General features: G+C 69.9%; 86 protein-coding genes, 3 tRNA genes and 1 pseudogene (1 of these 90 only partly in view). 54 read left to right on the top strand and 36 right to left on the bottom strand.

Annotated elements, in window-relative coordinates:
- A protein-coding gene (locus tag ACWGPE_RS02625; RefSeq protein WP_452048069.1) for an acyl-CoA dehydrogenase family protein crosses the window boundary here: on the top strand, window positions 1–969 show its 3' portion. 765 nt of this gene lie to the left of the window's left edge; the window shows 969 of its 1,734 coding nt (coding positions 766–1,734); its start codon lies off the left edge, out of view; the stop codon is at window positions 967–969.
- A gap of 85 nt (window positions 970–1,054) precedes the next feature.
- Here ACWGPE_RS02625 and ACWGPE_RS02630 read toward each other — a convergent pair whose 3' ends face one another.
- Window positions 1,055–1,633: a dihydrofolate reductase family protein gene (locus ACWGPE_RS02630; protein WP_452048070.1), complete on the bottom strand. Its 579-nt coding sequence runs from the start codon at window positions 1,631–1,633 to the stop codon at window positions 1,055–1,057.
- A gap of 172 nt (window positions 1,634–1,805) precedes the next feature.
- Between ACWGPE_RS02630 and ACWGPE_RS02635 the strand changes: the two genes are divergently transcribed.
- Window positions 1,806–2,378, top strand: a complete 573-nt coding sequence (locus ACWGPE_RS02635) for a hypothetical protein (RefSeq protein WP_452048071.1) — start codon at window positions 1,806–1,808, stop codon at window positions 2,376–2,378.
- 14 nt (window positions 2,379–2,392) lie between these two features.
- Complete coding sequence (locus tag ACWGPE_RS02640) at window positions 2,393–3,265, top strand: hypothetical protein (RefSeq protein ID WP_452048072.1); 873 nt, start codon at window positions 2,393–2,395, stop codon at window positions 3,263–3,265.
- A gap of 318 nt (window positions 3,266–3,583) precedes the next feature.
- Here ACWGPE_RS02640 and ACWGPE_RS02645 read toward each other — a convergent pair whose 3' ends face one another.
- Window positions 3,584–4,585, bottom strand: a complete 1,002-nt coding sequence (locus ACWGPE_RS02645; RefSeq protein ID WP_452048129.1) for an N-acetylglucosamine kinase — start codon at window positions 4,583–4,585, stop codon at window positions 3,584–3,586.
- 184 nt (window positions 4,586–4,769) lie between these two features.
- Between ACWGPE_RS02645 and ACWGPE_RS02650 the strand changes: the two genes are divergently transcribed.
- From ACWGPE_RS02650 to ACWGPE_RS02680, 7 genes are all read left to right on the top strand, one after another.
- A complete protein-coding gene (locus tag ACWGPE_RS02650; protein ID WP_231429934.1) occupies window positions 4,770–6,068 on the top strand; it encodes a sugar ABC transporter substrate-binding protein in 1,299 nt (432 codons plus the stop codon).
- A gap of 5 nt (window positions 6,069–6,073) precedes the next feature.
- The gene (locus ACWGPE_RS02655) at window positions 6,074–7,042 is read left to right on the top strand and encodes a carbohydrate ABC transporter permease (protein WP_231429935.1); all 969 of its coding nucleotides are present in this window, start codon (window positions 6,074–6,076) and stop codon (window positions 7,040–7,042) included.
- A 128-nt stretch (window positions 7,043–7,170) separates the two neighbouring features.
- Window positions 7,171–7,962 (top strand): carbohydrate ABC transporter permease, encoded by a 792-nt coding sequence (locus tag ACWGPE_RS02660; RefSeq protein ID WP_275505580.1) that lies wholly within the window; start codon window positions 7,171–7,173, stop codon window positions 7,960–7,962.
- Between the two features lie 41 nt (window positions 7,963–8,003).
- Window positions 8,004–9,485 (top strand): glycoside hydrolase family 3 protein, encoded by a 1,482-nt coding sequence (locus ACWGPE_RS02665; RefSeq protein WP_452048073.1) that lies wholly within the window; start codon window positions 8,004–8,006, stop codon window positions 9,483–9,485.
- Window positions 9,482–10,861: an anhydro-N-acetylmuramic acid kinase gene (locus ACWGPE_RS02670; RefSeq protein WP_452048074.1), complete on the top strand. Its 1,380-nt coding sequence runs from the start codon at window positions 9,482–9,484 to the stop codon at window positions 10,859–10,861. Before ACWGPE_RS02665 ends, ACWGPE_RS02670 begins: the two co-directional genes overlap by 4 nt.
- Window positions 10,858–11,814 (top strand): N-acetylmuramic acid 6-phosphate etherase, encoded by a 957-nt coding sequence (gene murQ / locus ACWGPE_RS02675; protein WP_231429938.1) that lies wholly within the window; start codon window positions 10,858–10,860, stop codon window positions 11,812–11,814. The genes ACWGPE_RS02670 and murQ overlap by 4 nt, the downstream gene beginning before the upstream one ends.
- Before the next feature lie 76 nt (window positions 11,815–11,890).
- The gene (locus ACWGPE_RS02680; protein ID WP_231429939.1) at window positions 11,891–12,775 is read left to right on the top strand and encodes a MurR/RpiR family transcriptional regulator; all 885 of its coding nucleotides are present in this window, start codon (window positions 11,891–11,893) and stop codon (window positions 12,773–12,775) included.
- Between the two features lie 138 nt (window positions 12,776–12,913).
- Here the strand turns inward: ACWGPE_RS02680 and ACWGPE_RS02685 are convergent, their stop codons facing one another.
- The 3 genes from ACWGPE_RS02685 to ACWGPE_RS02695 all read right to left on the bottom strand — a co-directional run bounded on the left by ACWGPE_RS02685 (window position 12,914) and on the right by ACWGPE_RS02695 (window position 15,324).
- Window positions 12,914–14,032, bottom strand: a complete 1,119-nt coding sequence (locus ACWGPE_RS02685; protein WP_231429940.1) for a carboxylate-amine ligase — start codon at window positions 14,030–14,032, stop codon at window positions 12,914–12,916.
- 75 nt (window positions 14,033–14,107) lie between these two features.
- A complete protein-coding gene (locus ACWGPE_RS02690; RefSeq protein ID WP_452048075.1) occupies window positions 14,108–14,644 on the bottom strand; it encodes a DUF2510 domain-containing protein in 537 nt (178 codons plus the stop codon).
- A gap of 107 nt (window positions 14,645–14,751) precedes the next feature.
- Window positions 14,752–15,324 (bottom strand): VanZ family protein, encoded by a 573-nt coding sequence (locus ACWGPE_RS02695; protein WP_231429942.1) that lies wholly within the window; start codon window positions 15,322–15,324, stop codon window positions 14,752–14,754.
- A gap of 373 nt (window positions 15,325–15,697) precedes the next feature.
- Between ACWGPE_RS02695 and ACWGPE_RS02700 the strand changes: the two genes are divergently transcribed.
- The 4 genes from ACWGPE_RS02700 to ACWGPE_RS02715 all read left to right on the top strand — a co-directional run bounded on the left by ACWGPE_RS02700 (window position 15,698) and on the right by ACWGPE_RS02715 (window position 18,040).
- On the top strand, window positions 15,698–15,901 hold the full coding sequence (locus ACWGPE_RS02700; protein WP_231429943.1) for a cold-shock protein: 204 nt from the start codon (window positions 15,698–15,700) through the stop codon (window positions 15,899–15,901).
- Between the two features lie 212 nt (window positions 15,902–16,113).
- Entirely contained in the window at window positions 16,114–17,208 is a 1,095-nt protein-coding gene (locus ACWGPE_RS02705) for a fatty acid desaturase family protein (RefSeq protein ID WP_374201160.1), read from the top strand.
- A 107-nt stretch (window positions 17,209–17,315) separates the two neighbouring features.
- The gene (locus ACWGPE_RS02710; RefSeq protein ID WP_159602901.1) at window positions 17,316–17,522 is read left to right on the top strand and encodes a cold-shock protein; all 207 of its coding nucleotides are present in this window, start codon (window positions 17,316–17,318) and stop codon (window positions 17,520–17,522) included.
- Window positions 17,523–17,731: 209 nt separating this feature from the next.
- Window positions 17,732–18,040 carry a TFIIB-type zinc ribbon-containing protein gene (locus ACWGPE_RS02715; protein WP_452048076.1) on the top strand — a complete coding sequence of 103 codons (309 nt, stop codon included), beginning with the start codon at window positions 17,732–17,734 and terminating at the stop codon, window positions 18,038–18,040.
- A gap of 75 nt (window positions 18,041–18,115) precedes the next feature.
- Here the strand turns inward: ACWGPE_RS02715 and ACWGPE_RS02720 are convergent, their stop codons facing one another.
- Complete coding sequence (locus tag ACWGPE_RS02720; RefSeq protein WP_452048077.1) at window positions 18,116–18,949, bottom strand: aldo/keto reductase; 834 nt, start codon at window positions 18,947–18,949, stop codon at window positions 18,116–18,118.
- Window positions 18,950–18,984: 35 nt separating this feature from the next.
- The gene (locus tag ACWGPE_RS02725) at window positions 18,985–20,220 is read right to left on the bottom strand and encodes an MFS transporter (RefSeq protein WP_452048078.1); all 1,236 of its coding nucleotides are present in this window, start codon (window positions 20,218–20,220) and stop codon (window positions 18,985–18,987) included.
- A gap of 120 nt (window positions 20,221–20,340) precedes the next feature.
- Between ACWGPE_RS02725 and ACWGPE_RS02730 the strand changes: the two genes are divergently transcribed.
- Window positions 20,341–20,793 (top strand): MarR family winged helix-turn-helix transcriptional regulator, encoded by a 453-nt coding sequence (locus tag ACWGPE_RS02730; protein WP_275505365.1) that lies wholly within the window; start codon window positions 20,341–20,343, stop codon window positions 20,791–20,793.
- A gap of 85 nt (window positions 20,794–20,878) precedes the next feature.
- On the opposite strand, the gene ACWGPE_RS02735 is transcribed toward ACWGPE_RS02730, so the two are convergent.
- Window positions 20,879–21,304 carry a VOC family protein gene (locus tag ACWGPE_RS02735; RefSeq protein ID WP_275505366.1) on the bottom strand — a complete coding sequence of 142 codons (426 nt, stop codon included), beginning with the start codon at window positions 21,302–21,304 and terminating at the stop codon, window positions 20,879–20,881.
- A gap of 213 nt (window positions 21,305–21,517) precedes the next feature.
- Between ACWGPE_RS02735 and ACWGPE_RS02740 the strand changes: the two genes are divergently transcribed.
- Genes ACWGPE_RS02740 through ACWGPE_RS02750 form a run of 3 tightly spaced genes read left to right on the top strand, consistent with a single transcriptional unit; the run spans window position 21,518 to window position 22,897 of the window.
- Entirely contained in the window at window positions 21,518–21,946 is a 429-nt protein-coding gene (locus tag ACWGPE_RS02740) for an ArsR/SmtB family transcription factor (RefSeq protein ID WP_231429949.1), read from the top strand.
- Window positions 21,943–22,413, top strand: coding sequence for an SRPBCC family protein (locus ACWGPE_RS02745; RefSeq protein WP_231429950.1), 471 nt, complete (start codon window positions 21,943–21,945; stop codon window positions 22,411–22,413). The genes ACWGPE_RS02740 and ACWGPE_RS02745 overlap by 4 nt, the downstream gene beginning before the upstream one ends.
- 43 nt (window positions 22,414–22,456) lie before the next feature.
- Window positions 22,457–22,897: a VOC family protein gene (locus tag ACWGPE_RS02750; protein ID WP_275505367.1), complete on the top strand. Its 441-nt coding sequence runs from the start codon at window positions 22,457–22,459 to the stop codon at window positions 22,895–22,897.
- Window positions 22,898–23,019: 122 nt separating this feature from the next.
- On the opposite strand, the gene ACWGPE_RS02755 is transcribed toward ACWGPE_RS02750, so the two are convergent.
- From ACWGPE_RS02755 to ACWGPE_RS02765, 3 genes are all read right to left on the bottom strand, one after another.
- Entirely contained in the window at window positions 23,020–23,637 is a 618-nt protein-coding gene (locus ACWGPE_RS02755) for a GyrI-like domain-containing protein (protein ID WP_452048079.1), read from the bottom strand.
- A gap of 98 nt (window positions 23,638–23,735) precedes the next feature.
- Window positions 23,736–24,995 (bottom strand): MFS transporter, encoded by a 1,260-nt coding sequence (locus ACWGPE_RS02760; RefSeq protein ID WP_452048080.1) that lies wholly within the window; start codon window positions 24,993–24,995, stop codon window positions 23,736–23,738.
- A 68-nt stretch (window positions 24,996–25,063) separates the two neighbouring features.
- Window positions 25,064–27,472 carry a phosphoketolase family protein gene (locus tag ACWGPE_RS02765; protein WP_452048081.1) on the bottom strand — a complete coding sequence of 803 codons (2,409 nt, stop codon included), beginning with the start codon at window positions 27,470–27,472 and terminating at the stop codon, window positions 25,064–25,066.
- Between the two features lie 141 nt (window positions 27,473–27,613).
- Here ACWGPE_RS02765 and ACWGPE_RS02770 point away from each other — a divergent pair, with 141 nt between their 5' ends.
- Together ACWGPE_RS02770 and ACWGPE_RS02775 are read left to right on the top strand one after the other, a co-directional pair.
- The gene (locus tag ACWGPE_RS02770) at window positions 27,614–28,540 is read left to right on the top strand and encodes an AEC family transporter (RefSeq protein ID WP_231429955.1); all 927 of its coding nucleotides are present in this window, start codon (window positions 27,614–27,616) and stop codon (window positions 28,538–28,540) included.
- Window positions 28,541–28,583: 43 nt separating this feature from the next.
- Window positions 28,584–29,318 carry a DUF1353 domain-containing protein gene (locus ACWGPE_RS02775; RefSeq protein ID WP_231429956.1) on the top strand — a complete coding sequence of 245 codons (735 nt, stop codon included), beginning with the start codon at window positions 28,584–28,586 and terminating at the stop codon, window positions 29,316–29,318.
- A gap of 1 nt (window position 29,319) precedes the next feature.
- Here ACWGPE_RS02775 and ACWGPE_RS02780 read toward each other — a convergent pair whose 3' ends face one another.
- Window positions 29,320–29,625 (bottom strand): hypothetical protein, encoded by a 306-nt coding sequence (locus ACWGPE_RS02780; RefSeq protein ID WP_231429957.1) that lies wholly within the window; start codon window positions 29,623–29,625, stop codon window positions 29,320–29,322.
- A gap of 96 nt (window positions 29,626–29,721) precedes the next feature.
- Between ACWGPE_RS02780 and ACWGPE_RS02785 the strand changes: the two genes are divergently transcribed.
- Complete coding sequence (locus ACWGPE_RS02785) at window positions 29,722–30,330, top strand: TetR/AcrR family transcriptional regulator (protein WP_452048082.1); 609 nt, start codon at window positions 29,722–29,724, stop codon at window positions 30,328–30,330.
- Window positions 30,331–30,526: 196 nt separating this feature from the next.
- Here ACWGPE_RS02785 and ACWGPE_RS02790 read toward each other — a convergent pair whose 3' ends face one another.
- The gene (locus ACWGPE_RS02790; RefSeq protein WP_452048083.1) at window positions 30,527–34,045 is read right to left on the bottom strand and encodes an OmpL47-type beta-barrel domain-containing protein; all 3,519 of its coding nucleotides are present in this window, start codon (window positions 34,043–34,045) and stop codon (window positions 30,527–30,529) included.
- Between the two features lie 195 nt (window positions 34,046–34,240).
- Between ACWGPE_RS02790 and ACWGPE_RS02795 the strand changes: the two genes are divergently transcribed.
- Window positions 34,241–36,859, top strand: a complete 2,619-nt coding sequence (locus ACWGPE_RS02795) for a DEAD/DEAH box helicase (RefSeq protein ID WP_452048084.1) — start codon at window positions 34,241–34,243, stop codon at window positions 36,857–36,859.
- Window positions 36,860–37,006: 147 nt separating this feature from the next.
- Here the strand turns inward: ACWGPE_RS02795 and ACWGPE_RS02800 are convergent, their stop codons facing one another.
- Window positions 37,007–37,900 carry an EamA family transporter gene (locus tag ACWGPE_RS02800; RefSeq protein ID WP_452048085.1) on the bottom strand — a complete coding sequence of 298 codons (894 nt, stop codon included), beginning with the start codon at window positions 37,898–37,900 and terminating at the stop codon, window positions 37,007–37,009.
- A gap of 234 nt (window positions 37,901–38,134) precedes the next feature.
- Here ACWGPE_RS02800 and ACWGPE_RS02805 point away from each other — a divergent pair, with 234 nt between their 5' ends.
- A complete protein-coding gene (locus ACWGPE_RS02805) occupies window positions 38,135–42,439 on the top strand; it encodes an ExeM/NucH family extracellular endonuclease (protein ID WP_452048086.1) in 4,305 nt (1,434 codons plus the stop codon).
- 167 nt (window positions 42,440–42,606) lie between these two features.
- Window positions 42,607–44,682 (top strand): DNA helicase RecQ, encoded by a 2,076-nt coding sequence (recQ, locus tag ACWGPE_RS02810; RefSeq protein WP_275505378.1) that lies wholly within the window; start codon window positions 42,607–42,609, stop codon window positions 44,680–44,682.
- Window positions 44,683–44,740: 58 nt separating this feature from the next.
- Here the strand turns inward: recQ and ACWGPE_RS02815 are convergent, their stop codons facing one another.
- The gene (locus tag ACWGPE_RS02815; protein ID WP_452048087.1) at window positions 44,741–46,231 is read right to left on the bottom strand and encodes a TetR/AcrR family transcriptional regulator; all 1,491 of its coding nucleotides are present in this window, start codon (window positions 46,229–46,231) and stop codon (window positions 44,741–44,743) included.
- A gap of 121 nt (window positions 46,232–46,352) precedes the next feature.
- On the opposite strand from ACWGPE_RS02815, the gene ACWGPE_RS02820 reads away from it, so the two are divergent.
- The 6 genes from ACWGPE_RS02820 (at window position 46,353) to ACWGPE_RS02845 (ending at window position 53,902) form a co-directional block, all read left to right on the top strand.
- Window positions 46,353–47,201, top strand: a complete 849-nt coding sequence (locus ACWGPE_RS02820) for a histidine phosphatase family protein (RefSeq protein WP_452048088.1) — start codon at window positions 46,353–46,355, stop codon at window positions 47,199–47,201.
- 135 nt (window positions 47,202–47,336) lie between these two features.
- Window positions 47,337–49,220, top strand: a complete 1,884-nt coding sequence (locus ACWGPE_RS02825; protein WP_452048089.1) for a glycoside hydrolase family 3 N-terminal domain-containing protein — start codon at window positions 47,337–47,339, stop codon at window positions 49,218–49,220.
- A gap of 180 nt (window positions 49,221–49,400) precedes the next feature.
- A complete protein-coding gene (locus tag ACWGPE_RS02830) occupies window positions 49,401–49,799 on the top strand; it encodes a DUF7144 family membrane protein (protein WP_231429966.1) in 399 nt (132 codons plus the stop codon).
- Window positions 49,800–50,061: 262 nt separating this feature from the next.
- On the top strand, window positions 50,062–52,170 hold the full coding sequence (locus ACWGPE_RS02835) for an acyl-CoA dehydrogenase family protein (protein WP_452048090.1): 2,109 nt from the start codon (window positions 50,062–50,064) through the stop codon (window positions 52,168–52,170).
- A gap of 97 nt (window positions 52,171–52,267) precedes the next feature.
- Window positions 52,268–53,059, top strand: coding sequence for an alpha/beta hydrolase (locus ACWGPE_RS02840; RefSeq protein WP_452048091.1), 792 nt, complete (start codon window positions 52,268–52,270; stop codon window positions 53,057–53,059).
- Between the two features lie 78 nt (window positions 53,060–53,137).
- Window positions 53,138–53,902 carry a TetR/AcrR family transcriptional regulator gene (locus tag ACWGPE_RS02845; RefSeq protein ID WP_231429969.1) on the top strand — a complete coding sequence of 255 codons (765 nt, stop codon included), beginning with the start codon at window positions 53,138–53,140 and terminating at the stop codon, window positions 53,900–53,902.
- Window positions 53,903–53,948: 46 nt separating this feature from the next.
- Here ACWGPE_RS02845 and ACWGPE_RS02850 read toward each other — a convergent pair whose 3' ends face one another.
- The 3 genes from ACWGPE_RS02850 to ACWGPE_RS02860 form a co-directional block, all read right to left on the bottom strand.
- A complete protein-coding gene (locus ACWGPE_RS02850; protein ID WP_452048092.1) occupies window positions 53,949–54,131 on the bottom strand; it encodes an HPP family protein in 183 nt (60 codons plus the stop codon).
- Window positions 54,132–54,218: 87 nt separating this feature from the next.
- The gene (locus ACWGPE_RS02855; RefSeq protein ID WP_452048093.1) at window positions 54,219–54,557 is read right to left on the bottom strand and encodes an SHOCT domain-containing protein; all 339 of its coding nucleotides are present in this window, start codon (window positions 54,555–54,557) and stop codon (window positions 54,219–54,221) included.
- A gap of 73 nt (window positions 54,558–54,630) precedes the next feature.
- Entirely contained in the window at window positions 54,631–55,641 is a 1,011-nt protein-coding gene (locus tag ACWGPE_RS02860) for a malate dehydrogenase (RefSeq protein WP_231429972.1), read from the bottom strand.
- Between the two features lie 116 nt (window positions 55,642–55,757).
- Here ACWGPE_RS02860 and pip point away from each other — a divergent pair, with 116 nt between their 5' ends.
- The 3 genes from pip (at window position 55,758) to ACWGPE_RS02875 (ending at window position 57,994) form a co-directional block, all read left to right on the top strand.
- Window positions 55,758–56,780 carry a prolyl aminopeptidase gene (gene pip, locus ACWGPE_RS02865; RefSeq protein ID WP_275505387.1) on the top strand — a complete coding sequence of 341 codons (1,023 nt, stop codon included), beginning with the start codon at window positions 55,758–55,760 and terminating at the stop codon, window positions 56,778–56,780.
- A gap of 9 nt (window positions 56,781–56,789) precedes the next feature.
- Window positions 56,790–57,677, top strand: coding sequence for a KPN_02809 family neutral zinc metallopeptidase (gene ypfJ / locus ACWGPE_RS02870; RefSeq protein WP_452048094.1), 888 nt, complete (start codon window positions 56,790–56,792; stop codon window positions 57,675–57,677).
- Between the two features lie 92 nt (window positions 57,678–57,769).
- Window positions 57,770–57,994 carry a hypothetical protein gene (locus ACWGPE_RS02875; protein WP_231429975.1) on the top strand — a complete coding sequence of 75 codons (225 nt, stop codon included), beginning with the start codon at window positions 57,770–57,772 and terminating at the stop codon, window positions 57,992–57,994.
- A gap of 189 nt (window positions 57,995–58,183) precedes the next feature.
- Here ACWGPE_RS02875 and ACWGPE_RS02880 read toward each other — a convergent pair whose 3' ends face one another.
- Window positions 58,184–59,176: an EamA family transporter gene (locus ACWGPE_RS02880; RefSeq protein ID WP_452048095.1), complete on the bottom strand. Its 993-nt coding sequence runs from the start codon at window positions 59,174–59,176 to the stop codon at window positions 58,184–58,186.
- A 169-nt stretch (window positions 59,177–59,345) separates the two neighbouring features.
- On the opposite strand from ACWGPE_RS02880, the gene ACWGPE_RS02885 reads away from it, so the two are divergent.
- The 3 genes from ACWGPE_RS02885 to ACWGPE_RS02895 all read left to right on the top strand — a co-directional run bounded on the left by ACWGPE_RS02885 (window position 59,346) and on the right by ACWGPE_RS02895 (window position 61,441).
- Window positions 59,346–60,389 carry a zinc-dependent alcohol dehydrogenase family protein gene (locus ACWGPE_RS02885; RefSeq protein WP_231429977.1) on the top strand — a complete coding sequence of 348 codons (1,044 nt, stop codon included), beginning with the start codon at window positions 59,346–59,348 and terminating at the stop codon, window positions 60,387–60,389.
- A 54-nt stretch (window positions 60,390–60,443) separates the two neighbouring features.
- The gene (locus tag ACWGPE_RS02890) at window positions 60,444–61,148 is read left to right on the top strand and encodes a DUF2510 domain-containing protein (protein WP_452048096.1); all 705 of its coding nucleotides are present in this window, start codon (window positions 60,444–60,446) and stop codon (window positions 61,146–61,148) included.
- A 77-nt stretch (window positions 61,149–61,225) separates the two neighbouring features.
- Complete coding sequence (locus tag ACWGPE_RS02895) at window positions 61,226–61,441, top strand: hypothetical protein (RefSeq protein ID WP_452048097.1); 216 nt, start codon at window positions 61,226–61,228, stop codon at window positions 61,439–61,441.
- 53 nt (window positions 61,442–61,494) lie between these two features.
- Here the strand turns inward: ACWGPE_RS02895 and ACWGPE_RS02900 are convergent, their stop codons facing one another.
- Window positions 61,495–62,940 (bottom strand): MFS transporter, encoded by a 1,446-nt coding sequence (locus ACWGPE_RS02900; protein WP_452048098.1) that lies wholly within the window; start codon window positions 62,938–62,940, stop codon window positions 61,495–61,497.
- A gap of 113 nt (window positions 62,941–63,053) precedes the next feature.
- Here ACWGPE_RS02900 and ACWGPE_RS02905 point away from each other — a divergent pair, with 113 nt between their 5' ends.
- The 5 genes from ACWGPE_RS02905 to cls all read left to right on the top strand — a co-directional run bounded on the left by ACWGPE_RS02905 (window position 63,054) and on the right by cls (window position 68,113).
- On the top strand, window positions 63,054–64,070 hold the full coding sequence (locus ACWGPE_RS02905) for a PHP domain-containing protein (RefSeq protein ID WP_452048099.1): 1,017 nt from the start codon (window positions 63,054–63,056) through the stop codon (window positions 64,068–64,070).
- Window positions 64,070–64,876 carry a hypothetical protein gene (locus tag ACWGPE_RS02910; RefSeq protein ID WP_376930491.1) on the top strand — a complete coding sequence of 269 codons (807 nt, stop codon included), beginning with the start codon at window positions 64,070–64,072 and terminating at the stop codon, window positions 64,874–64,876. Before ACWGPE_RS02905 ends, ACWGPE_RS02910 begins: the two co-directional genes overlap by 1 nt.
- Window positions 64,876–65,754 carry a hypothetical protein gene (locus ACWGPE_RS02915; protein ID WP_452048100.1) on the top strand — a complete coding sequence of 293 codons (879 nt, stop codon included), beginning with the start codon at window positions 64,876–64,878 and terminating at the stop codon, window positions 65,752–65,754. Before ACWGPE_RS02910 ends, ACWGPE_RS02915 begins: the two co-directional genes overlap by 1 nt.
- A gap of 20 nt (window positions 65,755–65,774) precedes the next feature.
- On the top strand, window positions 65,775–66,536 hold the full coding sequence (locus ACWGPE_RS02920) for a phosphotransferase (RefSeq protein WP_452048101.1): 762 nt from the start codon (window positions 65,775–65,777) through the stop codon (window positions 66,534–66,536).
- Window positions 66,537–66,640: 104 nt separating this feature from the next.
- Window positions 66,641–68,113 (top strand): cardiolipin synthase, encoded by a 1,473-nt coding sequence (gene cls / locus ACWGPE_RS02925; RefSeq protein ID WP_452048102.1) that lies wholly within the window; start codon window positions 66,641–66,643, stop codon window positions 68,111–68,113.
- Window positions 68,114–68,155: 42 nt separating this feature from the next.
- Here the strand turns inward: cls and ACWGPE_RS02930 are convergent, their stop codons facing one another.
- On the bottom strand, window positions 68,156–68,401 hold the full coding sequence (locus tag ACWGPE_RS02930) for a hypothetical protein (RefSeq protein WP_231429985.1): 246 nt from the start codon (window positions 68,399–68,401) through the stop codon (window positions 68,156–68,158).
- A gap of 76 nt (window positions 68,402–68,477) precedes the next feature.
- Here ACWGPE_RS02930 and ACWGPE_RS02935 point away from each other — a divergent pair, with 76 nt between their 5' ends.
- A complete protein-coding gene (locus ACWGPE_RS02935) occupies window positions 68,478–68,852 on the top strand; it encodes a nuclear transport factor 2 family protein (RefSeq protein ID WP_452048103.1) in 375 nt (124 codons plus the stop codon).
- 85 nt (window positions 68,853–68,937) lie between these two features.
- On the opposite strand, the gene ACWGPE_RS02940 is transcribed toward ACWGPE_RS02935, so the two are convergent.
- Window positions 68,938–69,372 carry a DUF4279 domain-containing protein gene (locus tag ACWGPE_RS02940; RefSeq protein ID WP_452048104.1) on the bottom strand — a complete coding sequence of 145 codons (435 nt, stop codon included), beginning with the start codon at window positions 69,370–69,372 and terminating at the stop codon, window positions 68,938–68,940.
- 535 nt (window positions 69,373–69,907) lie between these two features.
- Complete coding sequence (locus ACWGPE_RS02945; RefSeq protein ID WP_452048105.1) at window positions 69,908–70,213, bottom strand: hypothetical protein; 306 nt, start codon at window positions 70,211–70,213, stop codon at window positions 69,908–69,910.
- 45 nt (window positions 70,214–70,258) lie between these two features.
- Here ACWGPE_RS02945 and ACWGPE_RS02950 point away from each other — a divergent pair, with 45 nt between their 5' ends.
- The 4 genes from ACWGPE_RS02950 to ACWGPE_RS02965 all read left to right on the top strand — a co-directional run bounded on the left by ACWGPE_RS02950 (window position 70,259) and on the right by ACWGPE_RS02965 (window position 71,675).
- Window positions 70,259–70,429 carry a hypothetical protein gene (locus ACWGPE_RS02950; RefSeq protein WP_452048106.1) on the top strand — a complete coding sequence of 57 codons (171 nt, stop codon included), beginning with the start codon at window positions 70,259–70,261 and terminating at the stop codon, window positions 70,427–70,429.
- Complete coding sequence (locus ACWGPE_RS02955; RefSeq protein ID WP_452048107.1) at window positions 70,426–71,112, top strand: hypothetical protein; 687 nt, start codon at window positions 70,426–70,428, stop codon at window positions 71,110–71,112. The genes ACWGPE_RS02950 and ACWGPE_RS02955 overlap by 4 nt, the downstream gene beginning before the upstream one ends.
- A gap of 90 nt (window positions 71,113–71,202) precedes the next feature.
- Window positions 71,203–71,340 (top strand): hypothetical protein, encoded by a 138-nt coding sequence (locus tag ACWGPE_RS02960; protein ID WP_452048108.1) that lies wholly within the window; start codon window positions 71,203–71,205, stop codon window positions 71,338–71,340.
- Between the two features lie 17 nt (window positions 71,341–71,357).
- Window positions 71,358–71,675 (top strand): hypothetical protein, encoded by a 318-nt coding sequence (locus ACWGPE_RS02965; protein WP_452048109.1) that lies wholly within the window; start codon window positions 71,358–71,360, stop codon window positions 71,673–71,675.
- Window positions 71,676–71,740: 65 nt separating this feature from the next.
- Here ACWGPE_RS02965 and ACWGPE_RS02970 read toward each other — a convergent pair whose 3' ends face one another.
- Window positions 71,741–72,409: a hypothetical protein gene (locus ACWGPE_RS02970; RefSeq protein WP_452048110.1), complete on the bottom strand. Its 669-nt coding sequence runs from the start codon at window positions 72,407–72,409 to the stop codon at window positions 71,741–71,743.
- A 363-nt stretch (window positions 72,410–72,772) separates the two neighbouring features.
- Here ACWGPE_RS02970 and ACWGPE_RS02975 point away from each other — a divergent pair, with 363 nt between their 5' ends.
- The 3 genes from ACWGPE_RS02975 (at window position 72,773) to ACWGPE_RS02985 (ending at window position 76,310) form a co-directional block, all read left to right on the top strand.
- Entirely contained in the window at window positions 72,773–73,567 is a 795-nt protein-coding gene (locus ACWGPE_RS02975) for a hypothetical protein (protein WP_452048111.1), read from the top strand.
- Between the two features lie 43 nt (window positions 73,568–73,610).
- Window positions 73,611–74,789: an AAA family ATPase gene (locus ACWGPE_RS02980; protein ID WP_452048112.1), complete on the top strand. Its 1,179-nt coding sequence runs from the start codon at window positions 73,611–73,613 to the stop codon at window positions 74,787–74,789.
- 474 nt (window positions 74,790–75,263) lie between these two features.
- Complete coding sequence (locus ACWGPE_RS02985) at window positions 75,264–76,310, top strand: hypothetical protein (protein WP_452048113.1); 1,047 nt, start codon at window positions 75,264–75,266, stop codon at window positions 76,308–76,310.
- A gap of 209 nt (window positions 76,311–76,519) precedes the next feature.
- On the opposite strand, the gene ACWGPE_RS02990 is transcribed toward ACWGPE_RS02985, so the two are convergent.
- On the bottom strand, window positions 76,520–79,210 hold the full coding sequence (locus tag ACWGPE_RS02990) for a phage tail tape measure protein (protein ID WP_452048114.1): 2,691 nt from the start codon (window positions 79,208–79,210) through the stop codon (window positions 76,520–76,522).
- A gap of 881 nt (window positions 79,211–80,091) precedes the next feature.
- Between ACWGPE_RS02990 and ACWGPE_RS02995 the strand changes: the two genes are divergently transcribed.
- The gene (locus tag ACWGPE_RS02995; protein ID WP_452048115.1) at window positions 80,092–80,478 is read left to right on the top strand and encodes a hypothetical protein; all 387 of its coding nucleotides are present in this window, start codon (window positions 80,092–80,094) and stop codon (window positions 80,476–80,478) included.
- A gap of 65 nt (window positions 80,479–80,543) precedes the next feature.
- Here the strand turns inward: ACWGPE_RS02995 and ACWGPE_RS03000 are convergent, their stop codons facing one another.
- From ACWGPE_RS03000 to ACWGPE_RS03030, 7 genes are all read right to left on the bottom strand, one after another.
- The gene (locus ACWGPE_RS03000) at window positions 80,544–81,158 is read right to left on the bottom strand and encodes a hypothetical protein (RefSeq protein ID WP_452048116.1); all 615 of its coding nucleotides are present in this window, start codon (window positions 81,156–81,158) and stop codon (window positions 80,544–80,546) included.
- Window positions 81,155–81,457: a hypothetical protein gene (locus ACWGPE_RS03005; protein WP_452048117.1), complete on the bottom strand. Its 303-nt coding sequence runs from the start codon at window positions 81,455–81,457 to the stop codon at window positions 81,155–81,157. Before ACWGPE_RS03005 ends, ACWGPE_RS03000 begins: the two co-directional genes overlap by 4 nt.
- A gap of 22 nt (window positions 81,458–81,479) precedes the next feature.
- Window positions 81,480–81,632, bottom strand: coding sequence for a hypothetical protein (locus ACWGPE_RS03010; protein WP_452048118.1), 153 nt, complete (start codon window positions 81,630–81,632; stop codon window positions 81,480–81,482).
- 217 nt (window positions 81,633–81,849) lie between these two features.
- Window positions 81,850–82,872 carry an AAA family ATPase gene (locus tag ACWGPE_RS03015; RefSeq protein ID WP_452048119.1) on the bottom strand — a complete coding sequence of 341 codons (1,023 nt, stop codon included), beginning with the start codon at window positions 82,870–82,872 and terminating at the stop codon, window positions 81,850–81,852.
- The gene (locus ACWGPE_RS03020) at window positions 82,869–83,195 is read right to left on the bottom strand and encodes a hypothetical protein (protein ID WP_452048120.1); all 327 of its coding nucleotides are present in this window, start codon (window positions 83,193–83,195) and stop codon (window positions 82,869–82,871) included. The genes ACWGPE_RS03015 and ACWGPE_RS03020 overlap by 4 nt, the downstream gene beginning before the upstream one ends.
- A 251-nt stretch (window positions 83,196–83,446) precedes the next feature.
- Window positions 83,447–83,884, bottom strand: a complete 438-nt coding sequence (locus ACWGPE_RS03025) for a hypothetical protein (protein WP_452048121.1) — start codon at window positions 83,882–83,884, stop codon at window positions 83,447–83,449.
- Between the two features lie 73 nt (window positions 83,885–83,957).
- On the bottom strand, window positions 83,958–84,155 hold the full coding sequence (locus tag ACWGPE_RS03030; RefSeq protein ID WP_452048122.1) for a helix-turn-helix domain-containing protein: 198 nt from the start codon (window positions 84,153–84,155) through the stop codon (window positions 83,958–83,960).
- 277 nt (window positions 84,156–84,432) lie between these two features.
- On the opposite strand from ACWGPE_RS03030, the gene ACWGPE_RS03035 reads away from it, so the two are divergent.
- Window positions 84,433–85,011, top strand: coding sequence for a helix-turn-helix transcriptional regulator (locus ACWGPE_RS03035; RefSeq protein WP_452048123.1), 579 nt, complete (start codon window positions 84,433–84,435; stop codon window positions 85,009–85,011).
- Window positions 85,011–86,102, top strand: a complete 1,092-nt coding sequence (locus ACWGPE_RS03040) for a site-specific integrase (RefSeq protein ID WP_452048124.1) — start codon at window positions 85,011–85,013, stop codon at window positions 86,100–86,102. The genes ACWGPE_RS03035 and ACWGPE_RS03040 overlap by 1 nt, the downstream gene beginning before the upstream one ends.
- Window positions 86,103–86,177: 75 nt before the next feature.
- Here the strand turns inward: ACWGPE_RS03040 and ACWGPE_RS03045 are convergent.
- The 3 genes from ACWGPE_RS03045 to ACWGPE_RS03055 all read right to left on the bottom strand — a co-directional run bounded on the left by ACWGPE_RS03045 (window position 86,178) and on the right by ACWGPE_RS03055 (window position 86,519).
- Window positions 86,178–86,250: transfer RNA gene (locus ACWGPE_RS03045), tRNA-Phe, on the bottom strand.
- Window positions 86,251–86,320: 70 nt separating this feature from the next.
- Window positions 86,321–86,394: transfer RNA gene (locus ACWGPE_RS03050), tRNA-Asp, on the bottom strand.
- A gap of 52 nt (window positions 86,395–86,446) precedes the next feature.
- Window positions 86,447–86,519, bottom strand: a tRNA-Glu gene (locus ACWGPE_RS03055).
- Window positions 86,520–86,818: 299 nt separating this feature from the next.
- Here ACWGPE_RS03055 and ACWGPE_RS03060 point away from each other — a divergent pair.
- Window positions 86,819–88,066 carry a M23 family metallopeptidase gene (locus ACWGPE_RS03060; RefSeq protein WP_231429996.1) on the top strand — a complete coding sequence of 416 codons (1,248 nt, stop codon included), beginning with the start codon at window positions 86,819–86,821 and terminating at the stop codon, window positions 88,064–88,066.
- Complete coding sequence (locus ACWGPE_RS03065) at window positions 88,059–89,384, top strand: NlpC/P60 family protein (RefSeq protein WP_452048125.1); 1,326 nt, start codon at window positions 88,059–88,061, stop codon at window positions 89,382–89,384. The genes ACWGPE_RS03060 and ACWGPE_RS03065 overlap by 8 nt, the downstream gene beginning before the upstream one ends.
- A gap of 57 nt (window positions 89,385–89,441) precedes the next feature.
- Here the strand turns inward: ACWGPE_RS03065 and ACWGPE_RS03070 are convergent.
- Window positions 89,442–89,542: pseudogene (locus tag ACWGPE_RS03070) on the bottom strand (ComEC/Rec2 family competence protein); the annotation flags it as partial.

An 89,542-nucleotide genomic window follows, 5' to 3' on the forward strand; every position in this document is an offset into this window, starting at 1 on the left:
TTCTTCGTGCCGCGCGTGCTGCCCGACGGATCGCGCAACGTGTTCCGCATCCAGCGGCTGAAGGACAAGCTCGGCAACCGCTCGAACGCGTCGAGCGAGATCGAGCTCGACGGCACGACCGCGTGGCTCGTCGGCGACGAGGGTCGCGGCGTCGCGACGATCGTGCAGATGGTGACGCGCACGCGGCTCGACTGCGTCATCGGCACGGCGGCGGGCATGCGGCAGGCGGTCGTCGAGGCGGCGTGGCACGTGAGGCACCGCGCGGCGTTCGGGGCGCGGCTCGTCGACCAGCCGGCGATGACGGCGGTGATCGCCGACCTCGCCCTCGAGTCGGAGGCGGCGACGTGGACGGCGATGCGGTTGGCACGCGCCTACGACGACAGCGAGCCGACGGCGCCCACCGGGGCGAGCGGCTCGGAGCCGGCGTTCCGGCGCCTGGCGACGGCCGTGGCGAAGTACTGGGTGTGCAAGCGCGGGGCCGGCCACTCGGCAGAGGCCCTCGAGTGCCTCGGCGGCAACGGGTACACCGAGGCGTTCCCCCTCGCGCGTCGCTATCGCGAGCAGCCGCTGCTCGCGATCTGGGAGGGGTCGGGCAACGTCATCGCGCTCGACGTGCTGCGCGTGCTCGCGCGCGAGCCCGAGGCGTTCGAGGCGTTCTTCGCCGAGGTCGGGCTGGCGGCCGGCTCGTCGGGGACGTTCGACGTCGCGCTCGCCGAGGCGCAGGCGCTCGTGCACTCGCTCGGCGCGGCGCTCGCGAGCGATGCCGCCGGTGCGGGCTCGGCGGCGCTGCGCGCCCGGGAGCTGACCGAGCGGCTCGCGCTCGTGCTGCAGGCCTCGCTGCTCGTGCGCTTCGCGCCCGAGCCAGTCGCCGACGCGTTCGTGCGCACGCGGCTCGGCGGCGAGGGCGGGTGGCAGTACGGCGTGCTGCCCGCCGGTGTCGACCTCGCGGCGCTCGTCGCCCGCGCGTGATCCCTTCGGTCGAGTGGCGCCGGCGCGGAGCGACGACGCGCGCCGAAACCTTGCCGCGACCGCCTCGAAACCCGAGGCATCCCCCTCACACCGGGCGGTAGTACGCGACGATGACCCCCTTCGGCGTGGTGACGCTCCGGGTGAGCTCGAGTCGTTGGTGCGTGTCGCCGAACATGCGCTCGCCGGTGCCGAGCACGAGCGGATGGATGATCAGCACGTACTCGTCGATGAGCCCCGCCGCTGCGAGCGAGCGCACCAGTTCACCGCTGCCGAGGATGCCGAGGTCGTCGCCGTCGGTCTGCTTGAGTTCGGCGACGGTGTCGGCGGCGTTGCCGACGAGCAGCCGGGAGTTCTGCCACGAGAGCCGCGTGTGCGGGTCGCGCGAGACGACGTACTTGTCGGCGGCGTTGAGGAACGTCGTGAACGGGTTGCCGTCGGTCTGGTACGGCCAGAACGCGGCCATGTTGTCGTACGTGCGGTGGCCGAAGAGCATCGCGCCGCCTTCGCCCATCCCGGCCGACATCTCGGAGGCGAGCATGTCGTCGCTGTCGGGCACGGCCCATCCGCCGTAGGGGAAGTGACCGCGCCGGTCTTCGTCGGGGCTCGCCGGTGCCTGCATCACGCCGTCGAGTGAGACGTGGTTCGTGACGGTGATCCTGCGCATGCGCTCATCTTGCGCCCGCCGGAAGGCGGCCGCCACCGGTTGATTCGCGCTCATCGGTCGAGTAGCGGCGGAAGCCGGTGGGTCGAGGAGCGCCGAAAGTCGGTCGGTCGAGCACCGTGCCGCCTGTGGATAACCGGCTCACCTCCGAAGCTCCTCGCCTATGGTGGTCGCCATGTCGATCTCACGCCCGATTGCCACCGCGCTCGCCGCGGCCGGGCTTGCGGGCGTGCTGGTCTTCGGGCTGAGCGCGTGCTCGCCCGGGCCCGGTCCGAAGCCGTCGCCCACGCCGAGCGCGAGCGCCGAGCCGATCTTCGAGTCGGACGAGGAGGCGCTCGCCGCCGCGGTGAAGGCGTATGAGGCGTTTCTCGAGGTGTCTGCCCATGCGACGAGCGAGAGTGGGGCGAACGACGAAGAGCTTGCAGCTGTCGCGAGCGGTCAAGCTTTGGACGCGCAACTCGAAACCGTCAATGACTTTGCAGCAAAAGGGCTGCACTCAACTGGCACTCGCATGTTTAGTGTGCACGAGCTTCAGAAGCACGACGAAGGTCACGACGGCGCAAGCGTGACGGTGTACATCTGCGACGATCTACGTCCTTTCGACATTCTCGACTCGTCCGGAAAGTCTGCCGTCGCGCCCGATCGAGTGAACGACGTTCCGTACTTGGTGGTTTTCGAGGGCTCCTCGTCAGACCACCTGCTGGTGACAGAGCGAACGCTCTGGGACGGCAGCAACTTTTGTCTCTGAATCGAACTGTCAGCGTGATCGTGATCGTGATCGTGTTCGCGATCGCTACGGCGCCCCTTTCGGCGCCAAGTATTGCGTTTGCCGATGGCCCTGGTACCTGTTCTGAGACCGAGATCGGACTTGGTCTGTGCGAACCGTTGGTGACGACACCCGAATCCGGTCGTGTCGATCTCGGCGTTGGAATCAGTTCGGGTACTCCAGGTGATGGACTCAACGGAGCGGGAGATCGAAATGGCAGCGATGCGGGTGGTTATGCCGAAGACGACCCAGGCCCGCGCGGCTCGATCGACGTGTGGTCGGGCGACAACTGGCAACAGCTGTGCGGAGCGAACTTCGAAGGCGACTGCTCGCGCCTGAACGAGCCCGCACCGCCGCCGACTCCGCCAAGGCCCGGCGGCCCGGTGGTGGTGACGCTGCGAGACATCGCGTCGTTCCGTCCGACTCCGCCGGTGAGCGTGATGGAGCCGAACGGCTGGGCGGTCGTCGGCGTCCCGGCGAACTTCGTCGCTGAGGCCTCGTCCGAGGTCGTCTCGGGCATCCTGCTCGGGCGCACGGCCGAGGTGCGTTTCACGCCGGTCGGATACCGCTGGTCGCACCGCGACGGTGCCGTGGTCGAGAGCGCCTCTCCCGGAGCGAGCTGGACCGACCTCGGCGTCGCCGAGTTCACCCCGACCGGCACGAGCCACGTCTACGCCGAGCGCGGCGAGTACACCGTGACGCTCGAAGTGGTGCTGTCGGCCGAGTACCGGTTCGGCGGGTCGGGTTGGCAGTCGATCGCGGGAGTGCTCGCGGTCGCCGGAGATCCCGTACCGGTGCTCGTCGGCGAGGTCGACACGGTGCTCACCAACGGGGACTGCCGGGCCAACCCGTCGGGCCCCGGCTGCTGACCCCATAACCGCGCGTCGCGGTCACCGCGGTCACCGCGGGCCCGCCGCCCGGAGGGAGGGGCACCGCTCGGCAGGAACCTTCGACAGCGAAGGCCGTATCCGCGGGAGAACGTCCGATTCTCCTGTGCTCCGGGCGCATCCTGTGGTTCGTATGGTCGGCTCGGCCCCACGAACTGGCCGGGAGAGACCGACGTACAGGATGAGCCGGCCGGCAGGGTCGCATGCGCGACTGCTCGCCGAATAGTCCTGCAACATGCAGGGAACTCGGTATCACCATGGTCGCACCCGGCGCCTCGGGGCCACCCCTGCCGGGCGCCGTCACCGCCAGAGGAACGGCGGATGCCCCTCGCGCACCCCGCCGATCGCCACGAGCCGCGCGAGCCGCACGGATCCGTCGAGCGGCGCCCCAGCCGGGGTGACGAGCGACGCGTCGGGAGCGAGCCGCGCGAACGCCGCGCGGAACGCCTCGGTGAACGCCTTGCCCGACGCGAAGACCCCGCCGACCCCGGCGGCTCGGCGCGGCAGCGCCGGGTCGAGCGCCGCGACGAGGGTTTCGGCCACGAGGGTTCCGGCCGTCGACATGATGCGAACGGATACCGCGTCGCCGAGTTCGGCGAGCCCCGAGACGTCCGCCGCGAAGCCCGCGAGCACCGCACCGCGATCGTCGCGCGTGTAGAGCTGACCCGGCCAGGTCGGGGCGGGGCCGAAACGGGACTCCGCGGCCGACAGCAGCGCGGAGGCACCCCGGTCGAGACCGTCGTGCGCCATGATCGCCGCCTTGAGGCCCTCGATGCCGATCCAGGCGGCCGAGCCGCGGTCGTCGTAGAGGTGCCCCCATCCGCCGACGCGTCGCCAGATCTCGCGCAGGTCGGTGCCGAGCGCGATCGCGCCCGTGCCGACGGCGACGACCGCGCCCGGGGCGCCGCCGAGGGCGCCGAGGTGGGCGGTGAGCGCGTCGATCGCGAGCGCGACCGGCGCGCCGCCGGCGGCATCCGACAGCGCCGCGATCGAGGTCACCGGGTTCGCGACGAGCGAGGCGAGCCCGGTCGCGCCGATCGCGACGGCCGCGATCCGTGGTGCGGTCGCGCCCGGCGCGTCGCCCGCGCCCGCACCCGCAGCCGAACCCGCACCCGCAGCATGACCCGCCGCCGCCCCCCGCGCCCGCTCGATGAGTTCACGCGCGACCGAGAGCGCCGAACTCCCGTCGCCCGACACCGAGACGGGCGGCCCGTCGATCAGCACGCGGCCCTCGCCGAAGGCGCCGTCGAGCGGCTCGACCGCGGCCCGACTGCCCGTGCCGCCGATGTCGATACCCAGCACGACTTCCAAGCGTTCGGAAGTTTCTTGCAAAACTGGCGCCATTCCCGAATACTACTTCCAGAGTCATCGACTGTTGCGGATGCCGGATCACCCTACGTCCACAGCATCACATCCGGGCCCTCGGGCCCACCACCAGCAGGGCATCACGCGTGCCCACGACCAGTTTCAACGAGGAGACCAACCGATGAACAAGCGCTTCCTCCCGATCGCCGCGCTCGGCCTCGCCGCCGCGCTCGGCCTGACCGCGTGTTCCAGCGGCTCGGGCGACGGCTCCGGCGACGGTGCCACGAATGCCGAGGGCCAGACCCTCACCGTCTGGATCATGGAGGGCACCAACCCCGACTCGGAGGCCTACTTCGACGAGGTCGGCGACGCCTTCACCGAGAAGACCGGGGCGAAGCTCGACGTCGAGTTCGTGCAGTGGGCCGACGCCCACGACCGCTTCGTCACGTCGATCGCCGGTGGCACGACGCCCGACGTCGCCGAGACCGGCACGACCTGGACGGCCGAGTTCGCCGACGCCGGCGCCCTCGCCCCGATCGGCGACTACGTCGACGAGGCGGGCCTCGGCGACGACCTCGTCGAGGGTCTCGTCACGGCGGGCACCTACGACGACGAGCTCTACGGCATGCCCTGGTACGCGGGCGTCCGCTCGCTCGTCTACCGTGCCGACATCTTCGAGGAGCTCGGCATCGAGGCGCCGACCACGTGGGACGAGATCGTCGCCGCCGGTGACAAGATCAAGGCCGCGCACCCCGACATGATGCCCTTCGCCGTTCCCGGCGACGCCGAGTTCGGCGTCTACCCCTGGGTCTGGGGCGCGGGCGGCGAGGTCTCGACGCTCGAGGGCGACGAGTGGGTCTCCGGCATGGCCAGCCCCGAGTCGCAGGAGGGCATCGGCTTCTACACGGGCCTCGCGACCGAGCACGGCTTCTCGTCGGCCGGTGCGACCACGTGGAAGGAGACCGACGTGCTCGACAACTTCGCGCAGGGCAACATCGCCATGGCCCTCATGGGCTCGTGGACGCCCGCCGCGATCGTCGAGAAGAACGCCGAGATGGAGGGCAAGTTCGCCGCCACCCCGATCCCCGGCAAGGACGGCGGCATCGCCCCGTCGGTGCTCGGCGGCTCGCACCTCTCGATGTTCGAGACGGCCGAGAACAAGGACCTCGCGTGGGCCTTCATCGAGCTCATGACCACGGGTGAGTTCGCCGAGAAGTGGGGCGAGCAGTCGGGCTACTTCCCCGGCCAGACCTCGCTCCTCGACGACGCGATCGCCTCCGACGACCCGCTCGTGCAGCCGTTCGCGCAGCAGATGGTCGAGGGCGGCGGCACGGTTCCCGTGACCCCGACCTTCGGCGCCGTCCAGGCGAAGAAGACCACCAACACCGCCATGCAGGCGATCCTCTCCGGGCAGAAGACGGTCGAGCAGGCGCTCACCGACGCCGCCGCGGAGATGGACGAGATCATGAACGGCAACTGACGCACGTGTCGAACACCCTCCAGGTCCCGTCGGCCGTGCAGGGAGCCCCGGCTCCCCGCGCGGCCGGCGGGCCCGCCCGCAAGAGCCTCCTGACCCGGAGCCGCCCCTGGCTGCTGCTCGCGCCCGCCCTCGCGGTGCTCGCCGTGCTCATGCTGTGGCCGCTCGTGCGGGTGTTCCTCTTCTCGCTGCAGGACTACGGCCTGCGCGAGATCGTCTCCGGCGAGCCGAACTGGATCGGCATCGCCAACTACGGCGAGATCTTCACGAGCCCCGAGCTCTACACCGTCGTGCTGCCGAACACGGTCGGCTTCGCGGTGCTCGCCGTCGCCGGCACGGTCGCCCTCGGCACCGCGGTCGCCGTGCTCATGGCGAGCCTCGGCCTCTTCTGGCGCACCGTCGTCGGCAGCGCCATCATGATCGCCTGGGCGATGCCCGCGGTCACCGGCACCTACGTCTGGATCTGGATCTTCGACGCCGACCGGGGCATCTTCAACGAGACGCTCGAGGCGCTCGGCCTGATCGACGAGCCGGTCAACTGGTTCACGAACCGCTACACGTTCTACGCCATCGTGCTGCTGAACGTCATCCACCACGGCTTCCCGTTCGTGGCGATCACGATCCTCGCGGGCCTCCTCGGCGTGCCGAAGGAGATGCTCGAGGCCGCCGAGATGGACGGCGCGGGCGCCTGGCGCCGCTTCTGGCGCATCATCGTGCCGAACCTCAAGCAGGTGTTCGCGGTCGTCATCATCCTGTCGACGATCTGGGACTTCAAGGTCTTCGCGCAGGTCTACCTCATGCCAGGCGGTTCGGGCTCGAACCGCGAGGCGCTCAACCTCGGCGTCTGGTCGTACGTCGAGTCGTTCGGCCAGAACCGCTACGGCTTCGGCTCGGCGATCGCCGTGCTGCTCACCCTCGTACTGCTCGCGATCACGGTCGTGTACGTGCGCACCATGCTCAAGGAGGAGGAGCTGTGAGCACCGACACGACGAACCGGGTGGATGCCTCGAGCCGGCGCAGCACCGAGGCATCCGGGCCGACCGTGGCGGGTCTGCGGCGCAGCCGCCGAACCGCCCGCAAGACGCGCGTCGCCGCCGGCAAGGCCGTGCTCGTCGTCGTGCTGCTCGCCTTCACTCTCTTCCCCGCGTTCTGGATGCTCTCGAGCGCCTTCGACGCGAAGGCCGGCGCCGGCGGGCAGCAGCTGCTGCCGCGCGAGTGGTCGCTGTCGAACTTCGAATACGTGCTCACCGAGGGCGGGTTCGACGTGTTCCTGCGCAACTCGGCGATCGTCGCGCTCGTCACCGTGCTCGCGAGCGCGCTGCTGGCGCTGCTCGCCTCGGTCGCGGTGGCCCGGTTCCGGTTCACGTTCCGCACGACGATGCTGCTCATGATCCTCGTCGTGCAGATGGTGCCGCTCGAGGCGCTCGTGATCCCGCTCTTCGTGCAGGTGCGCGACCTGCAGCTGCTCAACACGTTGCTCGGCCTCATGGTCGTGTACGTCGCGCTCTCGCTGCCGTTCGGCATCTGGATGCTCCGCGGCTTCGTCGCGGCCGTGCCCGTCGAGCTCGAGGAGGCCGCGTACATCGACGGCGCGAGCTGGGGCCGCATGTTCCGCTCGGTGCTGCTGCCGCTCGTCATGCCCGGCCTCGTCGCGACGAGCGTGTTCTCGTTCATCACGGCGTGGAACGAGTTCATCTTCGCCATGACCCTGCTCGGAGGGGCGACCGAGAACTACACGGTCGCGATCGGGCTCAAGCAGTTCTTCGGAGAGCACTCGAACGAGTGGGGCTACATCATGGCCGCCTCCACGATCATCACGATCCCGGTGATGGTCTTCTTCGTCATCGTCCAGCGTCGCTTGTCGAGCGGCCTCGTGGCCGGCGCGGTGAAGGGGTGACCGCCGCGGACGATCCCACCATCAGGGCTACGGTGGGCGGAGTGCTCTGGCCCGGCTTCCTCGGCCGGAGCACTCCGGATTGGCTTCGCCGCGAACTCGACGCGGGCCTCGCCGGCGTCGTGCTGTTCGCGCAGAACCTCGCTCCCGCGGGTGGGCGAGCAGCGAGTGCCGGCGAGCGCATCGACACCTCCGCCGACGATCTCGATGTGCTGCGCCGCTCGACCACCGATGCGGGGGCCCGCCCCCTCCTCATCGGCATCGATGAGGAGGGCGGCAACGTCACGCGGGCGGAGGCGCACACCGGGTCGAACCTGCCGGGTGCCGCGCAGCTCGGCTTCGTCGACGACCTCGACGCGACCGAGGCGGTCGGCCGCGAGCTCGCCCGTCGGTCGCTCGCGGTCGGTGCGAACGTCGTGCTCGGCCCCGTCGCCGACGTCAACACCGACCCGCGCAACCCGGTGATCGGGGTGCGCTCCTTCGGCGCCGACCCCGAGCGCGTCTCGCGTCACGTGGTGGCGTCGCTCCGGGGCATCCGCTCGGCCGGAGCCGCCGCTTGCGTGAAGCACTTCCCCGGGCACGGCGACACCCACCTCGACTCGCACCACGCGATGCCCGAGCTCACGATCGGACTCGATGAGCTCGAGCGCAGGCATCTGCCGCCGTTCCGTGCGGCGATCGGCGCGGGCGTCGAGGCCGTCATGACGGCGCACATCGTCGTGCCCGAGTGGGGCGACCGGCCGTCGACGCTCAACCCCGTCGCGCTCGGCCGCCTGCGCGAGCTCGGCTTCGACGGCGTCATCGTCACCGACGCGCTCGACATGGCCGCGGTGCGCGAGTCGGTCGGTGCCGGCCCTGGCGCCGTGCACGCACTGCTCGCGGGGGCCGACCTGCTGTGCATCTCGAACCCCGCGAACCTCGGCACGGCCGCCGCGCCCGACCAGGACGAACGCGACTTCCGCGAGGTGCAGCACGCGATCTTCGCCGCGATCGACGACGGCACCCTGCCGTTCGCGACGGTCGAGCGTGCGGCCCGGCGGGTGGGCCGGCTCGCCGATGCGGTCGCCGAGCGCGCGGCGGTCGCCGCCGCCTCGGTCGCCGCCGACGACGGGTGGATGCCTCGGGGCGCGCGCCGCGTCGCGCGGGAGGCGATCACGATCGACGGTGCCGTGCCGGCGCTGCCCGGTGCCCGCACCGTGCTCGACCTGCGCGGGCGATCGACCCTCGCCGTCGCGAGCGACCGCGACTACGTCGAGCGCACGCTCGCCGCGGGCGGCGAGGTGCTTCGCGCCGACGCGCCGGTGCCCGAGCGGGGGGCGCTCGTGGTGCTCGTCGACCGGATCGGCGCCGACGGGGCGCAGCGCGACCGGGTGTCGGCCGTCGCCGCCGTGCGTCCCGATGCGGTCGTGGTCGACGTCGGCCTGCCCGGCGGGCCGTTGCCGCTGCCGACCCTGCACACGCGGGCCGCCAGCCTGCTCGCGGCGGAGGTCGCGAGCGAGCTGCTCGAGTCGGGGGTCCGCGCGTGATCGTGCTCTCGCTGCAGTCGGGCACCTCGGCCGACGGCATCGACGTGGCCGTCGTCGACATCGCGGTTGCCGGTGGGTCGAGCGACGAAGGAGCTTCTCGAGACCACGGTTCCGACGTGCTCGGGCCCGAACGGGCCGCTGCGTTCCCTCCTCGACCGCCCGGCCTCGCGATGACCCCGCTCCACGCCGAGACCGTCGCGTGGGAGCCGGCGCTCCGCACCGAGATCCTCGCCGTCACCGCCGGCGCAGCGCGGGATGCGGGCGCCTGGACCCGGCTCACGAACGACCTCGGCCGGGCCTTCGCGGCGGCGGCGGCCCGAGGCATCCGCGAGTCGGGCGCGACGCCCGACCTCATCGTCTCGCACGGCCAGACCGTGCATCACCAGGTCGAGCACGGGCACGCCCGTGGCACCCTGCAGCTCGGCGAACCCTCGTGGATCGCCGAGCTCACGGGCGTGCCCGTGCTCTCCGACGTGCGCATGGCCGACATCGCGGCGGGCGGCGAGGGGGCGCCGCTCATGGCGTTCTTCGACCGGCTGTGGCTCGGCGCCGAGGCGCGCACCACAGGCCGGACGATCGCGACGGTCAACCTGGGCGGCATCGCGAACGTGCAGCTCGTCGGCGCCGACGGCCGCGTTATCGCGTTCGACAGCGGACCGGGCAACGGCCTCATCGACGCCGTCGTCGACCGCGAGACCGGCGGTGCCGAGGGTTACGACGTCGACGGAGCTCGCGCGGCCGTGGGTCGCGTGCACGAGCCGCTGCTCGCCGAACTGCTGCGGCACCCGTACTTCGCGGCGCCCGCGCCCAAGTCCACCGGGCGCGAGACCTTCGACCTCGCCGTGGTCGACGCTGCGGTCGAGGCCGTCGGCGGCGCCGGCGACCCCGCCGTCGACGACCTCGTCGCCACGCTCACCGAGCTCACCGCTCGCACCGTCGTCGACGCGATCGCGCCCGACGGTGCGCCGGACCCGCCGGCGACGCTCATCTGCTCGGGCGGCGGCGCACTCAACCCCGTGCTGCTCGCGCGCATCGCCGCGCTCGCGAACGAACGCGGCATCGCCGTCGAGTCGAGCGCTGCGCGCGGCGTCGATCCCGCGTTCAAGGAGTCGCTCATGTTCGCGCTCCTCGGCTTCTGCAGCCTGCACGGGGTGCCGATCGAGCTGTCGACCGGCCCCGAGCGAGCCCGCGTGCTCGGCCGCCTCTCGCCCGGCCGCGCGGCATTCGCCCTGCCCGAGCGGCTCGCCGCCGCGGCATCCGTGACCGTCGAATCGCCGGCCGTCGGAACCCGGGCGACCGGGCCCCGTATCACCGAACACCGCACCACCGAACACCGAACCACCGAACACCGCATCACCGGGGGAGTCACGCAATGAGCGGTCAGGCACCGCAGTCGGCCGAGCATCGCGCGTTGCGCGAGCTGCTCGGCGAACTCTCGACCGAGCAGGTGAACGAGGCCCACGCCGGGTTCGACCTGCTCTCGACCGAGTCGCAGCTCGCGGCCATGCACGACGAGAGCGCCCAGGCCGTCGCCGCCGTGGCCGAGGCGACCCCGCAGATCGCGGCGGCGATCGACGCGATCGTGGCGCGCCTCCGCGGCGGCGGCCGGCTCGTCTACGCGGGCGCCGGCACGGCCGGGCGCATGGGCGTGCTCGACGCGAGCGAGATCCCGCCGACGTTCGGCACCGATCCGGCTCTCGTCGTCGGCCTCATCGCGGGCGGCGACGTGGCGCTGCGGTCGGCGGTCGAGGACGCGGAGGACGAGGCCGCCCGCGGCGCCGCCGACCTCGAGGCGATCGGCCTCGGGCCCGACGACGCGCTCGTCGGCATCTCGGCCTCGGGCCGCACGCCGTACGTGGTCGGCGGCATCGAGTACGCGAAGCGCGTCGGCGCCCTCACGGTCGGCTTCGCGTGCAACCGCGGGTCGGTGATCGGTGCGGCCGCCGACCTCGCGATCGAGACGGTCGTCGGGCCCGAGATCGTCGCCGGATCGACCCGGCTCAAGGGCGGCACCGCGCAGAAGCTCGTGCTCAACGCGATCTCGACGATCGCGATGGTGCGGCTCGGCAAGGTGCACGGCAACCTCATGGTCGACGTGCAGGCGACGAACGCGAAGCTCCGCGCCCGCGCGGAGCGCATCGTGATGCAGGCGACGGGCGTCGACGCCGCCCGCGCGGCCGCGGCGCTCGCCTCCGTCGACGGCCACGTCAAGGCGGCGATCCTCGTCACCATGACTGGGGCCGCCCCGGAGGTCGCGCTCGCGCGGCTCGCCGCCGAAGATGGAGTGCTGCGCGATGCGCTGTCGAGCGTGCGCGCGTCGCCGGAGTGAAGCGCGCGGCAGCAGGGCAGAGTGGTCACGACGGTGCGCAGCGGTGCACCGCAGAACGTAAGGAACCGGAACGGCGATGTCGGCGAACGTGCTCTCCTCCGTACGCGAGGCGCTGCCGCGCCTGAGCTCCTCCGAGGCGCGCGTCGCCGAGGCGATCATCGCCGACCCGACCCTCGTCGTCGACCTCACGATCACCGAGCTCGCGGGGGTATGCGGCACGTCGCTGTCGACCGTCGCGAGGTTCTGCCAGACGCTCGGATACTCGGGGTACCGCGAGTTCCGCATGGAGGTCGCGAGCGCGGTCAGCCGCGAGGCGGCCGAGCGCGACCGCTTCGGCCTCGCGAACGTCGACATCGACCCCGATGACTCGGCCGCCGACGTCGTCGCGAAGATCGCATTCCACGAGGTGCTCGCGATCGAGCAGACCGTCGAGGGGCTCGACACGACCGTGCTCGACGCGGTCGTCGACGCGATCGTCGCAGGCGCGCACGTCGACCTCTACGGCTTCGGCTCGAGCGGCCTCACCGCGCAGGACCTGCAGCAGAAGCTCGCCCGCATCGGCATGTCGGCGTTCTGCTCGGTCGACGTGCACCTCGCACTCGTCTCGGCGGCGCTGCGCCGCCCCGGTGACGTCGCGATCGGCATCTCGCACTCGGGCCTCACGGCCGAGACGAACCACGCGCTCGAGGTCGCCCGCGAGGCCGGCGCCACGACGGTCGCCATCACGAACTCGCCCGAGTCGCCCGTCGCCGAGGCGGCCGACTTCGTGCTCACGACGCACGCGCGCGAGTCGAGCTACCGCATGGGCGCGATGTCGAGCCGCATCGCGCAGCTCGCGGTCGTCGACTTCCTGTTCGTGCGGGTCGCCCAGCGTCGGGGCGACGCGGTCGCCGAGCCCCTCCAGCGCACCTTCGAGGTCACCGCCCGGCACCGGGTGCCGCCGCGGCGTCGGCCGGCCTGACCGGCGGCTGCGGCCGGTTCGCGATCGCCGGCCCTTGCGCACCCTCCGACAGGACGAGCGGGCAGACAGGCCCGCACGCCACCGTCGGTCGGCCGGCCCTGTCGAACCCGCGGATGCCTCGTGCCGGAGCGCGGCCCGTCAGCCCTCTGCGGTGAACGTCGCCTGGTAGAGCTCGCGCAGTCCGGCCATCCCCGACGCGGCGAACGCAGCCCGCTGCCGGGCGGCCCCCGTCCCGTGGTCGAGCAGCCGACCGAGCCCGAGTCGGACGAACTCCGCGTCGCCGCTCCGCTCGAGCGCGGGCGCCAGCAGTTCGAGCGCGTGCCCGACGACCTCGGTGGCCGGCCGCAGCTCGGCGAGCACGGGGTCGAACACGGTGCTCGACAGGCCGCGGTGCGCCGCGTGCAGGAGCGCCGCGCTCAGGAGCTCGGGCCCGGCCGCTGCGGACTCATCGGGCAGCACGGCGCTCGCCGCGCCGGGCCCGCCGACCGGGTCGGTGATACTCTCGACGAGGGCGCGGCAGAGCGCGGCGACGAGCACCGACTCGCCGACCTCGAGCTGGGCGTCGGCGACCCGCACCTCGACGGTCGGCACGTGCGACGACAGCCGGGCGGTCCACATGACGACCGCGCGGTCCTCGGTGCCGCCGACGCCGATCAGCCGCTCGAGCCGGCGGTCGTAGTCGACCGCGTCGATGAACTCGGGCGGGGTGCCCGTCGTCGTCCAACGCCGGATCCCGACGTTGCGCCAGCTCTCGTACCCGGTGTCGTGGCCGCGCCAGATCGGCGAGTTCCCGGTGAGCGAAGCGAGGAGTGGCAGCCAGTGACGCGTCGCGTTGAGCGCGCGCACCGCGAGGTCGCGGTCGGTGACGCCGACGTGCACGTGCAGGCCCTGGATCTGGTGGTCGGCGATGACGCCCTGCATGTCGTCGACGATCCGCCGGTACCGCGGGGTGTCGGTGATCGTCGGGAACGGCAGCGCGTCGGGCGGGGTGCCGACGCTCGCGACGACGACCCCGAACCGCCGGGCCTCCGCCTCGAGCTCGCGCCGGAACCCCATGAGTGCGGCGGTCGCCTGCCCGGTCGTGTCGAACACCGCCGAGGCGTGCTCCACCTGCGCGGCGAGGAACTCGCGCTTCGCGACGGCGCGCCATGCCGGCTCGGCGGCGAGGTGCGCGAAGGCCTCGTCGGCAACGTCGACCGGACGGAGCGTGCGCGGGTCGAGGAAGACGAACTCCTCCTCGATGCCGAAGGTGGCCATCGACCCTCCTCTTCGATGCTCGAACTCTCGCGAGCGCGTGCCCCGTTGTCAAGGGGTCGACGCGCGCCGCGGCGGTCAGCCGAGCAGCATCATCGCGATCGCCGAGGCGATCGCGATGGTGAGGGTTCCCGCGGCGAGGGAGGCGAGCACGAGCAGGGCCACCTGGCCGACCGAGAGATCGTCGCGCGGGTGCGCCGGCGCGAGCCCGTAGACCGACACGGATGCCGCGGGCCGATCGGTCGGCGTCGGCACGGTCGTGTGCTCGGGGACGAACCGGATCGTGCGCGTGACGTGGGCGTCGTCGTCCTCCGAGGCGGCGACGAGCGCGGCGAGCACGGGGTCTGCGCCTCCGGCGCCGTGCTCGTGCTCCGGGGCGGTGGCCGCGCCCGGTGCGCCGGCCGTATCCGGTGCGATGGCCGCGGGCGGCGGGGGCGGCGCGGGCGGCGCGGCGGGCTCCTCGACTGGCGCCGACTCGACTGGCGCCGACTCGACTGGCGCCGACTCGATCGGCTTCGGCACGGTGTGCGGAGTCCAGCCCCGCCCGTCCCAGTAGCGCAGCGCCGAGGCATCCGCCTCGTCGTCGTACCAGCCCGGCGCGCGCCGCTCAGCCATGCGCGACCGCCCGCACGCGATGCGCCCGCACGGTGCGCAGCGAGCGCCGGATCGCGACGATCGCGGGTACGGCGGAGGAAGTCACCAGCCGAGTGTACGTGGGCGCGCTAGGCCGCGCGATCGGCAGAACTCCCCATGGCGGCGAGTGCCGGTTCGTGGTTCGCCCGGGCCGGATCGGGGGCGGTCGCCGACGGGTACGCGAACGCCGGCAGGTCGGCGGTCGCGGCGTCGATCGCCTCGACGGGGGAGCGCACCTCGGTCGCCGCGACGGCACCCGCGCGACGCACCATGCGGGCCGTCTGCACGAGCACGACGCCCACGACGGTGCCGGCGGTGTTCATCACGAGGTCGCGCGGATCGGAGATGCGGTCGGGCTCGGGCAGCTGGATGAGCTCGATGACCGTGGCGAAGCCGAGCCCCGCGAGCATCGCGAGCGGCCAGAGCCGTCGCGCGATGAGCAGCGCGGCGAGGGCGCCGACGGGGATGAACAGGGCGACGTTGAAGGCGATCTCGGCGAGATAGCCGGTCGTCCACGTGACGGAGGCCGTCCACGCGTCGGGGTTCAGGATGCCGCCGTCGACCTGGTGGCTCGCGGTGCGCCACGGCGCCGGACCGATCGTCACCCACAGCACCACGGCCGCGTACGCGGCGGCGACGAGACCGAGGGGGCGGCGATCCATTCCTCGATTCTGCCCCGGATCGCCTGCGAGCGGGCTGGAATCCGCACAGAGTGTCCTGAGAACGCGAATCGGCCGGCGATGCGCGACATCACGCCGAATGTCACGATCCGGTCGCGACCGGGTGTGCGGGCGCGCGCGAGCATATAGGGTGGCGATCACTGATTCCTCCATCATGCGGGCACACGCCCGCGCCTCCATCTGATTGCCCGGAGGCGGATCGATCCGCGTGGCATGACCCGATACGAGCCGGCGGATGCCCGAGTGCAACCCCGCCACTCGCCCCTCGCCCGGGCGGCACCCGTCGCCCGAGCAGCGATCGAGAGTCGATCGCATCGGGTCGCAGGTGCGGCCCGCACGACAGAAGGACAGCAGTATGGCAACCGGAACCGTCAAGTGGTTCAACGCCGAAAAGGGCTTCGGCTTCATCGCCCCCGACGACGGCTCGGCCGACGTCTTCGCGCACTTCAGCGCGATCACGGGCTCGGGCTACCGCTCGCTCGAAGACGGCCAGCGGGTCGAGTTCGAGGTCGCACAGGGCCCCAAGGGCCTGCAGGCGGAGAACATCCGCGCCGTCTAGGCGCCGGCTCCAGAACGCCGTCGCAGCCTCGGGCTGCGGCGGCGTTCGCTGTCTCCGCCGCAGGACCCGACTCACCGGCCGGGTGCAGTCCCGGCCCGCACCGCGGAAATCTCCCAGCACGTTCCCATGCGTTTCCCGTAGAGTCGAAGCATCTGCAGCGAGTAGTCACTCGCGAACCCCGGCTGGGAAGTCGACGAAAAGCTGGGAACACCATCTCTCACACCGAATCCCTCGGTGCGATCCGGGCGACGAAGCCCCGCACCGGTACTGCCGACATCACACGCAGTTACACCGCCCTCTCCCGGGTCGTTCGCGAGTCCGGCCTCCTGAACCGCACGCGGTGGTTCTACCTCGCTCTCGTCATCACCCTGACCCTCGCCCTCGGCGGGGCGATCACCGGTTTCATCCTGCTCGGCGACTCCTGGTTCCAGCTGCTCATGGCCGGCGCGCTCGGCCTGATCTTCACGCAGTTCGCCTTCCTCGCGCACGAGGCGTCGCACCGTCAGGTGCTCGAGTCCGGCCCGGCCAACGACCGCGTCGGCCGCATCCTCGCGGCCGGGGTCGTCGGCATCAGCTACACGTGGTGGATGACGAAGCACACCCGTCACCACGCGAACCCGAACAAGCTCGGCAAGGACCCCGACATCGACTTCGACACGATCTCGTTCGTCGAAGCCGATGCCGAGAAGCAGCGCGGGCTCATGGCGCTCATCACGCGCAAGCAGGGCTACCTGTTCTTCCCGCTGCTCACCCTCGAGGGGCTCAACCTCCACTTCCGCTCGATCCGCACGCTCTTCGACCGCGGCCCCGTCAAGGGCCGCTGGATCGAGCTCAGCCTCATCGCGGCGCGCTTCGCCGTGTACCTCGGTGCGATCTTCTGGGTGCTGCCGCTCGGCATGGCGTTCGCCTTCATCGGCGTGCAGCTCGCCGTGTTCGGCGTCTACATGGGCGCCTCGTTCGCGCCGAACCACAAGGGCATGCCGATCATCCCCGCCGACGCGAAGCTCGACTTCCTCTCGAAGCAGGTGCTCACCTCGCGCAACGTGTCGGGCGGCCTGTGGGCCAGCGCCCTGCTCGGCGGACTCAACTACCAGGTGGAGCACCACCTGTTCCCGAACATGCCCCGACCGCATCTCGCCAAGGCGCGCGAGATCGTCCGCGAGCACTGCCGCACGCTCGGCGTGCCCTACACGGAGACGACGCTGCTGCGTTCGTACGGCATCGTCATCCGCTACCTCAATCGCGTCGGACTCTCCGCACGCGACCCGTTCGACTGCCCGATGGTGAACCAGTTCCGTCGGGTCTGAACTCCACACGCTTCCGGCGGCGGACGTCGCCGTCGGAACCCCGCACGACCTCGCGTCGTGCACGTCGCAGCCGCCCCGGCGGCTCGGCTTTACAGAAGGAAAAGAATATGGCTACCGGAACCGTCAAGTGGTTCAACGCCGACAAGGGCTTCGGCTTCATCGCTCCCGACGACGGCAGCGCCGACGTCTTCGCGCACTTCAGCGCGATCGCGTCGGGCGGCTACCGCTCGCTCGAGGAGAACCAGAAGGTCGAGTTCGAGACCGCCCGCGGCCCCAAGGGTCTGCAGGCTGAGAACATCACCGTCATCGGCTGATTCTCGCCTCCCAGCGGGCCCGGCCGGTCGCATCGACAACCGGGCCCGCGACACCGAGCGGATGACTCGGCAGCCGCCTCCTCGCGAGGCTGGCGCCGGGCATCCGCTCGCGTGCGTTCCGGGTGCCCCACGGTCCGTCGACGGCCCGGTGAGCGGATGCCCAGCTTCGATCCCTACGCTCGGGAGCACGACCCCGAGGAGGAGCCCCGATGCAGTGCCCCAGTGACGGAACCGTGCTCGTGATGAGCGAGCGCAGCGGCATCGAGATCGACTACTGCCCGACGTGTCGAGGCGTCTGGCTCGACCGTGGCGAGCTCGACAAGATCGTCGAGCGCGCCAGCCGCGAGTTCGGCGGCGGCCAGGCCGCTCCGCAGGCGCCTGCCGCTCCGCGGCCGCCCCAGCAGCCGGCCTACGGCCAGCAGCCCTACGACAACCGCGGCTACGACCGCGGGTACGGCGACCAGGGCTACTACCGCAAGAAGAAGAAGGAGAGCTGGCTCTCCGAACTCTTCGACTGAGTCTTCCGCGCTCGGATGCCGCGGCGTCGACCCTCTCGCGGGGCGGCGCCGCGGCATCCGTCGTTCTGGAGGCGGTCAGGCCGCGTGGAACTCCGCCGGGTGAGGGCCGGTGCGACCGTCGCGCTCGAGCGCGTCGATCGCGTCGAGCTCGGCGGCGGTGAGGTCGAACCCGAACACGTCGAGGTTCGCCGCGATGCGCGACGGTGTGACCGACTTCGGGATCACGATGCGCCCCTGCTGCAGGTGCCAGCGCAGCACGACCTGCGCCGGGGTGACGTCGTGGCGGGCGGCGATGCCGGTGACCGCGTCCTCACCGAGCACGGCGCCCTGCGCGAGCGGGCTCCACGCCTCGGTGAGGACGCCGTGGCGCGTGTTCGCCGCGACGGTGGCGCGGTTCTGCATGGCGGGGTGCAGCTCGACCTGGTTGACGGCGGGCACGACGTCGGTCTCGGCGATCAGCCGCTCGAGATGCGCGGGCTCGAAGTTCGAGACGCCGATCGCACACACGCGACCCTCGGCGTAGAGCCGCTCGAGCGCCCGCCAGGTGTCGACGTAGCGGTCGCGTTCGGGCGTCGGCCAGTGCACGAGGTAGAGGTCGAGTCGGTCGAGCCCGAGCTTGCGGAGGCTCTCGTCGAAGGCGCGCAGGGTCTGGTCGAAGCCCTGGTCGGAGTTCCAGACCTTGGTCGTCACGAACAGCTCGTCGCGGGCGAGGCCCGACTCGGCGAGGGCTCGGCCGACGCCGGTCTCGTTGCCGTAGATCGCCGCGGTGTCGATGCTGCGGTAGCCCGCCTCGAGTGCGGCGGCAACCGCGGCGGTCGTGTCGGCGTCGGGCACCTGGTAGACGCCGAATCCGAGCTGCGGCATCTGCACCCCGTTGTTGAGGGTGGCCGTGGGCACGGTGGGGTTCATGGTTTCGCTTTCCGTGGTGGGTGGTCGGGCGGGGCTCAGTGAGCCGCAGCGGGGGTCGGACAGGTCGCGGGGCCGGCCGGCGCCGAGGCATCCCGCCTCGAAGCCGACGCGGCGCCGGCGCGTCGCGCGGTCACCGCCGCGACGGTCATCACGGCGAGCGCCGCGAGGGTGATCACGGCGCCCGTCGCGATCGGCGACGTGTAGCCGAGGCCGGCCGCGATCGTGGCGCCGCCCGCCCATGCGCCGAGCGCGTTGCCGAGGTTGAAGGCCGCGATGTTCGCGCCCGAGGCCAGCGTCGGCGCCCCGGCGGCGTATCGCATGATGCGGCTCTGCAGCCCGGGCACGGTGCCGAAGCCGAACGCGCCCATGAGCACCAGCAGCACGATCGTCGCGGCAGGGCTGAACGCGAGCCAGGCGAACAGGGCGAGCACGACGACGAGGGCGGCGATGAAGGCGAGCAGGGTGCCGTCGATCGAGCGATCGGCGAGCCGGCCGCCGGCCCAGTTGCCGACGACGAGGCCTGCGCCGAAGAGCACGAGCAGCCAGGGCACGGTGCCCGCGGCGAAGCCGCTGACCTCGGTGAGCGTGTAGGCGATGTAGGTGAAGGCGCCGAACATGCCGCCGAAGCCGAGCACGGTGACGGTGAGCGAGAGCCAGACCTGGCCGGATCGGAAGGCGCCGAGTTCGCGACGCAGGCTCGGGGCCGAGGTCGTCGTGCCGGTGGCCCGCGCGACGGGTACGAGGGCCGCGACGCCGACGAGGGCGATGACCCCGATGGCCGAGATGGCCCAGAAGGTCGCGCGCCAGCCGAACTGCTGGCCGATGAAGGTGCCGAACGGCACGCCGAGCACATTGGCGGCGGTGAGGCCGGTGAACATGACGGCGATCGCGCCGGCCGCCCTCTCTGGGGCGACGAGGCTCGCGGCGACGACCGAGCCGATGCCGAAGAACGCGCCGTGGCAGAGGGCGGCGACGATGCGGCCGGTCATCATGAGCTCGTAGCTCGGGGCCATCGCCGAGATCGCGTTGCCTGCGATGAAGAGCACGAGCAGGCCCATGAGCACGGGTTTCCTCGGGAGGCGGACGGTGGCCGCGGTGAGGCCGAGCGCGCCGACGACGACCGCGAGCGCGTACCCGGAGATGAGCCAGCCGGCCGCGGCCTCGCTCACGCCGAAGTCGGCGGCCACCTCCGGCAGCAGGCCCATGATGACGAACTCGGTGAGCCCGATGCCGAAACCGCCGATGGCGAGTGCGATGAGTCCGAGTGGCATGCGCCGCCTCCTGATACAGTGGAAGACAATTAGTTGCAGACGCGTTCTATTGCGTGAGCGACCTAAATACTTGCACACGCAAATAGAAAGCGCAAGCAACTATTTTTCGAAGGAGGCACCATGGGCATCGCCGACGACGCCGTCGAGGTGCGTGCGCAGGGATGGCGCACGCTCGCGGCCCTGCACGGGCTCATCGAATCGGAGCTCGAGCGGGCGCTCGGCTCGGCCGTCGACCTGTCGGTCGTCGAGTACACGGTGCTCGACGCGCTGAACCGGCAGGACGGCTGGCACATGCGCATGCAGCAGCTCGCCCGTGCCACGGCGCTGAGCCCGAGCGCGACCACCCGCCTCGTCAACCGGCTCGAGGACCGCGCCCTGCTCACCCGCATCCTCTGCGCCGACGATCGGCGCGGCATCTACACCGAGCTGACCCCGGCCGGGCGGGCGCTCTACGAGCGCGCGCGCCCGATCCACGACGAGACGCTCGAGCGAGTGCTCGCCGAGGCGTCCGCGCAGCCCGAACTCGCGCCCGTCGTCGACGCCCTGCACGCGGCCGCGCCCGTCGCGGGCTGACCGCGGCGGCCTCGCCCGCCGAGGCCGCCCGAACACCAGGGCGCCCGGGCGGAGCGCCCGGACGCCTCGTCGTCGTGGTGGCGTCTCAGCCCTGGGCTTCGCCCCCGATGTTCACGAGCCAGGTGACGCCGTAGCCGTCGACGCACATGCCGAAGGCGTCGCCCCACGGTGCGACCTCGAGCGGCACGATCTCGGACCCCGACGCCAAGAGCTTCTCCCAGTAGCCGCGCAGTGTCGCGTCGTCCTCGGGCCCGCCGGAGAGCGAGACCGAGATGTTGCTCGTGGTCGCGGCCGGCGGCATGTGACTCGGCGTGTCGGCGGCCATGAGCACGAGACCCCCGTCTCCCTCGAGCTGGCCGTGCATGATCTTGTCGGCGTCGCCCGGATCGTCGGCCTGCCCGAACTCGGCGAACGTGCTCATCGTGAGCTCGCCGCCGAACACCGAGTGGTAGAACTCGAGCGCTGCGCGGGCGTCGTCCTGGAAGTTGAGGTACGGGTTGAGCCGAGCCATGGTGCGTCCCTTCGTCGAGGTGTGCGGTCAGGGCCGATGATTCTCGCTCGTCGCACACGCCGCAAGCCCCGGTTCGCACCGCGCCGCCGGGGCGTCGCAGGCCGGGATGCCTCGTGACCGGACGAATCTCGAACGAGGTCTTGACGCTGACGTGCGACCGTCGTACTCTTAATCAACCAAACGGTTGATCAAAGAACAGGTTGAGGAGGAGTGATGATCGTGGACCCGAGCGCGGACGACCGGCTCGATCGCGCGTTCATGGCTCTCGCCGACCCGGTGCGCCGGCGCATCATCGCCCGGCTGAGCCGCGGGCCGGCGACCGTCAACGAGCTCGCCGACCCGTTCGAGATCACCAAGCAGGCCGTCTCGAAGCACATCCAGGTGCTCGAGCACGCGGGTCTCGTCACACGCACTCGCGACGCGCAGCGTCGCCCCGTGCACCTCGACCCGGCGGCCCTCGAAGCCCTCACCGCGTGGATCGACCGCTACCGGCTGATCCACGAGCAGCAGTTCCGTTCACTGGATGCGCTGCTCGCCGAAGACCGCGGCACCGACGTCGCGGCATCCGAAGCCGACCAGGTCGGCGACATCTCCGAGCGCGGCCGACCGGCCGCGCCGCACACGAAAGAGACAGGACAATGACGAACCCCGTCACCATCACCGCCCCCGAGGGGCTGCCCTTCATCGAGATCGAGCGCGAGTTCGACGCCCCCGTCGAGGCGGTGTTCGAAGCGCACCGCGACCCGGCGCTCGTGAAGCAGTGGCTCGGGCCGAACGGCTACGAGATGAGCATCGAGCGCTGGGACTTCGTCTCCCAGGGCGGGTACCGCTACGTGCACACCGACACCGACGGCGCCGACTGGGCGTTCAACGGCACGTTCCACTCGGTGCGCGACAACGAGCTCGCGATCCAGACCTTCGAGTTCGAGGGGTACCCCGACGTCGTCGCGATCGAGTCGCTCACGTTCGAGGACCTCGGCGGCGGGCGCTCGAAGCTCCGCATCCACTCGGTCTACCCGACCGTCGAGAGCCGCGACGGCATGGTCGCGAGCGGCATGGAGCGCGGCGTCACCGAGGGATACGCCCGCCTCGAGTCGCTCGTCGCCTGACCTGCTCGACGAACCGGCGACGCAGGACGAAACGGAGCACATCATGGACTGGACCCTCGAGGTGGTCATCGTTCCGGTGGCCGACATCGATCGCGCGATCGAGTTCTACCGCGACCGCGTCGGCTTCGAGCTCGACCACCACACCGTCAACGAGCACATGGATGTCGCGCAGCTGACTCCGCGCGGATCCGGATGCTCGATCGTCGTCGGCGACCTGCCGACCCAGCGCGAGATGGCCCCCGGTTCGCTCAAGGGCCTGCAGCTCGTCGTCGCCGACGCCGAGGCGGCCCGGGCCGAGCTCGTCGGGCGCGGCGTCGAGTGCAGCGAGATCGTGGTGTTCGACGAGCGCGACGGCGGCACCTTCTTCGGCTTCGCCGACCCCGACGGCAACTCGTGGGCGGTGCAGCAGATCAAGGCCCGTGCCGAGCGCCCGCTCATCCCCGTCGAGGCGCGGCAGCGCTTCGGTGCCGAGCAGGAGGGCTGAGCGGGCCGCCATGCGGCGCCACGATCTCGGAGATCGCCACGGCCTCGGACGCATCCGTCGGATGGATCCGAAGGGCTGCGGATCTCCGAGATCGTGGCGCGCGTTGCGACCCGGGTGGGTGGTCAGGCCGCGCGGGCTACGGGCTGCCGCAGGATCGTGCGCAGCTTCTCGGGGGCCGTGCGGCGCGGGTCTCCGAGGTAGACCTCGTGGTGCAGCCCGTTGAAGCGCAGGCCGTGCCCCGGCATGAACTCGTCGTGCAGTCGCGCGAGCGTCGGCCCCTCGTCGTCGTAGGAGCCGATGTGCAGGGTCTGCACGCTGAGGCCCTCGTCGAGGGTCTCGAGCCGCACCCGCGAGGCGGCGGGCGCCTTCGCGGCGGCCTCGGCGACCGCGGCCTCGAACCGCTCGAGCTCGAGCCAGTCGGGCTGCCAGATCATCATCGTCCACGACCAGGCGGACTTCTCGCGGCTGACGAACGTCGCCGGGTCGTCGGCGCCCCACAGGCCCTCGAGCGGACCCACGACGTGGTCTCGATCGAGTTCGCGCTTCAGGGCGAACTTCGCCGCGTACGAGACGGCGTAGAGCGCCTCGACCGCCGCGGCGTACTCGGGTGCGGTGTTCGGGTCGCCGCGGCCGTCGACCATCGCGTACCGGAGCGGCGGCACCTCGACGAGGTCGAATCGGCCGCGCCGCGCGGTATAGCTCGCGATCTCGCGCTTGGGGTCGAACTTCGTCGTCGCCATGCCGCCCATCATGCCGCGGCCGGCCGACACCGCCCTGATCGAGCGGGGCACCGAGTGCGCCCGGTGCGGGCGCGACGTGCCGGTGCGCGAGCCGCGGCTCAGGCGTCGACCGCGGCGGTCGAGCCGGTGCTCGTGGTCGCGGCAGTCGTGACCTCGGCCGGCCGGCGCCGCACCTGCCCCGCGACCGAGAGGCTCAGGATCATCACGGCACCGACGGCGAGCAGCGCGTAGCGGGCGCCGACCTCGTCGGCGAGGAGCCCGAGCAGCGGCGGCGCGGTGAGCGACGAGATCGTCGAGAACGACGTCACGACCGAGACCCGTTGCCCCGCCCTCGACGGGTCGTCGGACGCCGCCGAGATCGCGATCGGGTTGCCGAGCGCGGTGCCGCAGCCCCACAGCACGATGCCGACCCATGCGATCGCGAGGTTCGGCCCGAAGACGAAGAGGGCGAGACCGACGAGCGACGAGACGCCCGACGCGCGCAGCACGGCGACCCGGCCGAACCGGTCGATGAGCCCGGTACCGACGAAGCGGAACACCGTCATCGCCCCGACGAACGTGCCGTACGCGACGGCGCCGATCGCCTCGGTCGACGCGAACCCGTCGACGACCGCGAGCGTGAGCCACGTCGTCGCGGCGCCCTCCGCGAGCGACGCGGCGAGCAGCACGACGCCGAGCAGCAGCGTGCGCGGCTCGAGCCAGGCGCCGAGCGCCGAGCGCACCGCCTGCCGGTTGCGCGCGCCCGTGGCCGCGGCGTCGACCGACCCGGTCGCGGTCGAGACGGGCTGGCGAGCGGTGTACGCCGTCGACGGCGAGATGAGCAGCGCCCGAAGCACGGTCACCGCCGCCGTCACGACGACGACCTGCGTCGCGACGTGCACCTCGGCGAACGCGAAGGCCCCGGCGATGAGCGCCCCGCCGGCCGCCCCGATCGAGAAGGCGGCGTGGAACTGGGGCAGTACCGCCCGGCCGAGCCGCTGCTCGACCGCGGCCGCGTTGATGTTGATCGGCACGTTGACGAAGGCGCCGCAGAGCCCGTTCACGAACATGCCGGCGACGAAGAATCCGAGCCCCCAGCCGGTCAGGCCCGCGGCATCCAGCCCGAACCCGACCACGTTGCCGACGGTGCCCGCGACGAGCACGTTGCGGCTGCCGAAGCGGGCGACGATCGCCCCGATCGTGAGCGCGCCGATGAGCGAGCCGATGCCGCCGATGATGAGCAGCGAGCCGAGCTGCAGTGCGCTGATGTCGAGCGCCGTGCGGATCGACGGCATGCGGCTCATCCACGAGACCTGGATGAGGCCGAACAGGGCGAACTGGGCCATGAGCGACCAGCGGGCGCGGGAGACGGTGGGCACGCGCCGAGGCTATCAGTCAGGATCCCTTACTCGACCGCGGGTTCCAGACATCGAGCCGTGCATTCCGGTCAGTCGGGCCGTGCTTCGAAGCGCCACTCCGTGATCCAGCCCGGGTCTTCGCCGTGCTCGTACGCGTACTCGCGCGCGGCGACGCGGGCGGCATGCCACTCCTCGGCGACCTCCGCGACGCCGGGCCGGGACGCGAGGCCGGGCACTCGGCGCACGACGTCGAGGGCGAGCCGGTAGCGGTCGAGGTCGTTGAGGTGCAGCATGTCGAACGGCGTCGTCGTGGTGCCGCGCTCGGCGAAGCCGCGCACGTGCAGGTTCGCGTGGTTCGTGCGGCGATACGCGAGCTGGTGGATGAGCGACGGGTAGCCGTGGAACGCGAAGACCACCGGCGCCGACCGCGTGAAGATCGCGTCGAACTCGTCGTCGGTCAGGCCGTGCGGATGCCGCGACAGGTCCTGCAGCCGCATCAGGTCGACCACGTTGACGAGCCGCACCCCCAGCTCGGGCAGGCGCTCGCGCAGCAGCTGCGCCGCGGCGATCGCCTCCACGGTCGGCACGTCGCCCGCGCACGCGAGCACCACGTCGGGTTCGGACGCCTCGGGGTCGGCCGGATCGAACCCGGGCTCGTTGCCCGCCCACGACCACACCCCGAGCCCGGCGGCCACGTGCGCGTCGGCCTCGTCGGGCGAGAGCCACTGCTGCTGCGGCTGCTTGCCGGCGACGACGACGTTCACCCGGTTGCGGGTGCCGAACGCATGGCGCATGGTCGCGAGCAGCGTGTTCGCGTCGGGCGGCAGCGAGACCCGCACGATCTCGGCCTGCTTGTTGACGACGACGTTCAGGAACCCGGGGTCCTGGTGCGAGAAGCCGTTGTGGTCCTGGCGCCAGACGTGCGACGAGAGCAGGTAGGTGAGGCTTGCGACGTCGGCCCGCCACGGCACGTCGCGTGCCGACTCGAGCCACTTCGCGTGCTGGTTGAACATCGAGTCGACGATGTGGATGAACGCCTCGTAGCTCGTGATGAGCCCGTGCCGGCCGGTGAGCAGGTAGCCCTCGAGCATGCCCTGCATGAGGTGCTCGCTGAGCGCCTCGATGACCCGGCCGCGCCGGGCGAGGTGCTCGTCGAGCGGGAGCAGCGCCTCGGCCCACACGCGGTCGGTGACCTCGAAGACCGCACCGAGCCGATTCGACAGCACCTCGTCGGGGCCGAACAGCCGGAACGTGCCGGGGTTCTCGCGCAGCACATCGGCGAGCCAGGTGCCGAAGACCCGGGTCGCCTCGCCCGTGACGCCGCGCTCGCCCGGCGCCACCTCGACGGCCCGCGGCCGGGTCGGCGGCAGGTCGATCGGGCGCACGATGCCGCCGTTCGCGTGCGGGCTCGCGCTCATGCGAAGCTCGCCGCGCGGCCGCATCGCGTCGAGCTCGGCGACGGGCCGGCCCGCCTCGTCGAACAGCTCCTCGGGGCGGTACGAACGCAGCCAGCCCTCGAGCATCGCGAGGTGCTCGGCGTTCTCGCGCACCTCCGCGAGCGGCACCTGGTGCGCGTGGAACGTGCCCTCGACCTGCACGCCGTCGACCACGCCGGGACCGGTCCAGCCCTTCGGCGTGCGCAGCACGATCGCCGGCCACCGCGCCGCCGCCGACGCGAAGGCCCCGGCCGAGGCATCCGCCCGGATCGAGGCGATGCGGTCGTACGCGACGTCGATCGCGTCGGCCAGGCGCGCGTGCACCGACATCGGGTCCTCGCCGTCGAAGCCGCCCGTGACGAGCAGCGGCTCGTAGCCGTTGCCGCGGAAGAAGTCGACGAGCTCGGCCTCGGGGATGCGTGCGAGCAGCGTCGGGTTCGCGATCTTGTAGCCGTTGAGGTGCAGGATCGGCAGCACCGCGCCGTCGGTCGTCGGGTCGAGGAAGGCGTGGCCGCGCCAGCTCGCGGCGAGCGGCCCGGTCTCGGCCTCGCCGTCGCCGATCACGCACGCGACGACGAGCCCGGGGTTGTCGAGCGCCGCCCCGTAGGCGTGCATGAGGGCGTAGCCGAGCTCGCCCCCCTCGTTGATCGAGCCGGGCGTCTCGGGCGCCGCATGCGAGGGGATGCCGCCGGGGAACGAGAACTGCCGGAACAGCCTCGCCATGCCCGCCCGGTCGCCCGTCACGTCCGGGAACAGCTCGGAGTAGGTGCCGTCGAGCCACGCGTTCGCGACCATCGCCGGGCCGCCGTGACCCGGCCCGCAGACGTAGAGGGTCGGGGTGCCCCGCTCGACGACGGCGCGATTGAGGTGGGCGTAGACGAGGTTGAGCCCGGGGGAGGTGCCCCAGTGGCCGAGCAGGCGCGGCTTGATGTCAGCCGGCACGAGCGGCTCGTCGAGCAGGGGGTTCCGCATCAGGTAGATCTGCCCGACGCTCAGGTAGTTGGCGGCGCGCCACCACCGGTCGACGAGTTCGAGGGGAACCGCCCCGTGAGCTCCGGCCATCGTCTCCACCCCGTTCGACTCCGCCTGCCGCTACCGAGCCTAGGTCGCACCGTGGGCCCGGGGCCAGTGCCCCGGCGGGTCGAGGCGGGCGCGGCGACCGTCCCGACGCGCGCCGGAGGCCTCCCGGATAGGCTCGAACCGATGGGATCGGTGTTCACGGGCTTCGCGGTGATCGCGCTCGCCGTGTTCGTCGGCTGGCTCGCGGCCCGCACGGGCGTCGTCGGCCCCGAGGCACGGCCGATCCTCGCCCGGTTGAACTTCAGCGTGCTCGCGCCGTTCCTCTTGTTCTCGGTGCTCGCGACGGCCGACGTCGGGGCCCTGTTCTCGGCCCTGCTGCCGGTCTCCGCGCTCGCCGCGGTGACGATGATGGTCGTCTTCGGCCTCGTGTCGATGCTCGCCTGGCGACGCAGCCTCGAGCGCACGGTGATCGGCTCGCTCGCCTCCGGTTACGTCAACGGCAACAACTTCGGCATCCCGATCGCGGTGTACATGCTCGGCGACGCCGCGTACTCGGCGCCCATCGTGCTGCTGCAGCTGCTGCTCTTCGCCCCGGTCGCGCTCGCCATCCTCGGCGCCCGCGTGCAGGGCAGGACCTCGGCGTGGCAGATCGTGCGGTCGACGTTCACCAACCCGATCATCGTCGGCTCGCTGCTCGGCGTCGCGGTCGCCGTGGCCGGCATCGAACTGCCGCCGATCGTGCTCGAGCCGGTCGAACTCATCGGGCACGCGGCCGTGCCGCTCATGCTCATCTCGTTCGGCATGTCGCTCAACGGCCAGCGCCTGCTCGCGGCCGGCACCGGCCGGCGCGACGTGCTGCTCGCGACGACGCTGAAGCTCGTGGCGATGCCGGTCGTCGCGTGGCTGCTCGGCCGATTCGTCTTCGGCCTGGATGCCACCGCCCTGTACGCGGTCACCGTGCTCGCGGCGCTGCCGACGGCGCAGAACGTGTTCAACTACGCGCAGCGCTACGACACCGCCGAGATCGTCGCGCGCGACACGGTCTTCATCACGACGCTCGGCTGCCTGCCCGTGCTGCTCGGGCTCGCGCTCGCGCACTCCCTGGGATGACGGCGCCGGGCGCGATGATGGGGGAGAGCCAAGGAGGTCGCCCATGCCGTTCCTCGCCGACGACGGTGCACCGCTCGCCGAGCTGGGGCTCGCGCAACGACCGGCGGATGCCTCGCGGTTCGAGCTGACCGAGGCGTTCGCCTACCTCGACCCCGAGACGGGTCGCCGGTATCGGGTGCCCGCCCGCGGCGAGGCATCCCCGCCGCTCGCCGGCTTCTCGACCGACCTCGCCTCGGTGCCGACGCCGCTCTGGGGCATGATCGCGAGCTACGGGCGCCAGTCGGCGCCGGCCGTGCTGCACGACGCGCGCTCGCGCGAGGCCGACGCGCTCGGCGACCGACGGGCGGCGCTCGAGCAGCGGCGGGAGGACGACCGGGTGTTCCGCACGGCGCTGCGCGAGCAGGGCGTGCCGCGCCTGCGGGCCCGGCTCATGTGGGCGTGGGTCTCGGCCGATCGCGAGCGCTGGTTCGGCGGAGCCCGGGGGTGGGCCCTCGTGGTGCAGGCCGTCGTCGGTGCGCTCGTGCTCGTCGCGGCCTCGGTCGCCGCGTTCTGGTACCCGGCCTGGCTGCTCGCCTGGCCGGTGGTCGCGCTCGCCGTGCTCGTGCACGGCCGGCTGGCGGGACTCGTCGCGACGCTGACCTTCTCGATCGCCCTGCTGGGGCCGCTCGTGCTCGTGCAGCTCGCGGCGCTGCTGCCCTTCCGGCTGCTCGAGGCGCTCGTCGAGCTGGTGACGGGCGGCGACCCGCGCGGGGTCTGGCGGCCGACGCTCCGGCCCTGAGTCAGCGTCGGGCGGCGCGGCGGCGGAGCGAGCCGTAGCCGCGCATGAGCTGCGGGACGACGACGTAGACCGCCGTCGGCACCACGACGAGCGTGAGCACGAGCGCGCGCAGCACGGGGTGCCACGACTCGGCGACCGGTGCGAGCGCGAGCATGCCGACGGCGACGAGGGGGAAGATCGCCAGCCACGTGATGATCGCCCGGACATGGACGGAGGGCGGCGCGGCGGGTGCGGGTGCGACTGTGGGTGCGCCTGTGGGTGCGGGGGCCTGGGCGGCGACGGGATGCGTCGGGACGGTGGTGTCCATGGGTGCTGCTCCTCAATTTCCAACTGAATGGTTGTAATTGAAGCACGACGAGCATTGAATCGCAACTGTTCAGTTGGAAATTGCTAGGATGGCCGCATGGCCTGGGACACCGAGCGCACGAAACGCCTCCTGCTCGACGCGGCGACCGAGGAGTTCAGCGCGCACGGCCTCGCTGGGGCGCGCATCGATCGCATCGCGGCTTCGGCCGGGGTCAACAAGGAGCGCATCTACCAGTACTTCGGCAAGAAGGACGAACTGTTCGAGACGGTCCTCGCGACGAGGCTCCGGGCCACGATGGACGACGTGCCGATGACGGGCGAGGGCCCCGAGGCCGTCGGCGACTACGCCGGCAGGCTCTTCGACCACCACATCGCCGACGGAGTCATCCCGAGGCTCGTCGCCTGGGAGGGGCTCGAACTCGGCACCGCGCCCGCAGCGGGTGCGGAGCGCCGCCGCTACCACGAGGAGAAGGCCGAGCGCTTCGCCGGCATGCTGCCCGGGGTCGACCGCGACGCCGCCGGCGAGCTGCTGCTCACGATCGTCACGCTCGTCAACGGCTGGCCGGTGCTCGCGCAGCTCGACGAGCTGCTCGTGCCGGGTGCCGGCGGACGCGCCGCCGGTCGCGCCGCGCGGGTCGGGCGGCGGCGCGCCGCGATCGTCGACATGGCGACGGCGGCAGCCAGGTCGGCGCTCGCGGGAGCGTGACCCGGCCGCACGCGAGCCGCCCGCCGAGGTTCAGGGACAACCCTGATCCTCGACGGGCGGCCGCTGCGTAGCGTTGACCTCAGATCGTCGCCGCGGCATTGCAGGGGGAACTGTCACCGCGGACGACGGCGATCGCGGCCGGCCGGCACCTCGGACCCGAAACGAGGTGCGGGCCGGCTTCCCCGTTCTCCCGCGATCAGCCCTTCGGCCCCGCCTTGCGCTCGAGTTCGAGCGTGCGCGACGTCTCGGCATTGCCCGCCGCGTCGACCGCGCGGTACTCGATCGTCGTCACCGACTTGCCGACCTGGATCGGGCCCGAGTACGGCTGGAACCCGCCGTCGCCGGTGCGGTACTCGATGCGGTCGACGCCCGACGTCGCGTCCGTGGCGGCCAACGTCACGCTGCGCTTCTTCGTGTCGACCTTCGCCGTCGTGACGGGGTCGACCGTGTCGCGCCGGACGGTGAGCGTGGCTTCGTCGGAGACGTTGCCCGATGCATCGGTCGCGCGGGCCGTGACGGTGGTCGCACCCTCGGCGGTGATCGCGATCGCCCCCGTGTAGGGCTGCCAGCCGGACCCGGTCGAGATCTCGATCGAGGGCGCCGCGTCGACCTCGTCGGTCGCGGTCGCGGTGACGGTGACCCCGCCCGTGAACCAGCCGCTCTCGGGCACGTCGGGCGAGGTGGCGAGCGCGACCGTCGGCGCAGCACCGTCGGGCACGACGGGGTGCGTGCGGAAGGCGTCGACGATCATGTAGCTGCCCGACTTCATCGTGCCGGTGATCGTGTGCACGCCCGGCTCGAGGTCGTCGATCGAGAGCACCGTCTGCTGGTGCAGTCGGGTCGGGTTCGCGAACGACTGCGTCTTCAGGAACTCGCCGTCGATGCTGATGTCGACGTTGCCGAGGTCGCTGTTGATCTGCGACACCACGTCGATGCCGGTGCCGTGGAACGTCAACTCCCACGAGTCGCCGAGGTTCTGCGTCGCGTCGATGTCGTCGAGCCAGGCCCCGCCGCCGCCGCGCGCGGCGTCGCGCCAGAGCCAGGTCTCGCGTGTCGGCGATGCGGCCGTGCGGTAGACGACGCCCGAGGTGTTGTTGAGCAGCTCGGGCTCGGTCGGCTTGGTGAGCGTGATCGTGACGTCGGTCGAGGCGCGTCGCACGCCGAGCGTGATCGGCTCGCCGGCGGGCAGGGCGTTGTACGCCTGCCAGAAGGAGTTCCGCTGCTCGGTGACGGCGGTGCCGTTGATCGTGCGCACGAGGTCGTCGGCCTTGAGGCCCGCGGCCTCCGCGACGCTGCCGCCGGGAACGGCGACGAACTTCACGCCCTTGAAGTCGCTGATCGCGTACGACGACTGCTCGGCGGTCGTGGTGATGTTCGCGATGCTGCCGCCCCAGAGCCGCTCGACGTACTTGCGCCTCGCGAGCTCGATCGGGTCGGGCGCCGTGGTGCCGGTCGGGAGCACCGCCTCGGGCGGCAGCGCGCCTCCCGGTGCGCCGAAGCCCGTCATCGGGATGTTCTCGTAGCCGAGGGCGACCGCGGGCGAGGCATCCCCGACGGTGAAGTCGTAGTCGCCCGTGGGGTCGGTGCTCGTGAATGCGGGGTCGCCGACCTTGGAATCGCGGTCGAGGCCCGCCGCGTACCAGCTCGTCGCAGTGTTGAGCGAGCTGCCGTCGACCGAGAGCTTCTCGGTGACGCCGCCGCGCGGCCGGATGTCGATCGCCGCCCCTGCGTTCCAGAACAGGTTCTTGCCGATCGCGTACTGGGCGCGGGCCGGGTCGTTGAGCACGTTGTCGTAGGGGATGCGTCCGAGCGTGATGTTGTGGTCGATCTCGTCGCCGCCGGGCATGTAGCTCACCTGCTCGTAGGTAGACCCGTCGAGGATGAGGTTGTTGCGGAGCGTGCGGTCGAAGCCGTCGCGCAGCTTCACGCCGCCCTTCAGCAGCACGTTGTTCGTCATGACGAAGTTCGAGGAGCCGTCGTCGAGGTCGATCGCCCAGTCGCCGTCGTGCCAGAAGCGGTTGTGGTCGATCGTGATCGGCTCGATCGTGTCGAGCTTCATCATCTCCCGCGCCTGCTCGGCGGTGAGGGCGCCGCCCGTGTTGCCCATGAACTCGACGCCGTCGGCGAGGCTCGCGAACGCGTTGTTCGCGGCGCCCGTCTTCCAGAACCGGGTGCGGCCCCACGCGTTGATCGAGCCGTTGTCGCCCGTCTCGCGCACGCAGTCGAAGATGTCGTTGTCCTGCACGAGGTGCCCGCCCCACGTGGTGTCGGAGAAGTTCAGGCAGGCGCGCGGGCTGTCGGACAGCGAGTTGCCGCGCACCGTGACGCCGAGGGCCATCGAGATGTTGACGGAGGACGTCTGCTTCTCGTACCGCCCGTTGTTGCGCATGATGTTGCCCTCGATGAGCACGTCGCGCGGGTAGTCCTCGGTCTTCGGTCCGGCTTCGAGATCGGTGATGCGCGGGGTCGTGAAGTAGTTGCCCGCGTAGTCGCGCACGGCGGCGGGGGATCCGACGACGTGCACATCGGTGGCGCCGTTGTCCTCGAACCGGCTCGCGGTGATCTTCGTACCGCTGTTGTACCCGTCGAGGAAGACGCCGTTGCCGCCGAGGTCGGTGAAGGACGAGCCGGCGAACGTGACGTCCCGGCTGTTCTTCACGGTGGCCGCGCCCTTGCGGACGACCGACCAGTCGCCGCGCGCGAGGCTCTCGAAGGTGCTGTCGAAGAGCGTGCGGTGGGTTCGCTCGAAGGCCAGGTTCTCGAAGGCGATGTCGTGGATCGGGGCGGCGGGCGAGTCGCCCGTGAGCGTCACGAGCTCGTGGAGCTCGCCGACCTCGACGGTCGCGGCGCCGAGGTCGACGCCCGCGGCGGGCTTCAGGTAGAGCTTGTTCGCCTCGCGGTCGAGATACCACTCGTTCGCGGCGTCGAGCTCCTCGCGGATGTTCTCGACCATCACGGCGCCGCTGTTCATCGGCAGGCCCGAGCCGCAGTCCTGCGGGCGGTTGTTGTCGCCGACGAAGTCGAGCTGCAGGGCATCGGCGCTGCGTCCCTCGATCGTGAACGACACGCTGCCCCAGTCGTGGCAGTGCATCGCCCTGACGTAGCCGGTGGTCGGCTCCGCCCAGCCGGCCGAGCGGGTGTTGAGCGTCGCCATCGTGGTCGTGCCCTCGAGGCGCTTGGCCGTTGCGTCCCAGTTGGGGTAGCGCGCCATGACCTGGCGGGCGTCGTCGACGAAGAGCTCGTCGAAGTCGATGCCGGCCGGCACGTCGGTGACCATGACGCCCGGGTCGGATGCGGTCGGCGTCCACGCGCCGGTGAGCTTGCGCCCGCCGTTCAGCGTCGCGCCGTCGCCTGCGCCGACCCAGCGGACGGGGGCCGCCTCGCTGCCCGAGTCGGCGTTCGTGAGCGCGAGCGTGTCGTCGAGGTAGTACTCGCCCTCGGCGAGCTGCACCGTGACCGGCGCACCGCCGGGGAGAGCGTCGCGCACGAGCTCCTGCGCCCGCGCGAGCGACTTCACGGATGCCTCGGCCGAGTCGCCGGTCGCGGCGTCGTCGCCGTCCGGGGCGACGTAGACCGTGACGGCCTCGGCGGCGTGCGCCGGCACGGCGGTGAGGGTCGACAGGGCGAGCGCGGCGAGTCCTGCGCCGGCGATCGTCTGCAGGAGGCGGCGCGCCCGTCGGGGCGGGCGCGATGGTGCGGCGATCTGTTCTGACACTGGGGAACTCCCTTGTCCGTCGTGCGTGGCGAGCCGAGAACCGGCATAAACATCGGATCTATCGCGGCTTACGCTAGGGGCATTCTTCGCAGGCGTCAATGAATCCGGCGAATGCCAGTGGCGATACCTCCGATGTCAGGACCGGTCGGGAGTCCAGCGAGCGGGCGAGGCGGCGTGCCGTGACAGACTCGACGGATGACCCAGCCCCTGCTCGACCGCGCGCCGCGCCCGTACGATGCCGACGCGATGTACGACGCCTTCGTCGAGTGGGCCGACGACCGCGGCTTCGCCCTGTACCCGGCGCAGGACGAGGCGGCCATCGAGATCGTGTCGGGCGCGAACGTCATCCTCTCGACGCCCACCGGCACCGGCAAGTCGCTCGTCGCCGTCGCCGCCCACGCGACGTGCGTCGCCCGCGGTGGCCGCTCGTACTACACGGCGCCGATCAAGGCGCTCGTGAGCGAGAAGTTCTTCCAGCTCGTCGAGGTCTTCGGGGCGGCGAACGTCGGCATGGTCACGGGCGACAGCTCGGTGAACGCCGACGCCCCGATCATCTGCTGCACCGCCGAGATCCTCGCGAACCTCGCGCTGCGCCACGGCGCCGACGCCGACGTCGACCAGGTGGTCATGGACGAGTTCCACTTCTACGGCGACCCCGACCGCGGCTGGGCATGGCAGGTGCCGCTGATCACGCTGCCGCGGGCGCAGTTCGTGCTCATGTCGGCGACCCTCGGCGACGTCGAGGCGATCGCCGACGACCTCTCGCGGCGCACCGGCCGGCCCACCGCGCAGGTCACGGGTGTCGAACGCCCCGTCCCGCTCCACTTCTCGTACGCGAAGACGCCGGTGCAGGAGACCGTCGAAGACCTGCTCGCGACCCGACAGGCTCCCGTCTACATCGTGCACTTCTCGCAGGCGGCGGCGATGGAGCGGGCTCAGGCACTGTCGTCGATCCGCGTCGTCACGCGCGAGCAGCGCGACGAGATCGCCGAGGCGATCGGCGGGTTCCGCTTCACGACGGCCTTCGGCAAGACGCTCTCGAGGCTCGTCCGGGCGGGAATCGGCGTGCACCACGCGGGGATGCTCCCTCGCTACCGCCGGCTCGTCGAGACCCTCGCCCAGCGCGGCCTGCTGCGGGTCATCTGCGGCACCGACACGCTCGGCGTCGGCATCAACGTGCCCATCCGCTCGGTGCTCATCACCGCGCTCTCGAAGTTCGACGGCCAGCGGATGCGCCAGCTCAGCGCGCGCGAGTTCCACCAGATCGCGGGGCGGGCCGGCCGCGCCGGGTACGACACCGCGGGCACCGTCGTCGTGCTCGCGCCCGACCACGAGATCGAGAACGAGGTCGCACTGCGCAAGGCCGGCGACGACCCGAAGAAGCTCAAGAAGGTCGTGCGCAAGAAGGCCCCGGCGGGCTTCGTGACCTGGAGCGAGGTCTCGTTCGACCGGCTCATCACCGCCGTGCCCGAGGCGCTCACGCCGCACCTGCAGCTCACGGCGGCCATGCTCATCAACGTGATCGCGCGCGGCGGCGACGTCGTCGGCGACATCCGCGCCCTCGTGTTCGACAACCACGAGACGCGTGCCCGCCGCTTCGAGCTCGCGCGCCGTGCGCTCGAGATCCTGCGCACGCTGCGCGACGCGGGCGTCGTGGTGATCGCGCCGGTCGCTTCGTCGAGCGTGTCCGTTTCCGCCGACGGTGCCCGTGCCGACGGCCACACCCGGTCGGAACGGAATCACTCGGCGGGCGGCGGGCTCGGCGTCGAGCTGCACCTCACCGTCGAGCTGCAGCCGAACTTCGCACTCAACCAGCCGCTGTCGCCGTTCGCGCTCGCGGCGATCGAGCTGCTCGACCCCGCGTCGACCGGCACGGCGAACGACGGCGTCGGAACCGGGCACTACGCCCTCGACGTCGTCTCGATCATCGAGTCGACGCTCGACGACCCGCGGCCGATCCTCTCGCAGCAGCAGTTCAAGGCGCGTGGCGAGGCGGTCGCCGCCATGAAGCAGGACGGCATCGAGTACGAGCAGCGCATGGAGGCGCTCGAGGAGGTGACCTGGCCGAAGCCGCTCGACGAACTGCTGCACCAGGCGTTCGAGACCTTCGCGTCGAGCCAGCCGTGGGTGCGCGACTTCGAGCTCTCGCCGAAGTCGGTCGTGCGCGACATGTTCGAGCGCAGCATGTCGTTCGGAGAATACGTCTCGTACTACCAGCTCGCCCGCAGCGAGGGCCTGGTGCTGCGCTACCTCTCCGACGCGTTCCGCGCCGTGCGCCAGACGGTGCCCGACGACGCGAAGGACGAGGAGCTCTACGACCTCATCGAATGGCTCGGCGAACTCGTGCGCCAGGTCGACTCGAGCCTCGTCGACGAGTGGGCCGAGCTCATCGATCCGGCCGCCCACCTGCCCGAGGACGAGCGGGCCGTCGTCCCGCCGGCGCCCCCGTCGGTCGTCACGAACCGGCGCGCGTTCACGGTTCTCGTGCGCAACGAGCTGTTCCGCCGGGTGCAGCTCGCGGCCCTCGAGCGCGACGACGAGCTCGCCGAGCTCGACCCCGAGGCGGGCTGGCCCGGCGCGCTCGACCGGTACTACGCCGAGCACGACGAGATCGGCACGGGGCCGGCGGCCAGGTCGCCGCGCATGGTCGCCATCGACGAGTCGGATGCCTCGAGCGGCATGTGGCGGGTCGAGCAGACCATCGACGACCCGGCCGGCGACCACGACTGGCGCATCCGAGCCGACGTCGACCTCGAGGCGTCGGTCGAGGAGGGCGTCGCCGTCGTGCGGGTCACCGAGGTCGTGAGGCTCTGACGTTCGGCCGCTGGTTGAGGAGCTCCGGCGCGGAGCCGCGATGCGCCTCGACCCGGTGAGCCCTCGCCGAGACCGGGTCAGTGGTTTCGATACGCGTCCGATGTCGTCGGGCGCTGCCCGACCGGTGGAGGTGGTCGGGTCGCGCCCTCACGCGACCGCGAGCATGCCCGCCGCCACGAGCGCGAGCACGAGGCCGGCCCATTGCACGGGCGCGATGCGCTCCTTCAGTACGAGCGCTGCGAGCAGGATGGTGCCGGCCGGGTACATGGCGCCGAGCACTGCCGCGATCGCCAGCTCACCGGCGCGGATGCCGAGCAGCAGGAGCGTGTTGGCGGCGGCGTTGACGAGCCCGCAGGCGATCGCGATGCGCAGGCCGGTCCGGCGGTGCGCGGCGACGGCATCGAGCTGGGCGTCGTCGCGCCGAGGCATCCTTGCCGCCCGCGACCGCGCCGGCAGTGCGAGCGCCCCGGCGACCGCGAACATGATCGCCGCGGTCACCGCGCTGTTGACGAGCAGCGGCCACAGCCCGCTCTCGTCGGCGGTCTGGTCGATGATGATGAAGAACGCCCCGATCGCGGCGCCCGACCCGATGCCCATCACGATGCCGGTGATGCTCGGCCTGACCGCGCCGCGCTCGGGCACGAAGCCCACGAGCACGACTGCGACGAGCGCGATGCCGAGCGCCCAGTACGCGAGGGGGCCGAGCGAGCCGCCCGTCGCGAGCCCCCAGGCCATGGGCACGACGGCCGAGACGAGCGCGGTGAGCGGCGAGAGGATCGACATCGGCCCGATCGCGAGGCACGCGTAGAGCAGGCCGATCGCGACCGCGCCGGCGACGCCGGCCGCCGCGCCCCACCAGAGGTCGGCCGGGGCGCGCACGCCCCCGATCAGCGGCGCCGCGATGGCGAGGGCGACGAGGCCCGCGAGCCCGGAGACCGCCGTCGCGAGCACCGCGCCGAGGCGTTTCGCCGCGAGTCCGCCGAGGAAGTCGGCCGAGCCGAAGACGAAGGCTCCGGTGAGCGACAGGACGGCGGTCAGCATGGTCGATCCAGCGTATCGGGCGCCGTCGTTGCTCATTCGCGCGGGGTTCATCGGGGGCTCTGCTCATCTGAGCAGCGGTCACGGATTCCGTTATGAAATCGCGGCGAACGGGGCCTGAATCCCCTTGGCAGGGCCTGAGGCCGGTCATAGGCTACGGGACATCGCCCCGCCGCCGGCGCGCTCGACTCGGTGCCGTATCCGAGGTGGAGGTGTGATCGTCCTATGAGGAGAGTCATGCAACGTCGCACAATCAACTGCTTGTCCGCGGTGGCCCTGGCCGCTGCGGGCTCGCTCGTCGCCGGGGTGCTCGGCGCCGCGCCCGCGTTCGCCGCGGTCGACGGCTCGGGTGTCGTGATCAACGAGGTCTACGCGCGCGGCGGCAGCGCGAACCAGCCGTTTCAGAACAAGTTCGTCGAGCTCTACAACCCGACGAATGCCGACGTCTCGCTCTCGGGATGGTCGATCCAGTACCGCTCGGCGACGAGCACCGGCGCCTCGAGCGGGGTCGGCGCACTGACCGGCACCATCGAGTCGGGCGGGTACTACCTCATCGGCCTGAACAGCAACGGCGGCACCGGTGCGGCGCTGCCCACCCCCGACGCCTCGTTCTCGGTGGCGCCGAGCGGCACGACGGGTTCGCTCTTCCTCGCGAAGACCGCTTCGGCGATCAACCCGGGCAACGGCTCGGTCGTGAACAACCCGCAGGTCGCCGACTACGTCGGCTACGGCGGCTCGCTGAACTTCGAGACGGCCGCCGCGGCCTACCCGGGCTCCAACTCCGACCCCGGCAGCATCGTCCGCACGAACTTCAAGGACACCGACGACAACTCGAAGGACTTCTCCTTCACGACGACCCCGACGCCGCAGAACTCGGGCAGCCCGGGCGGCCCGGTGCTGCCGGTCGCCAAGACGATCGCCCAGATCCAGGGCACCGACGTCGCCGCGAGCCCGCTCGTCGGCCAGGCCGTCGTGACCGAGGGCGTCGTCACGGCCGACCACCGCGTCGGCGGCTACGACGGCATCTTCATCCAGACTCCCGGCCCCGACATCACGCCCAAGGCCTCCGACGGCGTCTTCGTCTATCTCCACGGCGAGAACCCCGGCGTCGAGATCGGCGACAAGGTGCGCGTCACGGGCACCGTCGAGGAGTTCAACGGCCAGACCCAGCTCCGGCCCGCCACGGCGGCCGACGTCGAGCTCGTGCAGGCGGATGCAGGGCTTCCCGCGCCCACCAAGCTCCCCGCGACGGCCGTCGGCAACGCGGCGCGCGAGGTCTTCGAGGGAATGCTCGTCGTGCCCGACGGCACCTACAAGGTCATCTCGAGCCACAACCTCAATCGGTTCGGCGAGCTCTGGCTGAACGCGGGCACCGCCATGCCGGTCAAGTCGACCGAGACGCAGCGCCCGGGCACCAAGGCGGCGAGCGACATCGCCGCGGCGAACAGGGCGAGCCGCATCCTGCTCGACGACGGCTACAGCATCGCCGTGCGCAACTCGAACGGCACCGACAACCCGGCTCACCCGGGCGACCAGCCCTACTTCACGAAGGGCACCGTCGTGCGCAACGGCGACGTCGCGAGCTTCCCTGCGTCGGGCTACGTGCTCGGCTGGGGCTTCAACGAGTGGCGCCTGCAGCCGCGGACCCCGATCAACGACGCGAGCCCGGCTTCGGTGAAGCCGACGTTCGCGAGCGTCGACGCCGCGGGCAAGGTCATCGGCAACCCGCGTCCCACCACCGCTCCCGCGGTCGGCGGCGACATCACGGTCGCGTCGTTCAACGTGCTCAACTACTTCACGACGCTCACGTCCGAGAACTCGGAGGCGCGCGGCGCGGACACCGCAGAGGAGTTCGCGGTGCAGAAGGCCAAGATCGTCAAGGCGATCAACGGCCTCGACGCCGACGTCGTGGCGCTCCAGGAGATCGAGAACTCGGCGGCGCTCGGCGAGACGCCCGACGAGGCGCTCGCGAACCTCGTCGCGGGGCTCAACAGCGCGGCGGGTGCCGGCACGTGGAAGTACGTGACGACGCCTGAGGCGCTGCACGACGCCGCGATCACCGACGTCATCACGAACGCCATCATCTACAAGCCCGCCACGGTGAAGCCGAGCGGCGAGGCGCAGACGATCATCGACGAGACCGTGTGGGACATCGCGCGCGAGCCGATCGCCCAGACGTTCAAGTACGGCAAGCAGTTCGTGACCGTCATCGCGAACCACTTCAAGTCGAAGAGCGGCACCGACCCGTCGCCCGAGCCCGGGCAGGACGCCTTCAACGACGAGCGCGTGAAGCAGGCCGAGTCGCTGCTCGCGTTCGCGAACTCGCTCTCCGAGGACCGCAAGAACGCGATCTACCTCGTGGGCGACTTCAACTCGTACGCCAAGGAGGACCCGATCAAGGTCTTCACCGACGCGGGCTGGACCGACCTCGTGTTCAGCAGGGCGCGCGGTCAGTACACCTACTCGTTCGACGGCGAGCTCGGCTCGCTCGACCACGTGATCGCCTCGCCCGCCGCGGCGAGCCGGGTGCAGAAGACCGCGGTCTGGTCGATCAACTCGCCCGAGTGGGCCGGTCGCGAGTACTGGGGCCCCGCCGCAGAGACGGTGGCCGAGGCGACGCCGTTCCGCTCGAGCGACCACGACCCGATCCTCGTCGGCGTCGGCTCGGAGGCCGTGCCCGGCAAGGTCGACATCGACCTCGTCACGGTCAACGACTTCCACGGTCGCATCGAGCAGTCGGCCCCGTCGGGCGGCATCGCGGCGCTCTCGAGCGCGGTGAAGCAGATCCGCGCCGGCAACCCGAACACCGTGTTCGCGGCCGCCGGCGACATGATCGGCGCCTCCACCTTCACGTCGTTCATCCAGAAGGACGAGCCGACCATCAAGGCGCTCAACGCCGCCGGTCTCGACGTCAGCTCGGTCGGCAACCACGAGTTCGACCAGGGCTTCGCAGACCTGACCGAGCGCGTGATGCCGATGGCCGACTGGGAGTACCTCGGTGCCAACATCCGTGACAAGGCGACGGGCGACGCCGCCCTGCCCGAGTACTTCACGCAGACGTTCGACGGTGTGACCATCGGCTTCGTCGGTGCGGTCACCGACGAGCTCGAGTCGCTCGTGAGCCCGGCCGGCATCGCCGACATCACGGTCGAGGACCCGACCGAGGCGATCAACCGGGTGGCCGACCAGCTGAGCGACGGCAACGACGAGAACGGCGAGGCCGACATCGTGGTGGCCCTCGTGCACGAGGGTGCTGCGACGGTCGAGAAGTCGTCGGCGGTCGACGGCGCTTCGCGCTTCGGCAAGATCGTGCTCGGTGTCGATGCGAACGTCGACGCGGTCGTCTCGGGCCACACGCACCTCGCCTACAACCACGTCATCACCACCGCGGACTCGCCGGCGTTCAAGCACGCGCCCATGCCGGTGATCTCGAGCGGACAGTACGGCGAGCGGTTCAGCAAGATGGACATCCAGTGGGACCGCAAGACCAAGACGTTCACGATGAAGAACGAGATCTTCAGCCTCATGGACGGCACCACGCCGCTCTTCGCCGACGACCCGGCCGTGAAGCCCATCGTCGACGACGCGGTGAAGGTCGCCGACGAGCTCGGCAGCGTGCCGCTCGGCACGGCCGACGGGGCGTTCGGTCGAGCCGTCGCCTCCGACCCGGCCGGTGCCTCGTCGTTCCCCGAGAACCGCGGCGGTGAGTCCACGCTCGGCAACCTGGTCGCCGATGCGCAGCTCTGGTCGCTGAACGAGGATCGCCAGGACAAGGTCGACGTCGCCTTCATGAACCCGGGCGGCCTCCGCGCCGACCTGGCCTCGGGCACGGTCACGTACCGGCAGGCGGCCAACGTGCAGCCGTTCGCGAACACCCTCGTGACGCTGAACCTCACCGGAGCGCAGATCAAGCAGGTCCTCGAGGAGCAGTGGCAGCCCACCGGATCGTCGCGTCCGTTCCTGAAGCTCGGTGTCAACAAGGAGTTCACGTACACCTACGACCCCACCGTCCCGCCCGGATCGCCGCACATCACGGAGATGCGCCTGAACGGTGAGCTGATCGACCTGTCCGCGACGTACCTCGTGGGGGCGAACTCGTTCCTCGCTGCCGGTGGTGACAACTTCTTCACCCTCGGCAAGGGCACGAACAAGGCCGACTCCGGCAAGATCGACCTCGAGTCGATGGTCGACTATCTCGCGGCCGCGCCGAACCAGACGGTCAAGCCCGACACCGCCCAGCGCGCGGTCGGCGTCGACGTCCAGGGCGACGGCACCTACGCGCCGGGCGAGATCGTCACGGTGCTGCTGTCGTCGCTCGACTTCAGCCGAAGCGAGACGGCGGCCGGCACCGTCGTGATCTCGCAGGGTGGAGCGCAGCTCGCCACGGCTCCGGTCGTGCGGGCCTACACCCCGACGGTCGACGAGATCGGCAAGGCCACCGTCACGTTCGCGGTCCCCGCGGGCGCGAGCGGCCAGACGCGGTTCGACATCACGGTGCCCACGACCGGCACGGTGAGCTCGTTCACGCTGAACGTCGGCTGACCCGAATCCGACGTGGAGGGGGCCGGGTGCATGCGCACCCGGCCCCCTTCGCATGGCCGTGGCCGCCGGGGTGCCTCCCGTCCTCCACAGCCGCCCGGATGCTCCAGGCCGAGGCAGGCCCGCCCGAGGCCAGCCGGTACGTCGGGGGCGCTCAGTAGACTCGTCGGGTGAGCAGCAGCGCCGAACCAGACTGGGCCGACGAGGTCCCGTTCGACCTCGACGAGCTCGCTCCACCGCCCGACGACGAGTGGGCTCCGCCCCCGCCTCCCGACGAGTACCGCGGCGGTGCCGTCGAGTGGGCGACGGCGCAGGCGGGCCCGGCGACGCCCCCGGCGGGCCTCGGTCGGCCCGCGGTGAGCCGTCCGGCCGGGCACGAGGCATCCGGTCTGCAGCGGCCCGCCGTCGCCGCACCCGCCAGGTTCGAGAGCGCGCTCGAAGCGCTGCACACCGTCTTCGGCTACGACGCGTTCCGCGGCGAGCAGGCGGCGATCATCGAGCAGGTCGCCTCGGGCGGCGACGCCGTCGTGCTCATGCCGACCGGCGGCGGCAAGAGCCTCTGCTACCAGATCCCGGCGCTCCTGCGCGAGGGCACGGGCGTCGTCGTGTCGCCGCTCATCGCCCTCATGCACGACCAGGTCGACGCGCTCGTGCGCAACGGCGTGCGCGCGGCCTACCTCAACTCGAGCCAGCAGCCGGCCGAGCGCGCCGCCGTCGAGCGGGCCTACCTCGCCGGCGAGCTCGACCTGCTCTACATCGCGCCCGAGCGGCTGGGCACCGAGTCGGCCAAGCAACTGCTCGCCCGCGGCACGGTCGCGCTCTTCGCGATCGACGAGGCGCACTGCGTCGCGCAGTGGGGCCACGACTTCCGGCCCGACTACCTCGCGCTCTCCGAGCTCGCCGACCGCTGGCCCGAGGTGCCCCGCATCGCGCTCACCGCGACGGCCACCGAGGCGACGCACCGTGAGATCACCGAGCGACTCTCGCTCGGCGGGGCGAAGCACTTCGTGTCGAGCTTCGACCGCCCGAACATCCAGTACCGCATCGCGCCGAAGCTCGAGGTGCGCCGTCAGCTGCTCGACTTCGTGCGCAGCGAGGGGGTCGACGCCTCGGGCAACCCGGTGCCGGGCATCGTCTACGCGCTGAGCCGTGCGAGCACCGAGAAGATCGCGGCGTTCCTCGCGGCGAACGGCGTGAACGCGCTGCCGTACCACGCGGGCCTCGACGCCGAGCTGCGGCGCACGACGCAAGACCGCTTCCTCCGCGAAGACGGCATCGTCGTCGTCGCGACGATCGCGTTCGGCATGGGCATCGACAAGCCCGACGTGCGCTTCGTCGCCCACGTCGACCTGCCCAAGTCGGTCGAGGGCTACTACCAAGAGACGGGGCGAGCCGGCCGAGACGGGGCGCCGGCGACGGCGTGGCTGGCGTACGGGCTGCAAGACGTCGTGCAGCAGCGGCGCATGATCGACGAGAGCCCGGGCGACCTCGCGCACCGGCGTCGCATGTCGGCCCACCTCGACGCGATGCTCGCGCTCTGCGAGACCGTGCAGTGCCGCCGTCAGAACCTGCTCGCCTACTTCGGCGAGCCGTCCGAGCCGTGCGGCAACTGCGACACGTGCCTCGAGCCGCCCGCCTCGTGGGACGGCACAGTGCCCGCCCAGAAGCTCATGTCGACGATCGTGCGGCTCAAGCGCGAGCGGCGCCAGCAGTTCGGCGCAGGGCACCTCATCGACATCCTCCGCGCGAAAGAGACGCCCCGCGTGCGCCAGTACGGCCACGACGACCTCTCGACGTGGGGGCTCGGGCAAGACCTCAGCGACCAGCAGTGGCGCGGGGTCGTGCGCCAGCTGCTCGCGCAGGGGCTGCTCGCCACCCAGGGCGAGTACGGCACCCTCACCATCACCGACGCGGCGGCCGAGGTGCTGTCGGGGCGGCGCAGCGTCATGCTCCGCACCGAGGTCGAGCGTGCGCCCCGCTCGCGTGCGAAGGCGGCCCCCGCGGCCGCCGACCTCGAGCCCGCCCAGGCCGAGCTGTTCGAACGGCTCCGCGCCTGGCGCGCCGGAGAGGCTCGCGAGCAGGGGGTTCCCGCGTACATCGTCTTCGGCGACGCGACGCTGCGTGCGGTCGCGGTCGCGAAGCCGGCGAGCCTCGCCGAGCTCGACGGCATCACGGGCATCGGCGCCAAGAAGCGCGAGGCCTACGGCGAGGCGCTCATCTCCGTGGTCGGCGAGAGCGCCGCCTGAGGCCGTCGGCGCCGGTCGCGTCGCGTCGCTTCGGTCGTGGGGCGTCGGTCGTGCGGCCTCAGACCGCCGACGGGATGTCTCGGGGCGCGCGCCCCTCGGCCGGCCCGAGCACGTCGTCGAGGTGCCGCCGAAGCAGTCGGGCGACCCCGACGGCCGGGTCGTAGAGCGACTGGATCTGCAGGCCGTCCCACACGGCGAGGAGCCAAGCGGCCTCGCTGCCGGGGTCACGATCCGGCGCGAGCGAGCCCTCGTCGCGCGCGCCCTGCAGCAGGCTCGCGAAGTAGCGGCGCGTCTCGCGGAAGCGGTGCGCGAAGTACTCGTGGGCCGGATGTCCCGGCGTCGCGCCCTCGCACGACAGCACGGCGTAGAGCTCGACGAGTCCCGGGTGCGCTGCGGCCGTGCGCTCGGCCGTCGCCGGGAGCGATCGCAGACGATCGGTGGCTCCGCCGCGCGCTGGGGCGCCGCCGGTGATCGTGAGCCGGTCGCGGTGCCGGAGCACCTCGGTGAGGAGTTCGGCCTTCGAGCCGACGTGATGCAACAGGGTGGCTTTGGAGATGCCGGTGCGGCCGGCGATCGCGGCGAGGCTCGTGCCCGTGAAACCGTCGCGGGCGAACAGCTCGGTCGCCGCCTCGACGATCGCCTCGTGACGCCTGGCGCCGCGCGCGCTGGCTGCAGGGCGCTGCGGCGCGCCGGCACCGGTCGCGGTGCCGCCGCCTGCCCCGGGCGGTTCCGGCTGCTCGAGCAGCACCGTCGGCGCGAGCATGCCGCCCGCGCCCTCCGGTGCGGTGCGGGCGCCCGGCCCGGTCGGCCCGCCCGGCCCGGTCGGCCCGCCCGGCCCGGTTGGCCCGCCCGGCCCGGTTGGCCCGCCCGGCCCGGTCGGCTCGCCCGGCCCGCCCGGCCGGGCCGTGTCCGACGAGGGCGTTCGGGCCGGCGCTCCCATGAGCCGCCGTTCGCGCGCCTCGAGTTCGCCGACGAGGTCGATCGAATCGGGGGCGTAGCGCTGCTGCACCTGCAGCCCGTCCCACCCGGCGATGAGCAGGGTCGCCGACCAGGAGGCATCCGATGCCGCGACAGCCGCCCTCGCCACGAGCTCATCCGCGATCGACGCGCGAACCCGGGCGTAGCGGGCCCGCATCATGTCGTGGGCGGGGTGCGACCTGCTCGTCGCCTCCCCCGAGAGCGCGGTGAACAGTTCGAGATAGCCCGGTGCGGCCGCGTTGCGGCGGGCGAGCGCGGCGGCACCGAGCGTGCCGACCGGCACGGGCTCGTGTTCGATCCAGTCGGCGTTCGCGTCGTCGAGTCGCTCGACGACGGCGCCGAGCAGTGCGTCGAGCGACGCGTAGTGGCGCAGGACGCCGGGATGGGAGAGGCCGGCCCGCTCGGCGACATCGCGCAGCGACACCGCGGCGATGCCCTGTTCGACGAAGGCCGCCTGCGCCGCGTCGAGGATGCGCGCACGAGTGAGCGCCGACCTCGCCTGCCGGGTCGGTGCGACGGCGCCGTCGAGCGAACGCGCACCGCCGCCGGTCGCTTCGTCGTGCTTGCCCACGACACGACGCTATCGGTCCGTGGCGTTCCATCCGTCTTTTTGTTACCAATCGGTCGAAAACGGGCTAGGCTCGGTGGCCGACGCCCGATCAGGGTGCCCCGAACCCGAAAGGACCACGACAATGCCGTCTCGTCGCATCGCCCGTATCGCCCTCGCCGGCATCGCCGTCGCCGCCGCGGTGACCTCGCTCGCCGGCTTCGCCGCGCCGCAGATGGTGCTCGACGCTTCCGCCACGCAGCCCGTCGACAAGAAGCCCGCCGTCGACCAGAAGCCCAAGGGCAAGACCGTCACGATCTACCTCACCCGCCACGGCGAGACGATGCTCAACGCGCTCGGCCGCGTGCAGGGCTGGTCGGACTCGCCGCTGACCGAAGACGGGCGCGCCGTCGCCGAGCACCTCGGCACGGGGCTCGCCGAGGCCGGGGTCGATTTCGAGGCGGCGTACTCGGCGGACATGGTCCGCCACTACGAGACGGCCTCGCTCGCGCTCGGCGAGCTCGGCTTCCGGGGTGACATCGTGCGCGACGCGCGGTTGCGCGAGATCGCCTTCGGCAAGTACGAGGGCGGCGACGGCATGGAGATGTGGAACGACGTCGCCGTCGAACTCGGCTACGCCGATGCCGGCGAGCTGTTCTCGGACCCCGAGTTCGACATGGGCGCGGCACTCGAGGCGATGGCGCGTCTCAACGAGGGCAGCGGGTTCACGGCCGAGACGCCGGGCGAGGTCGCAGAGCGGGCGCTCGCCGCGCTCGACGAGATCGCGGCGAAGCAGTCGAAGCGGGGTGGCGACGTGCTCGTGGTCTCGAGCGGCATCACGATCATCGCGACGCTCGACGCGCTCGGCGCCGACCTGAGCGAGGTCGTCGAGGGCATCGAGAACGGCGCCGTCTCCGAGCTGCAGTACCGAGGCGGTGAGTGGACCGTGCGTACGGTCAACGACCTGAGCTACGTCGAGGCCGGCTCCGACTGACCCCGGCCCACCGTCGAATCCAGGTCATCGACCGAGCGGCGTTCAATCCCGAACGGCGCTCGGTTTATGATCGAAGGGCGGCCGCGGCACCGCCACGGCGCCGCACCAGAGCCCGAAGCATGAAGGAGTGCAGGCATGACCGATCTGCAGAACGTCGACACCGAGGCATCCGCCCCCTCGACTGCCGAGCCGGCGGGCGCCGAACCCGGCCTCGACACGCGGTACCGCGATGCGAGCCTGCCGGTCGCCGAGCGCGTCGAGATCCTGCTCGCGCAGATGACGCTCGAGGAGAAGGCGGGCCTCTTCTTCCAGACGGTCATCGGCATCGGCCCCGACGGCGCGCTCGCCGAGGAGGCCGACGAGACCGGCGGCGGCTCCACCGACGAGTTCGTCAACGACCTCAAGATGAACCACTTCAACATCCACCAGGCGCCCGACGACCCCGGTGCGTTCGCCGAGTGGCACAACCGCCTGCAGGAGCTCGCCGCCTCGACGCGCCTCGGCATCCCGGTGACGATCTCGAGCGACCCCCGCAACTCGTACAGCGACAATCCGCTCGCCGCCCTGTTCGCCGGCGCGTTCTCGGTGTGGCCCGAGTCGATGGGCCTCGCCGCGATCGGCGACGAGGCGACGGTCGAGCGTTTCGCCGACATCGCCCGCCAGGAGTACACGGCCGTCGGCATCCGCGTCGCGCTCCACCCGCAGATCGACCTCGCGACCGAGCCGCGCTGGTCGCGTGCCCTCCAGACGTTCGGCGAGGACGTCGAGCTCGCGAGCCGGCTCGGCGCCGCGTACATCCGCGGATTCCAGGGCGCCGAGCTCGGCCTCGACTCGGTCGCGACGATGACGAAGCACTTCCCGGGCGGCGGCCCCCAGCAGGACGGCGAGGACCCCCACTTCGCGCACGGCCGCGAGCAGGTCTACCCGGGCGGCGAGTTCGAGCTGCACCTGAAGCCGTTCGAGGCCGCGTTCGAGGCGGGCACCAGCCAGATCATGCCGTACTACGGCATGCCCGTCGGCACCGGGCTCGAAGAGGTCGGGTTCGGCTTCAACAAGTCGGTCATCACGGGCCTCCTGCGCGAGCGCTACGGCTTCGACGGCATCGTGTGCACCGACTGGGGACTCATCAACGACGACGAGATCATGGGCGAGCCGTTCCCGGCACGCGCGTGGGGCGTCGAGCACCTGAGCCCGCGCGAGCGCGTCAAGAAGGTCATCGACGCCGGCTGCGACCAGTTCGGCGGCGAGGCGTGCCCCGAGCTGCTCGTCGAGCTCGTGCGCGACGGCGAGATCACCGAAGAGCGGCTGGATGCCTCGGCGCGGCGCCTGCTCCGCGAGAAGTTCGTGCTCGGCCTCTTCGACCACCGCTTCGTCGACGTCGAGCGCGCCAGGCGCGTGGTCGGCTCCGCCGAGTTCGTCGCGGCGGGCGAGGCGGCGCAGCGGGCGGCGATCACGCTGCTGGTGAACACCGGGCGAGCGGATGCCTCGGCCGAGGCATCCTCGCCCACCCTGCCCATCGCGCGCGGGCTGAAGCTGTACGTCGAGGGCGTCGAGCCCGAGATCGCCGCCGAGTACGGCGAGGCCGTCGCGACGCCCGCGGAGGCCGACGTCGCGATCCTGCGCCTCGTGGCGCCGTTCGAGCAGCGCCCCACGTCCTTCGAGAACTTCTTCCACTCGGGCTCGCTCGACTTCCCCGACGAGGTGGTCGCGCACGTGCGTGCGGTCGCGGCCGCCGTGCCGACCGTCGTCGACGTGTTCCTCGACCGGCCGGCGATCCTCACGCCGATCGTCGACGACGTCGCGGCGATCACCGCGAACTGGGGCGCGAGCGCGCGGGCGCTGCTCGACGTCGTGACCGGCGCGGCCGAGCCGCAGGGCCGCCTGCCCTTCGACCTGCCGCGCTGCATGGCCGCCGTCGAGGCGAGCCGGCCCGACGTGCCCTTCGACACGGCCGACCCGCTGTTCCGCCACGGCCACGGCCTGCGCTACTCCGACTCGTCGGTCGAGCAGGTCGAGTAGGTCGGGCAGGCGCGCAGCGCCGTGTCGAGACCACCTCGGTCCCGTCGGTCGAGTAGGCGCGCAGCGCCGTATCGAGACCATTGCGACCGGTCGTCTGGATACGCTTCGCTCCTCGACCGCCCGACCGGCGCTGCGCGCGTCGCTCCTCACCCGCTCGGCCTTCGTCGCTAGCATCGAGCCATGGGAGCCGTGAAACGACCCGGAGGCGTGACGTTCGTGGCCGTGCTGACCTGGATCTCGGGTCTGCTCGACATCATCGGCGGCACGCTCCTGCTCTTCCAGACGAGCGTCGCCGCGACGGTCGAGGCCTTCGGCGGTGCGAGCCAGCTCATCGCATCGGCGATCGTGTCGATCCTCATCGGCATCATCGTCATCATCGTGGCCGCGGGCCTGCTGCGCGGCAGCGCGGGGGCACGCCTCGTGGTGACGATCGTCGAGGCGCTCTCGATCGTCGCATCGATCTTCCTCGCGATCGCGTACCCCGCGGGCGCCATCGGCGAGTACTTCAGCGCGGCGATCGCCGTCGTCGTGATCGCGATCCTCTGGACGCGTCGGGCCGACGCCTTCTTCCGCGGCTGATCGCTCTGCCACGGGCCGTGCGACGAGGCCCGGTGCCACCTGCCGCGCGCCCTGCGTTGTGGATGCCACTACGCCGAGGGCCGGCTCGTTTGTAGGGCGAGCACAGGCCCTGACGAAGCTGCTCGACCCTCGTTTGTAGGGCGCGGACGCACCGTTTCGGGCTCGCCGGGCGCCGTCCTACCGTGGAGAGAGGTTCAGCGACGCCGCCAGCCGCGCGCCGCCATGTGACGCACACGACTCCACACGAAGGACGAGACCGACGATGGTTGACACCGCACCACGCACCTCGCACGACATGTCCGCGCCCGCCCGCGTCGGCGGAGCGCGGCCGAACGATGCCCGCCCCGAGGCATCCGCGCAGCCCCGCATCGACGTGGCGGCCCTCGGCCGTCAGCTCCTCGGCACCTGGGCCGACATCCGCATCGCCGCGCGCGAGCGCGCCGCGATGCCCGAGCTGCAGCGCATCGAGGGGCTGCCGATGTCCGAGCACCGCGAGCGCGTGCTCGGGCAGCTGAAGCTCCTCGTCGACCAGGGCGCCGTGCACCGGGCGTTCCCGAAGTCGCTCGGCGGCCAGGAGGACCACGGCGGCAACATCGCCGCGTTCGAGGAGCTCGTCACGGCCGACCCGAGCCTGCAGATCAAGTCGGGCGTGCAGTGGGGCCTCTTCGGCGCCGCGGTGCTGCACCTCGGCACGAAGCCGCACCACGAGAAGTGGCTGCCCGCGATCATGTCGCTCGAGGTGCCCGGCGCCTTCGCGATGACCGAGATCGGGCACGGCTCCGACGTCGCCTCGATCGCGACGACGGCGACCTACGACGAGGCGACCGAGGAGTTCGTGATCCACACGCCGTTCCGCGCGGCGTGGAAGGAGTTCCTCGGCAACGCCGGGCTCCACGGCAAGCACGCGACGGTCTTCGCGCAGCTCATCACCAAGGGCGTGAACCACGGGGTGCACTGCTTCTACGTGCCGATCCGCGACGACGAGGGCGAGTTCCTGCCCGGCGTCGGCGGCGAGGACGACGGCCTGAAGGGCGGCCTCAACGGCATCGACAACGGCCGCCTGCACTTCACGAACGTTCGCATCCCGCGTGAGAACCTGTTGAACCGCTACGGCGACGTCGCCCCCGACGGCACCTACTCGTCGCCGATCGAGAGCCCCGGCCGCCGGTTCTTCACGATGCTCGGCACCCTCGTGCAGGGCCGCGTCTCGCTCGACGGCGCCTCGACCGTCGCGAGCGCGATGGGGCTCGCGATCGCGATCACCTACGGCAACCAGCGCCGGCAGTTCACCGCGTCGAGCGACACCGACGAAGAGGTGCTGCTCGACTACCAGCGCCACCAGCGCCGGCTGCTGCCCCGCCTCGCGACGACGTACGCGCAGTACTTCGCGCACGACGAGTTCCTCGTGAAGTTCGACGCGGTGTTCAGCGGCAAGGCCGACACCGACGACGACCGCCAGGACCTCGAGACGATCGCCGCCGCGCTCAAGCCGCTCTCGACGTGGCACGCGCTCGACACGCTGCAGGAGGCGCGCGAGGCCTGCGGCGGCGCCGGCTTCATCGCCGAGAACCGCATCGTCGGCCTCCGCCAGGACCTCGACATCTACGTGACCTTCGAGGGCGACAACAACGTGCTGCTGCAGCTCGTCGCGAAGCGCCTGCTGACCGACTTCTCGAAGCAGTTCAAGAACGCCGACGCCGGCGCGATGGCCCGCTACGTCGTCGCGCAGACCGCGGAGCGCGCGTACCACGGCACGGGCCTCCGTCGCCTCGGCCAGACGATCGCCGACTTCGGCTCGACCGCGCGCTCGGTGAGCGAGCTGCGCGACGAGGAGACTCAGCGCGAGCTGCTGACCGATCGCGTCGAGGCGATGATCGCCGAGATCGCCGGCCGCCTGCGCGACGCGCGCAAGCTGCCGAAGGCCGACGCCGCGGCCGCGTTCAACCGCAACCAGAACGAGCTGATCGAGGCCGCGCGCGCCCACGGCGAGCTCCTCCAGTGGGAGGCGTTCACCCGCGGCCTCGCCCGCGTCGAGGACGAGGGCACGAAGCAGGTGCTGACCTGGGTGCGCGACCTGTTCGGCCTCGGCCTCCTCGAGAAGCACCTCGCCTGGTACCTCGTGAACGGCCGCCTCTCGCCGCAGCGCGCGCAGGCCGTGACGGCGTACATCGACCGGCTCCTCGAGCGCCTGCGCCCGCACGCGCAGGACCTCGTCGACGCGTTCGGCTTCAAGCCCGAGCACCTGCGAGCGACGATCGCGACCGGCATCGAGCAGGAGCGCCAGGACGAGGCGCGCGCGTACTTCGACGCCGAGCGCCGCGCGGGCACCCTGCCGGTGCCCGAGAAGGCGAAGGCCAAGAAGAAGCGGTAGTCGCCGCGTGCGGCTCGAGGGCCGAGGCATCCCCATCGTGGATGCCTCGGCTCTCGCCCGTTCGCGACCCGCGGTGCGGGCGCGGCAGACTGTGGGCATGGCCCGACTCGTTCGCATCCTCGCCGCCGTGGTGGCGGTGCTCGCGCTGCTCGTCGTCGTCTTCCTCGTGTACGCGCACACGGTGATGCAGGGCGAGCGTCCTGCGGCGCTCGCCGCCTGGCGGGACGAGTCCGTCGAGATCACGAGCCACGACGCCGGCATCGTGATCGAGCCCGTCGAGGGGGCGACCGGTGCGGGACTCGTCTTCATCCCGGGGGCGAAGGCCGACCCGTACGCGTACCTCTACAAGCTGTCGGGCGTCGCCGAGGCGTCCGGGCTCACCGTCGTCATCACGAAGCCGACGCTCAACCTCGCGTTCTTCGACCAGCGGCCGCTGTCGACCTTCACGTCGCTCGCGCCGGAGGTCGACGACTGGTACGTCGGCGGGCACTCGCTCGGCGGGGTGCGGGCCTGCCAGCTCGCCGATGGGGCGGCGGAAGCCTCCCAACCCATCGGAGGGCCGAGCGGTCCCGAGCCCGGCGAGGGGGTCCGGGGCGAACCCCGACCGGTCGGCCTCATGCTGTTCGGCTCGTACTGCGCGAACGACCTCAGCGAGTCGGGCCTCGAGGTCCTGAGCATCTCGGGTGCGAACGACGGCCTGTCGACGCCCGCGAAGATCGCCGCCGCGGCCCCGCTGCTGCCCGCCGGCGCTCGGTTCGACGAGCTCGAGGGCGTGAACCACGCCGACTTCGGCGACTACGGTGCGCAGCCGGGCGACGGGGAGTCGACGCGCGACGACGCCGACGTTCGCGACGGGATCGGTGCGATCGTGGCCGGATTCGTCGGGTGAGCAGGCGCGCGGCGCGCCGTCCCGACGCGCATCGCACGTGAACGCCGTGAGGTGTACGCAGAATGTAGGCTAACCGGCATGGCCGCTGATTCCACGGGGCTCGGCGAGCCCGACCTCACGCTGAGACTGCTGTGGCGCGAGCGGCTCGGCCGCCCGGTCGGCACCCGCGGCCCGAAGCAGCGGTCGAGCGTCGACGAGGTCGTCGGGGCGGCCGTGCAGCTCGCCGACGACGAGGGGCTCGAGGCGCTGTCGATGCGCCGCATCGCCGACCGGCTCGGCATGAAGCCGATGTCGGTCTACACCTACGTGCCCGGTCGTGCCGAGCTCATCGACCTCATGGTCGACCACGTCGCCGGCGAGGTGCCGCTGCCCGCGGCATCCGGTTCGCTGCGCGACCGGCTCGCACTCATCGCGCGCCTGCAGTGGAACGAGTACCTGCGCCACCCGTGGCTGCTCTCGGTCGACACCAGCCGGCCGCCGCTCGGCCCGCACATCTCCGACCACTGGGAGTGGTGCCTGCGCGCGATCGACGGGTTCGGCTTCGACGACGTCGACCTCGACCGGGTGCTCACGATGCTGCTCGGCTTCGTGGCCGGGCCGGCGCGGGCGCACCTCGACGCCGAGCGGTTGCGCCAGTCGTCGGCCGAGTCCGACGACGCCTGGTGGGCGCGCAACGCGCCCCTGCTCGACCGCATCATGGAGCCCGAGCGCTACCCGGTCTCGGGTCGGGTGGGCCAGGCGGCCGGCGCCGTCGACGTCGGCCCGACCGACGCCTTCGACTTCGCACTCGCCCGTCTCATCGACGGCATCGAGGCCTACCTCGCGTCCACCACCGCGGGTTGACGAGCGCCGACGCGCAGCGGCGACGCGGATCGGAACCCGGCTGAGCTCAGCTGTCGGCCGGCGGCTTCATGATGAGTCCGGCCACGGCGCCGACGACGAGGCCGGCGGGCAGCCACAGCCAGAACGTCGTCCACAGGCTCACGACGACGCCGATGATGAGCCCCACGACGAGCCCCACGATGAGCTGTCTGCGACGGGCGGCGGGCGACGGGCTGGGGGATTCGGCCATGGTCCAAGCCTAGGCGGCGGAGGGTCGGCGGCCGGAACAGGGCACCCGCCGCTCGGCCGCGATCGCGGCGCCGCCGCGCGCAGGCGCTCAGCGACCCGCGAGGATGTCGGCTCGCGCCGCCGCGCGCTCGGCGTCGGAGATCAGGCCGCGCGCGGCGAGGCCGTCGAGCTCGGCGAGGCGCTGCTCGATCGACTGCTTCGGCGCGAGCAGCTCGCTGTCGAGCGTGCGCGTCGCGAGCTCGGCCTGGATGGTGAGCGGATCGTGCCCGGCCTCGCGGACTTTCATGTAGCTGCGCACGATCGTGATGATCGTGATGAGGAACACGGCGGCGCCGACGAGGGCGACGAGCACGAACATCACCTGGAAGCCGGCGGGCGCCCCGGCGAACGGGTCGAGTTCGACCGGGGGATTGAACGGGTCGTCCACGGGTGCTCCAGACGTCGGTGTGTCGAGTCGGCCCAGCATAGAGCCGACGGCGACGTCACTGGAAGGGGTCCGATCAGATGAGTCCGAGCGCGCGCACGGCCTCGCGCTCGTCCACGAGCTCGGCGACGGATGCCTCGACGCGATGCCGCGCGAACGCGTCGAGCCCGAGCCCCGGCACGATGCGCCAGGCACCGTCGACCGATTCGACCGGGAACGACGAGATGAGCCCCTCGGGCACGCCGTACGAGCCGTCGGAGACGACGGCTGCACTGGTCCAGCCGTTCGGGGTGCCGTGCACCCAGTCGCGCACGTGGTCGATCGTCGCGGCGGCGGCCGAGGCCACCGACGACGAGCCGCGCACCTCGATGATCTCGGCGCCGCGCTTGGCGACCCGGGGGATGAACTCGTCGACGAGCCATTCGCGGTAGCCGTCGGTGCCGAACCGCGCCGTGAGCAGCGCGGGCACCGAGTCGCCCGCCGCGGTCGCGTGCGCGAGGTCGGGGAACTGCGTCGCCGAGTGGTTGCCCCAGATGGTCACGCCGCGCAGGTCGGCGACCGGGGTGTCGACGGTCACCGCGAGCTGGCCCAGGGCCCGGTTGTGGTCGAGTCTCGTGAGCGCGGTGAAGCGCTCGGCCGGGACATCCGGGGCGTTCGACGCGGCGATGAGCGCGTTCGTGTTGGCCGGGTTGCCGACCACGACGACCCGGATGTCGTCGGCGGCGCCCGCGTTGATCGCGGCGCCCTGCGGGCCGAAGATGCCGCCGTTCGCGGCGAGCAGGTCGCCGCGCTCCATGCCGGCCGTGCGCGGACGCGCGCCGACGAGCAGTGCGACGTTCGCCCCCGAGAACGCCGCCTTCGGGTCGTCGTAGACCTCGACGTGCGAGAGCAGCGGGAACGCCGAGTCCTGCAGCTCGAGCGCTGCGCCCTCGGCGGCGCGAACCCCCTGGGGGATCTCGAGCAGGTTGAGCCGCACCGGGATGTCGGGGCCGAGCATCGCCCCGGACGCGATGCGGAACAGGAGTGCGTACCCGATCTGGCCGCCCGCGCCCGTGAGCGTGACGGTGATCGGCTTCGTCGAAGCCATACCGAGAGCCTAACCACGCGCCGGGTCGTCTGCTGCGCCGGCGGGCGGTTGTCAACCCCGACCCCGCTGCGGCGCGGCACCGGGGCGCGGCATCCTGCGCTCGCTACCGTTGCCGCATGCGAGAGATGTATCCGGAGATCGAGCCGCTGGAGACCGGCATGCTCGACGTGGGGGACGGGCAGCACATCTACTGGGAGGTGTCGGGCAACCGCAACGGCAAGCCCGTGGTGTTCCTGCACGGCGGCCCCGGCGGCGGCACCTCGCCCTCGCACCGCCGACTGTTCGATCCCGAGCGCTACCGCATCGTGCTGTTCGACCAGCGCGGCTGCGGGCTGTCGATTCCGCACGCCTCCGAGCCCGACGCCGACCTCTCGGCGAACACGACCTGGCATCTCGTCGCGGACATGGAGCGGCTGCGCGCCCACCTCGGCATCGACCGGTGGCAGGTCTTCGGCGGCTCGTGGGGGAGCGCGCTCGCACTCGCCTACGCGCAGACCCACCCCGAGCGGGTCACCGAACTCGTGCTGCGCGGCATCTTCACGCTGCGCCGTTCGGAGCTCGACTGGTTCTACGAGGGCGGCGCCTCCGCGCTGTTCCCCGACCTGTGGGAGGAGTTCGTCGCGCCGGTGCCCGTCGACGAGCGAGCCCACATGATCGAGGCCTACGGCCGGCTGCTCGCCGACTCGCGGCCCGAGGTCTACGAGCCCGCCGCGATCGCATGGTCGCGCTGGGAGTCGTCGACGATCACCCTCCTGCCGCAGGCCGAGACGATCGCCCGCTTCACCGCACCCGAGTACGCCGCCGCGTTCGCCCGCATCGAGAACCACTACTTCCGGCACGGCGGCTGGTGGGAGGAGGGGCAGCTCATCCGCGACGCGGAGCGGCTCCGAGACATCCCCGCCGTCATCGTGCAGGGGCGCTACGACGTGTGCACCCCCGTGATGACCGCCTGGGACCTGCACCGGGCCTGGCCCGAAGCCGAGTTCACGATCGTGGATGACGCGGGGCACGCGTTCGACGAGCCGGGGATCCTCGACGCGCTCATCACGGCGACCGACCGCTTCGCGGAGCAGCCGTTCGGCGACGCGCCGGCCGACGAAGGCGACGCGGATGCCTCGGCCGAGCCCGACTCGGAGTAGCGTCGGGTCATGACGTTCGATCCGAACGCGGACATCTCGCGGGGGCGGGCCTCGAAGCGAGGGCGCAACACCGGCATCGCGGTCGGTGGCGGGCTCGGCGTGCTCGCGCTCGTCGTGATCTCCCAGTTGCTCGGCGTCGATGTGACCGGGCTGCTCGGCGGTGGCCTCGACACCGGCGGCGGGTCCTCGTCGGAGGACACCTCGCTCGAGCAGTGCCTCACCGGGGAGGACGCGAACGAGAACGTCGAGTGCCGCATGAAGGGCGCCGCGGCCTCGCTCGAGGAGTACTGGGAGCGCGAGGCGCAGGAGCTGCGGTTCGACTACGTCGCGCCGCAGGACCTCGTCATGTTCGACACCGCCACGTCGACGGGATGCGGCAGCGCATCGGCGGCGACCGGTCCCTTCTACTGCCCGCCCGACCAGACGATCTACCTCGACGTGACCTTCTACGACGAGCTGCGCCAGCGGTTCGGCTCGAGCGGTGGACCCCTCGCCGAGATGTACGTCGTCGCGCACGAGTGGGGGCATCACGTGCAGAACGTGCTCGGCATCCTCGAGCAGGCGCAGGACGGCCAGACCGGCCCCGCCTCGAACGCGGTGCGCGTCGAGCTGCAGGCCGACTGCTTCGCCGGGGCGTGGGCGGCGAGCGCCGCGACGGTGCCCGACGTGAACGGCGTGCCGTTCCTCCGGCCGATCTCGGAAGCGCAGTACCGCGATGCGCTGAGCGCGGCGGCGGCGGTCGGCGACGACCGGATCCAGCAGGCGGCGCAGGGCCAGGTGAACCCGCACACGTTCACGCACGGCACGAGCGAGCAGCGGGTCGACTGGTTCCGCACCGGGTTCGAGCAGGGCGCCGGCGCGTGCGACACGTTCTCGGTCTCGGCCGGGCAACTCTGAGTCGTCTCCGCGTGCGTCATGATCCGGGGCCGGCCGCGTCTCTTCCATGACGGGTGCCGACGGAGCACTCCGACGGCGAGGGGGCGGAGCACATGCGACGACGCAGGGTTCAGGTGCCGCACCGCGAGTTCTTCCGCGCGGTGACGATCGACGAGACGGTGGCACTCGCGTGCACCTGTCCGCGCGGAGTCGACCACTGGTACGCGGAGCCGCAGACGATCACCGGCTCGACCGATGCGGCCGACACCGCCGAGGCGCCGGCGGTCGGCGAAGGCGCGGCGGAGACGGTCGACGGGGCGCCGGCCGAACGGCGGTGAGTCGCGGGCGGGTGACCGCTCGCCTTCGATGTTGGAGCGGGTGATCCACCGCGGTCGGCTCGACAGCGCCGCCACGATCGCCTGACCCAGCTGAACGGGCTTCGTGAACTGCGGCCAATGCCCCGTCGGCAGGTCGATGTCGTCGACCCGTTCGATCTTCGCGAGGAGGATGACGTCGATGTCGCGACGCTATCCGGCGCCGCCGGCACCGGCCGGTGATGCGGCGCGCGAGCGGCTGCCCGGGCGACCCGCGCCGCCGGCGGCGAGCACGACGATGCCCGCGGCGAGCACGACGAGGCCGACCGCCGCCCCGGGCGTCAGCTGCTCGCCCAGCAGCACGACGCCGAGCACGCCCGCCGTGAGCGGCTCGGCGAGCGTGAGCGTCGACACCGTCGCGGGGGCGAGGCCGGTGAGCCCGTAGCCGAAGAGCACGTAGGCGAGCGTCGTCGTGACGAGCCCCAGCCACGCCGCCGTGGCGAGCCCGGCGGGAGTCGCGAGCCACGAGGCATCCGAGGCGATGAGCAGCGGCACCGCGACGACCGCAGCCGTGCCGAACAGGGCGCCCATGCTGCCGGTCGCGGTCCACCCGCGGTCGAGCAGGGCCTTCGCCGCGAGCGTGTAGACGGCGTACGAGGCCCCGGCCCCGACCGACGCCAGAAGGCCGAGCGGCCCCGCCGAGCCGCCGGCCCCGCCGCCGGCGCCCGCCCCGCCGGCCGTGCTCGCGGCGAGGATGGCGACGCCCGTGGTCGCGATCACCGTCGCGACCGCCCAGCGATGGCCGGGGTAGCGGCGGCGCAGCAGCCAGTCGAGCGCGCCGGTCAGCACCGGTGCCGAGCCGAGCGCGACGACCGTGCCGACGGCGACGCCGTTCGCGGCCGTGCCGGCGAAGAACGCGGGCTGGTAGGCGAGCACGCCGGCCGCGCCGACCGGCACGAGCAGCCACGTCGGCAGCGGAGGCCTCGTGCCCGACGCCCCGGCCGAGCCGGTCGGCGGCGCGGCGGGAGTCCCGTCCGCCCCGCGCCGCCGCCGGGTCCCGAGGGCGAGCAGCCCGAGCACGCCACCGCCGATGACGAGCCGGGCCGCGCCGAGCGAACCCGCGCTCGCGTCGGGCCCGAGCGCCTGCGCCGTGCCCGTCGTGCCGAAGCAGACGGCCGCGAGGAGGACGGCGAACACGAAGCGCATCGAGAAATTGTTACACAATTCTTCGGCAGCGGCATCCGTGATGGCCGGCGACCCCGTCGCGGGCCGGTAGGCTCACGGATGTCGCGAGAGCGGCGCGGGAGGGGGCCGCCGGTCGTGCGGCATCCCCGCGACCCGACCCGACGGGCCAGCAGAACCGAGAGGACCCCCCGTGCGCGCCGTGCTCTTCGACGAATTCGGAGCCCCGCCCCGCCTCACCGAGGTGCCCGAACCCGTCTGCCCGCCCCGCGGCGCCGTCGTCCGCGTGCGCGCGACCGGGGTCTGCCGCAGCGACTGGCACGCCTGGATGGGCCATGACGACACCGTGACCCTGCCGCACGTGCCGGGGCACGAGTTCGCCGGCGAGATCGCGGCACTCGGCTCCGAGGTCCCCGACGACAGCGGCTGGCGGGTCGGCGATCGCGTCACCGCGCCGTTCATCTGCGCGTGCGGGCGCTGCGACGAGTGCCGCTCGGGCAACGAGCAGGTGTGCGACCACCAGTCGCAGCCGGGCTTCACGCACTGGGGCTCGTTCGCCGAGCTGGTCGCCATCGACGAGGCCGAGCTCAACCTCATCCGGCTGCCCGAGTCGCTCGGCTTCGTCGAGGCCGCGTCACTCGGCTGCCGCTTCGCGACGGCCTACCGCGCGATCGTCTCGCGCAGCCGCCTCGCGCCCGGCGAGCAGATCGCGGTGCACGGTTGCGGCGGGGTCGGCCTCTCGGCGATCATGATCGCCGTCGCGGCCGGGGTCAAGGTCTACGGCGTGGATGTCTCGGACGCGGCCCTCTCGGCGGCGGAGTCGCTCGGTGCCGTGCCGATCCAGGGCGGCGAGGGCGCCGCCGCGCGCATCGTCGAGGCCTCCGGCGGCGGCGTTGACGTCTCGGTCGACGCGTTCGGTTCGAGCGAGACCTCGTTCGCCTCCGTGCAGAGCCTCAAGAAGCGCGGACGTCACGTGCAGATCGGCCTCATGGTCGGCGACTCCGCACTCGCGGCGATGCCGATGGACGCGGTCATCGCGGGCGAGCTCGAGCTGCTCGGCAGCCACGGCATGGCGGCTCACGAGTATCCGTCGATGCTCGGTGCGGTCGCCTCGGGCGACTTCAGGCCGATCGAGCTCGTCGGACGGCGCATCTCGCTCGACGAGGTGCCGGCGGCGCTCGCCGCGATGGGCACCGCGGGCGCGTCGGGCTCCGGCATGACCGTCGTCGAGTTGTAGCGGCACCGACGGCGGTGCACGTCCTACGATGGGCCTCGACCCGATGGAGGAACGATGAGCGATCCGCGACTGCCACCGCCCGGCTGGTACCCCGAACCGAGCGGCGCCGAGGGGCAACGCTGGTGGGACGGGACGCGCTGGACGGAGTACGCGACCCCGCTCGCGGCGCCGCCCGCCCCGCAGGTCGTGGCGCCGGTCCAGCAACCGCAGTACGGCGCCTACGCGGCGCCCTACGGCACCGGGCCTGCGCCCTACGGCACCGCACCCTCGACCGTCTCGAGTGACACGCCGACCGACACGGTCTGGGTGTGGCTCATCGTCGTCGTGCCCGTGCTGGGCGTGCTGCCGCTCTTCTTCTGGGACTGGCGGACGTACATCGAGCAGTCGATGTCGATCACCTCGCCGTTGTCGCCGATGGAGCAGGCGCTCGGCCCGTACACCGACCCCTGGTACGTCGTGCTGAGCGTCGCCGGGTACGTCCTCTACGGACTCTCCGTGTGGTTCGCCTACCTCGACCGCGCAGCACTCAAGCGGCGGGGCTTCGCGAGGCAGTTCCACTGGGCGTGGGCGTTCCTGATGTCGATCGTCTACGTGATCGGTCGCTCGGTCGTCGTCAAGCGCCAGGCCGGCCGGGGCAGCGGCCCGATGTGGGTCGGCATCGCGGTGTACGCCGTCAGCATCGTGGCCGTGTTCGTCTGGATTGGCGTCATGATGGCGGAAGCGTTCAGGATCGCGTTCGAATCGGTGCCGGTGTACTGAATCGCGTTTCGCGCCGGGGCTGTTCTGCGCCGCCCGGTACGGCTAGCCTGACGTCCAACGGACGAAGGGGTCGGCTCATGGATCTCGGCATCATCGCGATCATCGGCGTCGTGGTCGTCATCGTCGCCGCGGCGATCTGGCTCGCTGTCCGCGAGCGGCGCACCCGCTCCCTGCCGGGCGACCCGCACTTGGCGCACCACGGTGACCGGGCCCACAGCGAAGCCATCGCCCGAGCGCACACCGTCGCGGCCGTGCGCGATCCGGGCGGTTCCGGTGGCGGCGGCGTGGCCTGACGCGACCTCGCAGCGCTCGCACCGACTCGTCGGGGCGAGCGCCGCGCGGCGTCTCAGGCGTCGACGGCGACCGACTCGGGCTCGGTGGGCGCATCCGACCCTGCGGCGGCCGAACGGGTGCCGCGCAGCAGCACGGCGGTCGCCACGAGTCCGACGACGGCCACGATGCCCGCCCCGAGGAACGCCGCCGAGAAGCCGCTCGTCAGCGCCGAGGCACCCGTGCCACCGGCCGTGACCGCCGCGCCGACCGCGGTGAGCACCGCGAGCCCGACGGCCGAGCCGATCTGGTAGCTCGTGTTCACGAGACCCGAGGCGACGCCGGTCTCCTCGGGCGCGGCCGCCCCGATCGCGGTGCCGAGCGACGGCACGAACGCGAGGGCCATGCCGAGCGCAGCCACGAGCGACGCGGGCAGCACGTCGGTGACGTAGTCGCCGTCGGGCCGGGCGAACGCGAGCCAGCCGAGGCCGACCGCGAGCAGCGCGAACCCGGCGACGATGAGCGGCTTCGCGCCGAACCTCGCCTGCAGTCGCGGCGCCAGCCCGACCATGCCGATCACGATGAGCGCGGTCATCGGCAGCAGGGCGGCGCCCGAGGCGAACGCGCCGGCGCCGAGCACCTGCTGGAGGTAGAGGTTCAGGAAGAACCACATCGGCACCCACGCGCCGCCGAGCAGCAGCTGGGCGAGGTTCGCGGCGCCGAGGCGCGGTGCGCGGAAGATGCCGAGTCGCAGCAGCGGCTCACGGCGGCGCGCCTGGATCACGAAGAAGGCGACGAGCAGTGCCGCACCCGCGACGAGGGCGACGATCGTCTCGACCGACGTCCAGCCGACCTCGGGGGCGCGCACGACGCCGTAGACGACGGCGGCGAGACCGGCGGTCGCGGTGACGGCGCCCGCGATGTCGACCGACCCGCGTCCGCGCGGCACGGCCGGCAGGGCGAGCGGTGTCAGCACGATGACGAGCACGGCGATCGGCACGGTCACGTAGAACACCCACGGCCAACTCGCGTACTCGGTGAGCACGCCGCCGAGGAAGACGCCCGCGGTGCCGCCGATGGGTGCGGCGGCGCCGTAGACGGCGAACGCGCGGGGGAGCTCGGGCGTGCCGCCGAAGAGCACCATGAGGAGGGTGAGCGCGGCGGGCGCGATGAGCGCGGCGCCGGCGCCCTGCACGGCGCGCCCGGCGATCTCGAGGCCGACGTTCGAGGCGGCTCCCGCGAGCACCGAGCCGACGGCGAGCGTGATCCATCCGGCGATGAACACCCGGCGGGCGCCGAGCAGGTCGGAGAGCCGGCCGCCGAGCAGCAGCAGGCCGCCGAACGCGATGACGTAGGCGTTGAAGACCCACGACAGCGACTCGGGCGTGAAGCCGAGCTCGGCCTGGATGTCGGGCAGGGCGACGCCGATGATCGACGTGTCCATGATGACGACGAACTGGGCCGCGGCGATGAGCGCGAGGCCGAGCCACCTGCGTGGTGCGGCAGCGGTGGAGGTGGACATGAGGTGCTGCTCCTTGTCTGGGTGTGATCTGAATACCCCTAGGGGGTATAGATATACCGAGGAATCCGGACCGAGTCAAGCGCGATCGGGCCGACTCGCGACACAATCGATGTATGGACCCCGTCGCGGCGCTCGAGGAGATCGCGTTCCTGCTCGAGCGCGACCGCGCCTCGGCGTACAAGTCGAAGGCGTTCCGCAAGGCCGCCGACGCGATCCGCGACCTCGAGCCCGGGGAGCTCGCCGACCGCGCGGCCGACGGACGGCTGCGGCGGACGGCGGGGGTCGGCGACTCGACCTTCGCGGTCATCGCGCAGGCGCTCGCCGGCGAGGTGCCGGAGCGACTCGCCGACCTGCGCGCGAAAGCCGGCCTGTCACCCGCCGGCGCCGCCGCCACGGGCCTTCGAGCCGAGCTGCGCGGCGACCTGCACGCGCACACCGAATGGTCCGACGGCACCACGAGCCTCGCCGTGATGGCGAAGGCCGCCGAGGCGCAGGGCCTCGAGTACCTCGCGATCACCGATCACTCGCCGAGCCTCCGGGTCGCGAACGGCCTGAGCGCCGAGCGGCTCTCCGAACAGCAGGAGCTCATCGAGGTGGTGCAGGCCGGCATTCCGAACCTGCGCCTGCTCGCGGGCATCGAGGTCGACATCCTGCTCGACGGCGCGCTCGACCAGACCCCCGAGATGCTCGACCGACTCGACGTCGTGGTCGGCAGCGTGCACTCGAAGCTGCGCATGGAACGTGCCGAGATGACGGCGCGGATGCTTCGCGCCATCGCCGACCCGCACCTGAACGTGCTCGGCCACTGCACCGGACGCCTCGTCGAGGGCTCGCGAGGCACCCGGCCGCAGTCGGAGTTCGACGCCGAGGCCGTGTTCGCGGCGTGCGCCGAGCACGACGTGGCCGTCGAGATCAACTCCCGCCCCGAACGGCAGGATCCCCCCGACGACTTGATCGCGATCGCCCTCGACGCGGGCTGCCTGTTCTCGATCGACAGCGACGCGCACGCGCCCGGCCACCTGTCGTTCCTCGAGCTCGGCGCCGCGCGCGCCGAGTCGAACGGCGTCCCGGCCGAGCGCATCATCACGACGTGGCCCGCCGAACGGCTGCTCGAGTGGGCGGGCCGCTGATGGCGCGGATCCGGCCCGAACACGCTGCCGCGGCGGCCGCGCTCGTGCTCGTCCTGCTGTCCGGCTGCGCGAGCGGCGCCGTCGCGCCGTCTTCCTCGCCGTCTTCCTCGCCGTCGCCGAGCGGTGAGGGCGGGCGCGATCCCGAGACGATCCTGACGTGCCAGGGCGTCGAGGTGACGGCCGGCGCCCTCGACGAACGGACGCCCGCCTCGTCACTGCCGTCCGAGCTCGCGGCGCTCCTCGAGGACTCGCCCGTCGTTCCGATCGACGACCTCGACGACTGGTTCGTCGCGGTGTCGAGCGACGACCACGTCGTGCTCATGCGCGAACTCGAACCGCCCGTCGACCTCGGCGGGGGAGATGTGCGCGACTTCGACCTGTTCTCGGCATCGGCGTCGCCCGGCGCGATGCCGATCGACGACGTCTGGGGTGTGGACGTGTCGACGAGCTGCACGCCGCGCATCGACCTCGGCGGACGCGGCGAGGCGATGCTCGCGCTCGACCCCGATGCCCTGCCCGACCCGGGCGATCGTGAGATCGCCCTGCTCGCGACCGAGCGGTCGTGCAACTCGGGCCGACCGGCGACGGGGCGCATCGAGGTGATCGACGTCGTCGAGACCGACACCGCCGTCGAACTCGTGGTCGGCGTCGTGCCGAACGGCGATGGCGCGTACACCTGCCAGAGCAACCCCCCGACACCGTTCACAGTCGCCCTCGAGCGCGAGCTCGGCGATCGAGTGCTCCTCGACGCGTCGGTGGTGCCTGCGCACGAGATCGTCGCGCCGGCGGCAGGGGCGGACGGCTGATGCGCTTCGAGCGGGCGGCGTCGCCGAGCGAGACGCGCGGCGAACTGCTGCGTCTCCTGCGCGGGCAGGCGGCCCGCCGACGGCCGGGCGACCTCCTGCGGCAGTACCGCGACGACGGGTTCGTGGCGCCGGGCCCGATCGACCAGCGCCTCGTCACCGCCCTCGACCGGCTGGCCCTCGACTCGGCTCCGTTCGCCGAGGCGCTGCTGCTCTCGCCCGTTGCGCCGCTCGGCACCAACTCGGTCGTCGCGCCGTCCTCGCAGGACCGCACGGTCTCGACGATCCGCACCACCGAGGTCGTCTCCGATCCGACGAACGTGCTCGCGCTCGAGTGCGCGACGCGCCTCGGGGGTTCCCACGCGCCCGTCCACCTCGCGACCGTGCACCAGACGATGCGGGCGCAGTCGCTCACCGGCGGCACGCCGTCGCATTCGCGGCACTTCCGCCTGTTCGCGCTCGCCGCCGCCGGACGGGCGCTGCCCGACGACGGCTTCGAGGTCGACGCGGTCGGCCGGCAGCTCGGGGTGTTCGACCGCTTCTTCGACGCCTGCGCCGCCGAGCTCGGACTCGCCTTTCCAGGCCGGCGTGCCGTCATCAGGACGGCACCCGATGCGTCGGCGCTCGGTGAGCGGATACGCGACCACCTCGCGGCGCGGATGCCGCACGTCGAGACGACCGGCGAGTCGCTCGAGTCGAACTACTACGACGGGCTCAGGGTCGGCTTCGGCGCGCACGATCCGGCCGGCGACTTCGTCGAGATCGCGGACCTCGGACGGTTCGACTGGGTGGCGCGGTTGCGCGACGACCGCCGACTGCGCTTCGTCGCGAGCGGCCTCGGCATCCAGCTCGTCCCGCTGCTGTTCGCCGCCGCCCGCTGAACGGCTGGCATCATTGGCGGGTGGATGACGAGCAGGGTGCGGCGGAGATCCCGCTGACCGGCGGCAACATGGACCCCGTCGTGCGCGTCGGCGACACGGTGCGACGAGTCGCGGGCGACTGGACTCCCGCCGTGCACGCCCTGCTCGCCGCCGCGCGCGCCGCCGGCATCGAGGAGGTGCCCGTGCCCCTCGGCATCGACGAGTCCGGCCGCGAGGTGCTGAGCTACCTCGAGGGCGTCATGCTCGTCGACACTCCCGCCGAGGTGCAGTGGTCGACGGCCGTGCTCGAGCAGGCCGGCCGGTTGCTGCGGCGCGTGCACGAGGCATCCCTGTCGCTCGCGAACGACCGCGGGCGCGCCTGGCGGATGCCGGCGCACGAGCCGGTCGAGGTCGTCTGCCACAACGACGTGGCCCCGTACAACCTCGTGGTCACGGGCGGACGCGTCGTGGGGCTCATCGACTTCGACCTCGCCTCGCCCGGACCGCGGCTGCGCGACCTCGCCTACCTCGCGTACCGCATCGCCCCGTTCGCCGAGGACGCCGAGGGCTACGCACCTGCGGTCACCTCCGACGGCGAGGAGCCCGTCGACCGGGTGCGGCGGCTCGTGCGCGCCTACGGCGGCGAGTACACCGTCGACGAGGTGCTGCGGGCCGCGGCCGATCGCCTCGACGAGCTCGCGCGGTTCACCGACGATCGAGCCGAGGCGACGGGACGCGACGACTTCGTCGCGCACGCCGGCATGTACCGGCGGGATGCCGCGCGCCTGCGCGCGATGAGCTGACCCCCGACCGCTATCGTTGACTCACCCGCGGCGACGAGGCACGCCGCCGGGCCCGAGGAGGAGCCGATGAACCGCTGCAGCCGCGACCACGACGGACAGCTCTCGTGAACATCGATCCGGCCGTCCTGACGACGGTACTGCTCGTCATCGCCGACTGGACCATCCGCATCGTCGCGCTGTTCATCGTGCCGAAGGACCGCAAGCCCACGGCCGCGATGGCGTGGCTGCTCGCCATCTTCCTGATCCCGTTCGTCGGCGTGCTGATGTACCTGCTCATCGGCAACGCGAAGCTGCCGAAGAAGCGGCGCGAGCGCCAGAAGGAGATCGACGGGCTGATCGCGGCGAACGTGCACGCGCACGACTACACCGTCGACCGGTCGGCCTGGCCCGCGTGGTTCACCTCGATCGTGCGCCAGAACCGAATCCTCGGCGCCCTGCCCGCCTCCGGCGGCAACCGGGCCGAGCTCATCGGCGACTACCAGCAGTCGATCGACCGCATGGCCGCCGAGATCGACACCGCCGAACGGTTCGTGAACGTCGAGTTCTTCATCGTCGCGTGGGACGACACGACGCGCGGGTTCTTCGCCGCGATGGAGCGCGCGGTGCAGCGCGGCGTGAAGGTGCGCCTGCTGATGGACTACATCGCGTCGGCCAAGGTGCCGATCCACAAGGAGTCGATCGCCGAGCTCGACCGCATCGGCGTCGAGTGGCACTACCTGCTGCCCGTGAAGCCGTTCAAGGGCCAGTTCCAGCGTCCTGACCTGCGCAACCACCGCAAGCTCGTCGTCGTCGACGGGCAGGTCGCGTACACCGGTTCGCAGAACCTCATCTCGCGCGACTACGACTCGCCGAAGAACCAGAAGCGCGGGCTCAAGTGGCAGGAGCTCGTGACCCGGGTCACCGGTCCGACCGTCGCGGCGATCAACACCGTCTTCCTCTCCGACTGGTACGCCGAGACCGGCGAGAACCTGCACGAGACCGCCCACGTGCCGGTCGCCGAGGTCGATGTCGACCCGTCGCCCGACGCGCTCGTCTGCCAGATCGTGCCGAGCGGCCCCTCGTTCGACGAGGAGAACAACCTGCGCATGTTCCTCGGCCTCGTGAACGCCGCGCAGGAGAAGGTCATCATCACGAGCCCGTACTTCGTGCCCGACGAGGCGATGATGTACGCGATCACGTCGGCGAAGTTCCGCGGCCTCGACGTGCAGTTGTTCGTCTCCGAGATCGGCGACCAAGGCATGGTGTGGCACGCGCAGCGCTCGTACTACGAGCCGCTGCTGCGGGCCGGCGTGCGCATCTTCCTGTACCCGGGGCCGTTCATCCTGCACTCGAAGCACATGTCGATCGACGACGACATCGCCTTCATCGGGTCGAGCAACATGGACATCCGCTCGTTCCTGCTCAACTTCGAGATCTCGATGCTCGTGCGGGGCGAGTCGTTCGTGCGCGACATGCGCGAGGTCGAGGAGGGCTACCGCGCCATCAGCCGCGAGCTCACGCTCGACGACTGGCTGCGCGAGCCCGCGAAGGCGAAGTTCCTCGACGGGGTGGCGCGGCTCACGTCGGCGCTCGAGTAGGCGCCGAGGCATCCGCATCGCCGAAGGCGGCGTGCCCAGGCCTCAGGCCGGCGCGCCGCCCTCGACGGCGCTCAGCACGGCGTCGACGTCGCTCTCGGAGGCGCCGAGCCCTGCGTCCGCGAGCCGGTCGCGGACCATTCCGCGCGCGTCGTCGACGTGACCGAGCAGCAGGTCGCCGCGCACCTGCTCGATCACGCCCTCGAGCTGCTCCGCACGCGTCGCATCGTCGTGGCCCGCCTCGACGGGCTCGGTCTGCAGGTCGTCGTTCCGCTCGTCATACGTATCCATCGGGCGATGGTCGCAGCTCGACGACGGGGCGCCAACCCCCTTCACAACGCGCCATGAATGTGCTCGGATCGCCCGCATGACCGATCTCACCCTCGACGAACTGCTCGCCCTCGAACACGAGGGATGGACGTCGCTGTGCTCGGGCACCGGCGGTGGCTTCTACGGCGACCTGATGACGGATGATGCGGTGATGGTGCTCGTGAACGGCATGGTGCTCGACCGCGAGGCCATCGCGAGCTCGCTCGACGACGCGCCGCCCTGGTCGCGGTACGAACTGAGCGATGCACGCGTGATCGACGTCGGCGACGACGCGAGGGCGCTCGTCTACCGCGCCGTCTCGTCGCGCGATGACGGCGGCGAGCCGTTCGAGGCGCTCATGTCGAGCGTCTACCGTCGCATCGACGGCCGGGCGCGGCTCGCGCTGTATCAGCAGACGACGATCACGCACTGAAGCCGCCGGCGGCCGGGAGCGCAGAACACCCCGGCGAACCCGGGGCCGGCGGCGGAGCCTGTAGCGGGCGAAAGCCGGCGCCGCATCAGTGAAGCGACGCGTTCGCGTGAACGTCCTCAAGGTCGTCGAGATAGACCGTGCCGTACACATCGACACCGAACTCGCCGATCGCCGCCGCAAGATCGGCAGGCATCACGAATCCGCCCTGAACGGAATCCGAGTAGGCCGACCACTGGATGCGGGCTTCGCAGTCCGGTGGGAGGTTCGACACCGCGCCGAGCGCGGGTTGGATCAGCCTGAGGAGCGTCCGAACGGCACGCGTACCCGTCTGATCGTCGCTCTCGTTGTCTACCTCGCCAATGTCGATGCTCCAGGTGTGGTGGCTGGTGACGCGGCCAGACTTGCGCGGTGTGCCCGCGTTCGTGACGCTGGTCGGATCGAGCCCGAGGAGTTTCGAAATCGCGGCTGGATCCGTCTCCGAGGACGAGACGACGAATGACGCTAGCCCGGACTGGATCATGAGTTGAGTGTAGAGCCAGCGGATCGGCCGCGAGTGTCTGGATTCGCCCCGATCGTTTCGCCATGCGGTCGGCCAGCAGGTTCAGGAAATGCGTTTATCGCGCCGTCTCGTCGCGCGATGACGGCGGCGAGCCGTTCGAGGCGCTCATGTCGAGCGTCTACCGTCGCATCGACGGCCGACCGCGGCTCGCGCTGTATCAGCAGACGACGATCACGCACTGGAGCTGGCCGCGGCCGACAACGTAGAAGACCCCGGGCGAACCCGGAGGTCTTCTACATCTGGGGCTCCGACCGGCATCGATCGGGTGACCTTTCGATTTTCAGTCGCCGCCAGCGCATACGCCATCATGTTGATGTGGGGCTGGAGCCCTGAATTTGCTGGGAAGAAGCGTCACTCCAGATAACAGTTCGTCACTGCTGATGAACGCGACGTGTGCCCAAATTTGTGCCCAAACTACCCCAAGCACTTCACCGAGAGAAGTGTGACTAGGCAGTGTTGCTAAACCTGGTGTGACGCTCGGGGCGGTGCAAGTGCACTACTCCGCCGCGGTCAGCGTGATGTTGACCACCGTCCCTGCGGGGCGGAAGTCGCCTGCGAGTCGGATGAGTCGCCGGCCGCTGTCGCCGGACGCGGTGTGGTCCGCGACCTCGACGAAGAGTTCGAAGTGCCGATCGCGGCCGATCCAATCCAGGATCTCGTCAACCGCCTCGGCGTCACTGATGCGCTGCGGATCGTGGCGCGCCGCCTGGCCGATATCGTCGCCGGTCCAGAACCAGACCCAGTAGATCGAGGCATCCTCCTGCCTCACCCGAAGGAAGGACTCGTCCCACTCGGCCTGCATACGATCTCCTCCGCACGGCATCGAACCAGCCAGTAGGCTCAGCCCATGACCAACACGGTTACGCCCGTTGAACTTGCAGAGCAGGTCGGGCGCAGCCCGAAGACCGTCCGAGCTCTGGCACGCAAGCTGTTTCCTGAGCACGAACAGAACACGGAGTGGCACTTCTCGACGGAAGAGGCCGATGAGCTCGCGGCTCACTTCTCGGAACCGCGATGAGCCTCGAAGAGCACTCATACGACTCAGGCCTGCCCGAGCAAGACGTCACCCGCACCGTCCTGACGGCGGCGATGCTCGGGGCGCTGTCCGAGATCCCTATGGTCGGTGGTGCAGCCTCAGCAGCTATTCAAGCTCGGTTGGCCGCAGCATCACGCGAACGTGATGAAGAGTGGTTCGCGATGCTTGCCGCCCGCATCGCCAATCTCGAGGTGGAAGGTCGGTCTCGGGGCGAAACCATCGACATCGAATCGCCAGAGTTCATCGCGGCAGTTCATCGGATGACGCGGGCTGCCCAAGAGACCGCCGACCATGAGAAGCGCCTGATGCTGGCTGGGGCGCTGGCTTCCGCGTCCATATCCACGCTTGAGTGGAACGAGCGTGAAAGATTCATCCGCCTGGTTTCGGATCTCTCACCGTTACACGTCAGGATCTTGGGCTTTTTTGCGTCGCCGACTACCTACCTTCGAGTGACTGATCTCCCGAGTTCTGGTGGTACGCCCTTTGATGCGCTCATGCTGTTCCTCGGCGACGAGTTGGACCGACGCCAGGTGAATGACGCTGTCGAAGATCTGGTGTCGAATCTTCTGCTTGGAATGTTGCCACCCGAGATGCGGACGCCAAATGGCATGCTCAGCCCACAAGTCACAGAGCGCGGAGACCGCTTCCTCGTGTTCCTCGGGTAGGGCGCCCGTAGTATCTATCCCGCGTGTGCGCGGCTGGCTTCTGTGGAGAACTGAAGCAGGGGCGGTTCTCGGCGGTCGTATGCTCTCGACATGGAAGACGACCGCTTGCCCGTCACCGAGCCGGACTGCCCGAACTGCTGCACCCGCACAATGCATCGTCCACAGGGGGAGTACTGGTGTCGTAACTGCGAGGTCATCGTCGTCGACTTCGGTTCGGCGCTATCGTGATCTGAGAGGTGGGGGACATGACTGAACAACGCGAGCATTCTTCGACGGATCACGGCGCCCAAGGCTGGCCCCCCGCTGTTCGCTACGCTCTTCTGGGAGCAGCAACTCTTGCTGTCCTGCTGTTCTTGTCGGGATTCTTCTTCTCGGTGCCGCTCGCGTTTGGCTTGCTAATTGTCTCCATACTCGGCCGGCGTCAGCTCGGCGGGATCTGGGTATGGACCGCCTCATTGAGCGTTCTCGCGATTGTTCTCTCGATCGTTTGGATGCTGGTCTCCCTGGACGCAGGCTCCGCCATCTCTGTCGACCCCATGCCCGTATCAACGCCCCGGCCATAGCCGTCCCAACGACGAGTAAGGGGGTGGGGCCAAGACTGCCCCGCCCCCTTACTGCTCGCTAGACGTCAGTACAGCGAGCAGACGTAGTCACGGTAGTACGTCCCAGTGAAGTTGCCGCGAACACGAGTGCACGGCTGGGTGTACTGAGTCGGAATCGGAGTCCCCAACTGGTACTGGAAGCTGTGCTGAGACCATGCGACCCCCCGACCCGACACAACGCCCGAGCCACCGTTGATCTTGCCATTGAACTTCCAACCCAGGAAGAAGGTCTGACCGCCCTGCTCCTCGATCGCAGCGCCGGTGACGGTGGTCGCGCCAGTGCACCAGCGTCCCCGGGTCCAGGACTTGTATAGGTCAATGCCGACAGCACTGCGCCCAACATACGTCTGAGTGACGGAGTAGCAGTAGTTCGCCGCCATCGGCGTAACCACGCCATCCTCGGCGAGCGCGGCCTCCGCCTCTGCCGCTGGCATGAGCTTTACCTCACTCGTTACCTTCACGTCCGCGAGTTTGCCTGCCTCCTGCAGTAGGGCGAGGTCAGCCGCAGGGATCTTGGCGAGCGCCTCCTCGGACGCTCCAAGGTACTTCTCGTTGAGAGCGAGTGCTCGTTCAACATCGATGCCCTTGTCCTTGCCGTTGCCTCGATCTGCGGCCGTGGCGGGAGAGGCCACGAACAGACCCAAGGCGATCGACGCGATCGCTACAGCGGACCCAATACGGAGAACAGATTTCATAGAGATCTTCTTTCTCGAAGGCCGCGGCACCGTTACCGCGGACCTGAATAGATATGTCCGCATGCGGCGAGAAGGTTCCCGATTGCCATCACCGTTTTGCCTCGGACCGTAGGCTCGAGATCATGCGCTTGACCGGCAACCTTCGTCCAACTGCTTCGAGTGAGATCGTCGCGGCGGGCCACGATCGCGGCAGTGCGTGCTAGCGCTCCTTTCGGGGCGATCGTGCCAGAATCGCTGACATGCTGCTGAGTTCCGGGGGTATCGATGCTCGCTAGCCTGCTGCCTGGTCTCAGGGACGTTCGAGTCCCGTTGGCGGCGGGCCTAATCTGGCTGGCCGTTCTGGCGGTCGCGTTCAGTTGGATCGTGCCGCTCGTCGCGCCGACACTGTTGCTCTCGCAACTCGTGGATGCCGCTGGGGTGTTCGGTGGTGCAACGGCGATCACAGCGATTGCGTTTGTGGCGTATCTGGTCGGGCTTGTTGTCCTCGGACTTCCGGTGTTTGTCGACGAGGGCGATCCTGCGAGTGCTGTGAGCACGACATCGGAAGCCGGGCTCGAGCAGCTCATCGTCAGGGACCTTCGGGACGCCAGGCGGCGTGGTGTGCCGTTCCAGCGGCTGATTGGTCAGTTCGAGATACTGGCAGCCAATGAAGAAGCCCGCATGAGCGACGAGGCTCGGGAGGAGCTCTCGGCAGAGGCAGCATTCGATGATCCAGAGCATCGGACACCTTGGGAGATCAGCCAGCACGACCAATGGACGTGGCTCGAAGAGGATTGGAATGTGAAGTTTCTCGCCTCCACGGTTCTTCAGGAACTGGATCTCGCTGAACTCTCGCTTCAGACGACGAGCCGTGATGTCTACGACAGGTACGACCGAGTCCGTGCAGAAGGCGAGTTCCGTCTCGCGGTCGCACTTCCGATCGGAGCCCTCGCGGTGGCCCTCGCCGCCCGGCTTTCAGTCGAATACCATAATCTGCTCCCATTGACGTTTCTGCTACTGCTGATTCCCGCGTGGGCGCTTTGGAATTCAGGGCGGGCCCGATTGGTGCACGCGAAGGACGTCATGGTGCAAGCGATTCTGAGCGGGCAGGCCTCCTCCCCAACGCTGAAGCTGATCACAGACCTCGAGGGGACGTCTCCAACATCAGGCGGAAGATGAGGTTTGTATAGGATTCGCGCCTATACAGAGCTATATTCGGGTTGTGTATCCCGAGTTGAACCCCTATCGTCCTGGCTCGGGCCTCAAGCCGCCTGCTCTGACCGGCCGGGAAGCCGATGTTGACGCGTTCGACCTGCTTGTGGCTCGGACTAGAAGGCGCGAACTCGATCGAGGAATGATCCTGTACGGCCTTCGCGGTGTCGGCAAGACCGTGTTGCTGAATCAATTCCGGAATCAAGCCGAGACTGCATCATGGGCAGTCGTCGAGCTGGAGGGGCTTAGCCGGGCGGATGAGGTAGACACCCTTCGATTGAAGCTCGCGAGAGGGTTCTACCGGGCCGGCGCCAAAATCCGAAGGAGACTCCCCCCGAAGGACTCAGTGACTCAGCGTGCTCTTTCCACCATCGGAGCATTCTGCGAGTCTGCTGGCGCGAACAACCTGGATCTAGGCGCTCCTGCGGCTGTGGGACGAGCTGACTCGGGTGACCTCGCACTCGATCTGGAAGACCTACTGGAAGACCTAGCTCCAGCGCTCATAGCTTCGTCAGCGGCGGTCGGATTGTTCATCGATGAACTGCAGGAGCTTGATCCCGATCTCCTGGGCGAGCTGCTTAGTGTGCAACATCGTGCTGGACAACGTGGATGGCCGTTCTACATCATCGGGGCTGGTCTCCCTGTGTTACCTGCACGGTTGGCGGCCGCACGCACATACGCAGAGCGCTTGTTTGATTATCGACAGGTGGGGGCACTCACCGCCGAGGCCTCCCAAGCCGCACTCGTTGAGCCCGCGGTCCAGCGGGGCGTCGACTTTGATGACGATGCTCTCGCAGCCCTACTTGAAGCAGCGAACGGATACCCGTTCTTCATCCAGACGTTCGGCAAGTCGACATGGGACGTCGCAGTCGAGAAGAAGATCACAGCCGATGACGCGCGCTTGGGTATCGCAGAGGGCAGGAGAACCCTCGACGAAGGCTTCTACCCGTCTCGTTGGAGCCAAGCCACCCCGGTTGAGCGCAAGTACTTGCTTGCGATGGCCGCGCTTGGAGAGGAACGCGCAAGGACAACGGATATTGCTGCGCACCTCGGCGTTCCGACGAGCAAGCTCAGCACCGCTCGTCAGCAACTGCTTGACAAGGGCGTCCTCTTTGCTCCCAGCCGTGGCATCGTCGAGTTCGCGGTGCCGGGAATGCTTGCGTACATCGAACGTCAGTACGCCTACTGATCGTGCCTTTCGCGCGAATGCGTAGAATCTAGGGATAATGCGCGGGCCGGCGCGCTCCAAATTCAGGAGCACCATTGGCCCGAGATGAACCCCGCTGGCACCCACTCCTTGCAGCCGTAGAAGGCCCTCTGGGGACATGGCGCATGATCGACAGCCTTGGCAAGGAGTACGGGCTCGTGAGGCTCGTGCGGCTAGACGGAGAGCCTCGGTACCGGACCGAGTTTCGAGGGCAACTCCTCGGCTACGGAGCCACCCTCAGAAGCTCATGCGAGCGAATACACGGAGCCCTCGTGTCGTCAGCAGCTCCCAGCGGCCGCATTGGATGGGAAGAACAACAAGACGCCGATCGACGAGCTGGGCGAGCGACTAACGCTTCAACTGCGTCCCCCGAACGCGGGCAGGCGCCACAGCACGTACACCCTTAGCCTGCAATGACGGGTGGCGCAGACGCGACCCGCACAAACGGGGGACAGCATGTCGGACGCGCAACCGCCTGCCGGATCGAATCCGGATCCCGCTTCGGGGGAGCAGCGCTACAGGGACGGCGACCGGCCGACCGCAGAGATTCAGCTGGATTTGATCAACGCGGATCCCGAGGTCGCAGCGGTTGTCCAAATGGCGATTGGCAACCTCGGTGTCGGCAGCCTGCTAGTTGCCGGCCTTCAGTCGCTGCTTCCAGAATCGGCCTTGTGGCGGCTTACGGTGACGACCGACATTGCGACAACGGTTGATCGGCTTGAAGGGCGCGATCTTGAGGCAGCCTACACAACAAATCGTGGAGCCGGGTTCGTCGGTGGACGCACCATCAAGAACGTAGACGGGTCATACGACATCGTGGTGTCGGCGGACGCGCTAATAATCGCGCCAGAGTCCGCAGACACGCCTGAGGCAGTGCTCGAGCATGCATTTCGCGCGGCAGCTCACCTAGGGGTGCACGAAGCTGGGCACGTACTGCTTGATCTGAGAGGCGAAGACGCAGACCGCTACTCCGACCTGCCCACTCAAGCGCCGACTGCGCACGCGTGGCGCAAGTACCTAGCATCACATTTAGACGATCATCGGATCGAGCAGATGGCACGTGCGGTCTCGCCGTCACCCAACTCCCAGCTCGATCATCTGGCGAAAGCCATCGCCCATTTCCGCGCCGAACTCAACTGGTCGCGGCAGAACTGGCGCGACGACATCGGTGCAGCGGCCTCCAGGACGATGATTGCGGCGAATGACCTGATCCGCGTCCTTACGTATCTTTCGGCCGAACTAGGGATTGAAGACGGTTACGCCGTCACCCCCGACCCTGCACCACCCGGCTGGGACGAGTACGTGGGGCCATTTTGGCAGCGGTGGAGTCTGGCATTCCATGAGGCCCGCCCGGCAGACATCGAGATGTCGCGAGAAGAGCTCGCCGACGTACTGAAAGGGCTTTGCCCGCTTGTGAGGGAGTGGCTCCATGGAATCGGCGTCGATTGGGACATCGACGAGCTCGACCGCGAGAGCATCTACTGGCGAAGGCTCTGGTATTGAGCCCACCCGAGTCCCCCTAGACGAATTGCCGCCGGACCTTCGTCGCATGACCCAACTCCGCGCGGCGAACGTCAGACGGGCGCACTCGACCTCCGCCGCCAACTCGACCGTAGGCCACGGCTGTATCGCGCCCGCGACACGCGCGGCCGTTCAGGGACAACTTCTCCGGGAGTAGCGACTGCCACTACTCCCGGAGGAGTGACGGGACGCTAAGCGCGTCCGCGTCGCGAATTCGCCACCGACGTCGAACCGATCGAGGCCTGAATCGCACCCATCGGGACCGTTACACCGACGCGGTCGCGGATCTCGCGGAGGAGTTGTCGATCGAGCGGGCTCAGGTTCGTCGGCCCATACGCGGCCGGGCTCGCCGCGGGGGCCGCGGGGGCCGGCATCGAGTAGGCGTATGTCGCTGGGGATGCCTCGTACCGTTGCGCGCCTTTGGTGAAGGCTTCCCAGTGGGAGGTTTCGCCGCCGCTGTTGATCATGCTCAGCAGTGCGAGATTCTTCTGTGCCGCGTTCGCGTTCACGACGAACTCACCGTCCGACAGCATCGCCGGGATGTTGTCTTCACGCGGACCACCGGGACCCGTCACTAGGCCACCGTCTGCGTACTGACCGACGTTCATCGGCCGTCCAGACATGTCCTTGATCGCCTGCACGTAGAGCGGGATCTGCCGGCCTGAGTAGTCACGAATGAACCCGTCCAGTGCTGCCTGTGCAGCCGCGGTTTCCGCGATCACCCGCCACTCGGACGAGTCAGGAATGCGGTAGATCTGATCCGCCAGCGCCCCCGCCTCGTCGGCGTTGTACCCGAGCTGCTTAGCGCGGTCGATCAGAGTCTGTTGACCAGCCTCAAGCGTCTCCCGGTACGTCTTAGTGTTCCCGTCGAGATCGAACTGCGCCTTTGCTGCTTCCTGCGACTGCTGTGCCAGATCGACGAGCATGGCCTTGTTGTCGCGGCCAGCCTGCGTGTTCTCATCCAGCCCGAGCGCGTACCCCTCAACGCCGTCCTTCGCATTCTTGATGGTCTCGTCGACCTCAGCGAGCGCATTCTTGTAGTCCAAGTTCTGCGAGACGGCATCCTGCCCGACACCGTTGGCCTCGTTGATTTGGTCGATGAGTTCGGAGATTTGCGAACTCAGCTCTTTGGCACCGGAAGCAGCGTCGAGATACGCGTCAGCGGCACTCTTCGACACCTCGACACCGTCCGCCTGTGCACGGTTCTTCTGCTCAGCCATGCTGATCGCATCAGCAATCGAGGCCGACTCACCGCGCACCGCGTCGACCACAATCTTGCTCGCGTTCGCATACTCAAGCCCACGAGTAGCCGAGTCGAGCGTGACCTTTTCGACCTCGCGCATCGCGTCGACATTGCCCATCGCCGCCTCGGTGACTGTGTCGATCCCAAGCCCGATCTTCTCCGCAGCCGAGTACGCCGAATCGGACGCCTCGATCCACAAGAAGCTGTCCTTTGCGGCCAGGTTCTCGATGACCATTTCACGCGTCGATTCCGTAACCCGTCCGGTTGCCTCGTCGAGCGTCGTGACGAAAGCGTCGGTCTTCGCGGAAGCCTGCGCAGCCTCCGAGGCCCAAGCTGCCAGTGCGAGGCCAGCAACCGAGATTGCACCGCCCGCAAGACCAACACCCTTCGCTGCCTGACCACCCGAAATCCCCAGAGCGGACATCGACGCTTTGAGCTCAGCCATCTTCGGGATCGCGAGCAGTGCGGCACCACCCGCAAGCCCCACCGCGGCCGTCAGACCGCCCATAGCGGTCCCAACACCCAGCACCGGCTCCGGAAGGTCACCAATCGCGTCAACCGCGCCCGTAGCCGCTTGCACGAGAGCACGTAGCGCGTCGTTCGCCGCCGACCCCGACTGGATCAGAGTCGTGTCGATCGCACCGCCCAACTTCTCGATATCACCCGACAGGTTGTCCATCCGCATACGTGCCGTCTCCGACGCATACCCGGAATCGTCGACCGCTTTCGTCCACTTGTTTATGCCCGCTTCACCCTCGGAGTAGAGCACGTTCGCGGCGCGGATCGCGTCTTGGCCGAAGATGATCTCGAGCGATGCGTTCCGCTGCTGATCCGTCAACCCAGCGAGCGCGCCATGCAGGCTGCCGGCGAACTTCGCCAACCCGACGAACGAACCGCCCGAGTCGTACGCGCTAATCCCGAGACGTTCCATCTCGGCTGCGGCCTTCGCAGAGTTCGGCGTCAACGCACCCAACATCGTCTTGAACGACGTACCTGCGTCAGAACCCTTCAACCCTTGCGAAGCGAACGCTGCTAGACCTGCCGTGGTTTCCTCGATCGACAGGCCGGTGCCGTGCGCTACCTGTCCAACCTGGCCCATCGCCTGCGCCAAATCCTCAACCGAACCCGACGCCTTACCGGCCCCAGCCGCGAACAGGTCCGCGACGTGCGGGAGATCCGCCCCGGAGAGGTTGAACTGGTTGAGCGCATCAGCCGCAACCTCCGCCGAACGTGCAACCTCGAGCCCACCAGCCGCCGCCAAGTTCAGAGATCCGGTGAGACCACCGCCGAGAATGTCCGCGGTCTCGACGCCGGCTTTGCCCAACTCCTCGATAGCGCCCGCAGCCTCAGACGCCGTGTACGCGGTGCCCTCGCCCGCATCAATCGCCGCCTGCCGAAACGCGGCCATGTTCTGCGTCGACTCGTGCGACGCAGCCTGCACCGCCGACATCTGCCGGTCGAAATCCGCGAACTTCGACACCGCCAACCCGACACCAACCGCAGCCAGCGTTCCGATCGCGAGTGACGCCTTGCCGACGGCGTCGAACGCCTCCTTCTGTGCGGCGAGCTTCCCCGCCTCAGTCGTTGTATCTTTGGTCGCTTTCGCGGCCTTCTGCATGCCACTGACGTACTGCGCCACCTGTGCTGTCAGAGTGACCTTCGTTACCCGATCGCCCACCTACTCATCTGCCATTCCCCCCACGTTGTTAAGCCGAAAGGGGCCAGTCGAACGACTGGCCCCACCTATCCGCAAACCGCGGCCCCTACATGCCCCTTCTCGCCTCATACGCCCGCTGCCGACAGGACGACGAGCAATAGACCTTTCCCTTGCGCCCCTGCACGTCGCCATCGCACTGAGGGCAAACCCGAACGATCTCCCACAAGCCGGCCAACTGCCGACGCAGAAGCCGAATCCCCTTCTCCGCACGACGCACCCGTTGAAGAAGCGCCAGCAAATCCGGCTCCGGCAGCTCCCGCAAAGCCTCGACCTCCGCAGGTGTCAACTTGCCTTGACGCGGCCCCCGCGGAAGCCGCCAATCCAAACTCTCCGTGATCCTCAAAGAGCCCCCTTTCCGTGACGCATCGACGGCAAACCGCCCGACAGTGACGGCTAGAGCGCCACATCCCAAACGTTTTGAACCCGTCGCACCTCTTAGCGACCTCACCGGCGGTCTGTAGCAGGGGTTGTATCGGGGGTCTCCCCCCCACCCCTTAGAGATGCCAGCACCCGCGCACACACCGTTCGCGAGTGAGGAGTTGACCTCGACAGGCCGATCGGCTCGGTAGGCTCGCGTGGTGCACACGGGTTGGTGGAACATCGCAGGCTGGCCTACGGCCGAGGAATGGTCGGCTTGGTGGGCATGCGTTGCCGCTCTCGGAGGGCTCGCCCTCTTGTGGTTGGCATGGCGCCAGCTGCAAGGGCTCTCTGAGTCGAATCGTACGCTTGCGCGCTCGAACGACCTGGTGGCAGCTGCGAATCGCGAGGAGTCGCGCCCCTACGTGATCGTCGACTTCCGCCCCATGAACCACAAGCACGGTGCGAGCTTGGCGATCGACGTGTCGAATACGGGCCGCACGTCTGCGATGAACGTTCGGATCCGATCGACTCCACAGCTGGAGACATCGCTCACTGCAATCGAAGGTGACAAGGTCGCGAGCGAGCGAGTGCGAGACCGACTCCGTCGCATATTCGACGGAGAGATCGGACTGACCCTCCACCCAGGTCGGAACTACACGTACATCTTCGACGCCTTACCCGCTGCCGGCGCCCCAGAACTCCCGAAGTCGTACCAGATCGAAGTCAAGTACGTGGATGTCAACGGGAACTACTTTCGGGACACGTACACGATTGAGTACGCCTCGATTCTTGACGCCGCCGAGGTCAATGGCGTCGGGCCCAGCTGGTAGCCCCCGGAGACCTGATGGGCGGCTGAACACTCCAACCGCCCATCGCTCACCCGTAACTGTCAGAGCTACGACCGACGCTCGAGGGCTCGTCGCATGTGCTGGTAGATGTCGTAGTTGCGGCGTGACGCAACCGGGACCTTGAACACCTCGGTGAGGTAGAGGTTCGGGTCGATCGCTCCGATGCGCCCCGTCCCTACGCGGATGTCCGCCACGCTCGAGTACTGCGTTGGGTAGGGCGCGAGAAGCGTCTCATCCTCCCTCGGCGAGGAGTTCGTGAAGTCCTCTACGCCGAGTTCACGGAGACGCTTGCGCCAAGCACGGAGTTGGGTGGATCGGGCTTCCGCCGCCTCGAGGAACGCGAGTTGAGCATCTTCCACGGCCTGCAGAAGGCGGGTGAACTGTTCCGAGTCCAGCGGCGTCGTTTCGATCTCCTCGCGGATTGACTGAATCTCCGAAATCCGCAGTTGCTCGCGAGCCTCGCTGAGTCTGCGTACCGTGTTCTGGATGCGAAGCTCTGCGTACCGTGCGCGCGATTCCTCAGCTTCGATGTCGGAGATCTTCACCTTGGTGTTGCCGTTGATGATGTCGTTTTCCAAGGTCGCAGCACGATCCCTAGCTGCCTGCACCTCAGCTTCGGAGCTCTCGAGCTCTCGTTCCAGCTTCTCCACAATGTCGGTCATTCTTCTTCTCCATTCATTTCGGGTTCGTCGGCCCCTGATTCAGTCAGCTCGTACTTCTCACGCAGTTGCGCGATCGTCGCTGGCTCGGGGAAGAGGAGATGGTCAAGTCGCCCCTCTTCCCTTGCAGTGAGAATCTCCTCGGGCGTCATCTGTTTCAGATCCGCTCGGGTTGGGCGATCTGGGATTGGCTCTCGTTTTGGGATTCCGAGGAGGTGGTTGAGAGCGCCGGCAGTGTGTAGCTCACTGATTTCCTCTGGCGTCATGCTCTTGAGGTCGTCGCGGGTGGTCTCCCTTGTCATCTATTTGCTCCCTTCTCGCAAGTCAGCAGGTCGCCTCGCGCAGTTGAGGACAGCTGGATTCGTGTTTGACCATGGGCCAGAAGAACCCACTCGTGATCTCGGTCATGCGGATGTTTGCGCAGCAGTCATCGCACTGCCCCCAACCGCCGTGCTTGCCGATGTGGTCGATAGCCATCAGTTCCTTCTCCTTCCGGCCCACCAACCGGCGTTGACACGGCCCTCGCGGGCGTACAGGTCACACGCGCTTCGGAGCGGGCAGAGACTGCAGGTTTCAGTGAGTTCGATTTCGTCGCCGGGCGGTAGTTCGTCGGCGATGAATCGTGGGTCGTTGAGGCAGAGCGGGGGGTTGCGTTGCATCGCCGCTTGCAGGGCATCCCACGCCGCCGCGCCCCTCATGAGACGAGCTCCAGCGGTGTGTCCGTACTGTCCGGTTGTCCGGATTTCCAATCGGGTTCGGACACCAGGACACTTCGGACAGGGGAGTAGAGGCCACGTTCGGTTCGTTCGATGCGGCCTGCATCTGCGAGTCGTCGAAGATAGCGACTGACCTTGTCGACGGCGAGATTGGTGCCGGCTGCGACCTCTGCTGCACGCACGGGGCGGCTCGCGTGTGACACGAACTCAACGATTCGAGTGGTGTCTTCACTGAGATTGTCGGTCGCCCGCTGCTCCTGCTGGGCGGCGGCGGCGTCCTCGAGCGAGTCACCGACGAGCGTCCATCGATGCCCGTCAAGCTCTACTCGGTACTCACCTTCGGCGGCATCTCGTGAGGTCACTGACAGGCAGCCCGTGGTCTCTGTGCGGTTGCGGCGCAGCACGACGATGCTGTCTGCGGAGCCCGCGAGGCCCTGCGTGCCGCTCACCATGTCAAGGAAGTCCTCCGAGACCGCCTTACGGGTGTGATGCACCGCGACCAGAGAAGAGCCCGGGTTGCTGTCGGCTAGCGCTTTCAGTTCCCCACCAACGCGGTAGTCGCGGGCGTAGTCGGTTTCACCACCACGAGCAGTTCGCTCCACCTTGCCGAGGGTGTCGAGGATGATCAGCGGGTTCGTTCCGGCCGCATCCGACATCCACGCCGCGAGCGTCGCGATCGGGTCGCCGGGAAGGGCCGTCGCGAAGTCGAGATGCGACGGCCCCTCCGTGACGCCGAGTGCGTGCAATCGCGACTGCAACCGCCGCGGTCCATCCTCGAGAGCCGCGTACAGCACTGGTCGTCGCCTCCCGACTGGCAGACTGCCGAGCGCATTGCCACCAATCGCAATTTGGTACGCAAGATCAAGGGCGAACCATGATTTGCCAGCCTTCGGTGCGCCGGCAAGCAAGGTAAGTCCCTCAGGAATCACACCGGGAACGGCGTACTGGACTGCCGGGAAGTGCTCGCCCATAAGCCACGTGGCGTTGAATACTCCGTTCATCGGCTCTCACCTTCGATCTGGGTATCGACTGCCGAGTCGACGAACTCGCGCCAGTAGTCTTCGGCAGCAGCGCGCATGCGACGCAACCTCAGCTCCGGGTAGTCGGTGCCGCCGTGGATACGTTCGTAAAGCTGGTCACGGGCGTCCTCGGCACTCTCAAGGCGTGCCCGAAGCGACTCCTGGCCGTCCCAGAAGCCGCTCGCGTAGAAACCTTGAAGAGCAGGGGTCAAGTCGTGAAGCCCGCACTCACCCGAGAGAAGGCGGTAGAGGGCTCCGTCGAGCTGCTGCTCGACGGTGTATCCGATCAGTTGGACTGCATTCATACGCAGCCTCCAAATCCGGTTGCTAGGCGGTCAGCTCCCTCGCGAGATTGACCAATGCGTTGTGAACCTCACGCCAGCTCTCGAGCGAGAAGTCGGCCGGCCATGCGGTAAGTGCGAGAACGTACCCGTCCGGGTAGTTGAGAAACGGCGTAGGCGAGTCCGGGAGTGGCCCCCACACGTCGTAGGCGCGGAAGATGCGGAGAGCCCGCCATGTCCATGACGTGGCGGGCTCATCCCAGTCGTCAGTGTCGTCAGGCAACGGACGCTTCCTCGAATACGCGAAGCTCGGCGGCGGCGGAACCGATGACGTACGCGATCTGCTCGGCCTCTTGCCACGTCTGGTCGGGGCTCAGCTCGGGGACAACGACCGCCGCCGACTCTGGCGAGTGGTAGACGACTCCTTCTTCCCCACACTTGGCGCGCTCCGTTGCGCCGTACACGATGTAGATCCGTTCGATGCGGGCCGCGAAGCTTCCAGCAGTCCAGTCACGTCCATGTACGAACACCATGTAGTCGTCATCGTCGAAGGAGGCTTGGTGCACCTTGACCCCGATCGCCCAACCAGGCAGCGGCAACGGCCACGGGGGATTCTCGCCCGCATCCTTCGCGTCGCGCCACTCGGCGAGGAGCGTCTCGACCTCAGGGTTTCCACTGGCCCGCGCCGGGGTTGACTGCTCTACGATTGACATAGTCGGTTCCTTTCTTGATGGTTTGGTTCCGTCGAATGCCCGCCGGGTTGCACCCCATTGGCGGGCATTCTTCTTAGGCACCAACCGGCTGATCGGTGCGGGTGTACAAGTTCGCTTCGAGGAAGCTCTCGACATCTGCGCGTCGGTAGAGCACCTTCTTGCCGAACTTCACGAAGCGGGGTCCACCGCCGCGGTAGCGAAGCTGCGCAAGTTGTCCCGGCGTGGTGTGCGCGAGCTTTGCGACTTCATCGGGTGTAAGCAGATCTGGCATGTCGCCTCCAATCAATTTCTGGCATTCCAAGTACCGGTCCTGAGACCGGTGAATGTTTCGGCCGGGTTCCCCCTCACCCACCACAGTGAGGTCGCCTGTCCCGCTCTGTTGAATTGCTTGCCTGACGCACTGGCTGGTTGGTCCGGCCCCGCCTCGACGCGCTATGTGCTCGTGTGCCGACTCCAAATTGGTGTCGATATTCAACTCTAACAGAGTGTAAGGCTATTTTGGTAACGGAACTCGACTCCAAGTTGGATTTTTTCGCTAGTCTGTGCGTATGGACTTTCCCTTCGCAGCTACAGACGAGGTATTTGGACCCGCGCTCCGCGAGGTGCGGGAGGCCGCTGGTCTGTCCCAAGACGAACTCGCTGTTCGAATGAGTGCCGAAGGGTTTGGATTCAGCCAGGCAACGATCTACAAGATCGAGAACCGAAAGCGAAAAGTCGGTCTGGGTGAGGCGCTAGCTCTTGCGGCCATTCTGCGAGTCCCCGTCGAACGCCTCGCGATCCCGGAGCGGAACACCGCCGCGGCTGTCCGCGAAGCGATCAAGGGACAGGCCCGCCACTCGCTAACGGTGATCGGGGAAAGCAGCGATTCGGTCCTGACCGTGATCGGGGACTTGAGAGCGCTCCGCGACCTGCTCGACGAGTACGTCTCGAGGGTGGGCACGCATCCCGCTTTTGCGGCTCGGACTGAAGATCCTTGGAAGGCGTACCACTCGTTGATGGAGTTCGAGCACGGCGCCCGTGGGTACGTCACCGAAATTCAGGCGCTCGTCGCAGACCCACTCGTCCGCGATCTGATGAGCGAACTGGGCGTGGATGAGCATGCTGTCACACGGTTGGCGTGGGCCTGATGGCGACCGTTGAGCCCTACCAGAACAGCGCCGGCCGGACGCTCTATTCGGTGCGCTATCGATCAGCGGATCGGCGGCAGCGACGCAAGCGGGGGTTCAAGACGAAACGCGATGCCGAGCGGTATCTGATCTCAGTTGAGTCTGCGAAAGACCGAGGCGAGTGGGTTGACCCCGGCAAATCTCGAGTGACCGTGGGGGAGTGGGCCGAGCATTGGTACGCGGCTCAGATCCAACTCAAGCCCACCACCCGCTCGGGTTACCGTCATGCGCTGGACAAGCACGTGCTGCCGCGGTGGTCGACGACGAAGCTCTCGGACGTTGGGCACGCTGATGTCCAGAAGTGGGTCAACGGGCTATCGACCCACCTTTCGCCGAGCACGACGCGACAGACCCATCTCGTGCTATCCGGTGTCCTGAAGTTCGCCGTTCGCGATGGGCGGCTGGTGCGAAACCCGTGCGACGACATCCGTCTCCCACGGATCACTCGGAAGGAACGCGGCTACCTCACGCACGAGCAGGTCGCAGCGCTTGCGGCTGCGAGCGAGCCCTACGGCGACGTCGTCCAACTCCTCGCGTACACGGGTCTTCGATGGGGTGAGATGGCCGGCCTGAAAGTGAGTCGGGTCGACCTGCAAAGGCGGCGTCTCGACATCGCCGAAGCGGTCACCGAACCCCGGGGCCTCATCACTTGGGGCACGCCGAAGACCCACGAACGCCGATCGGTTCCGTTCCCTGAGTTTCTGATTGCTGCGCTCGAGAAGCGCATGGACGGCAAGCGGCCAGATGACATCCTGTTCGTCGGGCAGGACGGTGGGGTTCTCCGCAACAGCAACTTCCGGTCTCGCTACTTCACCAAGGCGTTGAAGGCGGTGATGGCCGAGGATGAGGACTTTCCGCGGATTACTCCGCACGACCTTCGCCACACTGCTGCGAGCCTCGCCGTAAGTGCCGGTGCGAACGTGAAGGCGGTGCAGCGGATGCTTGGGCACAAGTCCGCGGCGATGACCTTGGACGTCTACGCCGACCTGTTCGACGACGATCTGGACGCCGTTGCCGATGCGCTGAACGTGCGCGCTGTGTCCAAAATGTGACCAACTCGATCACTAGGCAGGCGGGGCGAGCTCATGGCAAACAAAAAACCCCCGGATGACCGGGGGTTTTGACTGTGGCTCCGACCGGCATCGATCCGGTGACCTTTCGATTTTCAGTCGAACGCTCTACCAACTGAGCTACAGAGCCTCGAGGTGCGAAAGCATCTCGATAAGGAGAAAGCCCCTTCTCTCGTAAGGGAAAGGGCTTGTCGCCTGAGCGACCCTGACGGGACTTGAACCCGCGACCTCCGCCGTGACAGGGCGGCACGCTAACCAACTGCGCCACAGGGCCTCGTAGTGAGAAATCTCACCGAGACTGTTCAATTGTACTTGCCATTTTTCAGTGACCCCAACGGGATTCGAACCCGTGCTGCCGCCGTGAAAGGGCGGTGTCCTAGGCCACTAAACGATGGGGCCGGAGGTCTTGCCTGGGGCATGACCGCCGACAAGCAAGCATACGTGCTGATTCGCGAGAGTGCAAAACGAGCGGCGGGATGCCTCGCGGCGGCCTGGTTCGCCGGGTTCACGGGTGTCCGTCGACGAGTTCGGGGAGCGCCGAGGCATCCGTGGACATGCCCCTGAAATCCCCGGATTCGGCTTCGCCCGTGCCTATCGTGAAGGCTGCCACTGCCTGCATTCGAGAGCGAGGAGCGCGGGGAACCCGAGGCCCGCGTGGACGGGGAACCATGGACCGCACCACACCACGTACGAACGCCGTGCGACGACTACTGGCCGGCGCCCTGCTCGTCTCGGTCGCCGTCGTCGGAGCGGTGGCGTCACCGCAGGCCGCCTTCGCCGCCGACTATCCCACGTGGGACGAGGTCGAGCAGGCGAAGGCCGACACCGCCGCCGGCGCCGCGGCGGTCGAGGAGATCGAGGGCCTCATCGGGCAGCTCGAGGTGAACGTGGCCGAGACGAGGGCCGAGGCCGAACGCCGCACCGACGACCTCATGGTCGCGCAGCAGAAGTACGACGACGCGGTGACGAAGGCCGCGCGCATCCAGGCCGAGGCCGACGCCTCGGCGAAGGAGGCCGCCGACGCCGAGCGCAACGCCGGTCAGGTCGCCGCGCAGCTGTATCGCAGCGGCGCGGGCGACCTCAGCGTCAACCTGTTCCTCGAGGCCGGCGACGCGAAGTCGACCGACGCGCTGCTCTCGAAGCTCGGCAGCATGAACCAGATGGTCGAGCGCTCCAGCGAGGTCTACAGCCTCGCGCAGGAGAAGCAGAACGCGGCGGCGGCGCTCGGCGACCAGGCCGAGGTCGCCAAGGCCGAGCGCGAGAAGCTGCGCATCGCCGCCGAGGAGGCGCTGCGCGCCGCGCAGGAGGCGCAGGCGCAGGCCGAGGCCGCGCTCGCCGAGTCGCAGGCGAAGAAGACCGAGCTCGAGGCGCAGCTCAAGTTCCTGAAGGACGCCGAGGCGAAGACGACCGCCGCGTACGAAGAGGGTGAGCGCAAGCGCAAGGAAGAAGAGGAGCGCCGCCGCAAGGAGGAGGAGCGCCGCCGTCGCGAGGCGATCGAGAACGGCAGCGCCGGCGGGGTCGCAACGTCGGGCTGGGCGCTCCCGGCCTCGGGTTGGATCTCGGGCGGCTACGGTCCCCGCGAGGTCATCTGCGAGAACGGGTACTGCTCGAACTCCTTCCACTACGCGACCGATCTCGCCACCGGGTGCTGGTCGCCGATCTACGCGGCCAACAGCGGCGTCGTGACGTACGCCGGCTGGTCGGGCAGCTACGGCAACTTCGTGAAGATCGACCACGGGGGCGGCATCTCGACCGGGTACGCGCACATCGTCGACGGCGGCCTGCTCGTCGGCTACGGCCAGTGGGTGTCGGCGGGGCAGCAGATCGCCTGGACCGGCACGACCGGCGCGTCCACGGGCTGCCACCTCCACTTCGAGGTGTACGACGGATGGAACCGCATCGATCCCGTGCCGTTCATGGCCGCGAGGGGCGTATACCTTGGCTGAGCAGCGTACCGGTCCCATCTCGCGGAGCTCGGCAGCGGCCATCTCGGCGGCGGTCGCCGTCGGCGCGGTGACGGCGTCGGTCGGACTGGTCGGGTCGCCGGCGGCGGCCGAGCCCGACTACCCGACCTGGGGCGAGATCGAAGCAGCCAAGCAGAACGAGTCGGCGAAGCTCGCCGAGATCGACCGGCTCGGCGGGCTCATCGCCGGGCTGCAGCAGACGGCGGATGCCGCGGTCGAGGTCTCGATGAAGGCCGACGAGGCCTACCGCCAGGCGATCGACGCGCGCGACACCGCCCTCGCACGCGAGCAGTCGCTCGGCCGCCAGGCCGACGAGGCCGAGGCGGTCGCCGAGATCTCGAAGATGCGCGCCGGGCTCATCGCCGCGCACCTCGCCCGTTCGGGCGGCGGCGATCTCACGAGCGAGCTCATGTTCGCCCCCGACCGCGCCGACGACCTGCTGCACCAGCTCGGCACGGCCGCGAAGCTCGGCGAGCAGGCACAGGGGCTCTACGAGCAGGCGCGAGCCGACCGCAACTCGGCCGCCTCGCTGCGCGAGCAGGCCGAGCAGGCCGCCGACGAGCGCGAGCGGCTCGCGGAGGTCGCCGAGACGCGCGCCGATGAGGCCCGTGCGGCCGCCGACGCGGCGACCGCCGCCGTGGCCGAGGCGGAGCAGCGGTCGGTCCAGCTCTACGCCCAGCTCGCGTCGCTCAAGGACACGACCGCCGAGCTCGAGCGTGAGCGCGTCGAGGGGCAGGCCCGGGAGGCGGCCCAGGCCGCGCTCGAGGAGCAGGAGCGCCGGGAACGCGAGGAGCGTGAGCGCGAGGAGCGCGAGCAGGACGCTCGCGACGACGCCGCAGCGGGGAACGGCGGCACTGGTGGCGGCAGCGCCCCGGCTCCGGCCCCGCCGCCCAGGCCCGCCCCGCCGCCGACTCCGGCACCGCCGAATCGCAGCGCCGTCGAGTCGGCGATCTGGTTCGCGAGCCAGCAGCTCGGCGAACGCTACGTGCTCGGCGGCGCCGGCCCCGACGTGTGGGACTGCTCGGGCCTCACCAAGGGCGCCTACGCGTACGCGGGCATCGGCATCGGCACGCACTCGGCGACGAACCAGTACTACACGCTCGCCGCGCGCGGCAAGGCGGTGCCGCTCGGCAGCATCGAGCGCGGTGACCTGCTCTTCTGGGGCTCGGGCGGCGACTACTACCACGTGGCGATCTACCTCGGCGGCGGTCGCATCCTCGAGGCGCCACGCGAGGGCGTGCCCGTGCGCGAGTACTTCATCTGGGGGAGCCCCTCGGCGGCCGCCCGCCCGGCGGGCTGAGGCTTCGAGGGTCGCTGCGCTCCTCCTCGACCCGGTGGGCATGCGAAAGGGGGCGAGCACGATGGTGAGGTTGGAGCCGCTGACCGCCATGAGGTGGGTGAGGTCCGTGGCCCGGAACGCCTCCCGCAGGTCGTCCGGTACCCGCCCGGTGTCCCCGA

Source organism: Agromyces sp. NPDC055658 (assembly GCF_053618155.1).

Excerpts from the sequence above, each read along its gene's own strand:
- ACWGPE_RS02795 (WP_452048084.1), top strand. The coding sequence starts at position 34,241 with ATGACCCAGCCCCTGCTCGACCGCGCGCCGCGCCCGTACGATGCCGAC.
- ACWGPE_RS02950 (WP_452048106.1), top strand. The coding sequence starts at position 70,259 with ATGACCAACACGGTTACGCCCGTTGAACTTGCAGAGCAGGTCGGGCGC.
- ACWGPE_RS02690 (WP_452048075.1), bottom strand. The coding sequence starts at position 14,644 with ATGGCTGAGCGGCGCGCGCCGGGCTGGTACGACGACGAGGCGGATGCC.
- ACWGPE_RS02785 (WP_452048082.1), top strand. The coding sequence starts at position 29,722 with ATGGCCTGGGACACCGAGCGCACGAAACGCCTCCTGCTCGACGCGGCG.
- ACWGPE_RS02945 (WP_452048105.1), bottom strand. The coding sequence starts at position 70,213 with ATGCAGGCCGAGTGGGACGAGTCCTTCCTTCGGGTGAGGCAGGAGGAT.
- ACWGPE_RS02860 (WP_231429972.1), bottom strand. The coding sequence starts at position 55,641 with ATGGCTTCGACGAAGCCGATCACCGTCACGCTCACGGGCGCGGGCGGC.
- ACWGPE_RS02735 (WP_275505366.1), bottom strand. The coding sequence starts at position 21,304 with ATGGCTCGGCTCAACCCGTACCTCAACTTCCAGGACGACGCCCGCGCA.
- ACWGPE_RS03005 (WP_452048117.1), bottom strand. The coding sequence starts at position 81,457 with ATGACAAGGGAGACCACCCGCGACGACCTCAAGAGCATGACGCCAGAG.
- ACWGPE_RS02730 (WP_275505365.1), top strand. The coding sequence starts at position 20,341 with ATGGGCATCGCCGACGACGCCGTCGAGGTGCGTGCGCAGGGATGGCGC.
- ACWGPE_RS02820 (WP_452048088.1), top strand. The coding sequence starts at position 46,353 with ATGCCGTCTCGTCGCATCGCCCGTATCGCCCTCGCCGGCATCGCCGTC.
- ACWGPE_RS02915 (WP_452048100.1), top strand. The coding sequence starts at position 64,876 with ATGCGCTTCGAGCGGGCGGCGTCGCCGAGCGAGACGCGCGGCGAACTG.
- ACWGPE_RS02650 (WP_231429934.1), top strand. The coding sequence starts at position 4,770 with ATGAACAAGCGCTTCCTCCCGATCGCCGCGCTCGGCCTCGCCGCCGCG.
- ACWGPE_RS02845 (WP_231429969.1), top strand. The coding sequence starts at position 53,138 with ATGGCCGCTGATTCCACGGGGCTCGGCGAGCCCGACCTCACGCTGAGA.
- ACWGPE_RS02715 (WP_452048076.1), top strand. The coding sequence starts at position 17,732 with ATGCAGTGCCCCAGTGACGGAACCGTGCTCGTGATGAGCGAGCGCAGC.
- ACWGPE_RS02750 (WP_275505367.1), top strand. The coding sequence starts at position 22,457 with ATGGACTGGACCCTCGAGGTGGTCATCGTTCCGGTGGCCGACATCGAT.
- ACWGPE_RS02935 (WP_452048103.1), top strand. The coding sequence starts at position 68,478 with ATGACCGATCTCACCCTCGACGAACTGCTCGCCCTCGAACACGAGGGA.
- ACWGPE_RS02745 (WP_231429950.1), top strand. The coding sequence starts at position 21,943 with ATGACGAACCCCGTCACCATCACCGCCCCCGAGGGGCTGCCCTTCATC.
- ACWGPE_RS03030 (WP_452048122.1), bottom strand. The coding sequence starts at position 84,155 with ATGCCAGATCTGCTTACACCCGATGAAGTCGCAAAGCTCGCGCACACC.
- ACWGPE_RS02685 (WP_231429940.1), bottom strand. The coding sequence starts at position 14,032 with ATGGCCACCTTCGGCATCGAGGAGGAGTTCGTCTTCCTCGACCCGCGC.
- ACWGPE_RS02900 (WP_452048098.1), bottom strand. The coding sequence starts at position 62,940 with ATGTCCACCTCCACCGCTGCCGCACCACGCAGGTGGCTCGGCCTCGCG.
- murQ (WP_231429938.1), top strand. The coding sequence starts at position 10,858 with ATGAGCGGTCAGGCACCGCAGTCGGCCGAGCATCGCGCGTTGCGCGAG.
- ACWGPE_RS02630 (WP_452048070.1), bottom strand. The coding sequence starts at position 1,633 with ATGCGCAGGATCACCGTCACGAACCACGTCTCACTCGACGGCGTGATG.
- ACWGPE_RS03015 (WP_452048119.1), bottom strand. The coding sequence starts at position 82,872 with ATGAACGGAGTATTCAACGCCACGTGGCTTATGGGCGAGCACTTCCCG.
- ACWGPE_RS02700 (WP_231429943.1), top strand. The coding sequence starts at position 15,698 with ATGGCAACCGGAACCGTCAAGTGGTTCAACGCCGAAAAGGGCTTCGGC.
- ACWGPE_RS02830 (WP_231429966.1), top strand. The coding sequence starts at position 49,401 with ATGGGAGCCGTGAAACGACCCGGAGGCGTGACGTTCGTGGCCGTGCTG.
- ACWGPE_RS02965 (WP_452048109.1), top strand. The coding sequence starts at position 71,358 with ATGACTGAACAACGCGAGCATTCTTCGACGGATCACGGCGCCCAAGGC.
- ACWGPE_RS03040 (WP_452048124.1), top strand. The coding sequence starts at position 85,011 with ATGGCGACCGTTGAGCCCTACCAGAACAGCGCCGGCCGGACGCTCTAT.
- ACWGPE_RS02710 (WP_159602901.1), top strand. The coding sequence starts at position 17,316 with ATGGCTACCGGAACCGTCAAGTGGTTCAACGCCGACAAGGGCTTCGGC.
- ACWGPE_RS02695 (WP_231429942.1), bottom strand. The coding sequence starts at position 15,324 with ATGGATCGCCGCCCCCTCGGTCTCGTCGCCGCCGCGTACGCGGCCGTG.
- ACWGPE_RS02635 (WP_452048071.1), top strand. The coding sequence starts at position 1,806 with ATGTCGATCTCACGCCCGATTGCCACCGCGCTCGCCGCGGCCGGGCTT.
- ACWGPE_RS02970 (WP_452048110.1), bottom strand. The coding sequence starts at position 72,409 with ATGAAATCTGTTCTCCGTATTGGGTCCGCTGTAGCGATCGCGTCGATC.
- ACWGPE_RS02905 (WP_452048099.1), top strand. The coding sequence starts at position 63,054 with ATGGACCCCGTCGCGGCGCTCGAGGAGATCGCGTTCCTGCTCGAGCGC.
- ACWGPE_RS02890 (WP_452048096.1), top strand. The coding sequence starts at position 60,444 with ATGAGCGATCCGCGACTGCCACCGCCCGGCTGGTACCCCGAACCGAGC.
- ACWGPE_RS02720 (WP_452048077.1), bottom strand. The coding sequence starts at position 18,949 with ATGAACCCCACCGTGCCCACGGCCACCCTCAACAACGGGGTGCAGATG.
- ypfJ (WP_452048094.1), top strand. The coding sequence starts at position 56,790 with ATGACGTTCGATCCGAACGCGGACATCTCGCGGGGGCGGGCCTCGAAG.
- ACWGPE_RS02780 (WP_231429957.1), bottom strand. The coding sequence starts at position 29,625 with ATGGACACCACCGTCCCGACGCATCCCGTCGCCGCCCAGGCCCCCGCA.
- ACWGPE_RS02995 (WP_452048115.1), top strand. The coding sequence starts at position 80,092 with ATGAACCACAAGCACGGTGCGAGCTTGGCGATCGACGTGTCGAATACG.
- ACWGPE_RS02770 (WP_231429955.1), top strand. The coding sequence starts at position 27,614 with ATGGGATCGGTGTTCACGGGCTTCGCGGTGATCGCGCTCGCCGTGTTC.
- pip (WP_275505387.1), top strand. The coding sequence starts at position 55,758 with ATGCGAGAGATGTATCCGGAGATCGAGCCGCTGGAGACCGGCATGCTC.
- ACWGPE_RS02740 (WP_231429949.1), top strand. The coding sequence starts at position 21,518 with ATGATCGTGGACCCGAGCGCGGACGACCGGCTCGATCGCGCGTTCATG.
- ACWGPE_RS02955 (WP_452048107.1), top strand. The coding sequence starts at position 70,426 with ATGAGCCTCGAAGAGCACTCATACGACTCAGGCCTGCCCGAGCAAGAC.
- ACWGPE_RS02765 (WP_452048081.1), bottom strand. The coding sequence starts at position 27,472 with ATGGCCGGAGCTCACGGGGCGGTTCCCCTCGAACTCGTCGACCGGTGG.
- ACWGPE_RS02805 (WP_452048086.1), top strand. The coding sequence starts at position 38,135 with ATGCAACGTCGCACAATCAACTGCTTGTCCGCGGTGGCCCTGGCCGCT.
- ACWGPE_RS02725 (WP_452048078.1), bottom strand. The coding sequence starts at position 20,220 with ATGCCACTCGGACTCATCGCACTCGCCATCGGCGGTTTCGGCATCGGG.
- ACWGPE_RS02880 (WP_452048095.1), bottom strand. The coding sequence starts at position 59,176 with ATGCGCTTCGTGTTCGCCGTCCTCCTCGCGGCCGTCTGCTTCGGCACG.
- ACWGPE_RS02930 (WP_231429985.1), bottom strand. The coding sequence starts at position 68,401 with ATGGATACGTATGACGAGCGGAACGACGACCTGCAGACCGAGCCCGTC.
- ACWGPE_RS03020 (WP_452048120.1), bottom strand. The coding sequence starts at position 83,195 with ATGAATGCAGTCCAACTGATCGGATACACCGTCGAGCAGCAGCTCGAC.
- ACWGPE_RS03010 (WP_452048118.1), bottom strand. The coding sequence starts at position 81,632 with ATGGCTATCGACCACATCGGCAAGCACGGCGGTTGGGGGCAGTGCGAT.
- ACWGPE_RS02960 (WP_452048108.1), top strand. The coding sequence starts at position 71,203 with ATGGAAGACGACCGCTTGCCCGTCACCGAGCCGGACTGCCCGAACTGC.
- ACWGPE_RS02680 (WP_231429939.1), top strand. The coding sequence starts at position 11,891 with ATGTCGGCGAACGTGCTCTCCTCCGTACGCGAGGCGCTGCCGCGCCTG.
- ACWGPE_RS02775 (WP_231429956.1), top strand. The coding sequence starts at position 28,584 with ATGCCGTTCCTCGCCGACGACGGTGCACCGCTCGCCGAGCTGGGGCTC.
- ACWGPE_RS02940 (WP_452048104.1), bottom strand. The coding sequence starts at position 69,372 with ATGATCCAGTCCGGGCTAGCGTCATTCGTCGTCTCGTCCTCGGAGACG.
- ACWGPE_RS02825 (WP_452048089.1), top strand. The coding sequence starts at position 47,337 with ATGACCGATCTGCAGAACGTCGACACCGAGGCATCCGCCCCCTCGACT.
- ACWGPE_RS02985 (WP_452048113.1), top strand. The coding sequence starts at position 75,264 with ATGTCGGACGCGCAACCGCCTGCCGGATCGAATCCGGATCCCGCTTCG.
- ACWGPE_RS03025 (WP_452048121.1), bottom strand. The coding sequence starts at position 83,884 with ATGTCAATCGTAGAGCAGTCAACCCCGGCGCGGGCCAGTGGAAACCCT.
- ACWGPE_RS02895 (WP_452048097.1), top strand. The coding sequence starts at position 61,226 with ATGGATCTCGGCATCATCGCGATCATCGGCGTCGTGGTCGTCATCGTC.
- ACWGPE_RS03035 (WP_452048123.1), top strand. The coding sequence starts at position 84,433 with ATGGACTTTCCCTTCGCAGCTACAGACGAGGTATTTGGACCCGCGCTC.
- ACWGPE_RS02800 (WP_452048085.1), bottom strand. The coding sequence starts at position 37,900 with ATGCTGACCGCCGTCCTGTCGCTCACCGGAGCCTTCGTCTTCGGCTCG.
- ACWGPE_RS03000 (WP_452048116.1), bottom strand. The coding sequence starts at position 81,158 with ATGACCGACATTGTGGAGAAGCTGGAACGAGAGCTCGAGAGCTCCGAA.
- ACWGPE_RS02835 (WP_452048090.1), top strand. The coding sequence starts at position 50,062 with ATGGTTGACACCGCACCACGCACCTCGCACGACATGTCCGCGCCCGCC.
- ACWGPE_RS02755 (WP_452048079.1), bottom strand. The coding sequence starts at position 23,637 with ATGGCGACGACGAAGTTCGACCCCAAGCGCGAGATCGCGAGCTATACC.
- ACWGPE_RS02850 (WP_452048092.1), bottom strand. The coding sequence starts at position 54,131 with ATGGCCGAATCCCCCAGCCCGTCGCCCGCCGCCCGTCGCAGACAGCTC.
- ACWGPE_RS02840 (WP_452048091.1), top strand. The coding sequence starts at position 52,268 with ATGGCCCGACTCGTTCGCATCCTCGCCGCCGTGGTGGCGGTGCTCGCG.
- ACWGPE_RS02875 (WP_231429975.1), top strand. The coding sequence starts at position 57,770 with ATGCGACGACGCAGGGTTCAGGTGCCGCACCGCGAGTTCTTCCGCGCG.
- ACWGPE_RS02910 (WP_376930491.1), top strand. The coding sequence starts at position 64,070 with ATGGCGCGGATCCGGCCCGAACACGCTGCCGCGGCGGCCGCGCTCGTG.